This is a genomic window from Tsuneonella litorea, from assembly GCF_025154015.1.
In the GTDB taxonomy this organism is placed as follows: Bacteria; Pseudomonadota; Alphaproteobacteria; order Sphingomonadales; family Sphingomonadaceae; genus Tsuneonella; species Tsuneonella litorea.
In genome coordinates, this window is record NZ_JAOAMV010000006.1 from 56,311 (window position 1) to 165,454 (window position 109,144).

Consider the following 109,144-nt stretch of genomic DNA (forward strand, 5'->3'; position numbering starts at 1 on the left):
CTCGTCCTGACGCACCTCATCCCGCCGCTTCCCCGGGCGTACTTCTACCCTGCGTTCCTCGGCGAGGCGTCCGAGCGATTCGACGGTCCGATCATCGTCGGCGACGACGGCCTGGTGTTCGACCTGCCGGCCGGCTCGCGCGAGATCCACCGGTCAAACCGCTTCTGACCGGAGATGCGAAAACGGCCGCCGGATCGCTCCGGCGGCCGTTATCGGTTCAGGCGGGGAAAGGGGGTTCAGCCCTTGACCGCTGCGGCCACCTCGGCGGCGAAGTCGGTTTCTTCCTTCTCGATCCCTTCGCCGAGCTGGAAGCGGACGTAGTCCTTCAGCGTGATCGGCGCGCCGGCTTCCTTGCCGGCCTTCGCCACGACTTCGCTGATGGGGGTCTTGTTGTCCATCACGAACACCTGGCTGAGCAGCGCGTTCTCCTTGGCGAACTTGGCGATCGCACCGTCGACCATCTTGGCCTGGACTTCCGCCGGCTTGCCGCTTTCGGCGGCCTTCTCGGCGGCGACCTTGCGCTCGCGCTCGATCACTTCGGCGTCGAGACCGTCGGCGTCGAGCGCCTGCGGGAACGCGGCGGCGATGTGCATCGCGAGCTGCTTGCCCAGCGCCTCGAGCGCGCCCTTGTCGGCGGTCGATTCGAGCGCGACGAGCACGCCGATCTTGCCGAGGTTCGGCGCGGCGGCGTTGTGCATGTAGGGGACCACGACGCCGTCCGAGACCGAGACGTGCTTGAGGCGGCGGATCTGCTGGTTCTCGCCGATCGTGGCGACGTTGTCGGTGAGCTTGTCGGCAACGGTGCCCCCGTCGGGATAGGCCGCGCCCTTTAGCGCCTCGACGTCGTCCGAACCCTGCGCCAGCGCGACTTCGGTCACCTTGCGGACGAAGTCCTGGAACTTGTCGTTCTTGGCGACGAAGTCGGTTTCCGAGTTCACCTCGACCGCGACGCCGCGGGTGCCTTCGACGGCCACGCCAACGAGGCCCTCGGCCGCGGTGCGGCTGGACTTCTTGGCGGCGGTGGCCAGACCCTTGGCGCGCAGCGCGTCGACCGCGGCCTCGATGTCGCCGTTCGAAGCCTCGAGGGCCTTCTTGGCGTCCATCATGCCCGCGCCGGTCTTCTCGCGCAGGTTCTTCACGTCGGCGGCGGTGAAAGCAGCCATGGTACAATTCCTTCTTGAAAGCGGTGCGGCGCCGGGTGGTAAGGCCCGGCGCCTGGTATCAGGTACTCGGGAAGCCGATCAGGCTTCGGTGGCGGCTTCGGCGGCCGCGGCTTCGGCCGGCGGCTCGGCCATCGCGCCGACGTCTTCGCCCGAATCGATCGTGGCCTTGCCCTTGCCGGTCGAGGCCGCTTCGGCGACCGCGTCGCAGTAGAGGCGGACGGCGCGCGCGGCGTCGTCGTTGCCCGGGATCGGGAAGGCGATGCCGGTCGGATCGACGTTCGAATCGAGCACCGCGACGACCGGGATGCCGAGCACGCCGGCTTCCTTGATCGCGAGGTCTTCCTTGTTCGCGTCGATCACGAACATCACGTCGGGAATGCCGCCCATGTCACGGATGCCGCCGAGCGACAGTTCGAGCTTGTCGCGCTCGCGGGTGAGCTGGAGGATTTCCTTCTTGGTCAGGCCCGAGGTGTCGCCCGAGAGCTGTTCCTCGAGGCTCTTGAGCCGGCGGATCGAGCCCGAGATGGTCTTCCAGTTGGTCAGCATCCCGCCGAGCCAGCGGTGGTTGACGAAGTGCTGGCCGGACCGGCGCGCGGCCTCGGCGATCGGCTCCTGCGCCTGGCGCTTGGTGCCGACGAACAGCACCTTGCCGCCCGAACGCACGGTGTCCTGGATGAAGTCGAGCGCACGCGCCATCAGCGGCACGGTCTGCGACAGATCGATGATGTGAACCCCATTGCGGGCGCCGAAGATGTACGGCTTCATCCGCGGGTTCCAGCGGTGGGTCTGGTGGCCGAAGTGTGCGCCGGCCTCGATCAATTGCTGCATGGTGACGGTCGGGGCCGCCATAGGTAATTCCTTTCCGGTTGAGCCTCTGGAGAACTGGAACCGTGCGGAGATCCCGCAGCCGGCACCGGTATGTGGCGCTCTCCATGTGGATTTGCCCGTCCTGTCGGCCCGCCGGAACGGCAGGATTCGGAACGAACGGCGGCGCCCTTAGCGTCCGCGGGGCGAGAAATCCACCCTCAATTCGTCGCGAGGAATGCGAATCCCGTCGCGAATTCGCTTGACTAGGAGGAACAAATAGGGAACAAACAACCCGTCGCGGGAACGTCTCGCGGCTTGGTGGTTTCCACCAGTTGTCCACAGGCTGTCAACACGCCTGTGCCGCTTCGAGGGTTCCGACTGATGACTGCCATCCTGCTCACCCTGCTGTTCGCAACCGTCGCCGTGGCGAGCGCGCTCACCCTTGCCGACGCAGTCGTGCGGGGCCGAGCCGCCGTTCGGCGGGTTCGCGCAGAGCTGTCACGGTGCGATGCGATGCGCACGGTCACGATGACTGTCGACGGCGCGCCAGGCGCGCGGATGCCTGCCCTGCGCCCCGCGCCAGTTAATGCAGTTCGCTCGTCGCAGCGTCGAACGGCGCGGGCACCGGCCCCGCGGCGCGTTGCCGCCTGATCTTCGCATAGCGCAGGATCGACCACGGCATCGTCGCCAGGTACACCAGGCAGATCACCGCCAGCGTCCACCACGGTTCGAGCAGCAGCGCCGCAAAGACCATTCCGACCACTGCAATCACGCCCAGCCGCACGTCACGCCGCGGACGCATCCGCCCCCAGCTCAGCGTCGCCAGGTTCGAGATCATCAGGAATGCCACGAACGCGGTCCACGGCGCCACCACCAGCGGATCGCGGAAGGTTTCATCGCCGGTAGCCATCCACAGGTAGACCGGGAGGAATGCCAGGCCCGCCCCCACCGGGGCCGGCACGCCGGTCAGGAAACCGGCCGACTTGTGCGGCTGGTCCTTCACGTCGATCTGGGCATTGAACCGCGCGAGGCGAAGGGCGCCGGAAATCGCGAAGGCGAGCGCGGCGAACCATCCGATCCGGGACAGGTCGCCGAGCGACCAGAGAAACAGGATCAGCGCCGGGGCCGTACCAAAGCTGAGCGAATCGGCCAGGCTGTCGAGCTCGGCCCCAAAGCGCGACTGCGCCTTGAGCAGGCGTGCGGCACGCCCGTCGATCCCGTCGAGCACGCCTGCAAGGATGATCGCGATCACCGCCTCGCGCCACATCCCGTCGATCGCGAAGCGTATCCCGGTGAGACCCGAACACAGCGCCGCGGCAGTGATCGCATTGGGCAGCACCGCCCGCATCGGCAGGCCCTGGCTTCGTCCCTGCGGGCGAAGCGGCGTCTCGTCCTCGGCCGCCTTGGGCCCGATGCGCGGCTCGTCGGGCATTACTGGCTGACCCCTTCGATGAGTTGCTGCGTGCCGGCTTCGGCGAGCACGGTTTCACCTGCGACGACGGTCTGCCCCAGCACGACCCGGGCGGCCGTCCCTGCCGGCAAGTAGACGTCGACGCGGCTGCCGAAGCGGATCAGGCCGATTCGCTGGCCGCTCGCCACGAGGTCGCCGGGCTTCACGAACGGCACGATCCGCCGCGCTACGAGGCCGGCGATCTGGGTGAAGCCGATCAGTAGGCCATCGGGACGCTCGATCAGCAGATGCTGGCGCTCGTTGTCCTCGCTCGCCTTGTCGAGATCGGCGTTCATGAACTTGCCGGGGATGTAGACCAGCCGCTTCACCGTTCCGCCGATCGGCGCCCGGTTAATGTGCACGTCGAACGCCGACATGAAGATCGAGATGCGGGTCACCGGCCCCGACGACAGGCCGCGGGTGCCGCTCCCGTCGTCGATGGTCAGCTCCTTGGGCGGCTCGACCTCCGCGATCAGCGAGACGAGGCCGTCGGCGGGCGAGACGATCAGGTCGTCCCCCTGCGGCACCACGCGCTCGGGATCGCGAAAGAAGGCGAGGATGCCGATCGTCAGGAATGCGAGCGGCCAGGCCAGCGTTTCCCACGCCAGAAGCGCGGTCACCAGACTGGCGGCGGCGGCGATCAGGGCAAACTTGCGACCTTCGGGATGGACCGGCGGCAACCGCCAATGCGCGTCCCCCCGGCCCCTGTTGTCGAGTATTTCTCCGGCCATGGGCCGAAGGCTTAGGTGCTGGGCTCGCCAGTCACAAGCGAAACCGGCTCATGTCGCCTTGCGCACGAATACGGTTCCAGCCGAATACCCCGCCCCGAACGAACAGATGAGCCCGATGTCGCCATAGGCCAGATCGGCCGAATGCTTGTGGAAGGCGATGATCGACCCCGCGCTGGAGGTATTGGCATAGGTGTCGAGCACGGTCGGGCTTTCGTCGGCGGTCGCTTCGTGCCCGAGCACCTTCTGCGCGATCAGCCGGTTCATGCCCGCGTTGGCCTGGTGGAGCCAGAGCCGGCGCAGGGACGCGGGTTCGATGCCGAGCCGCTCGGCCTCCTCGCAGATCATCGCGGCAACCATCGGGACCACTTCCTTGAACACCTTGCGCCCTTCCTGGACGAACAGCTTGTCTGGTCCGTCGCGGGTTTCGGGCGCGGTGCGGTTGAGAAAGCCGAAGTTGTTGCGGATGTTGTTCGAGAAGACGGTCTTCAGCTTCGTGCCGAGGATGTCCCAGTGATCGACCGGAGCGATCTCGGCGTCCTCGACCAGCACCGCGGTCGCCACGTCGCCGAAAATGAAATGACTGTCCCGGTCGCGCCAGTTGAGGTGGCCGCTGGTGATCTCCGGGCTGACGACAAGCACGCTGCGCGCGTTGCCTGCCCGGATGTAATCTGCGGCCGTCTGGATGCCGAAGGTCGCCGACGAGCACGCCACGTTCATGTCGAACCCAAAACCCTCGACGCCGAGCGCATGCTGGATTTCGATTGCCATCGCGGGATAGGCGCGCTGCATGTTCGACGCCGCGCACAGGACTGCATCGACGTCTTCCGCCTCGCGCCCTGCCCGTTCGAGCGCCTCGCGCGCGGCCGCGACACCGATCTCCGCCATGATCGACAGCTCCTCGTTCCCGCGCTCGGGTATTCGCGGGCACATCGTCGCCGGATCGAGCACGTTCGCCTTGTCGACGACATGGCGCGCCTTGATCCCGCTCGCCTTTTCGATGAATTCCACCGAACTGGGTTCCAGCGCGGCGACCTCTCCGGCGGCGATCGCTTCCGCGTTGTCAGCATTGTGCCGCGCGACGTAGGCATTGAAACTCTCGACGAGTTCCTCGTTCGTGATGGTCTGCGCAGGTGTGAACAGGCCGGTGGCCGAAATGACGGGACGGGGCATGGCCGCCGATTAGGCGCGCGCGCGCCGGCCGACAAGAGACGGTGGCACGACGCCCTGCTTGCCCGGGGGTGCGGCGGAAGCCGGCGAGGGTCAGGGCTTCGACCGCGCAGCCTCGCTCGCGTCGCGGATGGACTTGAACTCGGACCCAGCCTTCCAGCCCGGCCAGCGATCCGAGTTGGCCAGTTCGGCGCCGATGTCGCGGAACAGCGCGATGTCCTGCACCGCGCCGGCCAGGTTCCATTCCTCGCTCCACGCGTCGCAGGCGGCATGATAGCAGGTGCCGGTGTAGGCATCGACCCATGCCTGCCCAGCGGCGGTGCCGCCTTCGACAAGATCGGACGCGCCGGCAATTCCCATCAGCAGGAGCACCGGCACCCCGCGCTTGGCGAGGCTGAAGTGGTCCGCGCGATAGAACAGCCCGCGCTCTGGCAGGCTTTCCTCGCTCACCGTGCGTCCCTGCGCGTCGGCAAAGCGCGCAAGGTCGTCCTCTAGCGTGGTCTGCCCCTTGCCGACGAGGATGACGTCCCGCGCGCGACCGGCGGTCTGCAGGATGTCGATCGCGAAGTTGGCGACCGTCGTGTCGAGCGGGTAGACCGGGTTGGCCGCGTAGTACTCGGAACCCAGCAAGCCGCGTTCCTCGGCGGTCCAGAACGCAAAGACGACGCTCCGCTCGGGCGCGGGCGCCGCCCGGAACGACCGCGCGATCTCGAGCAGCGCGGCCACGCCCAGCGCGTCGTCGTTCGCACCGGCACGGTAAATCCGCCCCTGCGCGTCAGGTTCGCCAGCGCCGTAGGCGTCCCAGTGGGCGCCGTACATCACGACCTCGTCCGGACGCGCCGCGCCGGGGATCCGCGCCAGCACGTTCTGGCTCCGGACCACTTCCTGCTTCACCGGGAACGAGGCGGAAAAGGTCGTCTTCAGGTCGACCGGCCTGAAGTCCTTGCGCCGTGCGGCCGCGCTCAACTTCGCAAGATCGTACCCGGCATCGGAAAACAGCGCCCGGGCGGTTTCGCCGCTGATCCACCCCTGCAGGGCGAGGCTGGTCACTTTGCCGGGATCGCGCACGACATCGTAGTTTTCGCCGCCGGGACTCCTGATCACGTTCCATCCGTAACCGGCGGCGGCCGTCTCGTGCACGATCAGCGCGCCGACCGCGCCGCGCCGCGCGGCCTCCTCGAACTTGTAGGTCCAGCGGCCGTAGTAGGTCATCGTGCGCCCGCCAAATGTCCCGGCGACAGGCTCGCCCTTGGCCGCGTGGAAATCGGGATCGTTGACCAGGAATACGGCTACCTTGCCTTTGAGGTCGATGCCCTTGAAGTCATCCCAGCCGCGCTCGGGCGCGTTGACCCCGTAGCCGACGAAGACCAGCGGCGCCTCTGCGATCTCGACCGCGTCGGAGGGTTGCAGCGTCGAAAGATAGACGTCGTCCGGAAAGGCCAGCGGACGGATCTTTTCCCCGTGCCTGAACGCGAGGGCCCGCGGCGCGCCGAGCCGGGTGTGCAGAAGCGGCACGACCTGGGTCCAGGACCCGTCCCTGCCGCCAGGGTCCAGCCCCAGCGCCTGGAGGCGGCCGATCAGATAGCCGACCGTCCGTTCCTCGCCGGCCGTCCCCGGCGCGCGCCCCTCGAACTGGTCGGAGGCGAGCGTGCGCACCGATTCCGCCAACCTGCCTGCTTCGATGGGCGTGTCCGGCATCGCTGGCTCGTGCGCCAGGGCCGGCGCAGCAACAAGAAGGGGCACGGCGGCCAGCAAGCGGGCGATCATCGCAATCTCCAGGGTCCGGGACGAGGCGCAAGCCTAGCCGGGTGAAAACCGCTTGCAACCCCTGCACCGCCGCCCGGCGCTCGTGCCGCTTCTGTGGCGATCCGCATGTAAAAGGCCCCGCCTCACTCGATGGAAGGCGGGGCCACTGTTTGGGGTCGTCCCGTCCACGGAACGCGGCGCTTGTACGGCTCGGTACGCGGCGGCACAATTTTCGAAAGTTAGCAAAATGCGCGGCGAAGCGGATTTCTGTGGTCGTGCGCGTGCGCTTCGCCTCCGTCCGGCTGCCGCCCGATAAATGGCTTTCCTGTCCTCCGGCAGGCGGGACGGGTGCGTTGCCGGGCGCAGACCCCGTGGTCAGCGGCGGGCGCTTCCAGTGACCAGTTCGCTACCGCGCCGCAGCCGCCGTAATAGCGGTAGATGATCTTCCCGTACGCTCGGTGCCAAGGGCCGCCCAGTTCGCAACTGCCCAGTTCGCAAAGGGAGGTGACCATTCTCGGGAGTTGGGTGGTGGACAGGGCTGGATTCGAACCAGCGTACGCTTGCGCGGGCAGATTTACAGTCTGCTGCCTTTAACCACTCGGCCACCTGTCCACACAGGGCCTGCCGCTTCCGTTACAGATGAGCCCCGCGAGGGGCCGGCCGGCCGAGGAAGGCGCGCAATGGCGAAGTGGCGCTTGCCTGTCAATGGCCCTGCTGGCAGGGCCGCAGCATGGCGAAAGGCGAACGAAAACGCGCGATGCGCGGACGCGCGGGACGGATGCAGGGCGGACGCGGCTCGGGCCGCGCAAGCAGCGGGCAGGTGCGCCTGTGGGGCCGCCACGCGGTCGAGGCGGCGCTCAAGAATCCCGACCGCAGCCACCGCAAGCTGTGGGCCACCCGCGAGGGCGTCGCCTCGCTCGACGGCGAACTGCCGCCTGATTTCCCGGTCGAATGGGCCGATGGTGCCGATCTCGCCCGCCTCGTCGCGCGCGACGCCCCGCACCAGGGTCTGGTGCTGGAGTGCGCACCGCTCGACGACGTCTTCCTCGAGGACGTGATCGGAGACAGCGATGCGCCGGTCCTCGTTCTCGACCAGGTGACCGACCCGCACAACGTGGGCGCAATCCTGCGCTCAGCGGCGGCCTTCGGCGCGGCGGCGGTCGTCACTCAGGATCGCCATGCCCCCCCCGAATCGGGCACGCTCGCCAAGTCGGCGAGCGGCGCACTCGAGATCGTCCCGTGGGTGCGCGTCGTGAACCTGGCGCGCGCGCTCGATGACCTCGCCGAGGCGGGATACTGGCGGATCGGCCTCGCCGGCGAAGCGGAGGCGACGCTGGCCGAAGCGATGCCCGCCGGCCGTGTCGCGCTGGTCCTGGGCGCCGAGGGCGAAGGAATGCGGCACAACATTGCCGCCCATTGCGACGCGCTGGCCAAGCTGCCGATCTCGAACGCGATCGAGAGCCTGAACGTATCGAACGCCGCAGCGATCGCACTGTATGCAATTGCCGCGCGATCCGGCTGAAGCAGACAGAAATGGGGGGAAAGATGAAACGGAAATCGCCGATGCGCCGACTGGCCGAGGGCGCACTCGTCGCCGCCGTGGCCGCATTGCTGAGCGGGTGCCTGCTGTGGCCCGGCCAGTTTTCCGCGACGCTCGATCTCCGCCGCGACGGCACCTTCACCTATACCTATGACGGCGAAATCTACCTGATGGCGCTGAGCAAGCTCGCGCAGATGGGGAGCGGGATGCAGGCGGACGAGACGTTCGAGCCTGAACCCTGCTTCGACGACGACTCTTTCGAAGAGCGCGACTGCACCGGAGACGAGCTCGCCGCGCAACGCCGGACGTGGGACGAATCGCAGGCCGAACGCGCGGAGAGGAAGAAGCGGGAAGCCGACGCGGCGCGCGCGATGCTGGGCGGCCTCGATCCGGCGGATCCCGCGGCAGCGGAGGAACTGGCCGCAAGGTTGCGGCGCCAGGCTGGCTGGAAGGAGGTGACCAGCAAGGGGGACGGCCGGTTCGACGTGCGTTTCGCGCTGACCGGCAAGATCGAGCACGACTTCCTGTTTCCGACGATCGAAGGCTTCCCGATGGTGAACAGCTTTGTGGCGGTCACCCGGCGGGTGGACGGGACAATCCGCGTGGATGCACCCGGCTTCGCCCCGCAAGCGAGTGGCAATCCCTTCCAGAGCCTGATCGCCGGAATGGGCGGAATGCCCCTGCCTGCGGGCGATGGCAACGAGACCGGCCCCGCGATCCCGCGGACCGAAGGAACCTTTACCATCACCACCGATGGCGAAATCCTCGCCAACAACACGGACGAAGGCGCCCGCCCGGTCGCAGCCGGAAGGGCGCTGTCGTGGCCGGTCAACGTGCGGACGAAAGCCGCACCGACCGCGCTGATCCGGATCGACTGACTGGCAGAGAAACGAGGGCGGCGATCCGGTAGCGGCGCCGCCTGGCGATCAGTTCACCGAGTCCTTCAGAACCTTGCCGGCCTTGAACTTGGGCTGATTCGACGCCTTGATCTTCATCGGCTCGCCCGTACGCGGATTGCGGCCGGTCGAGGCCTTGCGGCGGGCAACGGTAAAGGTCCCGAAACCGACCAGCCGCACTTCGTCGCCCTTCTTGAGCGCTGCGGTGATCGCATCAAACACACCTTCGACAGCACTGGCCGCATCGCTCTTGGAGAGCCCCGCGGTTTCGGCGACCGATCCGATGAGATCGTTCTTGTTCATTCCTTCCCCCTTGCTGTTGCGCGCGACCGCAGACGACTCCGCAGAATCGCCTCGATGATGAAAGGCCCGAATTGAATGGCTTTTGGGCTGCAAGTCAAAGACTAATCCGGTCGGTTCGCGCGCCACACCGCACGACTTGTCCCATCGTGGTCCAAAACGCGGGGATTCTGCCGCCGACGCCGCGGCGAAGGCACGCTCAGTGCGCTGTCGCGCCTTCGCCCGGGGTGGCCGGGCCGGGCTGGCTCGCCAGGTCGTCCGCCTCGCTCCATTCGATCGATTCGAGCGGTGCGACGAGGGCGCGCTCGAGCACCTCGTCGACATGACCGACCGGCACGATTTCGAGCCCGTCCCTTATGTTCTGGGGAATCTCCACGAGGTCCTTCACGTTCTCTTCGGGGATGAGGACCGTCTTGATCCCGCCGCGCAGCGCAGCGAGCAGCTTTTCCTTCAGGCCTCCGATCGCGAGCACCCGGCCGCGCAGCGTGACCTCGCCCGTCATCGCCACGTCGGGCCGCACCGCGATACCCGTCAGCGTCGAAACGATCGAGGTGACCATGCCCACGCCCGCGCTCGGCCCGTCCTTGGGCACCGCGCCCTCGGGCAGGTGGATGTGGATGTTGCGCCGGTGGAACAGGCTGGGACGGATGCCGTAGGCCGGGGCGCGCGCCTTCACGAAGCTGAACGCGGCGGCGACGCTCTCGTTCATCACCTCGCCCAGCTTGCCGGTGGTCTTGATCTCGCCCTTGCCCGGCGTCGTCACGCTCTCGATCGTCAGCAGCTCGCCGCCGACTTCAGTCCAGGCGAGCCCGGTGACCGCGCCGACCTGCGCCTCTTCCTCGCCCATCCCGTGCTTGAACTTCCGCACGCCGGCGAAGTCGCCGAGGTTGTCGGGCGTGATCGTCACGCTCTCGACCTCCTTCTCGAGGATCTTGCGGAGGGACTTGCGCGCCAGCCGCGCGATCTCGCGCTCGAGCGTGCGGACGCCCGCTTCGCGGGTATAGTAGCGGATCAGGTCGCGCAGGCCATCGGTCGTCAGCGTGAACTCGCCCTTTTTGAGCCCGTGCGCCTCGATCTGCTTGGGGATCAGGTGCCGCTCGGCGATCTCGACCTTCTCGTCCTCGGTATAGCCCTCGAGCCGGATGATCTCCATGCGGTCGAGCAGCGGCTGCGGCAGGTTGAGGCTGTTCGCCGTGGTCACGAACATGATGTCGCTGAGATCGAGATCGAGCTCGAGGTAGTGGTCCTGGAACTTGCTGTTCTGTTCCGGGTCGAGCACCTCGAGCAACGCCGAGGCGGGATCGCCGCGGAAATCCTGGCCGAGCTTGTCGATCTCGTCGAGCAGGAACAGCGGGTTGCTGGTCCCCGCTTTGCGCAAGTTGGAGACGATCTTGCCCGGCAGCGAGCCGATGTAGGTCCTGCGGTGGCCGCGGATCTCGGCCTCGTCGCGCACGCCGCCCAGCGACTGGCGCACGAATTCGCGGCCCGTCGCCTTGGCGATCGACTTGCCGAGGCTGGTCTTGCCGACGCCCGGCGGGCCGACGAGGCACAGGATCGGCCCCTTGAGCTTGTTGGTCCGCGCCTGGACCGCGAGGTATTCGACGATCCGGTCCTTGACCTTCTCGAGCGCGTAGTGATCCTCGTCGAGGATCTCCTGCGCCTTGGCGATATCCTTCTTCAGACGGCTCTTCTTGCCCCACGGCAGGCCCAGCAGCACGTCGAGGTAGTTGCGGATGACCGTCGCCTCGGCGCTCATCGGCTGCATGGTCTTGAGCTTCTTGAGCTCGCTTTCCGCCTTCGCGCGGGCTTCCTTGCTGAGCTTGAGCTTGGCGATCTTCTCGGTCAGCTCGGCGATCTCGTCGCCGTCCTCGCCGTCACCGCCGCCCAGCTCGCTCTGGATCGCCTTGAGCTGTTCGTTGAGGTAGTACTCGCGCTGGGTCTTCTCCATCTGCCGCTTCACGCGGCCGCGGATCTTGCGCTCGACCTGGAGGACCGACAGCTCGCCCTCCATGATCGCCATAACCATCTCGAGCCGCTTCAATGGGCTGCGCTCGGCGAGGAGTGCCTGCTTGTCGGCCACCTTGCCCTGCAACGCGGCGGCGATCGTGTCGGCGAGCTCGCCCGCGTCGTCGATTTCCGCGAGGTCCTGCACCGCGTTGTCGCCCAGCTTCTTGTTGAGCTTGGCGTACTCGCCGAACTGCTCGACAACCTGGCGCATCGTCGCCACGACTTCGCTGCCGGCCGCGGTTTCGGGCTGCTTCACTTCGACTTCTGCGACGACCAGCGCACCGTTTGGCCCATTCTCGGGCCGCATGGCGACGAGGCCGGCGCGTTCCCCGCCTTCGACGAGCACGCGCACGGTGCCGTCGGGCATCTTGAGGAGCTGGAGCACCTGCGCGACCACGCCGATGTCGTAAAGGTCGTCGTCGGTCGGATCGTCGGTGCCCGGATCGAGCTGGGCGAGCAGGAAGATGTCCTTGTCACCCTCCATCGCCGCCTCGAGCGCAGCGACCGACTTGGTGCGGCCGACGAACAGCGAGACGACCTGGCCCGGAAAAACCACGATGTCGCGCAAGGGAAGCAGGGGGAAGAGCTGGTTCATGCGCGGGATATGGGGTGCGTACGCCGGGCGTGCAATCCCGGCCGGGGTTGCCCTGTGGATGGCGCGGGCGGCCTAGAATTCGACGGTGATGGCCACGATGTCGGCATACTCGCCATCGGCCCCCCGCGTTGCCGAAGGATCGACCCGGCCATAGGCAGCCATCTCGAGACGCCCGCCCCTAGCGGTCGCCGCGACGGGCTGACCGGGGAGCCAGGGCATACGGCGCCCCGCATCGCTGTAGAGCACGTAGGAAACGTAGCCGCCGCCCCCGCTCGCCAGCCGGCGCTCTCCACCTGCGGCGTGCGCACCGCCATCGAGCGTAATCGAGAGGGGAATGTCCCCGTTGCAATCGACCGCGATCCGCGATTCTGCATCGATCGTGGCGCCGCCCGTGCCGGCGAATGCCATCGGCGTGGCGCTGACCCGGCAGGCGGGCTGGACGGTGAGGGTCACGGGCATGGTGGCGGACACCTGGCCCGCCCACGCCGGGGCAGCCGCAGTCGTTCCCGCGGTCGCGACCGCAACGGCTATGATGGCGAGGCGCTGCATCGCATCGCCATGCCAGAGACGGGCGGACGGTTACATCCGGTTAACCACGGATGCCCCGCTTATGGACAGGTTAACCGGGTCAGCCGAAGCCGGGGATCTCGAGGCCGGGCGGCAGACCCATCCCCGACTGGATCTTCGCCATCTCCTCGCCCGCGACACGGTCGGCCTTGCCGCGCGCGTCGTTGAACGCCGCCGTTACGAGGTCCTCGAGCATCTGCTTGTCTTCCGGCACGATCAGGCTGTCGTCGATCGAGACCGACAGGATCCGGCCCTTGGCAGTGGCGCGAATCTTTACCAGCCCCCCGCCGGCGCTTCCCTCGACCTCGAGACTGTCGAGCTTGGCCTGGGCATCGCCCATCTGCTGCTGGATCTGTTCCGCGGCCTTCTGCGCGGCGGCGAGCATTTCTTCCATCGATTTCATGCGTTGCGTCTCCATGGGACGGCGCCGGCGTCGTCGTCGACGACGATCTCGGCATCAGGGAATGCGGCGAAGGTCGCCTCGACCAGCGGGTGCGCGCGCACCTTGGCCTCGGCTTCGGCCTTGGCGGCCTGTTCGCGCTCGACGAGCGTGGGTTCGCCCCCATCGGCCGCCTGTTCGACCTGCCAGCGCGTTCCGGTGAGGTCGAGCAGCGCCTGGCGCAGTTCGGGGGCGAGATCCTCGGAAAAACCGGGGGCCTGCGCAAAGACCAACTTTCCGTTGGCGAGATCGACCGGGCGCACCTGCATCCTGAGGCGCGAGGCAAGGTGGAGCGAGCCGCCTTCGCGCTCGATCCGCTCGACGAGTTCGGCCCACTCGATCCGCGCGGCCGGGGCCGGGGCCTCCGTCGCGCCAGAAGCGGCGGAGGAACTCGCAGGCGCACGCGCCGCGGCTTCCTCGAGGCGTTTTGCAAGCGTGCCCGGATCGGGCAGATCGGCGGCGTGGAGCGTGCGAAGGAGCGCCATCTGCGCCGCCACCAGCGGATCGGGCGCGCCCTTCACCTCGTCATAGCCCTTGAGCAGGAGCTGCCAGAGGCGGTGGAGCTGCCCGGGTGCCAGCCGCGCGGCCCAGTCCTCGATGACGGCACGCTCCTCGGCGGTGGGCGCATCGGCCCCGCTGCCGCCGACCTGCGTCACGGTGATCCGATTCGTCAGGTCCATCAGCGTGCGCATCAGCGCCAGCGGCTCGACCCCGAGCCCGTACTGCTCGCCCAGCGCGGCCAACAGCGCCTGTGCATCGCCTTCCAGAAGGCTCGCGAACAGCCGCCGCTGGGCGCCGCGATCGGCGAGGCCCAGCATGTCGCGCACGCGTTCGGCGGTGACCTTTCCATCGGTGTCGAGGTCCGCATGGGCGATCGCCTGGTCGAGAATCGACAGCCCGTCGCGGCTCGATCCCTCGGCGGCCCCCGCGATCAGCGCGAGCGCCTCCGGATCGGCTTCCACGCCCTCCTGGCGGCAGATCGACGCGAACTGCTGTTCGAGCAGCTCGGCCGGAATGCGCCTCAGGTCGAAGCGCTGCGTGCGGCTGAGCACGGTCACCGGCAGCTTCTCGACCTCGGTGGTCGCGAAGAGGAACTTCACGTGCGCAGGCGGTTCCTCAAGTGTCTTGAGCAAGGCGTTGAAAGCATTGCGCGACAACATGTGGACTTCGTCGATGATGTAGATCTTGTAGCGCGCCGAAACGGCGGCGTAGCGCACCGCCTCGATGATCTCGCGCACGTCGTCGACCCCGGTGTTGGAGGCCGCGTCCATCTCGATCACGTCGATGTGACGGCCTTCCGCGATCGCGCGGCACGGCTCGCAGACGCCGCACGGATCGATCGTCGGGCCGCCGTTTCCATCGGGGCCGATGCAATTCAGCGCCTTGGCGATGAGCCGCGCGGTGGAGGTCTTCCCCACCCCGCGCACGCCGGTCATCAGGAACGCATGCGCCAGCCGGTCGCGCTTGATCGCGTTGGCGAGCGTGCGGACCATCGGTTCCTGCCCGATCAGCTCGCTGAAGGTCTGCGGCCGGTACTTGCGGGCGAGCACGCGGTAGGGCTGCTGGGCGGAGGCCGGCGCGGGCGCGGGCCTGGGCGCCGGTGCGGCCTCGCTCGCCGGTTCGGGAGATGCTGCCGGCGCGGGATCGCCGAACATGGCGCTCTGCCCCGCGGCTTCGAGCTCGGCCGCGGTGGGCGCGTCGTCCTGCTCGTCCTCGGCGGAAGATTCGCCGAACATGTCCCCGGAATCGATCATGATCCGAAGCTAGGGATTGGCGCGCGGCTTGTCATGGAATGATTGAGGAGCCGGCCGACCCGCCGCAATCCACCTGGGCTGCTTCCTTCCGGACCTGACCCGGTGAGCGAACGCAAACGTCCGACCGACTCCCGGCGGCGCATATGGCGGCGGTTGCGACGGAAATCAACTCAGCGAAAGTTGTCGGCGTAGGCCTGGATCTTGAGGCCCTTGGGCGGGGTCGCGTGAACCCGCGCAGGGATCCCGTACTTCGCGGCGTAGGCCTGCGCGTCCTCGCGCGTGGGAAAGCTCAGCACGACCTGCGCCTGGGTATCGCCGCTTCCGGTCCACCCCATCAGCGGATCGGGCTTGCGCGCCTCGGACTGCTCGAACTCGAGGATCCACTGGTCGGTGAGCGCCCTGCCGGACTGCATGGAGTTCTTCGGGCGTTGATAGATGCGTGCGGCCATGGGGGTCCCTTAATTCACCCTTCCGACCGTTGGAAGGTATTCTTGGTCTTCAGGCTCGGCTTTTCGGTCCACGGCGCGTCGGGCCAGCGGTGCTTGGGATAGCGGCCCTTCATGTCCTTCTTCACCTCAGCCCAGCTGCCGCGCCAGAACCCGGGCAGGTCGCGGGTCGACTGGATCGGGCGACCGGCGGGGCTGGTAAGCTTGAGCAGCAGCGGCGTGCTTCCGATCATCGGCTGCGAATCGAGCCCGAACAGCGCCTGCACGCGGACCTCCACGCTCGGCGCGTCGTCGGCGGCGTAGTCGATAGGGTGCGCGGTCCCCGCGGGACTGACGAATTCGCGGGGGGCGAGCCGGTCGAGCGCCGATCGCGCGTTCCAGTCGAGCAACCCGAGCAGCGAATCGACGACCTTTCCGCGCGGCAGGTCGAGATCGCGGCGTCCGCCCAGCAGCGGGCGGAGCCACAGGTCGGCCGCCGCGCGCAGGGCCGCTTCGTCTAGCGCGCCGACGCCCGCGAACCGCGCGCGCGCCACGAGATCGCGGGGCACTATGTTCGACAGGTTATCCAGCGCCTTTTCCACAAGAAGATCCACAACTGCCCCGGCGTCCGGCGCGGGGTCGGGACCCGCGGCGAGCGTGATCGCGCCGATCCGCCGCTCGAGCCGCGCCTCGACCCGATCGCCCGTCCAGTTCAGGACGCTGCGCTTCTCGATCCGCTCGCCCAGCCAGCGCTCGACCTCCGCCGTTTCGAGCGCCAGCGCAGCCGTGATCCGCGCGCCCTTCGCCGCTCCTTGCGCGTCGCCGATCGCCAGCCATTCGGCGCGCGCGAGCGGGCTTGCCGGATCGAGCAGGTAACCGCGCCCGCCGGCCGAGAGCCAGTGTTCGCCCGAGCCATCCCGGCGCCGCGCGAGGTTGTCGGGCAATCCGGCGAGGAGGTGGACTGCGGCCGGGGCTTCCTCGCGACGGCCGGCGGAGACGAGGTCCTGCGCCTTGCGCGCCCAGCCGGCCGCGAGCCTGCGGCTCGCCTCGGCGCGCGGGCTTCGGTCGGCGCTCCAGCGCTGGAGACGGGCGCCAAGGTCCTCGCCCCGCCCGCCGAGACCGCGTTCCTGCAACAGCAGCGCGATCCGCGCCGCCTCGACCGCAGCGCCGCGCTCCGCCCCGGCGAGGATCATTGCCGCATGGGCCGGATCGAGCGGGAGCGCGGCGAGCTTTCGGCCGCGACCCGTGATCCGCCCATCCGCGTCGAGCGCGCCCAGCGCCGCGAGCCGGCCCCGCGCGGCAGCGAGCGCGGCCGGGGGCGGCGGGTCGAGCCACGGCAGCGCGGCGGGATCGCCAGCCCCCCACTGCGCCAGCGCGAGCACCAGCGGGGCGAGGTCTGCGGTCAGCATCTCGGGGGGGTCGAACGGCGGGCGACCGGGGTGCGCGGCCTCCTCCCACAGGCGATAGGCCACGCCCGGCCCCTGCCGCGCCGCGCGCCCCGCGCGCTGGGCCGCGGCGGCCTGGCTCGCCCGGCCGGTGACGAGGTGGGTGGTGCCCGCCGCCTTGTCGAATTCCGCCCGCCGCGCGAGGCCGCTGTCGACCACCACCGACACACCGTCGAGCGTGAGCGAGGTCTCGGCGATGCTCGTCGCCAGCACCACCCGGCGCCGGCCGTGCGGATCGCGGCGGATCGCGGCGCGCTGCCCGGCGGGTTCGACCTGGCCGTGCAGCGGCAGGACTGCCGCGTCACGCAGCCGCTCGGCCAGCCGTTCGCGCGTCCGTTCGATCTCGCCCACGCCCGGCAGGAAGGCGAGCACGTCGCCGTCCGAACCGCGCCAGGCGGCCACGATCGCATCGGTCATCGCGTCTTCGATCCGCTTCTGAGGAGCCGATCCCAACCACCTGATTTCCAACGGGAACGCCTTGCCAGCGCTCTCGATCACGGGCGCATTCTCGCCCAGCAACCCGGCGAACCGCGCGCCGTCGATCGTCGCGGACATGACCACCAGGCGCAGGTCCTCGCACAGCACGGCCTGGCTCTCGAGCGCCAGGGCAAGGCCGAGGTCCCCGTCGAGGTGCCGCTCGTGCGCTTCGTCGAACAGGATCGCCGAAACGCCGGTCAGTTCGGGATCTTCGAGCAGCCGGTTGACGAGGATCGCCTCGGTCACGACGAGGACGCGGGTCAGTGCCGACTGGCGGGTGTCCATGCGGGTCGCGTAGCCGATCGTCTCGCCCGGCTGCTCGCCGAGCAGCTCGGCCATGCGCTCGGCTGCTGCCCGCGCCGCGACCCGGCGGGGAGAGGTGACGATCACCTGCCCCGTGCACCACGGCTCGCCAAGCAGTGCCGGCGCGACAGCAGTGGTCTTGCCCGCTCCCGGCGGTGCGATCAAGACCGCCCCGGGCGCATGACGCAGGGCCGCGAGCAGGTCCGGCAGGACCGCGTGGATCGGGAGACTGGCGCTCACTACCGGCGCCCTAGCGCAAGCGAGCGCGGCTCAATACCCGCGCGCGACGGCGAACTCGGCCGCCTCGGCCATCGCCTGACGCGCCGCGCCGTCGGGAAAGATCGACAGGGCATCGATCGCACGCTGGGCGAAGTGGCGGGCGCGCTCGCGGGTCGCGAGCAGCGCGTCGTGCTTCGCGATGAGATGCGCGGCTTGCTCGAGCGCCTCGTCGTCGGTCTTGTGGCCGGCGATGGCGGACTGCCAGAACCTGCGCTCGTCCTCGGTTCCGCGGGCATAGGCGAGGATGACCGGCAGGGTCATCTTGCCCTCGCGGAAGTCGTCGCCGCGGGCCTTGCCCATCGTGCTCGCGTCGGAATCGTAGTCGATCGCGTCATCGACGAGCTGGAAGGCGATGCCGAGGTTGCGGCCATAGTCGTCCAATGCCTGCTCGCGCCGCTCGTCGCATTCCGCGACCACCGCGGCGATGCGGCTGGCGGCGGCGAACAGCGCGGCGGTCTTGGCGCCGATGATCGCAAGATAGCGTTCCTCGCTCGTCTCGATCTGGCGCTGCGCGGTGAGCTGGTCGACCTCGCCTTCGGCAATCACCGCGCTGGCGTTCGAGAGGATCTTGAGCACTTTCAGGCTGCCGTCCTCGACCATGAGCTCGAACGCGCGGGAAAACAGGAAATCGCCGACCAGCACGGTCGCCGGGTTGCCGAAGACGATGTTGGCCGCCGCCTTGCCGCGCCTGAGGTCGCTGCCGTCGACGACGTCGTCGTGCAGCAGTGTGGCGGTATGGATGAACTCGACCGCGGCCGAGAGCCGGTGGTGGCGCGTGCCGTTGTACCCCACCAGCTCGGCCCCCGCGAGCGTGAGCATCGGGCGCAGCCGCTTGCCGCCGCCCGAGATCAGGTGCCCGGCGAGCGCGGGAATCAGCGGGATCTTCGATTGCATGCGGTCGAGAATGACCGCGTTGACCGCGTTCATCCCCGGCGCGGTGAGCGCGAGCATGGGATCGAGCGAGGGCGCTGCCCCTGCGCGCTTCAGCGGAACGATGTCGGCGGTCATGCGGCGGCTTTGCGGATCGCCGGGTAGCTTGGCAAGCGTGGAATCGTCGCTATCGTGGGCGCCCGATGGCTCAGATACCCGATCAGACGACCCCCGATCAGACCCTCGCCGGCTTCCGCAAGAGCATCGACAACATCGACGCGGCGCTCATTCATATGCTCGCCGAGCGGTTTCGCATCACCCAGGCGGTCGGGGAGTACAAGGCGAAGGCCGCGCTGCCCCCAGCCGACCCTGCCCGCGAGGCAGCGCAGATCCAGCGCCTGCGCGCGCTGGCGGAGGAAGCCGAGCTCGATCCCGAGTTCAGCGAGAAGTTCATCCGCTTCGTGATCGACGAAGTGATCCGCCACCACGAGCGCGCGCGGGGCTGACCGCCTGGCCGGTAAGCGGACCGGGCTGAACCCGTTCAATCGTCACGTTTGTGGTGCTTGCCGCGGTGCCGCTCGCGCTTGCCGCGCCGGTCGCTGCGAGCATCGTTGCCGCGGGAATGGGAGGGCCGCTCGGCCCGCGTTTCGCGGTAGCGGCGCGGCGCCTCCGCATCGCCATGCCCGCCGCCGTGGTGCCGCGTCACCGCCGGTCGGCGGCCACCGTAACGCCGTTCGCCATGCGCGTGCGAACGCTGGTCTCGGTAGCGATAGCGATCGGTGGCGGCGCGCCGGTCATGATGGCGAACCCCAGTCGCGGCGTGGTGATCGCCCCGCCGACGGTAATGGTAGCCGCTCCAGTTGTCGTGGACCCGGCGATCACCTCGGCGGGCCGTCCAGTAATGCCGATGCCGGTTCGACCAACGGTGGCGGTATCCCTGACGGTCCCAGACATAGTATCCGGACCCGGGGTAATAATATCCATCATACCATCCGTAATACGGATCTGAATAATATCCTGAACTGTATCCCACGGCGACCCGACTGTAACCGTAACCGTCCGGACCGTATGCTGAACATGCTCCCAGCGAAAGCCCGGCGATCGCAACGACGGCGGCGCGGACGGCAAGGGGGTGCATAAATCTCTCCCGTTTGAACTGATCTTCAATCGGGAAATGCCAGTACTCAACGCGGCTTTAACTCAAACTGAACCCGCGCTTGATTGTTCAGGCAGTGACGCTTGCGGCCCGCGGCAGGATGAGCCGGACGAGCAATCCGCCAAGATCCTCGCTTTCTCCCAGCGTCACGCCGCCGCCATAGATCTCAGCCACGTCGCGGACGATCGCCAGGCCCAGGCCGGTGCCCGGCTTGCCGGTGTCGAGCCGCGCACCGCGATCGAAGATGCGCGTGCGCTCGGCCTCGGGAATCCCCGTGCCGTCGTCCTCGACCCAGATGACGCAGGCGCTCTCCTCGGGTTCGGCATCGACGGTGACGAACACGCTGCCTCCGCCGTACTTGGCGGCGTTCTCGATCAGGTTGCCGAGGATCTCGTCGAGGTCCTGCCGTTCGATGGCGACCCTGGCCACGCGATTGCCGGCAAGGTCGAAGCGCACCTCCGGATAGAGCCGCTCGACCGCGCGCCGGACGGCTTCGGCGCTTTCGCACACCGGTGTCGCCGCATGGCCGACCGCGCGGCGCCCGACCGCCCTTGCCCGCGCGAGGTGATGGTCGACATGACGGCGCATCGTCCCCGCCTCGCGGATCACCGTCGCCGGAAGGTCCGGCGCGTGCGCGGTCGCTGCGTTGTTGATGACCGTCAGCGGGGTCTTGAGCGCGTGAGCCAGGTTGCCCGCGTGCGTGCGCGCCTCTTCAGCCTGCCGTTCGGAATGCGCGAGCAACCCGTTCAGCTCCTCGACAAGCGGCTGGACTTCGAGCGGGAGCGGATCGGTCACCCGGTTGCGTCCGCTCGCGCGCATGTGCTGGATCGCCAGCCGCACCCCGCGCAAGGGACCGAGGCCGTACCACGTCTGCAGCATGGCCATCGTGAACAGGCCGAGGCCGAGCACCGCAAAGCTCCAGCCGAGAATCGAGCGGATGCGGCTGAGCTGCGAATCAAGCTCGCCCCGGCTGGCCGCCACCGTGAACCACCATCGCACGTCGCTGCCGGGCAGCTTGATCGAGCGTTCGGCGACCCGCAGCGGTTCCCCCGGAAACTGGTTCGAATCGTAGATGTGCGTGGCCGAATCGGCGTGGTCGTGGCGCACTTGCAGCGTCCGGTCCCACAGGCTGCGGCTTGGATAATCCTCGTGCCCTTCGCCGCTGATCTGCCAGTAGAGGCCGCTGTTGGGCTCGAGGAAGCGCTGGTCCCCCAAGGGCCGGATGAAATAGACTTCGCCGTCCGAGGCGATCTCGGCCGAGGCGATCATGGCGGTGAGCATGTAGCCGAGCTGGTCGTCGAAGTTCTTCTCGACGAGGTTGGTCAGCGTCCGGTCGAGCGCGAAGCCGCCGGCGAGCAGCAGGATCGAAATCCAGCCGAACGCGATCAGCATCATCCGCCGCGACAGGCTTCCGGTGTGTGCCGGAACAGCCGGCGCGACCGTCACCGGGCCCTCGCCCGCACCCTCGAGGGGCGCGGCCGGAGACGCCGGCTCAGTTCGCGCGGGGCTGCTCGTCGGGGTCGTCGAGGCTGTAACCGAGTCCACGGATCGTCGTTATCACATCGGCACCCAGTTTCTTGCGGATGCGGGTGACGAACACCTCGATCGTGTTCGAATCGCGGTCGAAGTCCTGATCGTAGATATGCTCGATCAGTTCGGTGCGGCTGACCACCTTGCCCTTGTGGTGCATCAGGTAGCTCAGCAGCTTGTATTCCTGCGCGGTCAGCTTGACCGGCTCGCCGTCGAGCGTGACGCGGCCCGAACGCGTGTCGAGCCGGACGGGACCGGCGGTGAGCTCGCTCGAGGTGTTGCCCGAGGCGCGGCGGATCAGCGCGCGCAGGCGGGCGATCAGTTCCTCGGTCTGGAACGGCTTGGCGAGGTAGTCGTCGGCCCCGGCGTCGAGCCCGGCGACCTTGTCCGACCACGAATCGCGCGCGGTGAGCACGAGGACAGGGAACTTTCGCCCTTCCTTGCGCCACATCCCGAGCACGGTGAGGCCGTCGATCTCGGGCAGGCCGAGGTCGAGGATCACGGCATCGTATTCCTCGGTACTGCCGAGGAAATGGCCGTCCTCGCCGTCGGTCGAAAGGTCGACCGCGTAACCGTTCTGTTCGAGAGTGGACTTGAGCTGCTTGCCGAGGGTCGGCTCGTCCTCGACGATCAGGATGCGCATGGAGGGGTGGTCCCTGTTATCTTCTCCGCCCGGATGTGGGCGCTGAAGATGAACGCGTCAACCGACGCTGCGGTTTCCTTCGGGGGATCAGCGCGATACGCCCAGCACCCGTCCGGTGCGCGCGTCGACGTCGACATAGGTGACCCGGCCGTCCTTGATGAACTTCAGGCGGTAGGCCATCGCCGTCGAATCATACGCCGGGCCGAGATATTCGGTGCCGCGCATTTGCGGCAGCACCCGGCCCTCGATTTCGCGCAGGCTCAGCACATTGCCGGCGCGCATTTCCTTGCGCGCCTCGCCCTGGTCGTTGCGCTGGGCCAGCGCGGGCGCGGCCGGCGCGAGTAGCGCGGCAGCGCCAAGGAGCGACAGGAAACGGGCGGCAGGCTTGGTCATGGTGCGATGATGACTAGGCCGCGGGCATTGAACAACCCGTGAATGCCCGCGCGGCGATCCGTTCAGGGATCAGCGCGTCATCTCGTAGGTGACGTTCACCGTGACCGCGGTGCCGACGAGGCCGGGTTCGACAGGGGTGGCCTTCGCTTCCATCGCTTGCGCGCGGACCATGCCGTCCATCGGGATCGGACGACCCGGATTGACCGCCTCGCTCACCGACAGCAGCCGCACGCCGGTGTAGCCGTTCCACTGGGCATACTGCACGGCCTGGGCCCGCGCCTTGTCGAACGCCGCCTTGCGCGCCTGCAAACGCTGCGAAGTATCGTCATCGATGGAAAAGTTCGGGCCGGACAGGTCGGTGGCGCCCGCTGCGACCAGCGCGTCGAGCACCGGCCCCACCCGCTTGATGTCGCGCAAGGTGACGCTGACCCGGTTCGCGGCACGATAGCCGCGGAACACCTGCCGCTGGCGCTGCTGGTCGTAGTCGTACTGCGCACCCAGGTTGATGCCGGTGGTCTGGATGTCGTCGGGATCGACGCCGAGCGCCCTGATCTTCGCGATCACCGAATCCATCGCCTGCGCGTTGAGGCGCATCGCCTCGACCGCGGTCGGCGCATCGGTGGTCACGCCCGCGCCGACATCCGCCACGTCGGGCTTGCCCTTCACCGTTTCGGTAACCGACAGTTCGACCAGCGGACCCTGCGCGGCAACCTGGATGTCGGCCGCGGTAGCCGGGGCGGCGATGGCGATGGATGCGGCGAGCGTGAGGGGAATGGCGTTGCGGATCATGGGCTGGGAGCTCCTTTTCGATAGTCACGCTGCGCTTGCGGCGATTACGCACCGGTGAACCGGCCAAGGAACATGGTTGTTCCAGCCTCGCTTGCCGACTAGGGCCGCGCGCCATGGCACAGCCTCCGATCCTCAGCTGGGAAGGTCTCGGCCTGCAACAGGGCGGGCGCTGGCTGTTCGGCGGTCCCGATACCGGGGGGCTCGACCTGCACATCGGCCCGCGCGACCGGATCGCGCTGATCGGCCGCAACGGCGCAGGCAAGACCACGCTGTTCAAGCTGATCGACGACAGGATCGAGGCCGACAGGGGCCTGCGCAAGGTCAAGCCGGGCACCCGCATCGTCCTGCTCGAGCAGGAGCCGGACTTCAGCGGCCACGCGACGCTGATGGACTGGGCGCTGGCCGGAGAGCACCCGCCCGCGGCGCACGAGGTCGAGGCGATCGCCGGTCAGCTCGGTATCGATATGGGCCGCGACGCGGTGAGCGCGAGCGGCGGCGAAAGACGCCGCGCGGCGATTTCGCGCGCGCTGGCGCAGGAGCCCGACCTGCTGCTGATGGACGAGCCGACGAACCACCTCGACCTCGCCGCGATCGACTGGCTCGAGGACTGGCTCGGCCGCTACAAGGGCGCGTTCGTCGTCATCAGTCACGACCGGACGTTTCTCAAGCGGTTGACCAGCTCGACCCTGTGGCTCGACCGCGGGTCGCTGCGGCGCAAGGAAGTCGGCTTCGGGGGATACGAGGCCTGGGAAGAGCAGGTCTACGCGGAAGAGGCGCGCAACGCCGAGCGGCTCGATGCCAAGCTCAAGATCGAGGCGCACTGGCTCGAACGCGGGGTCACCGCGCGCCGCAAGCGCAACCAGGGCCGGCTGGAGAAACTGTGGCAGATGCGCAGCGCACGCGCCGCGATGATCGGACCGCGGGGCGCCGCCAAGCTGCAGCTGACGGTCGAGGAGGACTTCAAGTCCAAGTCCGTGATCGTTGCGGAGGACGTATCCAAGAGCTTCGGCGACCGGAAGATCATCCGCAACCTGTCGCTGCGCATCCAGCGCGGTGACCGGATCGGCGTGGTCGGCGCGAACGGCACGGGCAAGACGACGCTGCTCAAGCTGCTGACCGGCGAGATGGCGCCCGACAGCGGCGGCGTGACGATCGCCAGGACGTTGACCGGCGTGATGATCGACCAGCAGCGCAGCCTGATGAGCCCCGACAAGACCGTGCGCCAGGTCCTCGCCGAAGGCGGCGACTGGATCGAGGTCGGCGATGGCAAGAAGCACGTCCAGGGCTATCTCAAGGAATTCCTGTTCGATCCCGGAATCGTCGATGCGAAAGTCGGCACGCTCTCGGGCGGCGAACGCAGCCGGTTGCTGCTGGCGCGCGAATTCGCCCGCAAGTCGAACCTGCTCGTGCTCGACGAGCCGACCAACGACCTCGACCTGGAAACACTCGACCTGCTGCAGGAGGTCATCGCCGACTACGACGGCACCGTCCTCATCGTCAGCCACGACCGCGACTTTCTCGACCGCACGGTAACGATGACGCTGGGCCTCGACGGCAGCGGCAAGGTCGATGTCGTCGCCGGCGGGTACGAGGACTGGGCGGCGAAGCGGCGCGCGGCCACCGCGCCGGCAGCGAAGGCCCCGGTCCGGGCCGATCCCGCCGCCTCGCCACCTCCGCCCTCCGCGCCGCCGCGCGCGACCAAGCTGTCCTACAAGGACCAGCGCGACTACGACCTGCTTCCGGCGCGGATCGAGGAACTCGAAAGGGCCATCGCCCGGGGCGAGGACATCCTGTCCGATCCCGACCTCTACGCCCGCGACCCGCAGCGCTTCGCCACCATCACGCAAGGCGTGGCGAACGCGCGTGCGGAAAAGGAAGCGGCGGAAGAGCGGTGGCTGGAGCTGGCGGAACTGGTCGAGGGCTAGGATCGCCGCGTCCGATGGGCGCGCTCAGTTCCTGAGATACAGAAGGGAGCCAGCCTCCCCTCCGTAATCGCGTGCCGCCAGGCGAAATCCGCGCCGCTCGAGAATGGCAATCGAACCGGCGTTGGCTTCGTCCACCGTGGCGCGGAGCGGGGCAATGCCGCGCTCGAGGGCGAAGCCGACAAGGGCATCGACGATTTCCCCGCCGTAACCCTTACCCCATCGGCTCGCAGCGAGCCCGTAGACGATCTCCTCGCTCCCGTCGCCCGGCCGCGCGAAACCCGCCCAGCCCACCGCGTCTCCGCTCGCCCGTTCGATCACAGCGCCTGTTCCATAGCCATGATGCGCGAGGTTTTCGGCCGACCGCCGCACCCACAGCCGCGCGTCCTCCGGCGCGAGGGGGCTGCCATCGCCGACGAAGCGCGCGACCCGCGGATCGGCGAAGAGGCGCACGAGGAACTGGACGTCCGCCTGGACGAAGGGGCGGATCGACAGTCTCTCGGTTTCCAGGGAGCCGCGCCGGATCATTCGCGCGGGGTCTGGCCGAACGCCTCTCAGTTGACCAGCCCCGGGCGCCCGTTCACGCGATGCGATAGAAATCAGCTACCCGGTCGAGCGCCAGCCGCAACACCAGCTTGCCGCTGCGCGCCGGCCAGGCAAGCGCGCGCTCGGCGTCGGCCAGCGCCTCACCCGCGCAGACCACGCGCCAGAGCACGTCTTCAAGACCCCTGCCTGCAGCGGCGAGCGCGCCGTCGAAGCGCGCCTTGGCGGCGATCTGCCTCTCTCCGGGGGTGAGACCCGTGTCCCCGGTCGATTTCCCACGCACAGGGTCCCACCGCATGGTCACGCGCGGCGCAAGCTGGGCACGCTCGTAATCGGCGCGCAGGCGTTCGCCGGCGTCGAACAGCCGCGCGTCGAGATGACCCCGGGCATGGAGCCAGGCAAGCGGCGATTCGGCGAGATTGACGGTGACCGAGCGAGCCTTCGCTCTTACCCCGGCCGCCCGGCGGGGCCCTTCGCTGGTGAGTTCGCGTTCGGCGAGTTGGCGCATTCGACGTTCTCCTTCTGTCGAATCGTCGCTTGCCAAATGGGGTTACCTGTAGGAAAGTGAAAAACCAATCTGGTTAGGAATCACCCATGATCAACCGCATCCGCGACATCCGGCGCGAGAAGGGCATGACGCTGGCCGACCTTGCCGAAGCCTGCGTCCCGCCCACCACGCCGCAGACCATCGGGCGGCTCGAAACCGGGATGCGGAACCTGTCGATCAAGTGGATGGACCGCATCGCGGCGGCGCTCGGGGTCGACCCCGAAACACTGGTCCGGTCCGAGGCGACCGCCCGCGCGCAGGTCGTCGCGGCGCTCGGCGATGCGGGTCCCGAGGCACTGGCGAATGCGCGCGATGCGCTGCTCCCGACGGAGCTGGGTGGCGGCGATATCCGCGTCGTCCTTGCGATCGAGGCGAGCGCGGGAGAATACCGCGCGGGCGACCACCTCTGGCTGCGCCAGATCGACCCTGCCGAGGCCGGGCAGGCGATCAACCGCGACGTTCTCGTGCCCAGGAAAGGGGGACGGTTCGCCTTCGGCCGGCTGATCGACCGCCAGGGCAACCGGGTCGGCGTGCTGCCGGTCGGCGCTGGCCAGAAACAGCAGGTTGTCGAAGACCCGGCGTGGATCGCGGTTGCCGAGATGCTCGTCCGGCCGCTTTGACATGACGCGCCGCGTTCTTTCCATCGCGACGCTCTACCCGAATGCCGCTGCGCCCCGTTTCGGCACGTTCGTCGCGCGCAGCCTGGAGGCGCTCGCCGGCCGCGATGGCTGGGAAGTGACGGTGATCAATCCGATCGCGCTGCCCCCGCTGGCGCTGGGCCGCTACGCCGCGCTCAAGGCGGCGGCGACGAGCGGCCTCGAGCGCGGGGTCGAGGTGCACCGGCAAACCTTCCGGACGATCCCGCGCTGGGGCGCGCGCTTCAATCCGCAGCTCATCGCGCGCAAGGTCCTGCCGCTCGCCCGCCAGCTCCACGCCAGGTCACCGTTCGACCTCGTCGATGCACAGTTCTTCTACCCCGACGGTCCCGCCGCCGCGCGCATCGCCGCGGAACTTGGCTTGCCGCTGTCGATCAAGGCGCGTGGCGCGGACGTCCACTACTGGGGCGCGCGGGCGGACGCGCGGCGACAGATCCTGGCCGCGGGGGCACAGGCGGCGGGGTTGCTCGCGGTCTGCGGCGCCCTGGCCGACGACATGGCCGCGATCGGCCTTCCGCGGGACAAGATCACCCTGCACTACACCGGGCTGGATCGCGACCGGTTCCGCCCTCTCCAGCACGCCCAGTTGCGCCGCCGGCTGGGGCGCGAGCTGGCCATCGACCTGCCCGGCGGCGTGCCGGTGCTGGCGACGGTGGGCGCGCTGATCGAACGCAAGGGACAGGCGCTGGTGATCGAGGCGCTGGGCGACCTGCCGCCCGATACAGTCCTGCTCCTGGTCGGCCGCGGCGAGGATGAGGCCGGGCTGCGCCGCCTCGCGGAAACCCGCGGGGTGGCCGGCCGGGTGCACTTTCTCGGCAGCCTCGACCACGACCTGCTCCCGCTCGTGCTGTCCGCCGCCGATGCGATGGTCCTGCCGTCGGCCAGCGAGGGCCTCGCCAACGCCTGGGTCGAATCGCTCGCCTGCGGCACGCCGCTGGTGATCACCGACGCGGGCGGTGCGCGCGAGGTCGTAACCGCGCCCGAGGCCGGCGTCATTGTCGCGCGCGACCCGCAGGCGATCGCGGCCGGCGTGCGGCTGATTCTGGATGAGCCGCCCGCACGCGCAGACACTGCTGCCCTCGCCCAGCGGTTCAGCTGGCAGGCGAACGGCGCCGCGCTGGCAAGCTACTACGCAGGGCTGCTGGCCTAGGCCTCGCCGCGCGCGATCCGTTCCGCCTTGTCCGGGACATCCGCCGCGGGCACGAAGCTGTCGCTCTTCACCCCGAACCAGATCAGCAGCGGTGCCGCCATGTAGATCGAGCTGTAGGTGCCGATGAAGATGCCCAGCGTGATCGCGGCGGCCATGCCGAACAGGCTGGCGGGGCCGAAGAACAGCAGCGGGATCAGCGCGATCAGCAGCGTCAGCGAGGTCATCACCGTGCGCGCCAGCGTCTCGTTGACCGACAGGTCGAGCAGCTCGGGAAGCGGCATCTTGCGATACTTCTTCAGGTTTTCGCGGATGCGGTCATAGACCACGATCGTGTCGTTGAGCGAATAACCGATGATGGTCAGGATCGCCGCGACGATGTTGAGGTCGAACTCGAGCCCCGTGATCGCGAACATCCCCAGAGTCAGCGACACGTCGTGGAATAGCGCGAACAGCGCGCCGACCCCGAACTGCCATTCGAACCGGACCCAGATGTAGATCGAGATCGCGATCATCGCGAACAGCAGCGACATCAGGCCCGTCTGGAACAACTCGCCCGAAACCTTGCCCGACACCGAATCGACGCCGTCGATGCGGATGCCGGGATGCGCCGCCTTGAGCGCACCGGTGATCCGCTCGGCCATCGTGTTGGCGAGGTCCGGCTGGCGGTCCGACCCTTCGGGCAGCTTCATCCGGATCGAAGCCTCGTTCGGCTGACCGAACCGCTGGATGATCGGATCGCCATAGCCGAGGCCGGCGATCTCCCGGCGCATCTCGCTGACCGGGGCGTCGTTCTGGCCGACGAAGGTCACCCGGATCATCTGCCCGCCGACGAAATCGACGCCGAGATTGAGGCCGTTGACGATGACCAGCGCCCAGCTCGCTGCGATCAGCAGTCCCGACACGACAAAGAACGGCATCCGCCATTTCAGGAAATGGATGTTGGTGTTGTCGGGAACGAGCTTGAGGAGTTTCATGTGCCTTGCTCCCGGATCAGATGTGCAGGTCGGCGGGCCGCGTGCGGCGGAGCCAGCCGGCGAACCACATGCGGGTGATGGTGACAGCGGTGAACATCGAGGTCGCGACGCCGATGACGAGGACGACCGCGAAGCCCTTCACCGGTCCCTGGCCGAAGAGGAACAGCAGCGTTGCGGCGATGACGTTGGTGATGTTCGCGTCGTAGATCGCGCGGCTCGCTTCCTTGTAGCCGGTCTCGACCGCGGCGAGCACCTTTCGCCCGCGTCGTCGTTCCTCGCGGATTCGCTCGTTGATCAGCACGTTGGCATCGACCGCGGCGCCGATGGTCAGCACGAAACCGGCTAGGCCCGGCAGGGTCAGCGTGGCGTTCATCACCGCCATGATGCCCAGGATCATCAGGACGTTAAGGATCAGCGCCGCGTTGGCGTAGAGTCCGAACCGGCCGTAGGTGACGATCATCAGCAGCAGGATCAGCACCGTGCCCACGCCCAGCGCGACGAGGCCGCGGCGGATCGAATCGGCGCCCAGATCGGGCCCGACGGTCCGCTCCTCGATCACCTTGAGGTCGACCGGCAAGGCGCCCGAGCGCAGCGCGATCGCGAGCTGGTTGGCGCTTTCGACGGTGAACCCGCCCGAGATCTGCGCGGTGCCGCCGCGAATCGGCTCGTTGATATTGGGCGCGGAAAGCACCTTGTCGTCGAGGATGATGGCGAACGGCTTGTTGACGTTCTGCGTCGTCAGCCGGGCGAACTTGGCGGCCCCTTGCTGGTCGAACTGGATATTGACGACCGGCGAGTTGTCGCGCGGATCGAACCCCTGCTGCGCGCCCACGAGGTTGTCGCCCTTGATGCCGCCGAGCCGGCGGACCGCGACCGCCTGGCCGGCGTTGGCCGAGCCGTCGGCATAGGGGTAGATCTGGCTCCCCGGCGGGGCAATTCCGGCCTGGATGTCGCTCGGCAGGGCGTTGAGGTCGACGAGCTTGAATTCGAGCTTCGCGGTCTGCCCGATCAGCGCCTTGAGCGCCTCGGGATCCTGCTGGCCCGGCGCCTGGACCACGATCCGCGTATCACCCTGGCGGATGATGGTCGGCTCGAGCGTGCCGATCGCGTTGATGCGGCGGTCGATGACGTCCTTGGCACTGTCCATCGCCTGGTCGAGCGCGTCGGCGAGGCCCTGCTGGGTCGGGGTCAGCACGAACCGCGTCTCGTCCACTACCGACAGCGACCATTCGCGGGTCAGCCCGGTCCCGTTGACGAGCGGGAGAACCGCTTCCCGCGCGCGGTCCACGTCGGCAGCGCTCTCGACCATGAAGCTCAGACGGTTGTTCTGGGTCGAGACGTCGCCGATGCGGATCGCCGGCTCCGCCTGACGCAGAACGGTGCGGACCGATTCCTCCATGGTCTCGAGCCGCTGGGCCGCAATCTGGCTGGCATCGGCTTCGAGCAGGATGTGGCTGCCGCCCGCCAGGTCGAGGCCGAGATTGACCGCCGGATCGGGCAGGCTGTCGGGCCAGTGCTGCCCCGACAGCGAGGCGAGCGAAGGCAGCGAAGCGAGCGATACGACAACGATCAGGCTCCACAGCCAGATCTTCTTCCACCGCGGGAAATCGAGCATGGGTTTCGCGAGCCCCGGTCTAGTCGTTGGCGGCGGCGGTGCCGCCCGGCGGGATCACGTCACCGATGGTCGCCTTGACCGCCTTGACCCGGACGCCCTGGCCCAGTTCGAGGTCGACGTAATGCTCATCGACCTTGACCACCTTGCCGACGAGGCCACCGGCAGTGACCACCTGGTCCCCCTTCTTGAGGCCGGCGACCTTTTCGCGGTGCGCCTTCTGCTGGCGCATCTGGGGCCGGATGAGCAGGAACCAGAAGATCGCGATCATGCCCACGATGGGCAGCCAGCTGATCCAGACGGGGGGCGCGGCCGCGGGAGTGGCGGCAGCGAGGATATCGAGCATCGTCTTGTCGGTCCGTTCGAACGAATATGGTGCGCCGGAAGATGGGCCAAGTCCAGATAGGATAAGGCCCGCCGGCGGCAATGGCCGGGCGCCTAGCAGCATCGCCTCACAAGGGCAATCGACCCGGCGCCGTGGCGCGCGCGCAACAGTGCCGACAGGCCGCTTGCCATGCCCGAGACGCCGACCTATAGGCGCGCGCTCCACTGGTCACGGGACGTAGCGCAGCCTGGTAGCGCACCACACTGGGGGTGTGGGGGTCGGAGGTTCGAATCCTCTCGTCCCGACCAGTGGCAACCCCCACCCGCGAACAACCTCGGCGAAACATCGGCAAACCATCGGCCCACCATCATGGGCATGGCCGGCCGTCTCGATACCGTGTCGAACAGCGGCCGCGCCGGGTCGCCCTTGTCATCGATACGGAGGTTTGTGATGCGATACCTGACACCCGCGCTCGCCCTGGGCGCGCTTTTCGTGGGCGCGCCGGCAATGGCGAACCACCTCAACAATCTGGAAACGCCCTATGCCAGCCGCGGGGCCTGCGAATCCGCCATCGCGCAGTTCGCGGCGGAAGACGCGCCCTCGCTGCTCGAGCGGTTTCCGAATTTCTTTTCGCGCCGGGGAGACGTCTCCAGTTTCCTGACCAGGGCGTTCAGCTGCGACTACGATCCGGTGGAACAGGCATGGTTCATCACCGATCGCAGGCTGGAGATTCTCACCAGCGACTGGTTCCTGCGCAAGCCCTAGGAGCCGGTCCTGCCGGGGAGGTGAACCCGATCTCGTCCTCCTCCCCGGTCAGATCACGAAATCGCGAACCCCCGGCAGCGGTTTCGCGCGGCCCGTCACCATCGCCCCGTGCAGCCGGGAAATCTGCCGGCTTCCCGTCCGCACGAACAGGAACGGCAGCAGGCCGTGTAGGACGCAGGCGAGTCCGCCCAGCATCATCCTGACCCCGAAACCCGTCGCATGAACCAGGTGCTCGCCATATGTTTCGCCCACCGAGGCGGGGTGTCGGGTGAACAGGTCGCGCACGGGCATCTGCGTTCTCCAGCCTTGTAACGCGATCATCCTATCGCAACGTGTTGCGAATTGGTTCCCAAATTGCGCCGCTTGATGTATGATTCATGCAATTGCATTCTGCAAAGGACGCACTTCGTGAAACTGGATTCTATCGATTGGGCGATACTCGCGCAGCTCCAACGCGATGCCGCGCTGCCAATCCAGGCCATCGGAGAACGCGTGGGGCTGTCGACCAACCCGTGCTGGAGGCGGATCAAGCGGATGGAGGAGGCCGGCGTCATCGCGCGCCGGGTGGCGTTGCTCGACCCCGTCATGGCCGGACTGCCGACGACGGTGTTCGTCGCCATCCGCACGACCCGCCACGATCCCGAGTGGCTCAAGGCGTTTGCCGACGGGATCGCGTCGATCCCCGAGATTCTCGAGTGCCACCGCATGGCCGGCGAAGTCGACTACCTGATGAAGATCGCGGTGCGCGACATTGCTCACTACGACCGCATCTACCAGCGCCTGATCGCCGCGGTGCCGGGACTGAGCGACGTCAGTTCGACGTTCTCGATGGAGGCGATGAAGGCGACGACCGCGTTGCCCCGCCCCGCCTGAAAATCAGCGCGCGGGACGAACGCTGCCCCGCTCGATGAGCTGGACCGGCACGCGGCGGGTCGGCTCGCCTTCGGGGTCGAAGATGCGCGAGACGAGCGCCCGGCCCGCCTCGGCGAAGTCAGGCTCGATCGTGGTCAGCGGCGGATGCGCGTGGACGCCGGCGGCAAGCCCGTCGAAGCCGACAACCCCGAAATCGTTCGGCACGCGCACGCCCGCGCGGTCAAGCGCCTCGAGCGCGCCGAGGGCGATCGCGTCGTTGGCGGCGAAGACGGCATCGGGAGGCTCCGGCAAAGCCAGCAGCCGCTCGATCGCCTCGCGCCCCCCGGCCACCCGGTCGGCCCCGGAAACGTCGAATGGCTCGATCGCAGGGAGCCCGCTGTGCATCAGCGTCTCGCGATAGCCTTGATACCGCTCGGCGAACTGGGGATGCTCGGAATCGACGGTGCCGAGAAAGCCGATCCGGCGGTAGCCGGCGTTAACCAGCCGTTCGACCGCGAGCTGCGCGCCGCGGGCATTGTCGGCCCGGACCCAGCGCCCGTCGTCGTGCGGGGCGCCCCAGACCGCCACCGGGCCTTCCGGGTCGGTTTTCAGCAAGTCCGCCCAGGCCGCCCGGTTGACGCTCGTGCCCATGACGACGAGCCCGTCTGCCTGGCCTTGCGCGAAGTAGTTCCAGCCGAACTCGCCCGGGTCCGACTGGAACGACACGAGCGACTGGTATCCGCATTCCGCGGCGGCCGCGCAGGTGCTGCCGAGCAGCGCGTAGTGAAACCCGCTCACCCGCGTCGGGTCGAAGCCAGTCCGTCCGACGACGACGATCGCCAGCGTCCCGGTGCGCCCGCTGCGGAGCCGGGCGGCGCGGGCATCGACGTGGTAGCCCAGCCTTGCCGCCGCCGCTTCGACGCGGGCACGGGTCTCGTCGGTGATCGAAGGCGACCCGGCGAGCGCGCGGCTGACCGTCGACTGGCTGACGCCCGCGGCCTCGGCCACGTCGAACGATGTCACCCGGCTGCGCCGCACCCGTCCCTCCGCACTGTTAGGGCGTTTCACGCACGCCCTTGTCGCCCGCGGTTCTTGGAAAGACCCGCGCCCGGTGTCAACGCAAATGCGGGAGCGCGATTGGCAAAAGCATTTTCCTACACGAACCGATATGGTTAGTTTCGGGTCGAATCAGGAGATTGTGTCCCATGCCCGTCCTTGAAACCCTTGTCGGCCCCATCGCCTCGATCATCGACAAGATCATTCCGGATAAGGAGGCTCGCGCGAAGGCCAAGCTGGCCTTGATCGAATTGCAGGGCACGCAAGATCTGAGACAGATCGAGGCGCGCCTCTCGGCGATCGTCACCGAGGCGCAGTCGCCAGACCCGTGGACCAGCCGCGCGCGCCCGAGCTTTCTCTATGTGATGTACGCGATGCTGCTGTTCGCCCTGCCGGTGGGGCTGCTGTCGCTGTTCCTCCCCGACGCCGCCGGGCGCATCGCGGGCGCGATGACCGCCTACCTGCGCGGCCTGCCGGATGAACTCTACGCGCTCTTCGGGACCGGTTACCTCGGCTACACCGCCGCGCGGCAGTGGGGGAAGATCAAAGGCGTGGACAACTGACGGCCCTTGGGCAGCCACGCTGCCAGCTAAATCGGGGCTGGAACCAACGCTCGCCAGACCTATTATATTGCAATGCACAATCCAGCCGACGACACGGTCACCAGGATCGCGCTCTGCACCCTCGCAATCGAGCGCAGGGCGGCGATCAAGGCGCGCTACAACGGCGCCGAGGTCGAACTGCACCCCCACCAGCTCGTCGATCGCAACGGCACGCCCTACTTGCGCGCGGCCAATCCGGCGAAGGCCCGCAGGATCGACGAGGCTCCCGCGCTTGGCTTCTTCCACCTTGGCGGCCTGTCCGACCTGACGCTGTGCGGCCATTCGTTCGAGCCGTTGTCGGCTGAATCGACTGCACCGGCCCGCGAGACCGACACGGTACTCGCGACGCTCTAGCGGCCCGGCCGGGTCCCCGCTAAGCGAGGCAGATGGCTTCGAACCTCGTCTACGTCCTCAACGGCCCTAACCTCAACCTACTCGGCACGCGCGAGCCGGAGATCTACGGCTCGGAAACGCTCGACGACATCGCGGCGATGCTCGATGACCGTGCGCGCGAACTGGGGCTGGAGGTCGACGTGCGCCAGTCCAACCACGAGGGCCACCTCGTCGACTGGCTGCACGAGGCGCGCGCCGACGGGGCGAAGGCGGTCCTGCTCAACGCGGGCGCCTATACCCACACCTCGATCGCGTTGCTCGATGCGATTCGCGCGATCGGCGTGCCGGTCATAGAGGTTCACCTGTCCGACCCGTCCTCCCGTGAGGCGTTCCGCCATGTGTCCTATGTCGGCATGGCGGCGGTGGACGAGGTGAAGGGGCTGGGCGCCCACGGCTATGTCGTGGCACTGGAAAAGGCGGCCGCGCTCTAGCGTCCTCCCCTTGCCAGCGCGGCTCGCCCCGCGCATAGGCACCCGCCTGACATAGCAAGAGGCAAAGATGGCCGAAACAAAGGGCGCCGCCGGGCGTAGCTCGGGCATGAACGTCGACACCAAGCTGGTTCGCGAGCTCGCCGAGCTGCTCGCCGAGACCGGCCTTACCGAAATCGAGGTCGAGGACGGCGACCGCAAGGTCCGCGTCGCGCGCGGCGGCGGCGTTCCGATGGCCGCGCCTGTCGCGATGGCTCCGCCGCCTCCGCAGGCGGCGCCCGCCGCCCCGGCGACGCCTCCCGCGGCGGACGCACCGGCCGATGTCGCCGGTGCGCTGAAGTCACCGATGGTCGGCACCGTCTACCTGTCGGCCGAACCGGGCGCCGCGCCGTTCGTGAAGGTGGGCGACAGCGTGAAGAAGGGCGACACGCTGGTCATCGTCGAGGCGATGAAGGTGATGAACCCGATCACCGCCGACAAGGCCGGCACGATCAAGGCGATCCTTGTCGAGAACGCCCAGCCGGTCGAATACGACCAGCCGCTGGTCGTGATCGGCTGAGCACGCCATGGGAATCTCTCGGATACTGATCGCCAACCGCGGCGAGATCGCGCTGCGCATCCACCGCGCCGCGCATGAGATGGGGATCGAGACGGTCGCGGTGCATTCGACCGCCGATGCGGACGCGATGCACGTCCGCCTCGCCGACCACGCGGTGTGCATCGGCCCGCCCAGCGCGACCGACAGCTACCTCAACGTCGCGGCCATCATCTCGGCCGCCGAGATATCGCAGGCCGACGCGATCCACCCGGGCTACGGGTTCCTGTCCGAGAACGCCAAGTTCGCCGAGATCGTCGAGGCGCACGGGATCACCTGGATCGGCCCCAAGCCCGAACACATCGTGACGATGGGCGACAAGGTCGAGGCCAAGCGCACGGCAGGCAGGCTCGGCCTGCCGCTGGTGCCGGGCAGCGACGGCGCGGTCAGCGACTTCGAGGAAGCGAAGAAGATCGCCGACGACATCGGCTATCCGGTGATCATCAAGGCGGCCTCGGGCGGCGGCGGCCGCGGCATGAAGGTGTGCGAGAGCGAGGACACGCTCGAGACGCTGATGAAGCAGGCCGGCAGCGAGGCCAAGGCCGCGTTCGGCGACGCCACCGTCTACATCGAGAAGTACCTCGGCAATCCGCGGCACATCGAGTTCCAGGTGTTCGGCGACGGCAACGGCAACGCGATTCACCTCGGCGAGCGCGACTGCTCGCTCCAGCGCCGCCACCAGAAGGTGCTCGAGGAAGCGCCCTCGCCCGTCATCACGCCCGAGGACCGGGCGCGCATGGGCGACGTCTGCGCCAAGGCGATGGCCGACATGGGCTATCGCGGCGCGGGCACGATCGAGTTCCTGTGGGAAAACGGCGCGTTCTATTTCATCGAGATGAACACCCGCCTGCAGGTCGAACACCCGGTGACCGAGGCGATCACCGGGCTTGACCTCGTCCGCGAGCAGATCCGCGTCGCCGACGGCAAGCCGCTGTCGGTCACGCAGGACGAGATCGCGTTCAAGGGCCACGCGATCGAGTGCCGCATCAACGCCGAGGACCCGTGGACCTTCGCCCCCTCGCCGGGGCTGGTTTCGGCGTACCACGCGGCGGGCGGGATGCACGTGCGGGTCGATAGCGGGCTCTACGCCGGCTACCGGATCCCCCCGTACTATGACAGCATGATCGCCAAGCTGATCGTCTACGGGCGCACGCGCGAAGGGTGCATCATGCGCCTGCGCCGCGCGCTGGAGGAAATGGTGGTGGAAGGGGTGAAGACCTCTATCCCGCTCCACCAGGAACTGATCCGCCAGCCCGACGTGCTGAGCGGCGATTACTCGATCAAGTGGCTCGAGGAATGGCTCAAGGAGCGCGCGTCCTGACCGGTTGCGAACGCCGCGGCCCGGTGTTGGCAAACCATCGGTAATTCATCGGCGCTCCATCATGGACTGATGGCGCGCTGCGGCAGAACCTGCCCCCACCTTGGATGAGGAGGGGTGCATGAACACGCAATTCCGGCGCGCTGCAGCGGCAGCCCTGGTGATGACCTTGACTGGCGGTTGCGGCGAGGGCTCCGGCGGTCCGACGCAAGGCGCCGCCGTTTCGAGCGGGCAGACGGGTGGTTCGGGAACCACCTCGAACGCGCCGTCGAACACCTATCCGCCGGCGCCCGCCAACGCGAACGGGCCGGTCAGCTACGACGCGGTCGGCTGGTCGAAGGACCACAAGGCCGGGACGATTTCCGAGATCGCGCCGGCAGACTTCACCTTCGCGTGGGACGGGCAATCGTACTACAACGTCGCGATCGCCAGAGTCGGCGCGGGGCGACTGCGCTACTTCTTCGGCAGAAACGGCAACGCCAGCGTGTTCTCGCTCGAACAGGCGGACGGGACCGTCATTCCAGTCGCCGTTTCATGGGTCGCCACCGAGCCGCTGCTCGCGCGCGCCGAAAGCGTGTTCTATCATTATCCGGCATCGGGCACTTCCACGCCCGCCAGAGAATTCTCGGGCGCCCTGATCCTTGGCCGACTGACCGGTGCAGCGGCCATGCCAACCGCCGGCACCCGCACCTATCGCTTCCAGAGCCAAGGGACCGGGACGGCCGAATTCACGGCGGATTTCGCATCCGGCACTCTCGCGGGCAATCTCGCCATCAGTTATCAGGACGCCTGGGGACCGTATCCCCCCACGCCCGCCACGCTGTCGAACCTGGTCTGGTCGCCCGACAGGACATCGTTCTCGGCAACCTACACGCTCGCAGGGACCCCTGGCGAGGGGACGCTGAAGGGGTGGTTTTTCGGCCCCGGAGCGGAAACCCTCGGCCTCGCCTGGAAAGGTCCGGTGGGCGATCCGTACGACAGCACCACCACTTACGAGGTGTTCGGAGCATGGCGTCTCGACTAGCCGGGCCGCGAAGGGGCATCGCGGCTAGTCCAGCGGAACGCCGGGCTCGTGCTTGGCGGTACGGATCGTCAGCGAGGTCTTCACGCTGTCGACGTTGGGCGCAGGGGTCAGCTTGCTGGTCAGGAATTCCTGGAAGCTCTGGAGGTCCTGGCTGACGATCTTGAGGATGAAGTCGATCTCGCCGTTGAGCATGTGGCACTCGCGCACCTCGGGCAGCGACTTCATGTGCTCCTCGAACTCGCGCAGGGCGCTCTCGGCCTGGCTCTTGAGGCTCACCATGGCGAAGACCGTGATCGCGAAGCCGAGCTTGGAGGGATCGAGTTCGGCGTGGTATCCGCGGATCACGCCCTCTTCCTCGAGGCTGCGGACCCGGCGCAGGCACGGCGGCGCGGTCAGGCCCACGCGGCTGGCGAGCTCGACGTTGGTCACCCGTCCCTCGGCCTGCAGTTCCGCGAGCAATTTCCGGTCGATATCGTCGAGATTGGCCATTAGGGCGCCCCTGATATGCCCGCCCGGACCCTGTTTTCCGGGCAACGAAGGCAGCGCTGAGTCGCGCTGCCGGATAATTTTATTGTTTCTGCCAGCAATTGTCCCGCTTTGCAACGCGCGGGCCGTCACCCGTGCGGCGCGCACCGCTGCGTGGTAGTCGACAAGTGGACGGCGCGCCTTCCGGTAGCGGTCGGCGGTGCCATATCAGGAGCAGCATGCATTTCGACGATCGCCTTGCCACGGTCCTGCGCCACCGCGCGGCGGGCGAGCGCGCGGCGCGTACGCAGTTCCGCCAGCTGCTCGACCTGCTCGGCAGCCGGCGGCACGGCCGCGACGAGAGCCTGCTTGCAGCGGCCTGGCTGAGGCTGGCCGCGCTCGGGGAATCGCTCCCCGCGGTCGAGCGCGCGCAGATGATTCGCGAACCGGGGTTGCGGTTCCGCAATCCCGAGCTGGCGCTCCACCTGGCCGAGGACGAGCCCGAGGTGGCCGCAGCCGCGCTCGGCGTTGCCCACCTCGGCGTCGACGATTGGGACGCGCTGATCCCCCGCCTGCCGATCCGCGCGCGGGGCTTCCTGCGGCTGCGCCGCGACCTCCCGGTCCCGACGCAGGAACTGCTCGAACGACTCGGCGTGCGCGATCGCGGCCTGCCGCGTCCCCAGCACATGGGGGACGCCGCGCACGAACCGCTCGACCTCGTGGTCGAAGCCGAACCCGCAGCGCCCTTCGGCCGTATTCCGGCCAACGACGTCGCCGACGACGCGGCCACTGCGCAACCCGCCCCGGCGCCCGGCGATGCCCCCGCGGTCGCCGCCGACGACAGCGAGATCGGCGCGCTGGTCAAGCGGATCGAGGCATTTCGCAGGCACCGCGCCGCGCATCCTTCGCCCGAGCACGACGATCCCCGCCTCCCGCTTGGCGAGCGCAGGGATGCAGCGCCCCGGCCGCTCGCGGGCTTTGCCTTTACGACCGACGCGGAAGGCCGGATCGACTGGGCCGACGCACCCGTCGCGCCGATGGTGGTCGGCGCGCTGCTGGCCGCCGCCAGCAGTCGGTCCGGCCGCCACCAGCCGATCGTCGCCGCGCCGGTCCCCTGGCAGGGTGCGCCGGCCGTCTCGGGCGATTGGGTCGTCGACGCGGCGCCGCGGTTCAGCGATCCGGGCGGCCGGTTCCTCGGCTACGCCGGCCGGTTCCGCCGCCCCGCGCCGCCCGAGGCCGCCGCACCGGCGCGCGATCCGGCGGCCGACCGGATGCGTCAGCTGCTCCACGAGCTGAAAACGCCGGTCAACGCCATCCAGGGCTTCGCCGAGGTCATCCAGCAACAGCTGTTCGGGCCCACGCCGCACGAATACCGCGCGCTCGCCGCCGCGATTGCCGGCGACGCGGCGCGAATCCTTGCCGGGTTCGACGAGCTTGACCGGCTGGCCAAGCTCGAGAGCGGCGCACTGCAGCTCGAACCCGGCCAGGCCGATTGGGCGCAGATCGTGACCGCCCTCGCCCGGCAGCTCGACGACGTGCTCAGCCCCCGCGGCGCGCGGTTCGACGTGGCGACCGCGCCCGGCCCGCTGCGCGTACCGCTCGACGCGCACGACGCCGAGGCGCTCGGCTGGAGGCTGCTGGCGACGCTGACCGGTGCCGCGGGCCCCGGCGAAGTCCTGTCGCTCGACCTCGCGCCCGAGGACGACTCGGTGCGCCTCGCGGCCACCGTTCCGGCCTCGCTCGCGCAGGCCGATGACCTCTTCGCAGCCGATGGGCGCGCCGGCGGCGGCGCGGTGAGCGCGGGAATGTTCGGCGCCGGCTTCGCGCTCCGCCTCGCCCGCGCCGAAGTTGCCGCCACCGGCGGGACGCTGGTTCGCGACGGCGACCTACTGGTCGTCACCCTCCCCCGCTTGACCGAGGCCAGGCGCGACCCTAGCCCGGTCGAGGCCGACGCCGCCCACGGGTAGGCGTCGGGGCGCATCGGCGAGCCGCCCGGATCGGGTCGCCGGGACCAGGGGGCACGATGGACCGGCCGATCACCGAACCGCCGCCGCAGGGCCGCGCCGCGCAATTCGGACCGGAGTTCGGCCAGCGCGTACTGCTGACAGTCGATACCGAGGAGGAGTTCGACTGGAGCGGTCCGTTCACCCGCGACGCGCACGGCCTTTCTCACGTAGAGGCGATCCCCCGCTTCCAGGCCTTCTGCGAGGACCTGGGCGTCGTCCCGGTCTACCTCGTCGACTGGCCCATCGCGACAGACGCGCGCGCGGTCGAAGTCATCGGCAGCGCGCTGCGCGGAGGCCGCGCCGAGGTCGGCATCCAGCTCCACCCGTGGGTCAACCCGCCGTTCGAGGAGGACGTCAGCCTCCGCAACAGCTTCGCCGGCAACCTGCCCCCGGCGCTCGAGCGCGAGAAGTTCCTCCGCCTGCGCGACGCGATCGCCGATGCGTTCGGTACCGACCCGCTGATCTATCGCGCGGGGCGCTACGGCTTGGGCCCGCAGACCGCGACCTTGCTTCGCGAGGCCGGGGTTCCGATCGACAGCTCGGTGCGCGCAAACTACGACTACAGCGCAGGCCACGGCCCCGACTACAGCCGCCACCCGCTCGCGCCGTACTGGGTCGACGCGGAACGAAACCTGCTCGAACTCCCGCTCACCACCGTGCATTTCGGGATGCTCCGCAAGCAGGGCCGCGCGCTGCAGCCGCTGCTGGCGCGGGCCCCTCGCGCCGCGGGGGTGCTGTCCCGGCTGGGCCTGCTCGAACGGATCGCCCTGACGCCCGAAGGCGTGACCGCCGAGGAAGCACTGCGCGGGATCGACATCGCGCTCGACGACGGCCTGCCGCTTCTCGTGCTGAGCTTCCACAGCCCCTCGCTCGCGACCGGGCATACGCCCTACGTGCGCAGCGAGGCGGACCTCGAACGGCTCTACGACTGGTTCGACCGGATCTATGCCTATCTCGAGATGCGGGGCGTGGCTCCGACCACCGTGGCCGAGATCATCGACAGCGTAAGGCGCTGATCCGCTTGCCAGCGCGCGTGGCCAAGTCTACCGAGCGCCGCACCGGCCGGGACCCACATGGGGTTTCGGAAAAAGGGGCCTGTAGCTCAGCGGTTAGAGCTGGCCGCTCATAACGGCTAGGTCGCGGGTTCGAATCCTGCCGGGCCCACCACCGGCCGGCCGATCAGGTCGGGGAGTAGCGCAGCCCGGTAGCGCGCCTGCTTTGGGAGCAGGATGTCGCAGGTTCGAATCCTGTCTCCCCGACCAATCGCTTCACCCTGGTCGCGCAGCAGCGCGCGCGTGGCGTGACCCCGTTGATGCCGGTTGTAGTCCCCTGTCTCGTCCCCGCCGCGAAATCGTATGCACGCGAATCCGCGAGTGACATCCTTGCCGGCTGCTGGCATCGGTTTGAAAACAATGCATAGCCGGGCGACAGTTCCGGCGGATCGGGGAGAGTGACGACAATGGCATCTCAGGCACCTGCGGAATCCGGCGCTCCGCCATCGACTGTCGGCGCGTTCGCCAGCGTCACCACGCTGTTCTTCGCGTGGGGCTTCATCACATCGATGATCGACCCGCTGGTCGCCGCGGTGAAGGGCATCTTCTCGCTCTCTAACCTCGAGGCGCAGCTGACCGCGTTCGCCTTCTTCATTGCCTACGGCGTCGTTTCCATCCCTGCGGCGATCCTCGTTTCGCGGCTGCGGGCGGTGCCCTCGATCGTGCTCGCCATCGGCCTGATGATCGGCGCGTGCCTGATCATCCTGGGCGCGAGCAATCTTGCCACCTACGAAGGCGTGCTGCTTGGCCTGTTCGTACTGGCAAGCGGCATCACGATCCTGCAGGTGGCCGCCAACCCGCTCGCCGCCGCGCTCGGCAGGCCCGAGCGCAGCCATTTCCGGCTGACCTTCAGCCAGGCGTTCAACTCGCTCGGGACCGTACTCGGCCCGCTGCTCGGCGCAAAATTGCTGCTCGAGCGGGTCGAGGTGGCTCCCGGAACGCAGATCGCTGCCGAGGACCGCGCCGCCGCGCTCGCCTCGATCGACGTCAGCTTCCTGCTCATCGCCGGCATGCTGGCCCTGCTTGCGGCGTTCATCTGGCTGTCGCGCCATCGCATCACCCGCGCTGCCCCGCATACCGCGGAGCCGCACGGTTTTTCTGCCACGCTGTCCGAAGTCGCTGGTTCGCGCTGGGCTCTGCTGGGCGGACTGGCGATCTTTCTCTACGTCGGGGCAGAAGTCTCGATCGGGACGCAGATGGCGCTCTACCTTCATTCGGACCAGAGCTGGGGCATCCCGCTGCAGCGGGCCGGCTATTACGTCAGCCTCTACTGGCTCGGCGCGATGATCGGCAGGTTCGCCGGGTCCGCCATTCTGACCCGCGTCCCCGCGGCGCGGCTGCTGGCGGCGTTCGCCGCGCTCAATACCCTGCTGTGCCTGTTCGTGCTCGTCGTGGGCGGCGCGGCGGGAGGCTACGCGGCGCTCTCGATCGGGCTGTTCAACTCGATCATGTTCCCGGTCATCTTCACCCTCACGCTCGAGCGGTCGACAGCCTCGACCGAGGCGACCTCGGGCTTCCTGTGCACCGCGATCATCGGCGGCGCGCTGCTGCCGGTGCTGACCGGCGCGGTGGCCGACGCGACGAGCTACGCCACTGCCTTCATCGTGCCCGGCGTGTGCTACCTGCTGCTGGCGCTCATCGCGCTGGCCGCGGGGCGCGCGGTGCTGCGGAGCGACATGGAGGCCGCGCCGTCGATCGGGCACTAAGGGCCAGGCGGTTTCAGAACGAGCGCGGCATCCCCAGCACGTGCTCGCCGACATAGCTGAGGATCAGGTTCGAGCTGATCGGCGCGACCTGGTAGAGCCGCGTTTCGCGGAACTTGCGCTCGACGTCGTATTCGGCCGCGAAGCCGAAGCCGCCGAAGGTCTGCATGCAGGCGTTGGCGGCCTTCCATGAACTTTCCGCGGCGAGGTGCTTGGCCATGTTCGCCTCCGCCCCGCACGGCTGGTGGGCATCGAACAGGCGGCACGCCTCGTAGCGCATGAGGTCGGCGGCGCGCACTTCCATGTAGGCTTGGGCGATGGGAAACTGGATTCCCTGGTTCTTCCCGATCGGCCGGTCGAACACGACGCGCTCGCTGCCGTACTTCGCCGCCTTCTCGACGAACCAGTAGCCGTCGCCGATGCATTCGGCCGCGATCAGCGCGCGTTCGGCGTTGAGCCCGTCGAGAATGTAGCGAAAGCCCTTGCCCTCCTCGCCGATGAGGCTGTCGGCGGGCAATTCGAGCCCGTCGAAGAACACTTCGTTCGTCTCGTGGTTGACCATGTTGCGGATCGGGCGGATTTCCATCCCGTGGCCGATCGCTTTTGCGAGATCGACGAGGAAGATCGACAGCCCGTCGGCCTTCTTCTTCACCTCGGCCAGCGGGGTCGTGCGGGCGAGCAGGATCATCAGGTCGGAATGCTGGATGCGGCTGATCCAGACCTTTTGCCCGTCGACGACGTAGCGGTCGCCCTTGCGCACCGCGCGGGTCTTGAGCTCGGTCGTGTTGGTGCCGGTGGTCGGCTCGGTCACCGCCATCGACTGCAGCCGCAGCGCGCCACTGGCGATCGCGGGCAGGAAGCGGCGCTTCTGGTCCTCGCTGCCGTGCCGCAGCAGCGTGTTCATGTTGTACATCTGCCCGTGGCAGGCGCCCGAGTTGCCGCCGGCCCGGTTGATCTCCTCCATGATGATCGAGGCCTCGGTCAGCCCCAGCCCGGCGCCGCCGTATTCCTCCGGGATCAGCGCCGCCATCCAGCCGGCCGCGGTCAGCGCGGCGACGAATTCCTCCGGGTAGGCGCGGGCCTCGTCCGCCTCGCGGAAATAGGCGTCACCGAACTCGCGCACGAGCGCGCGCACGGCGTCGCGGATTTCGGGATGGTCGTTTCGCGCCGCGGGGATCGTCATGCCAGGTTCGCCTCGTTTCGGCCCGCTATCGCCGATTACGCGCGCGACCGTAAGCCCCTGCCGGCCGGGCGCCTCACTCGCCCCGGGCGATCGGCTCCGCCCGGTTCGCGAGGATGCCGACCACCTGCGTCCACACCGCCACGTTCTGCCGCAGCGCGGCGGGGTCGATCTTGTCGAGCGTGTCGTCGGGCGTGTGGTGCAGGTCGAAATACCGCGTGCCGTCCTGCTGCAGGTCGATGATCGCGGCGTTCGATTCGCGGGCAAGGTTGAGGTCGGCACCGCCGGTCGCGACATCGTTCGACGGCGCGACGCCGAAGCGGGCGACCGCCAGCGCCAGCTCGCGGTAAAGCGCCGGGTCGGTCTTGGAGAAGTTGCTGTCGATCCGCCAGACGCGGTCGGCGCCGAAGTCGCTTTCGAGGCCTGCGTATATCGCCTCGCCCTTGTGCGCGGCGGCGTAGGCCTTGCTGCCCCACAGGCCGGTTTCCTCGGCCCCGGCAAAGAGCACGCGGATCGTGCGGAGGGGCTGGCCCGCCTTGGCAACGCGGCTGGCCGCGGCGGCGATGATCCCGCAGCCCGCACCGTCGTCGATCGCGCCGGTGCCGAGGTCCCAGCTGTCGAGGTGGCACGCGAGCAGGAGCGGCGGAAGGGCCGGGTCACGCCCTGTCACCTCGGCGACCACGTTGCCGCTCGTCGTTTGGCCCAGGTCGCGCGGGGTCAGCACCAGCTTCATTACGATCGGCGCGCCACCGGCACGTTCGAACATCCGATCGAGGTTGTCGGCGTCGGGATTGCTCAGCGCACCGGCGGGGATCGGCGCAATACCGGTTGCGAAGCTGGTTCCCCCGGTGTGCGGGGTGCGATGGCTTTCGGTCCCGATCGAGCGGATGACGACCGCGGCAGCGCCCTTGCTCGCGGCAAGACTGGGACCTGCGCGGCGCACGTTGCCGAACACGCCGTAGTGCGATCCGTCCTGCGTGCGCTGCATGGCGTGATCGATGAAGGCGATCTTCCCGGCAAGGCTGCCCGCGGGCGCGGCTTCGAGTGCGGCATAACTCTCGAACCGGACGACCTCGCCAGTCAGGCCGGCGTCACCGGTCGAGGCGGAGTTGCCGAGCGCGGTGATCCGCATCGGCTGGGCAAAGGGCGTGACGATCTCGGCGCGCTCATCCCCCCGGACCCAGGTCGACATGAGGTAGGGCTCGACGGCGACCCTGGCAAAGCCGTGGGCCTTCAGCCATTTGACCGCCCAGGCGCGCCCGCGCGCCTCGGCCTCGGTGCCCGCCTGGCGCGGCCCGACCTCGGTGGTGATTCCCTCGACGAAATCCCACGCCAGCGCGTCGTCCGCGCGCGCCGCGTCGGCAGCCGCGACGATCCGCGCCTCCGGCGAGGAATCGGCGGCAGCCAGCGGAACGGAAACGGCAAGAAGCGATGCGGCGCCAAGCGCCCGGGGAAGCGACCTCATCCGCGCCCGTTAGCCGCGCGCATCGGCTAAGCCAAGCCGGCATCCGTCCTCCCCCCGCGGGATCGCGCAGCCGGACCTTAGCGGAAGACCACGCGCACCCCTTTCTCGACGGCACCGGCCACCTCGTGCGCGTCCCAGTTGGTCAACCGTACGCAGCCGTGGCTGGTGCGCTTGCCGACCATCTGCGGGTCGGGCGATCCGTGGATACCGTACCCTTCCTTGGTCAAGTCGACCCAGATGCCGCCGACCGGGTTGTTCGGCCCGGGGGGGATCTTGAGCCGCTTGTCCGGGCCCCATTCGCGGCCTTCGGGCGAAAAGTAATAGGTCGCCTCGGGTGCGACCGCCCTCACTTCCATGTCGCCGCTGGGACTGGGAAACTCGTCACTGCCGATGGTCGAGGGATAGCTTGCCACGAGCGCGCCCTCGCCGTCGAACAGCGCCACCGTGTTGTCCGCCTTGCGCACCTCGATCCTGTCGAGGTCGGCGGACAGCGTTTCGTCCCCGTGCGACACGATGACGATCCTGGTCCCGGCCTGGGTGAAGTCGGCTTCAGGGTTCAGCGCTGCCAGGAAGTCGCGGTCCATGTGGAAACGTTCGGCGAACATCTCGAGCGGGGTTTCGTATCCGATGCGGTCCCGCTTCGCCATTTCCTCGAACCCCTGCGGATTGTCGTCGAACGACCGGGCGAGGTCCTCCTCGGTTATCGCGTACTGCCTGAAAATGTCGCCGCTCTGGGTTTCGACCAGCGAGCGCAGCAGCGGCTTGTCGACCCGGTCGCCCGAAGGCAGCCCGTTCGCCTGGCGATAGTAGCGTATGGCGCGGCGCGTGTTGCCGCCCATGTACCCGTCGATCACTCCGGGCGAATGACGGCTGCGGTCGAGCATGACCTGCAGCGCCACCGTCTCGAGGCTGCGCTGGCCGAGCATTTCCATCGTCACGCCGTCGGGCAGGGATATCTCGAGGCCGTGGGCGGTCGCGTGGCCGTCGGCCCCGGACGGTCCATCCTGGCCCTGCTCGTCCAGCGCCAGCCCCGGCGCGGGGAAAGTTGCGAGCGCCACAGCGCCCAGCGATGCCAACATTTTCCTGATCATACCCGACCTACGGACGAATGCGGCGCAATGTTCCGCCGTGCTGGAGCCGCCGCTTGCCCGGACCGCGGCGAGCGCCTATCTGGCCGCCAACTCCAGACACCGACCGAATTACCCGAAGGACCCCCGATGGCCGCCCAGTACGCATACGTCATGAAGGACATGACGAAGACTTTCCCCGGCGCGCAGAAGCCGGTGCTCAGCAACATCAACCTGCAGTTCTACCAGGGCGCGAAGATCGGCATCGTCGGCCCCAACGGCGCGGGCAAGTCCACCCTGATCAAGATCATGGCAGGTATCGACAAGGACTTCACCGGCGAGGCCTGGGCGGGCGAGAACATCACCGTAGGCTACCTCGAACAGGAGCCCGAGCTCGATGAGAGCAAGACCGTGCTCGAGAACGTCAAGGACGGCGCGCGCCACATCGCCGACATGGTCGAGCGGTTCAACGCGATCGGCATGGAAATGGCCGAGGACGGCGCGGACTTCGACGCGCTGGGCGCGGAGATGGCCGAACTGCAGGACAAGATCGACGCAGTCGACGGCTGGACGCTCGACAACCAGCTCGAGGTCGCGATGGAGGCCCTGCGCTGCCCGCCGGGCGACTGGTCGGTCAAGGACCTGTCGGGCGGCGAGAAGCGCCGCGTCGCGCTGACCCGCCTGCTCATCCAGAAGCCGTCGATCCTGCTGCTCGACGAACCGACCAACCACCTCGACGCCGAGAGCGTCCAGTGGCTCGAGAACCACCTCAAGGAATACGCCGGCGCGGTGCTGATGATCACTCACGACCGCTATTTCCTCGACAACGTGGTCGGCTGGATCCTCGAGCTCGATCGCGGGCGCTATTACCCGTACGAAGGCAACTACTCGACCTACCTCGAAAAGAAGGCCAAGCGGCTCGAGCAGGAAAGCCGCGAGGAATCGGGCAAGCAAAAGGCCCTCCAGCGCGAGCTCGAGTGGATCCGGCAGACGCCGGCCGCGCGCCAGACCAAGTCGAAGGCGCGCATCCGCAAGTTCGAGGAACTGCAGAACAGCCAGGACAGCCGCCAGGTCGGCAAGGCGCAGATCGTCATCCAGGTGCCGGAGCGGCTCGGCGGCAAGGTGATCGAGGCCAAGAACATCTCCAAGGCCTACGGCGACAAGCTGCTGTTCGAGGACCTGTCGTTCACCCTGCCCCCGGGCGGCATCGTTGGCGTCATCGGACCCAACGGCGCGGGCAAGTCGACGCTGTTCAAGATCATCACCGGCAAGGAACAGCCCGACAGCGGCACGATCGAGATCGGCCAGACCGTCCACCTCGGCTACGTCGACCAGAGCCGCGATCACCTGAACCCCAAGAACAACGTCTGGGAAGAGATCTCCGACGGGCTCGATTACATGAAGGTCAACGGGCAGGACATGAGCACGCGGGCCTATGTCGGCGCGTTCAACTTCAAGGGGCCGGACCAGCAGAAGAACGTCGGCAAGCTGTCCGGCGGCGAACGCAACCGCGTGCACATGGCCAAGATGCTCAAGGAAGGCGGCAACGTGCTGCTGCTCGACGAGCCGACCAACGACCTCGACGTCGAGACGCTCGCCGCGCTGGAAGACGCGATCGAGAACTTCGCCGGCTGCGCGGTGGTCATCAGCCACGACCGCTTCTTCCTCGACCGGCTGGCGAACCACATCCTCGCCTTCGAGGGCGACAGCCATGTCGAGTGGTTCGAGGGCAACTTCGAGGCCTACGAGGAAGACAAGCGCCGCCGCCTCGGCGATGCCGCCGACCGGCCGACGCGGCTGGCGTACAAGAAGCTGACCAGGTGACTTGATCCCGGCGCACCGTATTTCGTAACCTTCCGCCGGGTTCTGGACGGAGGGTGGCCATGCGCATGGCATCTGCAGTGTCTGCCTTGGGGGTCGTCATCGCGGCGTGGGTCGCGGCATGGGCGATCCCTGCGCACGCGGGCGGCAACGCCGGGGACGCCGGGCGCGCGCTGCCTGCCCGCGTTATCGACGTGCACCTGCACGGCTACGAAGCCGATGCCGTGAACGAAGCGGGACCCTACTACGGGATCGATGCCGCTACTCGCGACGCGCCGACCCCGGCAAATGGCGCGGCCCATCGCCAGGCGACCCTGGCGGCGATGGAGCGGAACCACATTGTCCTGGGGATCGTCTCGGCGAGTGACGGCAGCGATGACCTGATCGTGGCGCGGCAATGGGCCGGAAAACCGGGTCCGCGAATCCTCACCGGCGTGACGGAGAGGCCGATGGCGCACGGTGTCGCACCCGAAAGGCTCGCCGCCTTGTTCGACGACGGCACGTATTTCCTGCTCGGCGAGGTGGGGCTCCAGTATCGCGGCGCCACGCTCGACGAGGAACGGTTCGAACCCTACCTCGCCATGGCAGAGAAAAAGGGCATTCCGGTTGCTGTCCACACCGGGCTCGGTCCGCCGGAAATGGCCCGAACGGTCGCACCCGAGTTTCGGATCGAGGCGGGCAACCCGATTCCACTCGAAAAAGTGCTCATTCGCCACCCGGACCTGAAGATCTGGGCGATGCATTCGGGATTTCCCTGGGATGCGGAAATGTTCGCCATCATGCAGCAGTTCACCAAAATCTACGTCGACATCAGTCCGCTGCCGTGGATGATGTCGCAGGAAATCGTCGACCGGCGACTGAAATGGCTGCTCGACTGGGGCATGGGCAAGCGGATCATGTTCGGCACCGACCAGATGTACTGGCCGCAAGCGATCGACGCCGCTGTCTCGGCGATAGAAAACAGCACGGTGCTTACGCGCGAGCAGAAGGACGACATCTTCTACAACAACGCCGTGCGGTTTTTCGGCGCTGACAGACTGAACCTGCCGGACTGACCCTTGGTCCCTTCGCGACTTCGTTCGCTTCTCCCGTGCGGCGTCACCCGCTGACACGCAAACGGCGGGTGGAAGGCCGCTGCCTTCCACCCGCCGCGTTGGCTGGCCATCCGGACCGAATACGCGGTCCGGCAAGCGATCAGCAGTTGCCGGGCTTGCCGTCGACGCAGTCACCGACCGATTCAACGTCGTTGGCGGCACCGCGGACGGTGTTGCACGCCGAGAGGATCAGTCCGCTCGAGAGCGCCAGTGCAATGAGTGCCTTTTTCATCTTCCAGATTCCCTTGTTCGGCCTCTTCAAACACCATGTTCGCGGGCCTGCAGGGAGAGGACACCTCAAGCGGCCGTCCGGTTCCCGGCTTTCTGAGGGCAGACCGCGTTCGGCCTTGCCGGTTTACCCAATCGGGCCAGCCGTTTGCCCTTCAGGCCGCCTGCGATTCGGCCGCGTCATAGGCCGCGCGGTGGGCATGGATCTGCGGCAGATGCGCGAAGGTCCAGTCGGCCAGCGCCAGGACCGGCACCGCCAGCGAGCGCCCCAGATCGGTCAGCGCGTATTCGACCGCTGGGGGCACTGTCGGGTGCACGGTTCGCGCCACCATTCCGTCCCGCTCCAGCGTTCGCAGGGTGCGGGTCAGCATCTGTTGGGAGATTCCGCCAACTTCGCGCTTCAGTTCGTTGAAACGACGGGCCTTCTCGACCAGCGCCTTGACGATCAGGACCGTCCACTTGTCGCCCACGCGGCCGAGCAGTTCGCTCACCGCGCGGCAATCGGGATCGGCGTGGGGGTGCGGGTTCGCGGTCATGCTCTCTCTCGTCCATCGGCCCCGGTCACACGGCGCTGACCTGGTCACGAAAATTTGCGTTCTTGCGGGACCTATGTGGTCACTTATCTGGTTCTGGTCAATATTTGTGACCACCTTCACGGAGCCAGACTGCATGAACATCCTTCATCTCGATTCGAGCATCACCGGCGACAACTCGGCCAGCCGCGCACTGTCCGCGGCGATCGTGCGCGAGCTGACCGACGCCGATCCGACGGCGACGGTTGCCTACCGCGACCTCGTCGCGCAGCCGCTCGACCACCTGACCCTGCCCGGCTTCGGCAGCGCGGCTTCGACCGAGGCGCTGGCCGAGTTCAAGGCCGCCGACATCGTGGTGATCGGGGCGCCGATGTACAATTTCACGATCCCCACCCAGCTCAAGGCGTGGATCGACCGGGTGCTGATCGCGGGCGAGACCTTTCGCTATACCGAAAGCGGTCCGCAGGGCCTTGCCGGGGACAAGACGGTGATCGTCGCGCTCGCCCGCGGCGGCCTCTATGGCGAAGGCACCCCCCAGCGCAGCATCGAGCACGCCGAACGCTATCTCTGCGATGCGCTCGCGTTCATCGGGATCACCGAGCCGCAGTTCGTGATCGCCGAAGGCCTCGCGCTCGGCGACGAGGCGCGCGCCGAGGCGCTGGCGGCCGCCCACGCGGCGGTCCGGCGGATCGGCGCGGCCTGCCCGGTCGGGTAACCCGCCCGATCCGGCACGCCCCCTCCTGCCGGCCGCCTATGATCCCGCGGTACGCGGGAACGCGACCGGCGGCGGGGGCGGCGCGAACCCCTGCGCGAGCCGGTGGTAAAGCCGGTCGCGGCAGACCATCGCCCCGACCCAGTCGCCGATCAGCGCGGTGGCGAACAGCGGCAGGATGGCATGGCTGGTGCCGGTGGCTTCGGACAGGATGATGACCGCCGTCAGCGGCGCCCGGACGACACCGGTAAAGTATCCAGCCATGCCCATCAGCACGATCAGCCCGGCCTCGTCCGGCGCGAACAGCGGTGTCAGCAGGTCGCCGAATCCCGCCCCGACCGCCAGCGATGGCGCGAAGATGCCGCCCGGAATCCCGCTGACGCTGGTGGCAAGCGCGCTGGCGAACTTGGCCGGACCGAACCAATAGGCGCCGCCGCCACCGCCGAGCAGCGTTTCGGTGGGACCGTAGCCGGTGCCCGCGGTCGCGCCGCCGGTCGCCCAGCCGATCGCCCCCACCGCCACTCCGCAGCCGAGCGCGGTCAGTACCGGGCGCTTGGCAAGCAGCGCGGACCATCTCCCCCCGGGCCCGCGCAGCGCGATGAGCGCGCGCGAAAACAGCCCGCCCAGCACGCCCCCGACGATCCCGGCGAGCGGCGCGGCGACCAGCACGGTGGGAATGCGGACCGCGCTGCTCAGCTCTCCGAAATAGACGTACTGACCAGCAATCCCCTGCGCCGTGAGGCCGGCGATCATGACCGCGCCCATCACCAGCACCGCCACGCGCTGCTCGTAAGCGACCGCGAGCTCCTCAATCGCGAAGGCGATCCCCGCGAGCGGGGTGTTGAACGCTGCCGCCACGCCAGCGGCGCCGCCGGCTATCAGCACCCCCGCGCTCAGCGGTACCCGCAGCCAATTGTGAACCTGGACCATCAGTGCCGCAGCAAGCTGGACAGTCGGTCCTTCGCGCCCAACCGCCGCACCGCCGAAGAGCGCGGCGATCGTCAGGCCGACCTTGGCGAACGCCGCTTTCAACGAGACGAGCACGCCACTCCCCGCATCGTCCGGATGCCGCGCTGCGGCGATGACCTGGGGAATGCCCGAACCGCGGATTTCCGGCGCGAACCGTAGCGTAAGCGCGGCGATGGCCACGAACATCGCGGGGGTCACGACCAAGTGGGTCCACGGCCGCGCCGCCTGCATGGCGAGGAAAAGGTGCTGGGCGCGGTCGCCCGCCCACGCGAAGCCGAGGGCGGCAAGGCCGATCAGCACCGCGCCCACCAGCGTCGCCGCACGGCGCTGCCAGTCAGCCGCCGTGACGAGCGCGTCGGGCAGCGATCGGCGCACATGGGTCCAGCTGACGGGAAAGCGCATCTTGGACCAAGCGCATATGGCCCGCGCCGGGTCCCGTCCACCCCGCCGGCCGCGATGTGCGGCCGGTCGCGGCTGCGCGTCGCGGTTCAGATTTCGGACAGCCTGGATGAACTAGCTTGCGAATCGTTAACAGGTAACCGCAGGTGGTGGGGCGGTTCTTGGACGAAAGGACGCCCAATGAACGTGAAGACCTTCCTGCGCACCTGCGGGGCATCGGCGCTGGTCGCCGCCGTCTCGCTCGGTGCTTTCGCCGCGCCCGCCGCTGCCGACGAGCGCCCCGACAGGCCCGGCCGCGCCGAGCGCGCGAACCCGGACGAAGTGCGCCAGCAGTGGCAAAGCCGCCGCGCCGAACGCCGGCAGGCCGTACAGGAAAGCCAGCAGCCGCGCGCCGAACGGACCTGGTCGGCACCCCAACGCGCCGAACGCGCCCAGGAGCGCAGCGGACGCGACTGGAACCGACGCGAAAACAACAGCTGGGGCCAGGCCCGTGCCGCCCAGGCGCAGCAGGCCCAGGCTCGGCAGGCCCAGGCTCAGGCCGACGCGCAGCGCCGGGCTGAGGCACAGGCCACGAGCCGCCGGGATTCGCGCGACTGGAGCCGCAGCGGCGGCGACTGGAGCCGGGGCCGTGATCGCAATCCTACTTATGCCGACGGCACGCGCAATCGCACCTACCGCGACGGGTATCGCGACGGCCGCGCGTCCGACGACCGGCACGATCGGGACGGCTATCGCAGCGGCTACCGTGACGGCGATCGCACCAGCCACTATCGTGACGGGCGCCGCTGGGACGGGCAGCGCGACGGTCGCCGGTACGACCGCGATCATCGCCGGTGGAGCCACGACTGGCGCCGCGACAACCGCTACAACTGGTACGGCTATCGCAGCGCGCACCGCAACGTCTATCGTCTCGGCGCCTACTACGCGCCGTACCGCAACTATCGCTACAGCCGGCTGAGCATCGGGGTCTATCTCGACAGCCTGTTCTTCGGCAGCCGCTACTGGATCAACGATCCGTGGCAGTATCGCCTGCCGCCGGCCTACGGCCCCTATCGCTGGGTCCGTTACTACGACGACGCGCTGCTGGTCGACATCTACAGCGGCGAGGTCGTCGACGTGATCTACGACTTCTTCTGGTGAGCTTTCCGGTTCCGGTCGCCCACCGGGATTGAGTGGCCCGGTCCGGACGATCGAACTGGAGAACTGAACCCCCGCCGGTCACCGCCGGCGGGGGTTCTTTTTGCCCGCTGTCAGGCCCTTGGCGTCCCGAACGGGAGCATCCGCCACAAGTTGCCGTCCTTGTCCCAGAACGTGTGCTTCAGCGCGCCGATCACGTGCAGCGCGATCAGGTAGATCATGATCGATCCGCCGGTGTGGTGCGCCTCGAAGATCGTCTTGCCGAGGTCCTTGTCCAGCCCGGTCGGCAGCACAGGTATGGCGAACAGACCGAAGAAGTCGACTGGCCGCCCGTTGAGCGAACTGGCGATCCACCCGCCCAGCGGCAGCGCGATCAAAAGCACGTAGAAGGTCACGTGGGTGACGCGCGCAAGCATCCGCTCCCAGCCCTTCAGACGCGCCGAGAGCGGCGGGGTCTTGTGGACCAGCCGCCAGGCGAGGCGCAGCAGCGTGAGCGCAAGGATGGTCATGCCCAGCGCCTTGTGCGTCGCCATCAGGCTGGCGCCGGCTTCGCGGGGGCCCTCGTGCGCCGCTTCGGCCAGCCGCCAGTTCACGATGACCGCGATCGCGATCGCCCAGTGAAGGAGCATCGCCACCCCCGAATACCGCACGCCCGGCTGTCCATTCATCGTCATCCTCCCGCACCTGTCAGGGGTGCGCTTGTAGCCACGGGTTTGCGCGCCGCAAGCCGCTTGCTAGGACCGGCGCCATGGCGACCACCGAGATGATTCCCGACAAGGATGCGCTGCGCCGCGTGGGCGAAGCCGTGCGCAAGCGCCTGCAAAGCGACCCGCGGGTCTACCAGGTGCCCACCGACAAGGCGGAGATCTTCGCCGTCGGCGATTTCCTCAGCCCGTCGGAGTGCCAGCGGCTGATCCTCATGACCGACGTCGTCGCCCGGCCAAGTTCCCTGTACGACCAGGACTATTCGACGGGTTTTCGCACGTCGTATTCCGGCGACCTCGACCCGCACGAGCCGCTGGTCAAGGCGGTCAGCCGGCGGATCGACGACCTGCTCGGCATCAACCCCGTCTGCGGCGAGGCGATCCAGGCGCAGCGGTATTTCCCCGGCCAGCAGTTCAAGCCGCACAATGACTGGTTCTACACCGACCAGGACTATTGGAAGGGCGAGCGCAAGCGCGGCGGGCAGCGCGCGTGGACGGCGATGGCGTTCCTCAACACCGTCGACAAGGGCGGGGAAACGCATTTCGTCGAGGTCGGCGCCAAGATCGAGCCCAAGCCCGGCGTGCTGCTGGTGTGGAACAACGCCTTGCCTGACGGATCGCCGAACGAGAACACGCTGCACGCCGGCACGCCGGTCGAGGAAGGCGTGAAGTACGTCCTCACCAAGTGGTACCGCACCCGCCGCTGGAAATAACCCGCGCCTACTTGTCGGCGAGGACTTCCCCGACGACGCCCTCGAGGTTTTCCTCCGCCCGCTTGGCGCCCTTTATGGCGATGTGCATCATCCGGTCGAGCTTGCGTGACAGGCGGACGAGTTCGAGCTGCGCGCGCAGGTTGACCTCGTAGTCGTGCCGCGCGGCGATGCGGTCCTTTTTCGCCTGGCGGTTCTGGCTCATCAGGATGATCGGGGCCTGGAGCGCGGCAAGGGTCGACAGCGAAAGGTTCAGCAGGATGAACGGATAGGGATCGAAGTCGATGCCCCAGGCCTGCGCGACATTCAGGCCCATCCAGAGAGCCATCAGCGCGACGAATACGCAGATGAACCCCCAGCTGCCGCCAATCGCGGCCACGCGATCGGCCATACGGTCGCCGAACGTTGCGGACAGCTGTGCCGCCTCGGCGGCATCGACCCCGATATACGTCCCCGCCGCCACGCGGTGGATGACGTCCTGTTCCTCTTCGTCGAGTTCGTGCAGCTCACGGCCGAGCAGGTCCCGGGCCAGTTTCTCGGGGTCGGCCGGCCGGGTCACCGCGACAGCGCCTCGGCGATCAGCTTGCGGGTGTTGGCTATGCCATAGAGCGCGATGAAACTGCCCATGCGCGGTCCCTGGTCGCTGCCCAGCAGCGTACGGTAGAGCGCCTGGAACCAGTCGCGCAGCGACGCGAACCCGAACTCCTCGCGCTTGCCGATCTCGTACACCATCGTCTGCAAATCTTCCGACGGCGTGTCGGGTTCCATCTTTGCCAAATGTTGGTCGAGTTCGCGCAAGGCCGCCGCCTCGTTCGCGGCGGGCTTCGCACGCACGAGTCCCGGCGCGACGAATTCGCGGTTGTAGGCGAGCGCGGTGTCGACCAGCCGGTCGAGCGCGGGGTGCGCGGCCGGATCGGCTTCGTCGACGTAATTGCCGAGGTAAGACCAGACCTGTTCGCGCGTCGCGTGCGGACCGAGAACGCCGACGAGGTTGAGCAGCAGGGCATAGGTGACTGGCAGGTTGTCGCCCGCGCCAGCGCGCGAGGGATCGGTGGCGCCCAGCAGGTGCCAGACCGGATTGCCCAGTTGCTTGTCGAGCGGCTGGTCGGCCAGCGCCGCGCGAAACTGCCAGTAATCATCGACCGCGCGCGGGATCACGCCCGCGTGCAGGCTCTTGGCGCTCTTGGGATTGGGAAAGATGTAGAAGCCCAGGCTCTCTTCGCTGCCATAGGTCAGCCATTCCTCGATCGTGAGGCCGTTACCCTTGGACTTGGAAATCTTCTCGCCGTTGGCATCGAGGAACAACTCGTAGACCAGACCCTCGGGCTTACGCCCGCCGAGCACAGCAGCGATCTTGCCGGACTGCACCCCGCTGTCGGTCAGGTCCTTGCCGTACATCTCGTAATCGACGCCCAGTTCGACCCAGCGCATCGCCCAGTCGACCTTCCATTGCAGCTTGGCCATGCCGCCCAGCGCCGATTGCTCGACAATCGCCCCGTCCTCGTCGGTGAAGCGGATCGTGCCCGCCTCGGCATCGACGACCTCGACCGGCACTTGCACCACCCGCCCGCTCGTTGGGCTGACCGGCAGCACCGGGGAATAGGTGGCGGCACGCTCGGCCCTGAGCGTCGGCAGCATGATGTCGAGGATCGCCTGGTAATTGCGCAACACGCCTCGCAGTCCGTCGTCGAACGCGCCCGAATTGTACATCTCGCTCGACGAGACGAACTCGTACTCGAAACCGAACCGGTCGAGGAAGCGGCGCAGCATCGCATTGTTGTGGGCCGCGAAACTATCGTATCCGGCCCCGAAGGGATCGGGGATGCGGCTGAGCGGCTTGCCGAGGTTGTCGGCCAGAAGCTGCGCATTGGGCACGTTGTCGGGCACCTTGCGCAAGCCGTCCATGTCGTCGCTGAAGGCGACCAGCCGCGTCGGCGCCCCGCCGGTGAGCGCCTCGAACGCGCGGCGCACGAAGGTGGTGCGCAGCACTTCCTGGAAAGTGCCGATGTGCGGCAGCCCGCTGGGGCCGTAGCCGGTTTCGAACAGCACGGGGCGTCCGTCCGGCCGGCGGCCGTCGGGGTAGCGCCTGAGGAGCTTGCGCGCCTCCTCGAACGGCCAGGCCTTGGACGTGCGGGCGGCGGCGGCGAGGTCGATGTCAGTCATCGACCGCGCCTTGCAATGTCCGGGGGTGCGAAGGCAAGCGCCTTGCACAGGGAAAATGGCAGCGCGATGCACCGGGCGAAGCGGCCGGCCCGTCGCGCTACCGGATTACGGACGGCTCAGTTGCGCCACTGCCCCGTGCCGCTGCCCTTTCCCATCTTGCCCGCATAGGTGATACCGCCACCCTTCTTCGCGTACATCCCGGTCTTGCCGTACAATCCGCCGACACAGCCGATCATCGTGCGCTCCTTGTCCTGGAAATTGCATCCCCAGACCGAGGAGTAGTTGCCCGCCGCGCTTTCGGCGTCGCAGATCGCATGCATGTGGAAAATCGCGTTGTTGGGCGGCTGCGTGGTGCTGATGCAGGTATAGGTCTCGCTGGTCTTCTTGCCGTCCGCCCACGTCGTCTGCGTGGTGCCGGTCCAGTAGGAACCGGCGACCGGCACGCCATCGGGCCCGACGGTGCCGACGTTGACCGGCGCGTTTGACATGGCGTCGAACGTGAATGTCTGCGCGGCGGCCGGTGAAGCAATGAGCGCGGTCGCGCCAAGGAGTGTTATGACAATTGAACGCATGGACGTTTCCCCCAAATGAGGGTCCACCCGACGTCCGATCAGCGATCCAAGATCCGGTGACGTATCTTGCAACCCGCAAGATGCCAATTCCACGACGACGGCAAGACCCGTCGATTCGCGGCCCGTGCAAAGACTACTCCTATGCCGCGCGCTGTCCAGCGGAACCGGTTTTCATGCTTTCCCGCTGTTGCCGTTTCGTTCTAAGCCGCGCGGGATGACCCCGCTCGCCTTGCCCGCCCTTCACGCCAGCCACGCCGGAACCTGGCTTCGCGACGCCGCCGGCACGCGGGGGTGCAGCAAGGGCGACGCGGTGACCGCCGCCGCGGATACACCGCTGCTCCTGCTGAACGCGCCGCTGGTAGCGACCCGGCTCGGCTACCCCGACCTGTCGGGGCTCGACCTGCTCGAACTGTTCGCCTTCGTCCACCCCGCCCGGTTTGCGGTGCCCACGCCGAAGGGACTGGCGCACGCCCTGGGCCTCGACGAACCGAGAGGCGACGACGCGGTCCCTGCGTTTCTCCAGCTCGCCGCCGGCCGGTTGATCGCGACGTGCGAGGCGGATGACTGGCCCGAGCGCGAGGGCGCCTGGTCGACGCTGCAGTCGCTGGTGCGGTTGCGCTGGCCGTGGGCGCAGGTCCTCGTGCCGCACGTCCGCAAGCCCGAGCGCGCCGAACGCTGGCTGTTCGCGCGGTTGCCCGAGTGGGAGGAAACGCCCGAGCGCCCGCAGCCCGCGCACGTTCTGATCGAGGAGGAAGAGGTCGAGGCCCGGCTTGCCCGGCTTACCGGCGAAGGGTCAGAACGCCGCGAAGGCCAGCGCCGCTACGCGCGCGAGGCGGGCAGCGTGTTCGCCCCTCGGTCGAAGCGCGGCGTCCCGCACGTGCTGCTGGCGCAGGCGGGCACCGGCATCGGCAAGACGCTGGGCTACCTGGCACCGGCGTCGCTGTGGGCGGAGAAGTCGGGCGGCACGGTCTGGGTGTCGACCTTCACCAAGAACCTCCAGCGCCAGCTGCGCGGCGAAAGCGGCCGCGCCTGGCCCGCCGCGCGCGCCGACGGATCGCGGCCCGTCGTGGTGCGCAAGGGGCGCGAGAACTACCTGTGCCTCCTCAACTTGGAGGACGCGCTGCAGGGCGGCTTCGGCGGGAGAGCAGCGATCCTCGCGCAGCTCGTCGCGCGCTGGGCGGCATTTTCGCAGGACGGCGACATGATCGGCGGCGACCTGCCCGGCTGGCTCGGCACGCTGTTCAGGAAGCGCGGGATCGCGGCGCTGACCGACCAGCGCGGCGAATGCGTCTATGCCGGGTGCCCGCATTACCGGAAGTGCTTCATCGAACACGCCGCCCGTGCCTCCGCGCAGGCCGATCTCGTGATAGCGAACCACGCGCTGGTCATGGTCAACGCAGCGCGCGGGCGCGACAGCGGCCAGCGCCCGACGCGCATCGTCTTCGACGAAGGGCACCACGTGTTCGAGGCGGCCGACAGCACCTTCGCCGCCGCGCTGACCGGCGCCGAGGCGATCGAACTCAGGCGCTGGATCGTCGGCCCGGAGAAGCAGTCGCGTGGGCGGCGGCGCGGGCTCGCCGCGCGGCTGGCCGACGTCGCGAGCTATGACGAAGCGGGCGGCAAGGCGATCGAGGCAGCGCTTGAGGCGGCACAGGCGCTGCCCGCCGACGGCTGGCTCCAGCGGCTGGTCGAAGGCGTGCCCCACGGCCCGGTCGAGGCGCTGCTCGGCGCGGTGCGGGCGACAACCTATGCGCGCGACGAAAGCGGCGGGCAGGAAGCGGGCTACGGGATCGAGACCGAGGCGGCGGGCCTCGACGGACCGGTGGTCGAACTTGCCGCGCAGGCAGCCGGCGCGCTCGCAGCGATCCGTTCGCCGCTGCTGCGGCTCGGCGGACGGCTCGAGGCGATCCTTGCCGATCCGCCCGACTGGCTCGATGCGCAGGGCCGCGCGCGGATCGAGGGAGCCCGCCACTCGCTCGGCTGGCGCTGCGACCTGCTGGCGGCGTGGGAGGCGTTGCTCGACCGACTCGGGGGTCCCGGCGACCCGGAGTTCGTCGACTGGCTCGCGGTCGAGCGCAGCGACACGCGCGAGTTCGACGTCGGCCTCCACCGCCACTGGCTCGACCCGATGAAGCCGTTCGCGCACGTCGTGCTCGAACCCGCGCACGGCGTCATGCTGACGAGCGCGACGCTCAAGGACGGGCCGGACTGGGACGCGGCGGTCGCCCGCAGCGGGGCGCACCACATCGAGGTCCTGCCCCGGTTAGGCGAGGCGGAAAGCCCGTTCGACTACGCTAACAACGCCGAGGTCCTCATCGTCACCGACATCCAGCGCGGCGACATTCCCGCGCTGGCCGGGGCTTACGGGCGGATCATCGAGGCGAGCGGCGGCGGCGTGTTGGGGCTGTTCACCGCGATTCGGCGGCTGCGGGCGGTCCACGGGCGGATCGCCGACCGGCTCGCGCGATCGGGCCTGCCGCTCTATTCGCAGCACGTCGACCCGATCGACACGGGCACGCTGGTGGATATCTTCCGCGACGATCCGGCCTCGAGCCTGCTCGGCACTGACGCCTTGCGCGATGGGGTCGACGTGCCCGGACGCTCCCTGCGTTGTGTGGTCCTCGAACAGGTTCCATGGCCGCGCCCGACGATCCTTCACCGCGCCCGCCGCGCGGCCGGCGGTGGCGCAGCCTACGACGACCGGATCATCCGCGCACGGCTGGCGCAGGCGTTCGGCCGGCTGATCCGCAGCAAGGACGACCGCGGGCATTTCGTCGTGCTCTCGCCCGCCTTTCCCAGCCGGCTGTTGACCGCCTTTCCGGCGGGCACCCCGGTCCGGCGCGTGACTCTCGAGGAGGCTTTACAACGGCTCGCCGAGGGGCGATGCGGCGCCGAGGACGTTCGCGCCGACGCCGCGGCGCCGCAGGAAGGATGATCGAAGAAAAGTGAAGCGTCTCGGCCTGCTGCGACACGCCAAGTCCGACTGGGACGATATCGGCCAGCGCGATTTCGATCGCGGGCTGAACGACCGCGGACGGCGCGGTGCGCGGCTGATCGGCGAACACATCGCCGCGCAAGGCGTGGATTTCGACCTCGTGGTCGCCAGCCCCGCCGAACGCGTCAAGGCCACCCTCGCCGAGGCGATGCCGGGTGCCGAGGTGCGGTGGGACCAGCGGATCTACCTCGCCGACGTCGAGACACTGATGGAGGTGCTGCAGGGCTGCGGCGATGCCGACGCGGTGCTGATGGCGGGCCACAACCCGGGGATGCAGGACGTGCTGCTCAAGCTGATCCCGCCCGCCAACGAGAACGCGCTGTTCGACGAGGCGGCGGTCAAGTTCCCCACTGCGTCGTTCGCGCTGCTCGAACTCGACCTCTCCGACTGGTCACAGCTCGGCCAGCCATGCGCGAAGCTCGTCCACTTCGCCCGTCCGCGCGATCTCGACCCCGAACTCGGCCCCGAGCACTAGCTACCGCAGGACCCTGGGGCCCGCGCCGCCCTCGCCCCAGCGATCTTCCAGGTTGTAGAGCCGGCATTTCTTCAGGCTCAGGCAGCCGCAGCCGATGCACCCGTCGAGGTCCGCGCGGGTCTTCTCGAGCGTGGCGATCCTGGCGTCTATCGCGCTGCGCACGCGGCCGCTGATGCGCTTCCAGTCCGCAGCTGTGGGGTTGCGTCCCTGTGGCAGGCGGTCGAGCTCGCCCTCGATCTCGGCGAGCGAAAGACCGAGGTTCTGCGCGATCAGCACGAAGCTCAGCCGGCGGATATCGCCGCGCAGGAAGCGCCGCTGGTTGCCCCCGGTGCGGATCGGCTCGACCAGCCCGCGCGCTTCGTAATAGCGGATCGCCGACACGCTCAGCCCCGTGCGCCGCGCGAGTTCGCCGATGGACAGCAGGTCGGTGGATCGCAGGACCATCACGAATCTCCTTGACCTCAAGTTAGCTTGAGGTTGCATCAACGACAAGCGGACGATTCGATCCGCATCGACCAGAAGGAGGCGACCAATGCCCACGGGCACGCTCGAACACGTCAATATCTCGGTTTCGGACCCCGACCGCATGGCCGACCTGCTCGGCAGGCTGGCGGGATGGTGGCGACGGTGGGAGGGTCCTTCGCTGATGGGCGGGCGCACGATCCACTGCGGCGACGACAACGCCTACGTCGCACTCTACCACCACCCCGACATCTCCGGACCATTCGAGAAGGGCCTGCCCCTTCAGCACGTCGCGCTGGTGGTCGACGACCTCGACGCGGCCGAGCAAGTCGTCAGCGAGGCGGGCCTCGAGGCGATCAACCACGGCAACTACGATCCGGGCCGCCGGTTCTACTTCTTCGACTGGGACGGCATCGAATGGGAGATCGTCAGCTATGCCTGAACCGCATTCGCCTGCTCGTCCCGCCCGTAGAGCCGATAGCCCAGCACGCTAAGTGCGGTGAGCACGAGGCACGAGGCGAGCACGTAGAGCGCGGTCCCTGCCCAGCCGAACGCATCGAACACCGCGGTGCCCGCCAGGCTGCCGAGGCTCCCGCCGACGAACATCATCACGATGTAGATCGTCGTCAAACGCGTCCGCACGCCAGGTTCGAGCGAGAGGAATGTCATGCGGCTGGTGACGTCAATCGCCGGGCCCACGATATTGCCGAGCAGCAGCGGGATCATCAGCAGCCAGAGGTTCCCGCCGAACGGCAGCAGTAACGCGCAGCCCGCCGTCTGGACGATCGCGAAGGTCACCCGCGCGCGCCGCGGGCCGATCCGGTCGGCGAGCCGCCCCCACCGCGGGGTCGTTATCACGCTGACCGCGGCGAACCCGGCGAGGTAGCCGACCACGTCGGTGCCGTAGCCCATCTGAGGCCCGGTCAGGTGCAGCGCGAGGCCCAGCCACAGCGCGATGAACTGGCCGAAACCGATCCCCTGGATCGCGCCCGACACCAGGATCTCGCGGTGCGTGCGGACGAGCGTCGCGAGCGAAAGCAGCAGCCGGCCGTAGGGCAGCGGACTTGCCTCGCGCTCGGCCGCCCCCTTCGACATGATCCGCGGCAACGCGAAAGTGATCGCGATCATCGCCCCGCTCGCCAGCCAGTAAACCGTGCGCCAGCCGAAATAGTGCGCGATCACGCCCGCCCCCACCCGCGCGATGAGGATGCCGAAGATGACCCCGGCAGTCAGCGTCGCGGTCACGTGGCCCAGCCGCTCGGGCGCGACGCGCTTGGACGCGTAGGCCGGCAGCAGGTAGGGCGCGATGGTGAAGAACCCCAGCAGCGTCGAGCCGGCGGTGAACAGCGCGAAACTCTGCGCCAGCGTCATCCCCACCAGACCGGCGCACTGACCGATCGTGAAGACGATGGTCAGCGTCCGGTTCGAATAGCGGTCGCCCAGCGGCAGGAGCAGCAGGATGCCTACCGCGACCGCCAACTGGTTCAGCGCGGGCACCAGTCCGATCCGCGCGGCGCTGACGCCGAAATGCGCCGCGACCTCGCCGATGATCGGGTGAATGTAATAGGCATTCGCGGTGACCACCGCGGCGGCCAGCGCGAGCAGGTATTCCTGCCCCGTCGTGAGGAGGCGTGGCTGGGTCACGATGGCGCCCCTAGAGCAGCGGCTTCTGCGCCGGACGCTCGCCGGTCACCCACAGCGCGTCGGTGCGGTCCACTGCCAGCGCGAGGTCGCAGGTCCGCGCCAACGCGAGCGCCTCGCTCTCGTCGCCGCCGAGCCAGCCGGGCCATTGTGCGGGGGTGAGAATCACCGGCATCCGGTCGTGCACGTCGACCATCTGCGAACAGGCGTCGGCCATGACCATCGCGTAGGAATGCCCCCATTCCGCCGTCGGCCGCCATAGCCCGGCGACCGCGAACAGTTCGTGCCCCGCAAGCGAATACCAGGTGCGCGTCATCTGGCCCGGCTTGCCCTCGGCCTCGGCCCACTGGGTCACCGGGATCAGGCAGCGGCGCCTGGCGAAGCTGTCGCGCCAGAACGCGGTCGTCAGCTTGTCGTCGCGCGCGTTGGTCACCGGCTTGGGCTTCAGCGGCTGGCCCCTCTTGCCCTTGAGCACGACGGGGAAGCCCCAGTGCATCTGGCGCACCCGTCCCTCCGCGACGACGAGCCCGGGGTAACCGGGGTAGAGTTCCTCGGCGAAGTTGGCGCCCGCCGCGTCGTTGATCGCGTCGAACCACTTGGCCACCTCGTCGGCGTTCTTCGTCATGCGGTAGAGGTTGCACATCAACCGCGGACCTCAGGCATTGCCGGCGACGAAGCAGGCAGCGGCCATCAGCAGGCCCGCGGTCCGGTTCGACCGGAAGCGCGCGAGCGGATTGGCGGGATCGTCCGGATCAAGCGTCAGGCCCTGCCACAGCAGGTGCGCACCGACCGGTGCCAGCGCGAGCAGTGCGATCCAGTCCGCGCGCAGCAGCCAGAACGACAGCCCCCACAGCGTGAGGGCAAGGCAATAGAACGCGAGGACCGCCGCCTGGACCCCGTCGCCGAGCCGCAGCGCGCTCGAGCGGATGCCGACCAGCGCGTCATCCTCGCGGTCCTGCAGCGCGTAGATCGTGTCGTACCCCATGCACCAGAAGAATGCCCCCGCGTAGAGCGCGGCCACGACCTCGAGGTGATCGAGCCGGATCTGCGTCCAGCCGACCAGCGTACCCCAGGTGAAGACGAGGCCGAGCCATGCCTGAGGCCACCAGGTGATCCGCTTCATGAAGGGGTACGCGGCGACGAGCGCGAGGCTTCCCAGCGCGACGAGCTGCGCCTGCCAGCGCAGTTGCAGCAGCACGACGAGCCCTACCGCGCACAGCGCCAGCAGCCACATCCATGCGGTCCGCACCGGGACCCGCCCGCTCGCCACCGGGCGCGAGGCGGTGCGGGCGACCTGCCGGTCGAGGTCGGCATCGACGATATCGTTGTAGGCGCATCCCGCCCCGCGCATCGCGATGCTGCCGAGAAGCAGCCAGCCGAGCAGGGCGAACTGCCACCCCGCCCCCGCCAGCCAGACGCCCCAGGCGCAGGGCCAGAACAGCAGCCACCAGCCTATCGGCCGGTCGAACCGCGCGAGAAGGGCGAGGTCGCGCGGGCGTTCCGGCAGGGCGGACACGAGGCCGCGGTGCTGGCTGTCAGGGGTAATCGCATCGCTCACGGCTTGTCCCCTACCCTCCCCCGTGCCACCTGCAAAGCATATGCCCGCAACACCCGCCTGGCCGCCGCGCTCCGCTCCACGCCTGTTCGTGCCGCCGACGCTTGCACTGGGCGCGCAGGTCACGGTCGAAGGCAACCAGGCGCACTACCTGTCGCGGGTGATGCGGGCTTCGCCCGGCGATGCGGTGATCCTGTGTGACGACCAGACCGGGGAATGGGCGGCACAGGTCGTCGCGGCGGACCGGCGCACGGTCGTGCTCGACCCCGTCGAACGATTGCGCCCGCGTGAGGAGGTACCGGACTTCTGGCTCTGCGCCGCGCTGCTCAAGAAGGACCGGTTCGACATGGTGATCGAAAAGGCGACCGAGCTCGGGGTCGCCCGGATCCAGCCGGTCGTGACCCGCCGGTGCGTGGCCGACAAGCTCAACCTCGATCGCGCCCGGACGGTGATGATCGAGGCCGCCGAGCAATGCGCCCGGACTGCCCTGCCCGAGATCGCGCAGCCCGTGACCCTGGCGGCGCTCCTGCGCGACTGGCCGCAGGCCCGTGCGCTGTTCTTCGCCGACGAGTCTGGCGGCGAACCCGTTGCGACCGCGTTCGGCCGCGGCGGTTCGCCCGCCGCCGTGCTCACCGGCCCCGAGGGCGGTTTCGACGACGGCGAGCGCGCCGCCATTCGCGCGTGCGCGCAAGCGGTCCCGATCTCGCTCGGCCCGCGCATCCTGCGCGGCGAGACCGCGGCGATCGCCGCAACCTCGCTGTGGATGGGGACGGTGGGCGACTGGCCAGCCAGAGAAGATTAAATCGCTGGCGCACAGCTTTTACGTTTTCTAGTGCCACCCGCATGAGCACGCGGCAGGCCTCCGAGGCGGACGACCCCATCATCGAGAGCCGCGACCAGCTCGTGGTCCCCATGGCCGCCGGCGAAAAGCCGCGCGAGGCCTGGCGCATCGGCACCGAGCACGAGAAGCTCGTCTACAAGCTGCCAGACTATCACGCCCCTTCTTACGACGAGGCCTGCGGCATACGCGATCTCCTGATGTCGCTCACTCGGTTCGGCTGGAACCCGGTCGAGGAAGACGGCAAGGTCATCGCGATGAGCGGGCCGGACGGCACCGTCAGCCTCGAACCCGCGGGACAGCTCGAACTCTCGGGCGCGCCTGTGGTGAACCTGCACCAGACCTGCGCCGAGACCGGCCGCCATCTGACCCAGGTCAAGGCGATCGGCGAGAAGTGCGGGGTCGGCTTTCTCGGCCTCGGGATGTGGCCGGACAAGAACCGCGAAGAGCTGCCGATCATGCCCAAGGGTCGCTACGCGATCATGATGCGGCACATGCCGCGGGTCGGCTCGCTGGGCCTCGACATGATGCTGCGGACCTGCACGATCCAGACAAACCTCGACTATTCGAGCGAGGCGGACATGGCGCAGAAGTTCCGCGTTTCGCTCGCACTCCAGCCGCTCGCCACCGCGCTGTTCGCGAACTCGCCGTTCACCGAAGGCAGGCCCAACGGCTACCTCAGCTACCGCAGCCACATCTGGTCGGATACCGATCCGCAGCGCACCGGCATGATCCCTTTCGTGTTCGAGGACGGGTTCGGCTACGAACGCTACGCCGACTACATGCTCGACGTGCCGATGTACTTCGTCTTCCGCGACGGCAAGTACATCGACGCGGCGGGCCTCAGCTTTCGCGACTTCCTCAAGGGCGAGCTGTCGGTCCTTCCGGGCGAAAAGCCGCGCATGAGCGACTGGTGGGACCACCTGTCGACCGCGTTTCCCGAGGTGCGGCTGAAGTCTTTTCTCGAGATGCGCGGCGCCGACGGGGGCCCATGGAGCCGGATCTGCGCGCTGCCCGCGCTGTGGGTCGGCCTGCTCTACGATTCCGGCGCGCTCGACGCGGCGTGGGATCTCGTGAAGGACTGGTCGATGGAGGAACGCGAGGCGTTGCGCGCGGCGGTTCCCAGGCACGCGCTCGACGCGCCGGTGCCGGGCGGCCGCACCTTGCGCGACATCGCGCCCGAGGTGCTGAAGATCGCGCGGGCCGGCCTTGCCGCACGCGGCGAGCTCAACTCGAGCGGTGACAACGAGACCGGCTTCCTCGAGGCGCTCGACGAGATCGTCGCCAGCGGCAAGGTCCCCGCCCAGCGCCTTCTCGACAAGTTCCACGGCGAGTGGAACGGCGACATCACGCGGGTCTACAAGTACAGCTTCTGACTATTCGGCCGGCTGCGCTACCGGATCGAACCCGCGCACCCGCACGCCGAGGCGCCGCTTGAGCCGCGTGAGCGGCGCGGTGACGAGGCCGTGCTCGCTCATCCACGCATGGTAGGCGCGGTACTTTGCATCCTCATGCCAGAGGTGGTCCTCCTCGGTCCGCGCGCGCCAGTAGTAGATCAGGTTGACCAGCAACAGGCTCGCCACGTTGCGCACCGCATCGGTCGCCGAGGCGTTGGTGACGAGGAACGGCAGCGTCGAGAGCCACCAGAACAGGTTCTTGCTGAGGTACGCGGGGTGCCGCGTGAAACGGTAGGGCCCATTCGTCAGCACCCCGCGATAGGTGAGGTTGGAGAACCGTAGCCCGAAGGCAACCGTCGCCCAGGCGTAGATGCCGGTGAGCGCCACCAGCAGCATGGCCCATATCCACATCAGCAGCGGCTGGCCGGCGAGCCAGACTGTCCAGTTCGCGTCGCCCTGCCCGGGCGTCCCGAACTCGTAGCCGAGCAGGCCCGAGCCCATAATCGCAAAGACGAAGGGCGGATAGCACATCAGCGCGGCCAGCCAGCCGGCGAGATAGGGATTGCCGCTGCGGATGTGCGCGTCGAGCGGGCGGAATGTCATAAGGTAGCCGACCGTTCCGATCTGCACGTCGACCAGGAACAGCAACGTGATCAGCGCCATGCCGATCGCCGCGGGATCGCGGGAGATGCTGGCAAAATCCGCGTTCACCGCGGCGGCGAACCCCGGCGGCAGGATCGAGATCATGAACGCGCCGAAGAACCCCTTGATGATCCACGCCCGCCAGTGCTTCTTAACCGCCTCGAAGTCGTGCGCCTCGCGCCCGAACAGCATGGCGCCGAAATGCCAGGACTGGTCGCGCGGGTTTTCCAGGTAGCGGTCGAGCCACATTACGTAGGGCACCGACAGCACGAACAGCGGGACCGCCGCAGCTTCGAGAACCCGCATCGCGAACAGGTATTGTCCGTCCCAGTACCAGCGCCCGAGCGCATAGGTACAGGCGAGGATGATCCACGTCACCCACAGGCCCGCCAGCTTCACCAGCGACGTGCGTGCCGTCTGCGAAAGCGGCCGGCACCGCGACCAGTCGATGCCCGTCGAGGCGCGGCGGTGGACCTTGTCGACCATCAGCGAGACCGCCACCATCGGCGCGGTGGAGAACAGCATCGCGGCGACCGCGGCGTTCGGGCCGTCGAGCCGGGCGCGCGGTCCGGGGATGGCGACGGTTTCGGCGATCAGCGGCCAGTGGCGGCAGACCGCGATCCACGCGAAGAGGCCCGCAAGCCCCGCGAGCCCCACCCACGGCGAAACGTCGCTCTTAGGCGGAGCGTCAGGTAATGCGTGGGCACTCGCGTTCGTCACACGCCCGCGTTAACCGCAAAGGGTTAAACAGCCGGTAAGCGCCCCTCGGACCGGGTTTCAGCGAAAGGCGTGGATCGTCCCGCCCTCGTCGAGGATGTAGAGGGTTCCGTTCGCCACCACAGGTGCCTGGGCGATCGGATCCTTGACCGTCTGGAACAGGCTGGCCGAACCTTCCTCGACGCTCACCCGGTAGATCTGCCCTTCGGAGTTGGCCACCCACAGGCTGTTTCCGGCGAGCACCGGCCCGGTCCAGAACAGCGGGTTCTTCTTCTTTTCCGCGTTCTTCCACCGGCCAAGGTCGGAGACCCAGCGCACCCGGCCGCTGCCGCGCGCGATCGCGAGCAGGCGGGCGTCGTCGGTCAGGGTGAAGATCCATTCTCCCGCGACCGCCGGGGTGGAGATGCCGGCGAGGTTGAGTTCCCAGATGCGCTGGCCGGTGACGAGCTCGTAGGCGGCCATGCGCCCGCCCTGACCGAGTGCGTAGACCCGGCCCTGGTCGATGATCGGATCAGCGTCGATATCGGACAGCGCGCCCACCTCGGTCGAGATCGAGGTGCGGGCCAGCGCGTCGGCCCACAGCGTGCGGCCGTTCTCGTAGCGGTAGGCGACCAGCTCGCCGCTCGAATAGCCGGCGATCACCGTGCCCTGCGCCGCCGCGGGCGAACCCACCCCGAACAAACCGGTCTGCGTGGTCGAACCGGATTCGTTCCACTGCAGCTTGCCGTCACTCGCCGAAAGCGCGATCAGCTGGTTGTCCTGGGTCATCACGTAGACCGAACCGAACGCGACCGTCGGGGCGCCGCGCAGAGGCCCGGCAGGCTTGACCTTCCAGATCTGCGCGCCCGTGTTCGCGTCGAGCGCCAGCACCTCGCCAACGCCGTTGGTCGCATAGACGCGGCCGGCATCGTAGCTGACTCCGCCACCGAAGTTGGCCGAGCGCAGGTTACCGCCGACCTCGGCCGCCTGGGTCCACAGCTTGCGCCCGCTCTGGGCGTCGAACGCGCTCACGACACCGTCGGTATCGGCGACGAACAGCTTGCCCTCGCCGACGACGGGAGCCGCGGCGAGCCGGCGCCGGTCGCTCGACCCGGCGACCGAGGCGGTCCACGCCTTGCCGAGGTTGGCCGGCAGCGCGAGGTGGCCGTAGCTCTTGCCCGCGTTGCCGCCGGCCTGGGGCCACTCGGCATTGGCCTGCGCCGGCGGCAGGATCACAGACACGCCGGCGAGCGCGGGATCGACCTTGGCGGTCTCGATCCGGGACAGCACGGGGATCCGGTTGCCGACGGTCGGCGTGATCTTCTTGTCCTTGCTCCCGCCGAACAGGCCGCCGGAACAGGCCGACAGGCCGAGCGCAAGCGCAAGGGCAAGACCCGAACGGGCGGCGGTGCGAAAGGCGTTGGCAGTCGTCATCGAGGTCACGGTCCTGGAAATGATCATTGGGCGACGGTCGCCGCGGGTTCGCCGATCACGGTATCGACATCGTCGATCGCGTCGACGCCGAGCAGACCGGCCATCTGGCGCGCCCGCGCCTTCAAGGTTTCGGGCGTGGTCTTGTCGCGCGCGATCGCGGCGAACAGCGCGCCCGCCTCGGCCTGGTTGCCCTGGTCGAGATAGGCCATCGCGACGAGTTCGCCCGCGGGGCCGAACCAGGGGTTGCCCGGCACGGCCAGCGGCTTCAGGCGGGCGACGACCTCGGCGGGCTTCATCGTGTCGTAGCGGGCGGCGACACCGCGGATCGTGGCAAGGTCGCGGAAGGCTTCGGGCGCACGGTCGTCGGCGGAGACCTGCTCGTAGATCGCCGCGGCCTCGGCCGGCTTGTCCTGCTCCATGGCGATCCCCGCCTTGAGCAGTTGCGCGGCGGCGCGCGCACCGTCGGTGCCGTCGTCGATCACCGGGCCGAGCGCCTCGTCGCCGCTGGCGAGGTTGCCGCGCTGCACCTCGTCGAGCGCGCGGACGAGCTGCTCGCTGTCGGCCTCGCGTTCGGCGTCCTGGCGGCTGTCCCAGTAGAGATACCCGCCGAATGCGGCGAGCACGAGCACGACCGCGGCGACGATCGCCTTGCCGTACTTCTGCGCGGCTTCGGCGTACTGGTCCTGGCGCACCGCGTCGTCGACCTCGCGCAGGAGCACGTCCTCCTGGGCAGCCTGCGCGCGGGCGCGCTTTTCTTCGGGGGTCAGGTCGCTGTCGGGTCGAAGGGCCACGGGGGTCGGTCGTCTCGTTTCTGGGGAAGGGTCTGGTGCGCGCGGTCTTTAGCCGATGGGCGGTTCAATTCAATGTCGAATCCCGGATGTCCCCCGGCGGGTGAACGCCTCGTGAAGCGCAATCGGCAGATGCCGCCACGCGGTTCAGGGCAGTCCCGTTCGCCCCATCGCGCTGGCGTAGAGACGGCGATAGGCGGCGATCATCGTCTTTTCGTCGAATTCCCTGCGCGCCTTCGCCTTGTTCGCCTTGCGCAACGCGGCCCGCCCCTCGGTGTCGTAGAGCAGCCCTCCGATCGCACGTGACAGCGCATCTTCATCGCCCCGCGGAACGATCAGAGGCCGGTTCGCGTCCGACACCATCTCGGCCACGTCGCCGACATCATAGGCCGCCACCGGCCGGCCCGCGGCCATCGCCTCGACCAGCGAGATCGGGAACTGCTCGGAATGCGAGGACAGCGCGAACAGGTCGAACAGCCCGACGAACCGCTCGGGCGCATGGGCGAATCCCGCGAGGTGGACGCGGTGCTCGACCCCCAGCCTCTCGGCCTCGGCCCGGATCGTCTCGCGCTCGGGGCCCTCGCCGACGATCACCAGCTGGCAGAACTCCGGCAGCGGCGCGACCGCGCGCACCAGCGCGGGAAGGTTCTTGACCGGGCGCAGGCCGGCGAGCGTGCCGACCCAGAACTCGCCGGGCCGCTTGATCAGGCCGGGAAGCGCGTCAGGCTTCGGCGGCTTGGCGAAGGCTTCCGTATCGATCCCGTTGGGAATCCGCCTGACGCGGCCGATCGGCTGTGCCCAGGTCGTCAGCGCGATCTCCTCGAGCGTTTCGGACGGCACCACCAGCCCCTTCGCCCGACCCAGCGCGATGCGGCGATACCAGTTGCGCGCCGGCTTGAGGCGCTGCTGTTCGTCCTCGTTGAAGCCGTCCTCGTGGTGGATCAGCGGCGGCAGGCCGAACGCCTCGCCGAACAGGGTGTTCGCCATCACCGCGTCCATCGCGCCCCAGTTGTAGGTCAGCACGAGATCATAGCCGCGCATCGCCTCGGCCAGCCTTTTGAGCCGGCCCGGCGTCGGGCGGCCCTGCAGCGCGGGAAAGTCTGTCGGCCACGAAACCGCGAGCGCGCGGCCGATCTCTTTCGCGGCAGAGGTTTCTCCCGGCACGGCGCTCACGATCGCGTGCTGCACCTTCGGGCCAAAGGCGTTCATCAGCCGCACCGCGCGGCGTTCCTTGCCGCCGCTGGCGAAGGTCGAATGGAGATGGAGGATGCGCGGCGGCGCGGTCTGCCCCGCGCTCATGCCGCCGCTCGGTCCCTGGTCATCGCGCCGGTGCGGCCCTTCCTGTTCCTGCCGCGGGTTGCACCGCTGCGTCCATGCTCCCACTATCGCCCGATGAACGCCGGAGAGCAACCTGCCGCATACCGGCCCGAACACCCCCTTCTCGAACTTGCAGACTGGCTGGCGGACCCGGTCGCGCCGGCAGATTTCCCGAAGACGATTCTGCGCTGGCGCAATGACCGCGCGGCCGCGGAGGTCGGCCTTGCCGGCTTGTCCGACGACGAATGGATCGCCCATTTCGCGCGGTTCGATCCGCTGCCCGGCACCCTGCCCGCCCCGCTGGCGCTGCGCTATCACGGACACCAGTTCCGCGTGTATAATCCCGAGATCGGCGACGGGCGCGGTTTCACCTTCGCGCAGATGCGGGGGGCAGACGGGCGCCTGCTCGAGCTCGGCACGAAGGGATCCGGCACCACCCCGTGGAGCCGCACCGCGGACGGCCGCCTGACTCTGAAGGGCGCCGTGCGCGAACTGCTTGCGACCGAGTTGCTGGAGGCGCTCGGCGTGAACACCAGCCGCACCTTCTCGATCGTCGAGACCGGCGAGGAGCTGTGGCGCGGCGACGAGCCGTCTCCGACCCGCTCCGCCGTCCTCGTCCGGCTCAGCCACGGGCATATCCGCATCGGCAGCTTCCAGCGGCTCGGGAAGCTGGAAGAGGCCGGGCACGTCCGCGAACTGGTCGACTACTGCCTCTCGCAATTCCCAGGCCCGCTCCCGCCCGACGACGCGCCGGGCCGCGACGAGCCGGCGGTGATCCTGATGCACCAGGTGGTCGAACGGCTCGCCGACCTCGCCGCGAGCTGGATGGTCGCAGGTTTCGTCCACGGGGTGCTCAACACCGACAACATGAACGTGACGGGCGAGAGCTTCGATTACGGGCCGTGGCGGTTCCTGCCCGAGTGGGACGCGGGCTTTACCGCGGCCTATTTCGACCATGCGGGCCTCTACGCCTTCGGCCGCCAGCCCGAGGCGCTCTACTGGAACTGCGGCCAGCTTGCGATCGCGCTGCGCATCGTCGCGGACGCGCCGCCGCTGCTCGCGGCGCTCGAGCGGTTCGGGCCGCTCTACATGGGTCACGTTCGCCGCCGGTGGCTCTGGCGGCTCGGGCTCGGCTCGCGAGGTGAGGAGCGCGATGCGGCGCTCGTCGCAGCGTGCGAGGCGGCGATGCGCGAGAGTGGCGAGGCACCCGATCTGTTCTTCCACCGGCACCGCTTCGGACGTGCGGCGGAAGGGCCGTTGACGCAGGCGTTCGAGGGGTTCGAGCCGGCCGGGCCGTCTCATCCGCTGTGGGACGAACCCGCCCCGCCCTCGCTCGTCATCGACCGCGTCGAGGCGCTGTGGTCCGCCATCGACAAGAACGACGACTGGGACCCGCTCACCAGCGAAATCGCGGCCATCCGACGGCTGGGCGAGGCGCTGGGCGCTGCGCCCGAACCGGGCGGTCATTAGCCTCGCGTTGGAAAGTTCTTCACCATTGCCGGCATCATTGCGTAAGGACGCCGGACCGTAATGCCCCGTGGGGGGATCGCACCCGGAGAATCTTCAGTTGCCAGCCGTTACCGATGTCGTCTCGTTCGAACCCGCCACCGGCAAGGAACTGTGGCGCGGCAAGACGGGTGATGTCGACGAGGCGGTGTCGCGGGCGCGGCGAGCCTGGCCCGATTGGGCGTCCAAGCCGCTGGCGACCCGCGTCGAACTTGTCCGACGATTTGCCAACGAGGTGCGCAAGGAACACGACAAGTTCGCCGAGCTGATCGCGCGCGAAACAGGCAAGCCGCTGTGGGAAGCGCGCACCGAGGTCGAATCGGTGGTCGCCAAGGTCGACATCTCGATCACCGCCTATGCCGAGCGGACCGGCCAGAAAAAGCTCGACAGCGCGCTCCAGGGCACGGCGGCGGTGAGACACAAGCCGCATGGCGTCATGGCGGTGCTGGGTCCGTACAATTTCCCCGCGCACCTGCCCAACGGGCACATCGTCCCGGCGCTGATCGCGGGCAACACGGTGATCTTCAAGCCGAGCGAGAAGACCCCCGCGGTGGGCGAATTCCTCGTTTCCTGCTTCCACCGCGCAGGCATCTCGGCGGCGGTCGTGCAGTGCCTCCAGGGCGGTCCCGCCGAAGGACAGGCGCTCATCGCGCACCGCGACATCGACGGCGTGCTGTTCACCGGCAGCGCACGCGCAGGGATCGCGATCAACAAGAAGCTCGCCGGCAACCCGGGCAAAATCGTCGCGCTCGAGATGGGCGGCAACAACCCGATCGTGGTCCTGGACACCCCCAAGATCGCCGATGCCGCCATCCTCGTCGTCCAGAGCGCGTTCACGACCGCGGGCCAGCGTTGCACGGCCGCCCGGCGGCTGATCGTCAAGGCGAGCATGTACGAGCCGCTGCTGCGCGAGGTTAAGGCGCTCGCCGACCGAATCATCTTCGGCGAACCGTTCGCCGATCCTGCGCCGTTCATGGGGCCAGTGATCGACAACCAGGCGGCGGACCAGCTTTGCGAGAGCTTCCTCTACCTGCTGTCGAACGGCGGCAAGGCGATCAAGCACATGCAGCGCCCGGACGACAACCTTCCGTTCGTCAGCCCTGCGATCATCGACGTGACCACGATGAACGACCGGCCCGACGTCGAGCTGTTCGGTCCCTTGCTGCAGGTGGTGAAGGTGGACACCTTCGACCAGGCGATCGCCGAGGCGAACGACACCCGGTTCGGCCTGTCCGCCTCGCTCATCGGGGGGTCGCCCCAGGACTACAACCGCTTCTGGGCCAACATCCGCGCCGGCATCGTCAACTGGAATCGGCCGACCAGCGGCGCGAGCAGCAAGGCCCCGTTCGGCGGTCTCGGCCTGTCGGGCAACCACCGTCCGTCGGCGTTCTACGCCGCGGATTACTGCGCCTATCCGGTCGCCAGCACCGAAATGGACCAGCCCCGTGCCAGCCTGGGTGCGGGGTTCCGGCAGGAACGGCGCCGGAGCCCGCGCCCGATGGCCGGTTAACGCACGAGCGTGGTCAGGCGAACGATCGTGTGGTCGCCCTCGGGCCGAACCCGCACGTCGAAGGCGAACGAGCGGTCCCTCCCCGTCAGTTGCAGGTCCTGGCCCGCTCGCAGGTATCGCGACGCGATGTTCGCCGCGCGTGCGCGGTGCGCATAGAACGCCAGCACGTCGGCCGGCGGGACCGGGGTCGAGAACGTGATCGCGCGCACCTTGCACGCCTTTGAATCGGACCCGGCGGCATCGAGCGTGGCGCCGCGCGGATAGACGGGCATCGCTGCGGGCATCCGCGCGGCCCAGATCGCCGAGGCCTGCAGGTCTCGAAGACAGTCCGCCCCCGCGCCAAGAACGGCGAGGCGGTCCCGAGGGTTGGCATCGTTGGCGAGGGATACTCCGTTCGCCTCCGGATCGCCCGGCGCGACGAGACGGTCGGCGCCGCCCGCGATGCGCGCGGCGTCAGCCCGCGCGGCCGCGATCGCCTCGGCAGTTGCGGGAAGGATCGGCAGCGATGCATCGCTCTCGACCGTCAGCGCGGAAGCCGCTTCATTCCGGCTGGACAGGTCGGGGTCGGTCATCAGCGGATCGTCGAGCGCCTGCGCGACCTGCGGATCGCGCGGCGGAGGCGTCGGCTCGGTCTCCCGCTCTCCGCAGGCGGCAAGCGCGACCAGCAGCGGCAGGAGGAGGCGTACGCGGCTCGGCACCCGCGGGCGTCTAGCCCATCGCGCTTGCCAAAAGAAGAAGGCGCCCTCCGCCGAAGCGAAGGACGCCTTCCGCGTCCCCGAAGTGGGTTCGCGCTTGCGGCCGCGGGTGGGCACGGCCGCGAAGCTCGTCAGGGCCGGCTCAGCGGCAGCGGGCGCCGCTCTTGGCGATCTCGCGGCCCAGCAGGGCACCGCCCGCGGCACCGAGGATCGCACCCAGCGTGCGGTCGCCATACCGGCCGGCGATCTCGCGGCCGAGGAGAGCGCCGCCCGCTGCGCCGATGACCAGGCCGGTGGTGCCGTTCGACTTGCGGCAGTAGTAGCGGTCGTCCTCGCCCCGCCACACGCGGGTGTTCGCGTAGACCGGCTCACCGTAATAGGTCTGCTGATAGCCATATCCGTTGCCATAATAGCGGCTGTCGTAGCGGTCGTACCGGTCATGGCGATCGTGGCGGTGGTGGCCGCGATGCTTGTGGCGCTTGTGCTGGGCCGAATGGTCGCCCCACACCGCGCTGTTGTCGTAAGCGGCGCTGTGCGCCGCCGGCGCGGCGGCGACCGGTGCGGCGACCATCAGGCCCGGCACGGCCAGGGCCAGCGCGGCGGTCTTGATCGGGTTCTTCTGCATCGGTGTATCCTTTCGTGTCTCTCGCGACCGAGAGGCTGAGTGCACACCCCTTCTGTCCCGTTCATAAATAAGGGGGCGTAACTGAACGGACGGCAACGGCGCCTTCAGCTTCGAACTTTTTTCGCCCCTTGCGAGAAACACGGGGTTTTCCGGGACTTTTCGTCGCTTGCCGGGCCGGTGGAGGGGCCCTAGGGGCGCGCGAAGATGAACAGCGCCGAACCCCAGCAGCCCAGCGGACTGCCTGCCGCCCTCGGCGCCTACCTCATCTGGGGCTTCCTGCCGCTCTACCTGATTCTCGTGAATAGCGTCCCGCCGTTCGAATTCGTGGCCTGGCGCATCGTCTGGACGCTCCCGCTGTGCCTGGTCATCGCGTCCCTGCGCCACCAGCTGCCCGAGATCGCCGCCGCGCTGCGCAACCCGCGGACCCTTGGCTGGCTGGCCCTTTCGTCGGTGCTCATCGCGGTCAACTGGCTTGTCTACGTCTGGGCGATCCAGGCGGGCGAGGTCTTCGCCGCGAGCCTGGGTTACTACATCAACCCGCTGGTAAACGTTCTGCTGGGCACGGTGCTGCTGGGCGAACGTCTGTCGCGGCGCGGATGGATCGCGGTGGGAATAGCGGCCATCGGCATCGCCATGCTGCTCGGGGGCGCGCTGACGACGCTGTGGATCAGCCTCACGCTCGCCCTGAGCTTTGGCACCTATGGCCTTGTCCGCAAGCAGGTGCCCGTGGGCGCGCTGCCCGGCCTGACGATCGAATCGGCGATCCTGCTGGTCCCCGCGCTGGCACTCGCCGGCTGGTACGCCGCCTCCCCCGCCGGTTCCTCGTTCGGGCACGAATGGGGGCTGAGCCTGGCGATAATGCTCGGCGGCGTCGTCACCGCGATACCGTTGTGGCTGTTCGCGGTGGCCGCGCGGCGGATGAGTTATTCGACGCTGGGTTTCGTCCAGTTCCTCGCGCCGACGATCGTCTTCGTGCTCGGGCTGACCGTGTTCGGCAAGCCGCTTCACCCGGCCGAGGTCGCTGCCTTCATCGCGATCTGGATCGCGATCGCGGTGTTCGTCTGGGACCTGCTGGCTAGGCGACCAGCCGCCAGCTGAGCGTTTCCCCGGCGTGGAACGGGACGACCGCGGTGCCGCCCGCCTCGATCGTCTCCGGCACGGCCGCGTCGCCGCGCCGCAGCGTCACGGTCTCCTCGTTGACGGGTAGGCCATAGAACGCCGGTCCCGCGAGCGAGGCGAACTGCTCGAACCGGTCAAGCGCGTCCTCTTCGTCGAACACGGTGACGTAGCTTTCGAGCGCGAAGGGTGCGTTGAAGATCCCGGCACAGCCGCAGGCGCTTTCCTTGTCGTGCCTGGCGTGGGGCGCGCTGTCGGTGCCGAGAAAGAACTTGCCCGAACCCGACGTCGCCGCCTTGCGCAGTGCGAGCCGGTGCTCCTCGCGCTTGGCGACCGGCAGGCAGTAGGCGTGCGGGCGTATGCCACCTACCAGCATCGCGTTGCGGTTGATGTGGAGATGCTGCGGGGTGATCGTGCCGGCCACGTTCGGCCCTGCCGCCTCGACGAAGGCGACGCCTTCGCTGGTGGTGATGTGCTCGAGCACGACCTTGAGGCCGGGAAAGTCGCGCACGATGCGCGACAGGTGGCGCTCGATGAACACGGCCTCGCGGTCGAACACGTCGATGTCGCTCGTCGTCACCTCGCCGTGGATACACAGCAAGAGGCCCGCCTCCTCCATCGCCGCGAAAACCGGGGCAAGGTGCGCGATGTCGGTCACCCCGTGCGCCGAGTTGGTGGTGGCGTTCGCGGGATAGAGCTTGGCCGCGGTCAGCACGCCTTCGGCCTTGCCGCGGGCGAGGTCGGCCGGATCGGTGCTGTCGGTGAGATAGGCCGTCATCAGCGGCTCGAACGACAGTCCGTCCGGCACGGCGGCCAGGATCCGCTCGCGATAGGCGCGCGCGGCGTCGGTCGTGGTGACCGGCGGGGATAGGTTCGGCATCACGATCGCGCGGGCGAACTGGCGTGCGGTGTACTCCGCAACGCCCGCCAGCATCGCGCCGTCGCGCAGGTGCACGTGCCAGTCGTCAGGGCGGCGAATGGTGAGGGAATCGGTCATCGCCCTTCCCTTAGAGCGGGGACCCCCTATCTGCCAGCCATGCCCGCTACCCGCCTGTTCGACCGCGCCGTCGTGCGTGTCTCACCCCGCGCCGAGGACGAGGACGCCGCCGGCTTCCTCCAGGCCCTGCTCACCAATGACGTTTCGGGGCCGCTGCCGGTCTATGCCGGCCTGCTGACCGCGCAGGGCAAGGCGCTGTTCGACCTGGTCGTCTGGCCGGGCGCACCCGGCGAGATCCTGCTCGACTGCGAGTCCGCCCACGCCGACGAACTCGTCAGGCGGCTCTCGCTCTACCGGCTGCGCCGCCAGCTGGATATCGCGCGCGACGACAGCGTAGCGGTCCACTGGGCTCCGCACGCCGGCGACGGCGGTGCTGCCGATCCCCGTCTTCCCGCGCTGGGCGAACGATGGCTCGCGCCCGCCTCGGAGTCTGACGAACCCGCCGACGATGCCTGGCGCATGCAGCGCCTGCGCCTCGGCGTTCCCGAGGGACGCGCCGAACTGGGCGACATCCTCTGGCTCGAGACCAATGCGGCCGAACTGAATGGGGTGAGCTTCTCCAAGGGGTGCTACGTCGGGCAGGAAAACACCGCCCGGATGAACTGGCGGCAGAAGGTCAACCGGCGGCTGGTCGTCGTGCCGCTGGCCGCATCGGACCAAGCGCGGCGCAAGGCAGCCTGGCCCGACGACGGCTTCGCCGTCGATCACTTGCGGACCGACGCGATCCCGCCCGATGCCGTTCCGGACTGGATGCGCCTGTCCGATTGACACGCGAACGGGGCGACACCCGCGAAGGTGCCGCCCCTCTCGCGTGCGACCGCGCGAGATGGCGTCAGGCGGGCGCTGTCCGGTTGTAGCGGGCGAGCGCCGGCCAGTTGCTGGTATAATCGCTCAGGTCGATCCGCGGCGGACCGCTTTCGAACTTGCGCCCGAGCGAGGCGAGGATCAGCCGGGCCCGCTTGAGCCGTGCGCCCGGCGAGCGGAACGGGTTGGCCCGGTCCGGCCGCGCGGCGACCATCCGGCGAAGCAGGCTGGTCCGCTCCTCGAAATCGGTCGGCGCTTCGCGCGGCAGGGCGATCGCAGCGCCTTGGCTGGGCAGGTAGCCCTGTCTTTCCATCGCCGGTTGCGGGCCCGTGGGCCGGGCAGCCGTGACCGCAGCCCCCGTCGGCGCAGGATGATCGACCGGTTCGCGGACGATCGGCCGCTGGATCGCGGGCGCTTCATCCGCACGAACTATGGCCCGGCGACGGCGCATGAGCAGGACAAGACCGCCGGCCGCGATGGCGGCAACGAGAAGGCCGGCGAGCAACTGGGCAAGCCCCTCGGTCACGTCCTCACGCTGCGACTCCATCTCGGGCGCCGGGCGAACTTCGTCGTCGATGGATTGAGCGGCAATGTCCCTGGCCGCAACCTCCGTCGCGTCGCCGGATACGCTGGCGAGTTCCTGCGGGCCATTGGTGGCCGCCGCAGCGACAGGGGCGAGGCCAGGATCGACGTCCTTCCTGCTGGTGGCCCGCATCGGCCGCGGCACGGTGCGCGAAACGTCGCTGGCGGGGGCCGGTGCCGTCGTGCGCGTCGTCCGGGCCGTCGCGGTGACCGGCAACGGCGCGGGCGGCTCCTCGGCCGCTGTAACCGGCGCGACCTCGGGCACGACGATCGTCGGCTGGGACGCCGGCACGGGATCGGGAACCGGCAGGCTGCTTTCCGGCAGCACGATCGGGCCGGTCGTTGCTTGCGAAGCCGTCTGGGCGACGGCAAGGCTGGACGATAGGGCGGTCGCCGCGGCAATCGCGGCGAGGCCCGTGCGGAGCGGTTTGGTGCAGGTCTTCATAGCCGGCAAACAATCCGCAAGTTTTGACGCGGTTTCCGTTTATCCGTGGTTCAGGAACGGCCTAAGCCCACGAATATTCGTGTTTTTTCGTTATTTTTTCACGACGACCGGATGGATTTGCCCGGCGAACCGAAGGGCCTGAAACGCGCCGTTACTGTCTACGGCACGGGCGAATCCGCCCCATCGGGCGTGGTGAACGACCGCGTTTCGGTCCAGGCGCATCCGGACCGCTGTTCTCCCTTCACCTCGAGCGTAGCGACGAAGGGATAGGTCCGGTCGCTCATCCCGTCCGAACATTCGCCGGGGGTCACGGCGAGCACGAACCGCGCACCGTCATAGGTGCCGCTCCACGACAGCCCGCCGCGACCAGCGAAGCGGGTGACGACGATGTCGGTGCCATCGGGATCTTCGGGCGTCGAATAGGTCAGCGCAGTGCCGACCACCTGACCGCCCCAGAAAGGCTCGGTGCCGGTAAAGCGGACGGTCTCGTTCGCGCCGATGGCCGCGAAAGGCGCGTCGTCGGCGGCATCGCCGGGGATGCCTTCCGTCGGGCTGCTGCACCCGGAAATGGCGAGCGCGGCCAGTGCGGCCGCGATAGATGCGAATCGGTGCATGGCCGGTCGACGCGCGACGTCTCCCTCGGTTCCGTGGTTTCGCGGAACATGGTCCGCGTTTCGTGCATTGTCTGGGGCAAACGGTTCAGGACATTCGGAGTCAGACCATGAAGCCAACCCCCTGGTTTCTGGGCGCGTGCGCGTTCGCGTCGATCGCCGGCGCGGTCGGCGGCGCTACCACCAACACCACCCCCATCCAGAACGCCGGGATCGGCATGGAGATGCTGCCCGAGCGGCCGATCGCATTCGATCGCGCCGACAGCGGCATCCCCGAGGTTGCCCCGCCCGATCACTACCCGATGACCACCCCTTACGGCAGGGTCGAGGTTGCCGAACTGTCGTCGCGCGGCCTCTACGCGCAGCAGCGGTTCGGCTGGCAGACGGCCCGTTACGCCCCGCTGCCGGAACCCCCTCTTGTCGAGGAGCCCGCCGCCGAGGACCGCTGGATCGGAGCCGACCGGGCGCCGCCCGAGCTGGAGGCGTCACCGCTGGCCGCACCGCTCGAACCGCTCGAACTGGCTCCGCCACCGGCTGGCGAAGCGGGCCAGCACCGGATGATCGACGTCGCCGCTACGCTGCCCGGGGACCAGGGATAAGGCCCGCACCGGCTGGCGGTGCGCGCACCTATCCCTCGATCATCACGATGTCCCAGCTGTAGCGATGGTCGCCTAACGCCGCGGCGAGCGAGGTGGGCGCGGCATCGCCCAGCGAACGGTAAAGTTCGTCCCTCGCGTTCGCCTCGGCATCTTCGGGGAAATACATCTGGAAGATGCTCCGCGCGTCGCGACCGGTCACGTCCATGTGGATGTGCGGGGTGCGCTGGCCGATTGGGCTGTCATAGCTGCCGGGCTTCACGGTGAGCAGCTTCCAGCTGCCGTCGGTCCCGGTGTGGATCGAGGCAAAGCCCTGGAAGTTGGGATCGAGCGGCATGACCGCCGGGTCCTGCGGGTGGGCGTAGCGGCCCGCCGCGTTGGCCTGCCAGATGTCGAGCCTGGCCCCGGGTATCGGCTTGCCCAGCCGGTCGAGCACGCGGCCCATGACTTCGATCACCTGGCCTTTGGCCCGGCCGCTTCCCCCGCCTACTCGCGTCAGGTCGGCATCGGTTTCGCCCCGGTAGGAGGCGGGGAAAAACGGTCCGATGGTCGATGTCGCGGTGATCGTCTGCGCGAGCGCCTGGCCGCCGATTGCCGCACCTCCGATTGCGCCCGCCACGAAGGTTCTGCGCGAAATCCGTTCGTTCATGCCCGTCACCCTCTCGAGGCGACCCGCGAGCGGCAGCTTACGCCGAGCCGGGCGGACAGGCAACGCGGTTGCTGCCGGAACCGTTCGTCAGACGGCCGAGCGGCGCCCGTCGGGCTCCCGCGCGACGCCCTTGAACGGTTCGCCATCGCGCTTCACGGCTATGAATTCGCCCGCGTTTTCGCCGCTGGAACGGTCGCGCTTGGCCCATCTTCCGGTTATCGGATTGCGCACCTGCGTGCGGTCGCCGATCGCGCCGATCCGATGTCCTTCGCCCGTGTTTCTTGCCATCGCGGAATCTCCTTTACGGGATACGAATCCCCCGCGATTCCAGATGGTTCCCGGCTATCCGCCGCGCGCGTAGGTTCCCGTGACGACGGCGGCGCCGATCACGTGCCCCTCTATCGCTTCGATCAGCGCGCCGCGGCCCTTGCCCGGCGCAAGGTCGAGCGGCGCATCCAGCGCGAAGATCTGGAACACGTAATCGTGGCTGCCGTGACCGCTCGGCGGATCGGGCGGCAGCCAGCCGGCTTGCTGGTACGAATTCAGGCCGAGCATCGGGGGATCGTCACCCTCGTAAAGCTCGCCTGCGGCAGGTTCCATGCCCCAGCCGAGCAGGTGGACGAACGGTTCGGGCGTCGGTGCGTCGGGATCCTCGACCACGAGCGCCAGTGCCTTCGTGCCCGGCGGCGGCGCGGTCCACGCGAGCGGCGGGCAGCAGGCGTCCTCCTCGTCGGCGGTAAACATCGGGTCGAGCACGCCGCCATCCATGAAGGCCGCGCTCGACAGCGCGAACCCGCCCGCGCCCATGACCGCCTCGCTGCCGAGCCTGGCGACCGCGAGCTTGCCGTGTCCGGCGCGGACGTTGTGCAGCAGGCGGCCGAGGAAGGCGGGTACGTGTTCGAGCATCGCGCGAGGTCTCCTGTCGGAAAGGGAATGTCCAGCGCCCCCTGCCGTTCCGGCGGCGGCAGCGCAAGGGCACGTCGCCGCCGTTTCAGGCAGGTCAGCGGGTTTCGGGAACGGCGCTGCACGCCCGTCGCTTGTTCATCAGAGACGCCGTGCGGAGCGGCGAGCCACCTTGCCGTCCGCGACCGGCGTCAACTGCAGGAGAACCCGCGATGCCGGATACGAAAGCAACCCAAGCCATGCCCGGGAATGGAGAGCACAAGGGCCAGCGCGATGCCAATGGCGAAACCGACGGCCTGATCCCACGCGACCGGCGCGGCGCTGGTGGCGGCGGCCCGGCCCGGCCGAGGCACGCCGACGGCGACTATCACGGCGGGCAGACCGGCGCGGCCTATCACGGCTATGGCCAGCTCGGCGAAGACGACGTCGAAGGCCAGCAAAACGTCAACGCACCGAGCGAGGATCCCTGAGCAACACCATCGCCCGGCCGCGCGGCCGTGCTAGGGTGTCGTCTATGACGGAACCCCTGACGATCCTGGTCGATGCCGACGCTTGCCCGGTCAAGGACGAGATCTACTGTGTGGCGGCGCGCTACGGCGCGCAGGTCCGCGTCGTCAGCAACAGCGCCTTCCGCATTCCGATCGATGACCGGATCCGGCGCGTCGTCGTGTCGGACGCCTTCGACGCCGCGGACGACTGGATTGCCGATCACTCCGGCCCGCGCAGCGTCGTGGTGACGGGCGACATCCTCCTTGCCGAACGCTGTCTCAAGGCGGGGGCGCACGTCCTGTCGCATGCCGGCAAACCGTTCGATTCCGCAAGCATCGGCGGCGCAATCGCCACCCGCGCGATCATGGCGGATATGCGGGCGGGAATGGACGGGCCCGGCGGCGGCCCACCCCCGTTTACGAGAGCCGACCGCGCGCGATTTCTCCAGGCGCTCGATCGCGTGATGGTTTCCCTCGCCCGGCGCTAGCCGGACGTGGCATCACCAGCCTCGCGCCGCTCGCGGCTCGCGCGCAGCTCGCTCGCCTGCAGGTGCAGCGCGCGCGAGGACAGGCGGATTTCCCGGCTCTGCTGAAAGAAGCCGAGCACCAACCAGAGAAACGCCAGCGGGCTCGCCACCCCGCCGAGGAAATCGCCAAGCTCGTTTAGCCGCAGGTCCGCCGGGTTCTGGCCCTGCACGAACAGGTAGATGACCAGCCCCACGACATAGAGCGCAGAAAGGCACAGCCCGATCATGGGCAAGCGCCGCCGCTCGCGGCGATCGTCGAGCATCGCATTGGGCGCGGTGTCCGGCATTCGCTTCTCCCGCATCTTTGCACGTTCAAGAGTGCCCGAAACAAGCGCCAGAGTCGACGGGCCTTGCCGCCACCTCAGATCACGGCTGAAAGCGAGGGCGAAGTATTTCACGTTATGTAGTCTTTCATTAAGCTCTCCGTGTTTCAGATAAAGGCGAATAATTGGCGTTGAACACGGATCATCGAATGACAGAAGATCTCTTCTTCCTGATCGACAAGCCGGTCCTTCTGCTCTGCGTACTGTTCGTCGGCGGAGTGATCGGCATCGGAATCGAGCGACTTGTCGAAGGACAGAAGCGTGCCGCGCGCCGGGCCTACTGGGCGGGCCGCAACGCCGCCAAGCGAAGCCGCGGCGGGCAAAACGATTATGCAAGGACCGCCAAGTTTCTGCTGGCGGGAAAGTCGAACAGCAAGACATCGCTTGATGCGAGCGACCAGCTTCGCATCGTGATGGCCGCATCGTTCAAGGCCCGCGCACTGCTCAACCGACCGGAAGCAAACGTCTTCAAGACGCTCGACGCTGCCGTCATCGGACGCAATCCCGCCTGGCAGGTGATGGCGCAAGTCTCGCTGGGCGAATTCCTTTCGAGCGAGGACGGCGAGGCCTACTTCGCAGTCAATTCGAAGCGCGTCGATTTCGCGCTGATGGACGAAAGATGCCGCGTTCGCCATGCGATCGAATACCAGGGCACCGGTCACCATCTCGAAGGCGGCGCCGCCGCCGCGCGTGATGCGGTCAAGAAGGAAGCCTTGCGCAAGGCGGGCATTGGATACCACGAGGTCGTCGCGGGCCACACCACTCCGGCGGAACTGAAGCGACTTGTGGAGCGGCTGGTCCCCCCGGCCGTCCCGCCAGAGCCGACCACCCCGACGAAAGCCGTCCCCGCCCCGTGCGGTCCGGTGGTGCAGGTTTGATCTGGCGCAAGGACCGGCACGAACGACAGGTCTATCACAAGCGCATTCCCCATCAAGGAGACCGCCGGTGATCGACATCGACCTGACCCACCCCGAGGTGGTCGTGCTGCGGCCCGAAGGCGCACTGACTGAAGACGATTTCGCGGCGCTGGCGAAGGCCATCGATACGCAGATCAACGAAACGGACATTGTGCCGAACCTGGTCATCCGGGTGGATCGGCTGCCGCATTGGGACAGCCTTGGCGCGCTGTCGCGTCACTTTCACTTCGTGAAGACCCATGGGAAGATCGTGCGGAAGGTGGCGATCGTCGGCGATTCGCCGTTGCTTGCGCTCGCCCCCGAGATTGCCGACCATTTCGTCGCCGCGCGCATCCGGCATTTTCCCGCGGCAAAGTTCGAGGACGCGCGGGCCTGGGCGCGCGCGGAAAAGGACGACCCGGGCCGGTTCGAGGAGATCGGCGGCTTGCCGCGCGACGTGGTCGCGTTGCGCGCAATCGGGGTGATCACGGCCGACGATTATCGCGAGACGCTGGTACCGCTGATCGAGGCGCGCCTGCAGGATCACGAAAAGCTCAAGTGCCTGATCGTGCTCGACGGCGCATTCGCCACCTATACCGGGGGCGCAGCGTGGGAGGACGCGAAACTCGGTTTCCGCCATTGGGACGCGTTCAGCCGGGTGGCGCTGGTCAGCGACATCGGCTGGATCGTGAAGGCGACGCGCCTGTTCGCGCCGATCATGCCCTGCGCAGTCAGGACGTTCCCGCTGGCGGAACTCGACGCGGCGAAGGACTGGATCAAGCGGTAGCCCGGGAAACTCAAGGCGTCTGGCGCGGGTCCCCCGCGACGAGCCGGCCGTGTTCGCACCACGCTGCCAGCTCGGGCGAGAACCGCTCGGCCACCTTCGCCTCGTAACGGGCGAGGTCCTCCTGCCGGCACACACCCTGCCAGCGCCCGTTCGTGCCCTTGTTGATGAAGGTCGCGCCGCCACCCTTCCAGACTTCGCCCGCGCTCGGCATCAATTGCGCGGACGCCGCCTTCATCGCCGCGAAGTCGGCCGCGGCGACGAGTTCCGGCCAGAGTTCCTCGGGGACATCGATCTCGATAAATTCGGCGATCCGCCGCATCTCGCCTGCGAGATCCGCCTTCATGTCGTTGTAGTGGACGAGCAGCACGTCGGGATCGTGGCGCGCTTCCCAGAAGCTGTTCTCCATCACGAAATAGCCGGCCCCAGGATCGCCCTGGTCGTCTTCCGGGCCGTCGACCCACCCCGCAAAGTGCGCGACCGGGTCCTGGGGGGAATAGTCGAACCCGTCGTCGCCGAACTTGGGATCGGAGGCGCTGATCTCCTTCCACCGGGCAATCACGCCCGGCGTGTAATGCGACTTGTGGTTGAAGAAGCTCATCGCCGCGTCGCGCCCGTCGCGCGCTACGTGGATGTACTTCACCCCCTCGTACTTGGGCAGCGCATCGAACGGCAGGTGCGACTTGAGGAACCGGCGGTGCTCCTGGCTTTCGGCGAGCGCGCGCATCGCTCCGGGCGGCGGCGCGCGGAAATCGGGCCATGGCGAACTGTCCTGCACCGGAAAGGGCGCGGCGCTACCGAACACCAGCATTCCGACGATCCGCTGGGTCCAGGTCGTCCCGCACTTGGGATAGGTGCTGATGACGATATCGTCCGCACGCATGGGAAAATCGTCCCACGCGCTGCTGTCGAATACCCGCGAGCGGACGTGGCGGGTCGCGGGCCTGACCAGCCGAGGTTGTTCTGATTGGGGCACGGATAGGGTTCTCCCGCTCGTCGCATGACGCGACCGGACCGGACGACCCTGCGTTCGGTTACGACAACCCGGCCCTCTCGCCAAGTCTCGCCAAGGCGCTTGCCTACCCCTCGCTTTCGCCGCGGCGCGTATTCAGGCCGAGCCGGCGTGCCCAGTCGACCCGGGCGAGCACCACGAGCAGTGCGATCATGGCGACCTGCAGCGCGATCCCGAGGGGGCTGGTCATTTCCTCGCGGAAGGTCTCGCCAAGGCTGGTCGCGCTGATCTGCTCCGCGGTGAACGCATAGATCGAGTACGACACGAGCCGGCCCGCAAAGAACGCCGCGGTGAACGGCAGCAGCCGCACGCAAGCCAGCCCGGCCGCTTCGAACAGCTGGGCCGAGGGCACCGGCGACAGCGCGAACAGGCCAAGGCCGAGCACGGTGTTGCGCTTGCGGCGTTCGAGCGCTTCCCGGGCGGCGGCGAGGTTCGCCTGCGTTTCCGCCGAGAGCCACCGCGTGCCGAGGTGCCGCGTGGCGTGCGCAAGCGCATAGCGGCCGAGCGCCGCCGCCAGCGCCCCGGTGAGGACCAGCAGCGGCGTCTCCATCTCGCCGTTCAGCGTGTAGAGCGCGATGATCGACCACGTCGGCGGGCCGAACGCGGGCATCAGGTTCACGCCCAGCACCACCGCGAAGAATATGAGGTACTCCATCGTCAGCCCCGAGGTGTCTCCGCTCTTGCCGCGTGCGTCAACTGGGGCCGCTCGGCTCCGAAGCAACCGGAATTGAACCGGGCCTGCATCGGCGTATTCCCTCGTGCCGGTTGCATCGCTTGCGACAACGGCCCGGGCGGCCGGTCAGCGAAAGGCATTTCGCCGCAAGAGGTGACAGGGTGTCACCCATGGCATTCCGGCAAGCCATTGCTTTTGCAGGCTTTCCCCCACGCGGACCGGGTGACACATCGTGCGCGCCCCGCCCGCCGCGCATCACGCGTCGCCCCAGCGCTCGGTCCCCCGCGCGACCCGGTCGATCAGCGCGGGAAAGTCGCCCGGCGCATAGGCCGACGCATCGCTCACCGGGTCGCCGAGTTCGAGCGGGAGCATATCGGCGCGCATCCGCAAGAGGCCCAGCGTCAGCCGTTCGTCATAGCGGCGGCCGACGTGGACCAGCTCGCCATTATGGAAATAGGGCTGCTCGACCCCGTGGATCGCCCGCTCCATCGCCGCGTGGGCGAGCGCGTTGAACGCGCAGTCGAACGCGGCCGCCCACGCCTGGTCGAACGGCTGGCCCTTCAGCCGCGCGCGCAGGCGATAGGCCGACTGGCGGCTCATCCCCACGCTGCGCGCCGCCGCGGCGACCGAGTGACTGGCGGCAAGGTGCTGGAGAAAGGCGACCTGCTTCGCCCGGCTCCACCGCGCCGGGCCGTCCTCGGGCGGAGGCAACGGATCGCAATCGCTGTCGCGAGGGCGCGCGGGAAGCGAAGGCGCATCGGCAAGACCGGTCGAGGACGCGGCGGCCGGAACCAGCCGCACGGCTGCGGGATGCGTGCTGCTCATCCAGCAGCTTAAGGCACATGTGGGGGCGTGTAGGAAAATGGTTTTGGTAGATCGCGCGTCTGACCGCACAGGCGAGCGCGCTAGGGCGTCGAAACAACGAGCTGCGATCACGCGCTGAAGCCCGATGCAACGGTGCTGGCGCACACCGGCAAGCCCTTCGACGCCGCCAGCATCGGCAGCGCGTCGCCGTTCCGCAAGGAGGGAGTCGGAGCCGAAGGCGGAGACGGCCAAAGGCCACCTGCACGCTCGCGGTATCTGCAGGCGCTGGACCGGGAGTGGGTGCGGTTGGGGCGAAAGCCGCCCTCATCGCAATCAATGCCGACTGGCTTAGACTAATCGGTCAAGTCCCAAAATTCTGGCTCAGAATCATCACTATAGGGCTTTGGCAACCCCAAGTCATCCAATAGTGCCGTCCGATCTTGACTTCCTAGCCAGATTAGAAATCCTTTGTCGACCACGTGCAAGTTCTTATTTGTCCCATCATAGTCAATAACCAAAGGTCGGATATTTTTCTTGTTTTGCAGGGAGCTCGCGACTGTCAAAATCTGCGTGATGTTTCCATTATTCAGGCCGTTTCCATTCGGGTGGGACGACTTGATAATTCTTGATATCTGACGAAGACGGAGTCCGGATTCGAGTTTTTCGACGGGACAAGAAAGCAGAGCATATATCACCCACTTCGGCATCTCCAGAATACCGACCTTGGTGCTCCGCAACGACGTCAGCGACCACATTTTGGACATTTGCCCTCGCGGCAACTATCTTGTGCTGATCTTGCGTGTGAAAAACATTTTCTGTTCTCAGGGTCTTCCGGCACGCCTCTTGGACAATATGTACGCTTTCGAAAGCCCGCTCGATTAGTTGCTCCCGAAACGCGTCGTCAAACGTAACATTTAGCAGCGGCTCTCCCGCCTTGATCACTTCTCTAAGATGCTCGGGAGACCATCGGTCAACGTCAACAGATATCACTCGATCGGTGAGATCACCGTTGAACGCTATAAGACGGTTTTCCTCCCTCCAGACGCCCACGATGATGAAGGTAAATTTGGAATCTTCGTGAAAAGCCTTTAAAGAAAAAGAAAAGTCTCTTTGCGTTTCTTCAGGAAGATAATGGAAGTCCTCCAAAACAATAAATTTTTTGAAATTTACTGACTCTAAAGCTGCGATAACGTCATTAGTGTCGGCAGGATCGATTTCTAGCGCTGCGTATTCGATCGAGCCTTCTGTGGATTGAGCCCCCTCAAACCCAGTCTTTCCTTTAGCTTTAGCGAGGAAAGGAAGCCCACCTTCACCCTCGAATTCGAGAATGATTTTGTGCTCGCCGGTCGTCGTCTTCGATTCAGAAAGCTCGACCTTGAACCCAGCACGTTTCAAAATTGCCGAGTTTAGCTGCGTAAGCGTCCACCGATTCTGGCAGGACACAACTATATAGTCGTCATCCTGAAGGCAGCTTTTCCGGAGCGAAGTTTTCCCCTGCTTCGAACTTCCGTAAATCACAATGTGCTGGTTGCGACTGAGACAGTCCAACAGCTTACCGTCGACATCGGCTCGGAAAACGTAGTTAAGCGGGAGATCACGGTTAACGCCGAAAACGTCGTCAACTTGGTTAATCTTCTCGCTCACATCGTCCTCCAGTTCATCACTTTGCGTTGTCGTTCTCAGCAATGAGAAGAATCGATCAAAAGTCCATCCCGCCATTGTTGATCGCTGTGCGCGGCTATGATGCGGAAGTCGAGGGCTCGTTAATCGTGTTGCCTGTCTCCCTGTCCGATGTACAGCTCCCGCCCTGTTTCCTCGTAGACGCGGCTCATCTCGTCCATCCCGGCCTCCGCATCCGCCACCGGAGCGGTTGCCGCCAGATAGCTCTCCGAGTTCTGCTTCGCCGCGAAGTCGCGCACCTCCTGCGTGATCTTCATCGAGCAGAACTTCGGCCCGCACATCGAGCAGAAGTGGGCGGTCTTGGCGCCTTCTGCGGGGAGGGTCTGGTCGTGGTATTGTTCGGCGGTGTCGGGGTCGAGGCTGAGGTTGAACTGGTCGCGCCAGCGGAATTCGAAGCGGGCGCGGCTCAATGCGTCGTCGCGGAGCTTGGCGGCCGGGTGGCCCTTGGCGAGGTCGGCGGCGTGGGCGGCGAGCTTGTAGGTCACCACGCCCACCTTCACGTCGTCGCGGTCGGGCAGGCCGAGGTGTTCCTTGGGCGTGACGTAGCAGAGCATCGCGGTGCCGAACCACCCGATCATCGCCGCGCCGATGCCGCTGGTGATGTGATCGTAGCCGGGCGCGATGTCGGTCACGAGCGGGCCGAGGGTGTAGAACGGCGCCTCGCCGCAGGCGGCGAGCTGCTTGTCCATGTTCTCCTTGATCTTGTGCATCGGCACGTGGCCGGGGCCTTCGATCATCACCTGTACGTCCTGCTCCCACGCCCGCTTCGTCAGCTCGCCCAGCGTGTAGAGCTCGGCGAACTGCGCCTCGTCGTTGGCGTCGGCGATCGAGCCGGGGCGCAGGCCGTCGCCCAGCGAATAGGCGATGTCGTAGGCCTTCATGATCTCGGTGATCTCGTCGAAGCGCTCGTAGAGGAAGCTCTCCTTGTGATGCGCGAGGCACCATTTCGCCATGATCGAGCCGCCGCGGCTGACGATGCCGGTGACGCGCTTGGCGGTCATCGGCACGTAGGGCAGGCGCACGCCGGCGTGGATGGTGAAGTAGTCGACGCCCTGTTCGGCCTGCTCGATCAGCGTATCGCGGAAGATCTCCCAGGTGAGGTCCTCGGCAATGCCGCCGACCTTCTCCAGCGCCTGGTAGATCGGCACGGTGCCGATGGGGACGGGGCTGTTGCGGATGATCCATTCGCGGGTGTCGTGGATGTTCCGGCCCGTCGACAGGTCCATCACCGTGTCCGCGCCCCAGCGGATCGACCAGACCATCTTGTCGACCTCGCTCGCGACGTCCGATGCGACGGCCGAGTTGCCGATGTTGGCGTTGATCTTGACCAGGAAGTTGCGGCCGATCGCCATCGGCTCGGCTTCCGGGTGGTTGACGTTGGAGGGGATGATCGCGCGGCCGCGCGCGACCTCGTCGCGGACGAATTCGGGGGTCACGTAATCGGGGATCGCCGCGCCCCAGCTGTTGCCTTCGGGCATCTGGCGCAGGCGCTCGCGGCCCAGGTTCTCGCGCTCGGCCACGTATTCCATCTCGGGCGTGATGATGCCGCGCCGGGCATAGTGCATCTGCGACAGGTTCGCGCCGGGCCTGGCGCGCAGCACTGTCTTGGCGACGTTCGGAAACGCCGGAACCCCACCTGACCGGTCGGGGCCGAGCTGGCCGTTGTCTTCCGGCTTCACTTCCCGCGCGGCGTATTCCTCGACGTCGCCTCGGGCGAGTTGCCACGCGCGGCGCAGCTTGGGCAGGCCGGCGCGGATGTCGATCTGCGCTTGCGGGTCGGTGTAGGGGCCGCTGGTGTCGTAGACGCGCACAGGCGGCTCGCCGCTCGACGGCTCGAGGTCGATCTCGCGCATCGCGACATTCAGCGGGCCGACGTGGATCTTGCGGCTGCCGCGGATCGGGCCGGTGGTGACGCCGATGTCGAACTGGGAATTGATGTCGGCCATGCGCTCGGGTTTCCTTCCGGGGCGGACGGGGGGCGCTGGCAAGCACCCTTCCCTCCGCCCGTGCTAACGGGTTCAGGTTCGACGGGTCGGGCGGTGCCATCCGCCCCTCTCAGCGCAGGCGCGCTCCCCGGGGATGGCAGCCGGTTTAGGCGCGCGGCGAGGGGCTGTCTAGCCGAACGCCAGCCCTTCGAACGCGCCGGACCTGCGCCAGGCGTCGATGTGCATGAAATAGGCCATCGCGCCCGCCGGGTGGCCCGCGGCGAAGCGGCTGGCGTCGGCGTAGCCCTGCCCTTCGTTGTTGTAGTAGCCGGGCGTGCATTCGGTGCTGCCGATCGTGCGTCCCGCGCCGCTGGCGATCAGGTCGACCCAGGCCTGCTCGGCCTCGGCGGTCGGTTCGACGGTCGCCGCGCCCCGGTCCTCTGCCGCGCGGACGACCGCGGCGATCGTGTCGGCATGGTCGACGATGTTGTGCGGAACGTTGGCGATCAGGTTCGCCGCCTGGGTCGGCTGGACCATGAACAGGTTGGGGAAATGGCGGATGTGGATGCCGTGGAGCGTCCGCATCCCCTTTTCCCAGTAGTCCGACAGGGTGATCCCGCCCTTCCCCGTCACCTCGAACCCGGCACGCGAGGTGTACTCGCTGCCGACCTCGAATCCCGAGGCGTAGACGATGCAGTCGACCGGGTACTCAACGCCATTGGCGACGACGCCGTTCTCGCTGATCCGCTCGACCCCCTGGCCGTCGGTATCGATCAGGCGAACGCCCGGCTCGTTGAACGCCTGCAGGTACTCGTCATGGAAGCACGGGCGCTTGCACAACTGGCGGTACCACGCCTTGAGCTTCTGCCCGGCCTCTGGATCGGCGACCACGCGCTCGGCGCGCTGGCGGATTTCCTCCATCTTCGCGTGATCGGCGTCCTCGTAGGCGGCAAGAATATTCTCGGGGGTGCGCTGGTCCATCGGCAGCGCAAGGATTTCCTTGCGGATGCGCTTGCCGAGGTCGGTCCACCCGTCCTGCACCCAGTCTTCCGCTGCGAAGCCGCCGGCAAGGTTGCCGCAGAAGTTCTCCAGCCACGCCTTCTGCCATCCCGGCCCGGCGACGGTTGCGAACCAGTCGGGGTCGATCGGAGCATTGTTCCGCTCGTCGACCGAGGACGGGGTGCGCTGGAAGACGAGGAGTTCCTTCGCCGCCCGCGCGAGGTGGGGCACGGCCTGCACCGACGTCGCCCCGGTGCCGATGATCGCCACGCGCTTGTCGGCCAATCCGTCCATCGGCGCGCCCTCGGGGCTGCCGCCGGTATAGGCGTAGTCCCACCGGCTGGTGTGGAACGCCTTGCCCCTGAAGGTTTCGATACCGGGCAGGCCGGGCAGCTTGGCGACGTGCAACGGACCGGTACCAAGCCCGACGTATTTCGCCGTGAAGCGGTCGCCGCGGTCGGTCTCGATCGCCCAGACCGCCTTCGCCTCGTCCCACCTCACGTCGGTGACCTGCGTGTGGAACAGCGCCTTGTCATAGAGGCCGTACTGCCGCCCGATCCGCGCGCAGTGTTCGCGGATCTCGGGCGCGTGCGCGTACTTCTCGCTCGGCATGTGCCCGGTTTCCTCGAGCAGCGGCATGTAGATCATGCTCGCTGTGTCGCACTGCGCGCCCGGATAGCGGTTCCAGTACCAGGTGCCGCCGAAATCGCCGCCCTTTTCGATGATGCGATAGTCGTCGATTCCCGCATCCTTCAGCCGTGCGCCGACGACGAGGCCGGCGAAACCCCCGCCGACGAACGCGAAGGTCACGTGGTCGGTCACCGGTGCACGTTCGGCGACCGGCGTGTAGGGATCGACGGCGAGGTCCGCGAACTCGCTTTCGAGCCGGCGGTATTGTGCCGAACCGTCCGCGCGCAGGCGCTTGTCGCGCTCTTCGGCATACTTGCGGCGCAGGGCATCGCGGTCGATCACGGGCGTGGTGGCGGTTTCGGACATTGGTTCGGCTCTCCCGGGTTTGCCAATAGCGGTATGGTGACCGCCGGCCAAGCGGGAGGGTGCGTTTTTCAGGTGCCGGGATCGGTGCCGGCCCCGTCAGCGCGTCAATCGGGCAGCCGGAAACTGCCCGTCCGCCGGCCCTTCGCTCCTCCGGATGGCCGCAAGGGAACGCGCAGCTCCGCGCGCGTGCCGCGACCGCGCTCGCTCGAATGCGTCAGCGTACCGCCCATCTGCCGGGCGATCTCGGCGCTGACCGCGAGCCCGAGGCCGCCTCCGGCTCCAGGGTCCATCCCCGTTCCCGTATCGGCGACCGAAATGGCAAGCGTGCCCGGGTCGTCCCAGGCGGGTTCGGCGCAGACCGAAATCCACCCCTTCTCGGTAAACCGGACCGCGTTGCCGATCAGGTGGAGCACGACTTGCCGAAGTCGCAAGGGGTCGCATTCGACGAGGTCCGGCAGATCGGGATCGATCTCGCAGCGCAGGACGAGGCCCTTGTCCTCGGCTGCCGGGCGCATCGCGCCGGCGCACGCGCCGACATGGGCGGCGATCGCGACAGGGGTCAGTGCGGCGTCGTCCCCGCCAGGCTCGACTGTCGGTTCGGCGAGCGCCCCTTCGAGCAGGTCGAGCATTGTCCGCGCCCCTTCGAACGCCGCAAGCGCCTTGCTGCGGCCGGACGGATCGATCCGCGCGGCGAGCACGGCGGCCGCGCCGGCCCGAGCCCCGGAACGGTCGCAGGCCGGACCCGGGCGATCTTGGCGGGAGGAACGCCGGTCCCGGTCGGCAAGCACGTCCCGCAGGACGCCGCGATCGCTGACATCGACGCCGATGAGCAGCAGGCGCACCGGCCGACCGTCGTCACCGACAATCGGGATCGCGCTGGCCCGGACCACGACCTGCCGGCCGTCCTTGGCGCGATAGGCAATGGTGCGGTGCGGCTCTCCGGCAGATGCGTGGACCGGCACGCCAGGCACGAACAGGTCGCGGTGCCGGCGCCCGATCAGTTCGGTCTCGTCATGCCCGAGCGCCGCGCACAGCAGCGCGTTGGCGCGCACGATCGTACCGTCCGGTTCGAGTTCGAGCACGAATTGCGAACGGTCGATCGCGGTCAGCCAGCCGGCTGCGACCGCGGGGTCGGTCGAGGCGGCGCGCTGGCTCACGCGGTCGGGGCGAAGTCGGATGCCATTCCCTCCGCCTTGCACCCGATCGAATTGCGCTTGCGCTAATCGCCGGGTCGGTAGCTCCCCCTACTAGGGGATTGCTCCTTGCCGTCGATCGCCCGCTCGCGGGCTTTTAGAACGTGTAACCGATCCCGGCGGCGGCGAACCACTGGCCGGTGCTGCCCCGGATCGCCGTGTAGGGACTGTCCTTTGCATCGCCGAGCATCCGCGAATGGCCTCCCACCAGCACCGCCGCAAGCCCACCGTTGGCAAGATCGCCATCGAAATCGATGCCCAACAGCACGGTCGCGCCCGCCTTGGTCCAGCCGCTGCCGGCGGCGAATTGCGGCAGCCCGCTCGCCGCGCTCTGCGCGGGCGTGACCGAATAGTAATAGCGCATGAAATCACCGTCGCCGCGTTCGGCCGAAAGCGACAGGGAGGCGGCCGCTCCCCGGCTGAGCGGGGTGAAGTAGGTAACGCTGGGCGTCACGGTCATCCCGCCGTGCGCGCCGTTGACGTCCCACAGCGCGTCCACCCCGAACGAAAGCGAATCGTAGGGATTGAGTACGCGTGGCACGCTGACGCCCGCATGTCCGCCGACCTCGATCGCCTTTTTCAGCTTGCCCGCGGCCGCGACCACGGGGTCCTTGATCTGGCGATTGCGGTTGGAGCGCAGCCTGGCGACCGGACCGAGGGTGAGGCCGATCCCCGCATCGGGGTCCGGAACAAGGTCGAGCGCGATGCCCGCCGGGCGCGGCTGCAGGCCGATCCCGGCGACCCGGCCCTGGATCAGCGGCGCGGGAAAGAACACGTAATCGTCCGACCCGTCGTAGCTCGGCCCGTAGCCGATCCCCAACCCGACCGAGAGCCAGGTATCGTCGTAGACCGTGTCGCCCGCCGCCGGGCGATCGGCGCGTCCGGCCGATGCCGGTTCCTCCTGCGCGAAAGCCGGCGCAGCGAGCAGCAGTGCGGCAGCGGCGCCGGACAAGGCATGGTTCATCGAAACTTTTCCCCTTTTTCGACAATCACAACTCGCGCACCGGAGGCCTCGTTCCCTGGCGGCGCGGGACGGGGGACGATTGCCGGGCTGCATTTGCCCCCGACGTGCCCCGAAGGGCAATTGCCCCGGCCGCCGATGCGCCTTAGGGCTTGGCCCCAATGAACGGGCGCATGATCGATGTTGCGATTGCCGGCGGCGGCCTGGCTGGCGGTCTGGTGGCGCTTGCGCTCCACCGGGCACGGCCGGAGCTGCGCCTGGCCCTGATCGAGGGCGGCGCCACTTTGGGCGGCAACCACCGCTGGAGCTGGTTCTCCTCGGACTTGCCCGACGAAGGGGCCGCCCTGCTGTCAGCGTTCCGCACAACGAGGTGGAGCGGCTACGACGTGCGCTTCCCCGGGTTCGGGCGGACGATGGGGACCGGATACAACTCACTCGCCTCGACCGATTTCGACGCGGCGCTGCAACGGCTGCTTCCGGCCGGCACGATCCGCAACCGCTGCCAGGTCGCCGCGGTCGATGCCCGCGGAGTGGCCCTTGGCGACGGGACCCGGATCGAGGCGCGATGCGTGATCGACGCCCGCGGCATAGCGGATGCGCCCCACCTCGAAGGCGGCTGGCAGGTGTTCCTCGGCCGCCGGCTTCGCACCGCAGCCCCGCACGGCCTCGCGCGGCCGACGGTGATGGACGCAGATGTCGAGCAGCACGGCTCGTGCCGCTTCGTCTATACCCTGCCGCTGGGCGGGGACGAGCTGTTCGTCGAGGACACCTACTACGACGAGAGCCCCGCGCTCGACCGTTCGGCGCTTTCGGCACGGATCGACCGCTATTGCGGACAGCGCGGCTGGGCCGGCGAACCGATCGACTTCGAGACCGGCGTTCTGCCGGTGATCACCGGAGGGGATTTCGCCGCATTCCAGGCGGCGCACCGCACCGATGGCGTCGCGGTCGTCGGTGCGCGCGGCGGGTTCGTTCATCCGCTGACGAGCTATACCCTGCCGTTCGCCGTCGAAACCGCGCTGGCGATCGCTGCCGAGCACGACCTCGCCGGCCCGCAGCTGGCCGCGCTGGTCGAGGCGCGGGCCCGCGCCCACTGGCGCCGGACCGCGTTCTACCGCCGACTGGGCCGGATGATGTTCGGCGCCGGGGCGCCGGTGGACCGCTACCGCGCCTTCGCGCTGGTCTATCGCCTGCCGCAACCGCTCGTCGAACGGTTCTATGCCGCCCGCCTGACCCGGGCCGACCGCGTCCGTATGCTGTGCGGCAGGCCCCCCGTCCCTGTGCTGGGCGCGATCCGCGCGCTCGGCACCCACGGCCCGCCGCTGGAGAAACGCGCCGCATGACCTTCGAGACGAAAACCGCCTGCGTGATCGGCTCCGGCTTCGGCGGGCTGGCGCTTGCCATCCGGCTGCAGTCTGCGGGCGTGAAGACGACCGTCGTGGAGGCGCGCGACAAGCCCGGCGGGCGGGCCTATTTCTGGGAGCGTCCGGCCGAAGGCGGCACCTTCACATTCGACGCCGGCCCCACCGTGATCACCGATCCCGACTGCCTGAAGGAGCTGTGGAACCTGTCGGGCCACGACATGGCCGAAGACGTCGAACTGATGCCGGTCATGCCGTTCTACCGCCTGAACTGGCCCGACGGGACGAATTTCGACTATTCGAACGACGAGGCGTCCTTGCGCGCCGAGATCGACCGCGTGGCGCCCGGCGACCTTGCGGGATATGAGGATTTCCTGCGCTATTCGGCGGGCGTGTTCGAGGAAGGCTACGTCAAGCTCGGCCACGTGCCGTTCCTCGACTTCGCGAGCATGATCAAGGCCGCTCCCGCGCTCGCCAAGTACCAGGCCTGGCGCAGCGTCTATTCGATCGTCTCGAGCTACGTGAAGAGCGAGAAGCTGCGCGAGGCGCTGTCGTTCCACACGCTGCTCGTCGGCGGCAACCCGATGACCACGAGCGCGATCTACGCGCTGATCCACAAGCTGGAGAAGGACGGCGGCGTGTGGTGGGCACGCGGCGGGACAAACCGGCTGGTCGCCGCGATGGTGCGCCATTTCGAACGGCTCGGCGGCACGATCCGGCTCGGCGACCCGGTCACCCGCGTCCACACCATCGGCACCGTCGCGACCGAGGTCGAGACCGCGAGCGGCTGGCGGTCACGCTTCCACGCGGTCGCCAGCAACGCCGACATCATGCATTCGTATCGGGACCTGCTGGGCCGGACCAAGCGCGGCGCCGACCAGGCGAAATCGCTTGCCCGCAAGCGCTACAGCCCTTCGCTGTTCGTGGTCCATTTCGGGCTCGAGGGCACCTGGCCGGGCATCCCCCACCACGCGATCCTGTTCGGGCCGCGCTACAAGGGCCTGCTCGACGACATCTACGAGCACGGCGTGCTGCCGCAGGACTTCTCGATCTACCTCCACCACCCGACGGTCACCGATCCGTCGATGGCCCCCCCTGGCATGAGCACGTTCTACGCGCTCGTGCCGGTCGCCCACATGGGCAAGCTGGCGGTCGACTGGGAACAGATCGGCCCGATGCTGGAAAGGCGCATTCTCGACGAAGTCGGGCGGCGGCTGATCCCCGACATCCACGAACGGATCGTGACCAAGTTCCATTACGCCCCGCGCGACTTCGCGCTCGACCTGAACGCGCACATGGGCAGCGCGTTTTCGCTGGAACCGATCCTGACCCAAAGCGCCTATTTCCGCGGCCACAACCGCGACGACGTGATCGACAATTTCTACCTCGTGGGCGCAGGCACGCACCCCGGCGCGGGCATTCCCGGCGTCGTCGGCAGCGCCAAGGCGACCGCGAGGCTCATGCTGGAGGACCTGTCCGAGTGAATCGCCTTGCCGTCTACTGCGGGTCCGCAAGCCCCGCCGATACCCGCTACATCGCGCTCGCGCGCGATGTCGGACGCGCTCTTGCCGAGCGCGGCATCGGGGTCGTCTATGGGGGTGGCCGCCTTGGCCTGATGGGCGCGGTGGCCGCCGGGGCGCTCGAAGCGGGCGGCGAGGTCATCGGGGTTATCCCCCATGCGCTCGCCAATTCCGAGGTGGCCAACCACGAATGCACCGAGCTGTGCACCGTGACGGGGATGCACGAACGCAAGCAGCGTTTCACCGACCTGTCTGACGGTTTCGTCACTATTCCGGGCGGCGTGGGAACGATGGACGAACTGTGGGAGGCGGTGAGCTGGGCGCAGCTCGGCTACCACACCAAGCCGGTCGGCCTGCTCAACGCCTTCGGGTTCTTCGACCACCTGATCGCGTTCAACCGCCACATGGCCGAGGTGGGCTTCGTGCGCCCCGCGCACCAGGGCATCATCATCGCCGACGAGAGCCTCGACGGGCTGCTCGACAAGATGGCCGCCTACCAGCCGCACACGCCGATCTTCGCGATGAAGGCAAGCGACCTGTGAGGAAACCGCGCCGCATCGTTCCCCGGATGCTGGCGCCTTCGCGCATTTTGCGCACCACGCCCGCGCAGGCCGGGGGCGGTCGCGAGCGGTGGGACCTTGTCGACGAGGCCGAGGAATCGATCGCGCGCGGATCGAAGAGCTTTTCGCTCGCCAGCCGCCTGTTCGACCGCGCGACGCGCGAGCGGGTCTGGCTGCTCTACGCCTGGTGCCGCCGCTGCGACGACCTTGCCGACGCGCAGGACCACGGGGGCGAGCTCGGCGACCAGTCGGGCGCCGAAAAGCGCATCACCGCAATCCGCCTGCTGACCGAGCGCGCGTTCCAGGGCCTGCCCACCGCCGACCCGGCGTTCGACGCCTTCGGCCTCGTCGCGCGCGAATGCGGGCTCACCCGCGAGATGGCCGAGGACGTCATCATGGGTTTCGAGCTCGACGCGACCGACTGGCGGCCGCGGAGCGAGGCGGACCTTGCGCGCTATTGCTACCACGTCGCGGGCGCGGTCGGCGTGATGATGGCGATCGTCATGGGCGTGGCGCGGGACGACGGGTGGATGCTCGACCGGGCGTGCGACCTCGGCATCGCCTTCCAGCTTGCCAACATCGCCCGCGACGTCGCCGAGGACGACCGGGCCGACCGCCGCTACCTGCCCGTCGAATGGATGGTCGAGGAGGACATCGAGCCCGGCATGGTCATGCACCCGCACCACCGGCAGGAACTCGCCGACATCGTCGCCCGGCTGATCCGGCGAATGGAGCGGCACGAAGCCTGGGCCCGGCTCGGTGCGGCGCGCCTGCCGTTCCGCAGCCGCTGGGCGGTGCTTGCCGCCGCGCGCATCTACGGCGCGATCGGTCGGCGGGTGCGCGAACGCGGGACCCATGCCTGGGACAACCGCGTGGTGATCGGCCGGGCGGAGAAGCTGCGCCATGTGAGCGCGGCGTTCTGGGAAGCCTTGCGCAACCGGCCCGAGGATCCGGGCGAGCCGCCGCTGTGGAACCGTTCGACGATCCTCATCGACGTGCGGATGAGCCAGCCGATTCCGCCGCCGCCGATGGACCCCCTGCCGGACGCCTGACGCTTGCCGCCGGCATCGTCCGCGCCTAACCGGTTGCCGATGATACGAAAGCTCCTGATCGCCAACCGCGGCGAGATCGCCTGCCGGATCATGCGCACCGCGCGCGAATTGGGCATCACGACGGTCGCGGTCCATTCCGACGCCGATGCCAAAGCCCTCCACGTGCGCCAGGCCGACGAGGCGGTGCATATCGGCCCCTCGCCCGCCACCGAAAGCTATCTCGTCGGCGAGAAGATCATCGCCGCCGCGAAACAGACGGGGGCGGAGGCGATCCATCCGGGCTACGGCTTCCTGTCCGAGAACGCCGCCTTCGCACGCGCCGTGATCGATGCCGGCCTGATCTGGGTCGGGCCGAAACCGGAAAGCATCGAGGCGATGGGCCTCAAGGACGCGGCCAAGAAGCTCATGCGCGCCGCCGGGGTGCCGGTGACGCCCGGCTACGAAGGCGAGGACCAGTCGGTCGAGCGCCTGAAGAAGGAAGCCGACGCGATCGGCTATCCCGTGCTGATCAAGGCGGTCGCGGGTGGCGGCGGCAAGGGGATGCGCAAGGTCGATGCGGCAGAGGACTTCGAGGCCGCGCTGCAATCGTGCCGGCGCGAGGCCGCCGCAAGCTTCGGCAACACGCAGGTCCTGCTCGAAAAGTGGATCAATTCGCCCCGCCACATCGAGGTGCAGGTGTTCGGCGACAGCCACGGCAATGTCGTCCACCTGTTCGAGCGCGACTGCTCGCTCCAGCGCCGCCATCAGAAGGTGATCGAGGAAGCTCCCGCCCCCGGCATGGACGAGGCGACCCGCGCCGAAATCTGCGTCGCGGCCGTCCGCGCCGCCAGGGCGGTCGACTACGAAGGCGCGGGTACGATCGAGTTCATCGCCGACGCCAGCGAAGGCCTGCGCGCCGACCGCATCTTCTTCATGGAAATGAACACTCGCCTCCAGGTCGAACACCCGGTGACCGAGGAGATCACCGGGGTCGACCTCGTCGAATGGCAGCTCCGCGTGGCGAGCGGCGAACCGTTGCCGCTGCAACAGGAAGACCTCGCCATTACCGGCTGGGCGATGGAAGCGCGGCTCTATGCCGAGGACCCGGTCAGCGGCTTCCTGCCCTCGACCGGCGACCTCGACCTGCTCGAGCTGCCCGATCATGTCCTGCGCGTCGAAACCGGGGTCAAGCAGGGCGATGCGGTCAGCCCGTTCTACGACCCGATGATCGCCAAGCTCGTCGCGCGCGGAGACGACCGCGAGGAGGCAATGCTCTCGCTGGCAACGGGACTGTTCGCCCTGCGCGTGTGGCCGGTGCGGACCAATGCGGCTTTCCTGCTCGCCTGCCTCAACGATCCGGCATTCCGGGACGGGACGATGACGACTGGCCTGATCGCCGATCGCGGGGACGAATTGACCACGGTGGAAGAGGCCGGCCCCAACGAATGGAAGGTCGCGGCGCTGGCGCTTTTCGCGCCCTTTTTCTCCGCCGCGGAGGAACCGGGCGCTGGACCGTGGGCAGCCGCCGCGGGGTTCCGGCTGAACGCGCCGGAGCACCCGCAGATCACCGTCCAGCATCACGGCGAGGCGCGGCGCGTGAACCTGGAAGAATGCATCGACGCAACGGGCTTCGCCGCGCGCGTCGAGGAGGGCGCGCTGGCCTGGCGCAACGCGCAGCCGTTCCTGTTCACCCTGCCCCGGTTCGACGGCGGCCACGCCTCGGCCCACGACGGCGATATCCTCGCGCCCATGCCGGGCAAGGTGATCGCGGTCGACGTGGCGCAGGGCGATACCGTCGATGCGGGCCAGCGGCTCATGGTGCTCGAGGCGATGAAGATGGAGCACGCGCTCACCGCACCGTTCGCCGGGACCGTTGAAGAACTGTCGGTGACCGTTGGCAGCCAGGTCCAGGTCGAGGCGCTGCTCGCGGTTGTCGAGCGACACGCGGATTAGCGCTTTCCTTTCCCTCTCCTCCTTGCAAGCGTGTGACCGAGGGAGAGACGCCTGAATGACCTGGGCCAGGGAACTCGAGGAACTGCGCCGGCGCGAAGCGCTGGCCGAACGGATGGGCGGGCCGGACAAGGTCGCGCGGCAGCACGGTCGCGGGAAGATGGACGCGCGCGCACGGCTCGCGGCCCTGGTCGATCCGGGGTCCTTCCGCGAGATCGGCAAGATCGCCGGCAAGGGTTCGTACGACGAGAACGGCGAGCTTACCGGGGTCCTTCCCGCCCCGTTCCTGTTCGGCAAGGCGACGATCGACGGGCGCCCGGTCGTTGCCACGGCGGACGACTTCACCATCCGCGGCGGCGCGGCGGACGCGGGGATCGGCCGCAAGATGGTGCAGGCCGAAAAGATGGCGCACGAACTGAAAATGCCGCTGATCCGCATGATCGACGGGACCGGCGGCGGCGGCTCGGTCAAGACGCTGGAGATGATCGGCGCGACCTACATCCCCGCGGTACACACCTGGGGCGACGTCGTCGAAAACTTGGACACAGTGCCCGTGGTCGCGCTCGCGCTCGGACCCACGGCGGGGCTCGGCGCGGCGCGGATCGTGGCGAGCCATTATTCGGTCATGGTGCGCGGGCTGTCGCAGATCTTCGCCGCCGGTCCCGCGGTCGTCGACGCGCTGGGCGAGGCGTGGAAGGACGATGCCTCGCAGGATCACGAAGCGGCCAAGGAAGCGCTCGGCGGCAGCGCCATCCACACCCGCAACGGCGTGGTCGACGACGAGGTCGCGAGCGAGGCGGAAGCCTTCGCCCGCGCGCGCCATTTCCTCTCGTTCATGCCCGAATACGTCGGCCAGCCCGCGCGCCGGATCGATACCGGCGACCCCGCCGACCGCCGCGAGGAGGCGCTGCTGTCGCTCGTCCCGCGGGGGGAAAAGCAGGTCTATTCGATGCGCCGCGCGCTCGACCTGGTGTTCGATTCCGGCACCGTGTTCGAGATCGGACGGATGTGGGGCCGCGCGTGCATCACCGCGCTGGCCCGGCTCGACGGCTGGCCGGTCATGGTGCTCGCGAGCGATCCCAGCTTCCTCGGCGGGTCGTGGGACGCGAAGACCAGCGAGAAGGTCGAACGCTGGGTCAAGCTCGCCGACCTGTTCCGCCTGCCGATCGTGCACCTCGTCGACAACCCCGGCTTCATGATCGGCCGCGAGGCCGAAATGGCGGGCACGATCCGCTACGGCGTACAGGCGATGAACGCGGTGTACCGGGCGACCGTGCCGCTGGCGTCGGTGGTCATGCGCCGCGCCTACGGCATCGCAGGCAGCGCGATGAGTAACGCCGACCGCTACCAGTACCGCTATTGCTGGCCCTCGGGCGACTGGGGAAGCCTGCCGATCGCGGGCGGGCTCGAGGTTGCCTACAAGTCCGAGATCGAGGCGGCCGAAGACCCGGCAGCCGAACTCGAGGCGATCCGCGGCCGGCTCGCCAGGGTCACCTCGCCCTTCCGCAGCGCCGAGCGGTTCAACGTCGAGGACATCGTCGACCCGCGCGATACCCGGCCGCTGCTCTGCGAATTCGCCGGCCTCGCGTGGCGGAGGCTGTCGGCGGACCGCTAGTGGATCTCGTGCATCGCGAGATACTTGCGCGCGTCGCGCGGCCGCCGGAACAGCACGCCGCGTTCGCTGAACAGCACGAGCGCAAGGCTGAGCAGGCTGCACGCCAGCAGAGCGAACGCGAGCGGGCGCGCAGTCCCGTCGTAGAGCTGGCCGATGGCGATCCCCAGCAACGCCCCCAGCGACATCCGGATGAAGCTTTGCGCGCTCGACGCGGCACCCGCGGTGGCCTGGAACGGCTGCATCGCGATCGAGCCGAAGTTGGCGCCCATGAAACCCAGCAGGCACAGGTTGCCCGCCATCAGCGGCACGAACAGTTCCAGGCTCTTGCCATGATAGAGCGCGGCCCAGACCTGCGCCGCGGATATGACGATGAACGTCACCAGCGCGGTATGGCTCACCCGCCGCGCGCCGAAGCGTTCGACGATGCGGCTGTTGGCAAAGCTCGACACCGCGAGCGTCGAGGCGGTCGCACCGAAGATGAACGGAAAGTCGTCGCCCGCGCCGAAGTGCTCGCCGACGAGCTGCTGCGCGCTGTTGATGTAGCCGAACATCGCCCCGAAGGTGAGCCCGCTGCCAAGCACGTAGCCGATCGCCACGCGCGTGCGAAAAGTGAGCGGGAGATTGTGCGCAACGCTGCGAAAGTCGAGCGGCTGACGGTCTTCCGCGGCAAGGGTTTCCGGCAGCCGCGCCCATGTCCACGCCCATACTACCGCGGCGAGCGCAGCCATTCCGACGAACACGAACGGCCAGTCCGCGACATGCAGGATCATCTGCCCGAACGTCGGCGCGAGCACCGGCACGACCATGAAGACGATGAAGATCGTGCTCATCAGCCGCGCCATCGCGTCGCCCTCGAACCGGTCGCGGATGACCGCCGCGGGAATGACGCCGAGCCCGGCCACGCCAACCCCCTGTACCGCCCGCAGGACCAGCAGCGCGTCGTAACTCGGCGCGACCGCGCAGAGCAGCGAGATGCCGACATAGAAAGCGAAGGCGACGAACAGCACGCGGCGCCGGCCGAAACGGTCGGCAAAGCTTCCCGGAACGAGCGATCCCACCCCGGCGGCCAGGAGATAGACGCCGACGACGAGCTGGCGGCGATTGGGATCGTCGATGCCGAAGGTCGCGGCGATCTCGTCGAGCGCCGGCAGCATCCCGTCGATCGCCAGCGCGCCTAGGCTCATCACCGCCGCCATCAGCGCGACGAACTCGCCGCGCCGGATCGTGCGGGATGATCCGTCGCTGGCATGGATCGCGGTTGGGGCGGCGGTCGGCATCCGGGGCCCATGCCTGTTGCGGCGCACGAAACAAAGCGAATTTCCGCCTAGCGCAGATTTGACACGCACAGGGTTGGCCGAGCATCAGTGACGCTGTTCAAGGGGGGAGGAAACGCGGTGGATCGCAACCACACCAAGGTGATCGTGGCATCGTCGCTCGGCACGGTGTTCGAATGGTACGATTTCTACCTCTACGGCCTGCTTGCGACGATCATCTCGGCCCAGTTCTTCTCGGGCGTGAACGAGACGACCGGCTTCATCTTGGCGCTGGGCGCGTTTGCTGCCGGATTCGCCGTGCGGCCGTTCGGCGCACTCGTTTTCGGCCGGGTCGGCGACCTCGTCGGGCGCAAGTACACGTTTCTCGTGACGATGGGGCTGATGGGCGCGGCGACATTCGCCGTCGGCCTCTTGCCGTCCTACGCCAGCATCGGGGTCGCAGCGCCCTTGCTGCTGGTGCTGCTGCGGCTGATCCAGGGGCTCGCGCTCGGCGGCGAATACGGGGGCGCGGCGACCTACGTTGCCGAGCACGCGCCCGAGGGAAAGCGCGGGCTGTTCACCAGCTTCATCCAGACGACCGCGACACTCGGCCTGTTCGCCGCGCTGCTGGTCGTGATCGGCCTGAGGACCGCGATGGGCGAGGAAGCCTTCGCCGACTGGGGTTGGCGGGTGCCGTTCCTGATCTCCGCGATCCTGCTCGGCGTCTCGCTGTGGATCCGCCTCCAGCTCGCCGAGAGCCCGGTCTACCAGGCGATGAAGGACGAAGGCGCCACTTCGAAGGCGCCGCTGTCCGAGGCGTTCGGGCGCTGGGCAAACCTCAAGTGGGTGCTCGTCGCGTTGCTGGGGGCGGTCGCCGGACAGGCGGTCGTCTGGTACACCGGCCAGTTCTACGCGCTGTTCTACCTCGAAAAGATCCTCAAGGTCGACGGCGCGACCGCAAACGTGCTGATCGCCCTTGCGCTCGCGATCGGGACGCCGTTCTTCATCGTCTTCGGCTGGCTCAGCGACAGGATCGGCCGCAAGCCGATCGTGATGGCCGGGTGCGCCCTTGCCGTCGTGCTGTATTTCCCGCTGTTCGGCGCGTTGACGAGCGCGGCGAACCCGGCGCTGGCAGCGGCGAGCGCGCGGGCACCGGTCACGGTCAGGGCCGATCCCGCGAGCTGTTCGGTCCAGTTCGACCCGATCGGCAGGACCCGTTTCGACACGACGGGCTGCGACGTCGCGAAGTCGGCCCTGGCGAAGGCCGGCGTGCCTTACGCGAACGCGGCCAGCGCACTTGGCGATCGCGCCGTCGTTTCGATCGGCGAACGGCAGTTCGAGGTGCGGCCCGGGAGCAAACCGGAGGTTCTGATCGCCGCGGCGACAGCGGCAGGCTATCCGGCCAAGGCCGATCCGGCCGAGGTGAACACCCCTCTCGTGGTCGCCATCCTCACGGTCCTCGTGCTGCTGGTGACGATGGTCTACGGCCCGATCGCGGCGCTGCTGGTCGAGCTGTTTCCGGCGCGCATCCGCTACACCGCGATGAGCCTTCCCTACCACATCGGCAACGGCTGGTTCGGCGGCTTCCTGCCGACGATCGCCTTCGCGATGGTCGCCGCCACCGGGAATATATACGCGGGCCTGTGGTACCCAATCGGGGTGGCGGCGCTGACGCTGGTGGTGGGCCTGCTGTTCCTTCCCGAAACCTTCCGCAGGCGGATCGACCATGTGGAGGAATCGCCCGCCGCGTCCTAGACGGGGTCGATGACCCGCGACGATGACGATGATGGCGACGAGGCCCCGCAGGGCCTGCGCAAGATCATCCACGTCGACATGGACGCGTTCTTTGCCAGCTGCGAGCAGCGCGATCACCCCGAGCTGCGCGGCAAGCCCGTCGCGGTGGGCGGCTCGGGCGGGCGCGGGGTCGTGGCGGCGGCCAGCTACGAAGCGCGGAAGTTCGGCGTGCGCAGCGCGATGCCCTCGGTCACCGCCAGGCGGCTATGCCCGGACCTCATCTTCGTCCGCCACCGGTTCGAGGTCTACAAGGAGGTGTCGGCCCAGATCCGCGCGATCTTCCGCGATTACACACCGCACGTCGAGCCGCTGAGCCTGGACGAAGCCTACCTCGACGTGACCGACGACCTGAAAGGCATCGGCAGCGCGACGCTGATCGCCGAGGAAATCCGCCGCCGGATCCGCGAGGAAACCCGGCTGACCGCCAGCGCGGGGGTCAGCTACAACAAGTTCCTCGCCAAGCTCGCCAGCGACCAGAACAAGCCCGACGGCCTGTGCGTGATCCGCCCCGGCGAGGGCGCGGCCTTCGTCCAGTCGCTGACCGTCCGGCGATTTCACGGCGTCGGCCCGAAGGGCGCGGAGAAGATGGCGCGGCTGGGAATAGAGACCGGCGCCGACCTCGCGGCGAAGGACCTCGCCTGGCTGCGGGCGCACTTCGGCAGCATGGCCGACTACCTGTTCCGCGCGGCGCGGGGGATCGACCTGCGGCCGGTGCGCGCCAATCGCATCCGCAAGTCGGTCGGCGGCGAACGGACGTTCTCGGAAGACATCTCGAGCGGCAACGCCCTGCGCGACACGCTGGAAACCATCATCGACATCGTCTGGGAATCGATCGAGCGAACCCGGGCCAGGGGGCGAACGGTGACGCTCAAGATGAAATACACCGACTTCCAGATCGTCACCCGTGCGAAGTCGCTGGGCGCACCGGTTTCAGACAAGGCGACCTTTGCCGCCACCGCCCGCGCGCTGCTCGACGAGGCGCTGCCGCTGCCGCTGCCGATCCGGCTGATGGGGCTGACGCTGTCGAATCTCGATCAGCCGGGCGAGGCAGAACGGCCGAAGGACACGGCGCAGCTGAGCCTGCTCTAGCGCAGGCTTTCCCGCCAGGCCGCGATCCGCTTGCGGGTGAGATCGGACTGCGGCTCGGGCAGCGAATGAAGCGGAAAGAAGCGCGCCTCGATCACCTCGCGCCGGTCGGGCACCGGGTAATCGCGCGTGGTCCCCGCCACCAGCCAGGCTGTGTGCGGCGCCCCCGATACGGTTTCTTCGATCCGGTCGAGCACGCGCCCGGACTCCAGGACGCAGC

At 68.2% G+C, this 109,144-nt stretch carries 109 protein-coding genes, 4 tRNA genes, 1 other RNA gene and 1 riboswitch (2 of these 115 running past the window's edge); of the genes, 48 read left to right on the forward strand and 66 right to left on the reverse strand.

Annotation, left to right across the window (positions count from 1 at the left end; all coding sequences use genetic code 11):
- Positions 1 to 168: the 3' portion of an MBL fold metallo-hydrolase gene (locus tag N0B51_RS12280; protein ID WP_259962700.1), read on the forward strand. The gene continues 897 nt to the left of window position 1, outside the view; the window shows 168 of its 1,065 coding nt (coding positions 898-1,065); its start codon lies off the left edge, out of view; its stop codon occupies positions 166 to 168.
- Between the two features lie 68 nt (positions 169 to 236).
- Here N0B51_RS12280 and tsf read toward each other — a convergent pair whose 3' ends face one another.
- The 7 genes from tsf to N0B51_RS12315 form a co-directional block, all read right to left on the reverse strand.
- On the reverse strand, positions 237 to 1,163 hold the full coding sequence (tsf, locus tag N0B51_RS12285; RefSeq protein WP_259962701.1) for a translation elongation factor Ts: 927 nt from the start codon (positions 1,161 to 1,163) through the stop codon (positions 237 to 239).
- A 78-nt stretch (positions 1,164 to 1,241) separates the two neighbouring features.
- Positions 1,242 to 2,012: a 30S ribosomal protein S2 gene (gene rpsB / locus N0B51_RS12290; protein ID WP_259962702.1), complete on the reverse strand. Its 771-nt coding sequence runs from the start codon at positions 2,010 to 2,012 to the stop codon at positions 1,242 to 1,244.
- A 541-nt stretch (positions 2,013 to 2,553) separates the two neighbouring features.
- Complete coding sequence (locus tag N0B51_RS12295) at positions 2,554 to 3,402, reverse strand: CDP-alcohol phosphatidyltransferase family protein (protein WP_259962703.1); 849 nt, start codon at positions 3,400 to 3,402, stop codon at positions 2,554 to 2,556.
- On the reverse strand, positions 3,402 to 4,151 hold the full coding sequence (locus N0B51_RS12300; protein ID WP_259962704.1) for a phosphatidylserine decarboxylase: 750 nt from the start codon (positions 4,149 to 4,151) through the stop codon (positions 3,402 to 3,404). Before N0B51_RS12300 ends, N0B51_RS12295 begins: the two co-directional genes overlap by 1 nt.
- A 48-nt stretch (positions 4,152 to 4,199) precedes the next feature.
- Positions 4,200 to 5,321, reverse strand: coding sequence for a beta-ketoacyl-ACP synthase III (locus N0B51_RS12305; protein WP_259962705.1), 1,122 nt, complete (start codon positions 5,319 to 5,321; stop codon positions 4,200 to 4,202).
- 90 nt (positions 5,322 to 5,411) lie between these two features.
- A complete protein-coding gene (locus N0B51_RS12310) occupies positions 5,412 to 7,085 on the reverse strand; it encodes a M28 family metallopeptidase (protein WP_259962706.1) in 1,674 nt (557 codons plus the stop codon).
- Positions 7,086 to 7,590: 505 nt separating this feature from the next.
- A tRNA-Tyr gene (locus N0B51_RS12315) sits at positions 7,591 to 7,676 on the reverse strand.
- 118 nt (positions 7,677 to 7,794) lie between these two features.
- Here N0B51_RS12315 and rlmB point away from each other — a divergent pair.
- A complete protein-coding gene (gene rlmB, locus N0B51_RS12320) occupies positions 7,795 to 8,586 on the forward strand; it encodes a 23S rRNA (guanosine(2251)-2'-O)-methyltransferase RlmB (protein ID WP_259962707.1) in 792 nt (263 codons plus the stop codon).
- 23 nt (positions 8,587 to 8,609) lie between these two features.
- Positions 8,610 to 9,482 (forward strand): hypothetical protein, encoded by an 873-nt coding sequence (locus tag N0B51_RS12325; protein ID WP_259962708.1) that lies wholly within the window; start codon positions 8,610 to 8,612, stop codon positions 9,480 to 9,482.
- 48 nt (positions 9,483 to 9,530) lie between these two features.
- On the opposite strand, the gene N0B51_RS12330 is transcribed toward N0B51_RS12325, so the two are convergent.
- The 9 genes from N0B51_RS12330 to N0B51_RS12370 form a co-directional block, all read right to left on the reverse strand.
- Entirely contained in the window at positions 9,531 to 9,929 is a 399-nt protein-coding gene (locus N0B51_RS12330; protein ID WP_259962709.1) for an HU family DNA-binding protein, read from the reverse strand.
- Between the two features lie 70 nt (positions 9,930 to 9,999).
- Entirely contained in the window at positions 10,000 to 12,402 is a 2,403-nt protein-coding gene (lon, locus tag N0B51_RS12335) for an endopeptidase La (RefSeq protein WP_259962710.1), read from the reverse strand.
- A gap of 72 nt (positions 12,403 to 12,474) precedes the next feature.
- Complete coding sequence (locus tag N0B51_RS12340) at positions 12,475 to 12,951, reverse strand: Csu type fimbrial protein (protein ID WP_259962711.1); 477 nt, start codon at positions 12,949 to 12,951, stop codon at positions 12,475 to 12,477.
- A gap of 79 nt (positions 12,952 to 13,030) precedes the next feature.
- Positions 13,031 to 13,372 (reverse strand): YbaB/EbfC family nucleoid-associated protein, encoded by a 342-nt coding sequence (locus N0B51_RS12345; protein WP_259962713.1) that lies wholly within the window; start codon positions 13,370 to 13,372, stop codon positions 13,031 to 13,033.
- Entirely contained in the window at positions 13,369 to 15,162 is a 1,794-nt protein-coding gene (locus N0B51_RS12350) for a DNA polymerase III subunit gamma/tau (RefSeq protein ID WP_259962714.1), read from the reverse strand. Before N0B51_RS12350 ends, N0B51_RS12345 begins: the two co-directional genes overlap by 4 nt.
- A gap of 40 nt (positions 15,163 to 15,202) precedes the next feature.
- An RNA gene (gene ffs / locus N0B51_RS12355) (signal recognition particle sRNA small type) lies at positions 15,203 to 15,297 on the reverse strand.
- A 35-nt stretch (positions 15,298 to 15,332) separates the two neighbouring features.
- On the reverse strand, positions 15,333 to 15,611 hold the full coding sequence (locus N0B51_RS12360) for an ETC complex I subunit (RefSeq protein ID WP_259962715.1): 279 nt from the start codon (positions 15,609 to 15,611) through the stop codon (positions 15,333 to 15,335).
- Positions 15,612 to 15,625: 14 nt separating this feature from the next.
- The gene (hrpB, locus tag N0B51_RS12365; protein WP_259962716.1) at positions 15,626 to 18,052 is read right to left on the reverse strand and encodes an ATP-dependent helicase HrpB; all 2,427 of its coding nucleotides are present in this window, start codon (positions 18,050 to 18,052) and stop codon (positions 15,626 to 15,628) included.
- A 30-nt stretch (positions 18,053 to 18,082) separates the two neighbouring features.
- On the reverse strand, positions 18,083 to 19,099 hold the full coding sequence (locus N0B51_RS12370; RefSeq protein WP_259962717.1) for a polyprenyl synthetase family protein: 1,017 nt from the start codon (positions 19,097 to 19,099) through the stop codon (positions 18,083 to 18,085).
- A 65-nt stretch (positions 19,100 to 19,164) separates the two neighbouring features.
- Here N0B51_RS12370 and N0B51_RS12375 point away from each other — a divergent pair, with 65 nt between their 5' ends.
- Entirely contained in the window at positions 19,165 to 19,467 is a 303-nt protein-coding gene (locus tag N0B51_RS12375; RefSeq protein ID WP_259962718.1) for a chorismate mutase, read from the forward strand.
- Between the two features lie 196 nt (positions 19,468 to 19,663).
- On the opposite strand, the gene N0B51_RS12380 is transcribed toward N0B51_RS12375, so the two are convergent.
- The 5 genes from N0B51_RS12380 to N0B51_RS12400 form a co-directional block, all read right to left on the reverse strand.
- On the reverse strand, positions 19,664 to 19,915 hold the full coding sequence (locus N0B51_RS12380; RefSeq protein ID WP_259962719.1) for a hypothetical protein: 252 nt from the start codon (positions 19,913 to 19,915) through the stop codon (positions 19,664 to 19,666).
- Between the two features lie 271 nt (positions 19,916 to 20,186).
- Entirely contained in the window at positions 20,187 to 21,512 is a 1,326-nt protein-coding gene (locus N0B51_RS12385; protein ID WP_259962885.1) for a sensor histidine kinase, read from the reverse strand.
- A gap of 97 nt (positions 21,513 to 21,609) precedes the next feature.
- Positions 21,610 to 22,290 (reverse strand): response regulator transcription factor, encoded by a 681-nt coding sequence (locus tag N0B51_RS12390; RefSeq protein ID WP_259962720.1) that lies wholly within the window; start codon positions 22,288 to 22,290, stop codon positions 21,610 to 21,612.
- Positions 22,291 to 22,377: 87 nt separating this feature from the next.
- Positions 22,378 to 22,683, reverse strand: coding sequence for a PepSY domain-containing protein (locus N0B51_RS12395; protein WP_259962721.1), 306 nt, complete (start codon positions 22,681 to 22,683; stop codon positions 22,378 to 22,380).
- 69 nt (positions 22,684 to 22,752) lie between these two features.
- Positions 22,753 to 23,472, reverse strand: a complete 720-nt coding sequence (locus N0B51_RS12400) for an SIMPL domain-containing protein (protein ID WP_259962722.1) — start codon at positions 23,470 to 23,472, stop codon at positions 22,753 to 22,755.
- Positions 23,473 to 23,585: 113 nt separating this feature from the next.
- Here N0B51_RS12400 and N0B51_RS12405 point away from each other — a divergent pair, with 113 nt between their 5' ends.
- Positions 23,586 to 25,397 (forward strand): ABC-F family ATP-binding cassette domain-containing protein, encoded by a 1,812-nt coding sequence (locus N0B51_RS12405; protein ID WP_259962724.1) that lies wholly within the window; start codon positions 23,586 to 23,588, stop codon positions 25,395 to 25,397.
- 24 nt (positions 25,398 to 25,421) lie between these two features.
- On the opposite strand, the gene N0B51_RS12410 is transcribed toward N0B51_RS12405, so the two are convergent.
- Positions 25,422 to 25,922 carry a GNAT family N-acetyltransferase gene (locus tag N0B51_RS12410; protein ID WP_259962726.1) on the reverse strand — a complete coding sequence of 167 codons (501 nt, stop codon included), beginning with the start codon at positions 25,920 to 25,922 and terminating at the stop codon, positions 25,422 to 25,424.
- A 52-nt stretch (positions 25,923 to 25,974) separates the two neighbouring features.
- Positions 25,975 to 26,445, reverse strand: a complete 471-nt coding sequence (locus N0B51_RS12415; RefSeq protein ID WP_259962728.1) for a DUF6456 domain-containing protein — start codon at positions 26,443 to 26,445, stop codon at positions 25,975 to 25,977.
- A gap of 86 nt (positions 26,446 to 26,531) precedes the next feature.
- Here N0B51_RS12415 and N0B51_RS12420 point away from each other — a divergent pair, with 86 nt between their 5' ends.
- Positions 26,532 to 27,104 carry a helix-turn-helix domain-containing protein gene (locus N0B51_RS12420; RefSeq protein WP_259962730.1) on the forward strand — a complete coding sequence of 191 codons (573 nt, stop codon included), beginning with the start codon at positions 26,532 to 26,534 and terminating at the stop codon, positions 27,102 to 27,104.
- Position 27,105: 1 nt separating this feature from the next.
- Positions 27,106 to 28,290 carry a glycosyltransferase gene (locus N0B51_RS12425; protein WP_259962732.1) on the forward strand — a complete coding sequence of 395 codons (1,185 nt, stop codon included), beginning with the start codon at positions 27,106 to 27,108 and terminating at the stop codon, positions 28,288 to 28,290.
- Here the strand turns inward: N0B51_RS12425 and secF are convergent.
- From secF to yajC, 3 genes are read right to left on the reverse strand one after another with little or no spacing between them, the layout of a single operon-like run.
- The gene (gene secF, locus N0B51_RS12430) at positions 28,287 to 29,264 is read right to left on the reverse strand and encodes a protein translocase subunit SecF (RefSeq protein WP_259962734.1); all 978 of its coding nucleotides are present in this window, start codon (positions 29,262 to 29,264) and stop codon (positions 28,287 to 28,289) included. The genes N0B51_RS12425 and secF overlap by 4 nt on opposite strands.
- Positions 29,265 to 29,280: 16 nt before the next feature.
- On the reverse strand, positions 29,281 to 30,879 hold the full coding sequence (gene secD, locus N0B51_RS12435) for a protein translocase subunit SecD (RefSeq protein WP_259962735.1): 1,599 nt from the start codon (positions 30,877 to 30,879) through the stop codon (positions 29,281 to 29,283).
- Between the two features lie 19 nt (positions 30,880 to 30,898).
- Positions 30,899 to 31,222, reverse strand: coding sequence for a preprotein translocase subunit YajC (gene yajC / locus N0B51_RS12440; protein ID WP_259962737.1), 324 nt, complete (start codon positions 31,220 to 31,222; stop codon positions 30,899 to 30,901).
- Positions 31,223 to 31,432: 210 nt separating this feature from the next.
- Here yajC and N0B51_RS12445 point away from each other — a divergent pair.
- A tRNA-Pro gene (locus N0B51_RS12445) sits at positions 31,433 to 31,509 on the forward strand.
- Positions 31,510 to 31,651: 142 nt separating this feature from the next.
- Complete coding sequence (locus N0B51_RS12450) at positions 31,652 to 31,966, forward strand: hypothetical protein (protein ID WP_259962739.1); 315 nt, start codon at positions 31,652 to 31,654, stop codon at positions 31,964 to 31,966.
- Between the two features lie 48 nt (positions 31,967 to 32,014).
- Here N0B51_RS12450 and N0B51_RS12455 read toward each other — a convergent pair whose 3' ends face one another.
- A complete protein-coding gene (locus tag N0B51_RS12455) occupies positions 32,015 to 32,257 on the reverse strand; it encodes a DUF6356 family protein (protein ID WP_259962740.1) in 243 nt (80 codons plus the stop codon).
- A gap of 117 nt (positions 32,258 to 32,374) precedes the next feature.
- Here N0B51_RS12455 and N0B51_RS12460 point away from each other — a divergent pair, with 117 nt between their 5' ends.
- Positions 32,375 to 32,839, forward strand: a complete 465-nt coding sequence (locus N0B51_RS12460; protein WP_259962742.1) for an Lrp/AsnC family transcriptional regulator — start codon at positions 32,375 to 32,377, stop codon at positions 32,837 to 32,839.
- Positions 32,840 to 32,842: 3 nt separating this feature from the next.
- On the opposite strand, the gene N0B51_RS12465 is transcribed toward N0B51_RS12460, so the two are convergent.
- On the reverse strand, positions 32,843 to 33,886 hold the full coding sequence (locus N0B51_RS12465) for a LacI family DNA-binding transcriptional regulator (protein ID WP_259962743.1): 1,044 nt from the start codon (positions 33,884 to 33,886) through the stop codon (positions 32,843 to 32,845).
- A 137-nt stretch (positions 33,887 to 34,023) separates the two neighbouring features.
- On the opposite strand from N0B51_RS12465, the gene N0B51_RS12470 reads away from it, so the two are divergent.
- The 6 genes from N0B51_RS12470 to N0B51_RS12495 all read left to right on the forward strand — a co-directional run bounded on the left by N0B51_RS12470 (position 34,024) and on the right by N0B51_RS12495 (position 38,234).
- On the forward strand, positions 34,024 to 34,437 hold the full coding sequence (locus tag N0B51_RS12470; RefSeq protein ID WP_259962746.1) for a holin family protein: 414 nt from the start codon (positions 34,024 to 34,026) through the stop codon (positions 34,435 to 34,437).
- A gap of 72 nt (positions 34,438 to 34,509) precedes the next feature.
- Positions 34,510 to 34,830: a hypothetical protein gene (locus N0B51_RS12475; protein WP_259962748.1), complete on the forward strand. Its 321-nt coding sequence runs from the start codon at positions 34,510 to 34,512 to the stop codon at positions 34,828 to 34,830.
- A gap of 32 nt (positions 34,831 to 34,862) precedes the next feature.
- Positions 34,863 to 35,300: a type II 3-dehydroquinate dehydratase gene (locus N0B51_RS12480; RefSeq protein ID WP_259962749.1), complete on the forward strand. Its 438-nt coding sequence runs from the start codon at positions 34,863 to 34,865 to the stop codon at positions 35,298 to 35,300.
- A 67-nt stretch (positions 35,301 to 35,367) separates the two neighbouring features.
- Positions 35,368 to 35,856, forward strand: a complete 489-nt coding sequence (accB, locus tag N0B51_RS12485) for an acetyl-CoA carboxylase biotin carboxyl carrier protein (RefSeq protein WP_259962751.1) — start codon at positions 35,368 to 35,370, stop codon at positions 35,854 to 35,856.
- 7 nt (positions 35,857 to 35,863) lie between these two features.
- A complete protein-coding gene (accC, locus tag N0B51_RS12490; protein WP_259962752.1) occupies positions 35,864 to 37,213 on the forward strand; it encodes an acetyl-CoA carboxylase biotin carboxylase subunit in 1,350 nt (449 codons plus the stop codon).
- A gap of 118 nt (positions 37,214 to 37,331) precedes the next feature.
- Complete coding sequence (locus N0B51_RS12495; protein ID WP_259962753.1) at positions 37,332 to 38,234, forward strand: HupA family protein; 903 nt, start codon at positions 37,332 to 37,334, stop codon at positions 38,232 to 38,234.
- 24 nt (positions 38,235 to 38,258) lie between these two features.
- On the opposite strand, the gene N0B51_RS12500 is transcribed toward N0B51_RS12495, so the two are convergent.
- Entirely contained in the window at positions 38,259 to 38,723 is a 465-nt protein-coding gene (locus N0B51_RS12500) for an Lrp/AsnC family transcriptional regulator (RefSeq protein WP_259962754.1), read from the reverse strand.
- Between the two features lie 215 nt (positions 38,724 to 38,938).
- Here N0B51_RS12500 and N0B51_RS12505 point away from each other — a divergent pair, with 215 nt between their 5' ends.
- The 5 genes from N0B51_RS12505 (at position 38,939) to gluP (ending at position 43,463) form a co-directional block, all read left to right on the forward strand.
- The gene (locus N0B51_RS12505; RefSeq protein ID WP_259962756.1) at positions 38,939 to 40,666 is read left to right on the forward strand and encodes a histidine kinase dimerization/phospho-acceptor domain-containing protein; all 1,728 of its coding nucleotides are present in this window, start codon (positions 38,939 to 38,941) and stop codon (positions 40,664 to 40,666) included.
- Between the two features lie 56 nt (positions 40,667 to 40,722).
- Entirely contained in the window at positions 40,723 to 41,721 is a 999-nt protein-coding gene (locus tag N0B51_RS12510; RefSeq protein WP_259962757.1) for a polysaccharide deacetylase family protein, read from the forward strand.
- A 75-nt stretch (positions 41,722 to 41,796) separates the two neighbouring features.
- Positions 41,797 to 41,872: transfer RNA gene (locus N0B51_RS12515), tRNA-Ile, on the forward strand.
- Between the two features lie 18 nt (positions 41,873 to 41,890).
- A tRNA-Pro gene (locus N0B51_RS12520) sits at positions 41,891 to 41,967 on the forward strand.
- 197 nt (positions 41,968 to 42,164) lie between these two features.
- Positions 42,165 to 43,463 carry a glucose/galactose MFS transporter gene (gene gluP, locus N0B51_RS12525; RefSeq protein WP_259962758.1) on the forward strand — a complete coding sequence of 433 codons (1,299 nt, stop codon included), beginning with the start codon at positions 42,165 to 42,167 and terminating at the stop codon, positions 43,461 to 43,463.
- A gap of 13 nt (positions 43,464 to 43,476) precedes the next feature.
- Here gluP and N0B51_RS12530 read toward each other — a convergent pair whose 3' ends face one another.
- The 3 genes from N0B51_RS12530 to N0B51_RS12540 form a co-directional block, all read right to left on the reverse strand.
- Positions 43,477 to 44,643, reverse strand: coding sequence for an acyl-CoA dehydrogenase family protein (locus N0B51_RS12530; protein WP_259962759.1), 1,167 nt, complete (start codon positions 44,641 to 44,643; stop codon positions 43,477 to 43,479).
- Positions 44,644 to 44,716: 73 nt separating this feature from the next.
- The gene (locus N0B51_RS12535) at positions 44,717 to 46,105 is read right to left on the reverse strand and encodes a M20/M25/M40 family metallo-hydrolase (protein ID WP_259962760.1); all 1,389 of its coding nucleotides are present in this window, start codon (positions 46,103 to 46,105) and stop codon (positions 44,717 to 44,719) included.
- 77 nt (positions 46,106 to 46,182) lie between these two features.
- On the reverse strand, positions 46,183 to 47,184 hold the full coding sequence (locus N0B51_RS12540) for a L,D-transpeptidase family protein (RefSeq protein WP_259962762.1): 1,002 nt from the start codon (positions 47,182 to 47,184) through the stop codon (positions 46,183 to 46,185).
- Between the two features lie 138 nt (positions 47,185 to 47,322).
- Between N0B51_RS12540 and ettA the strand changes: the two genes are divergently transcribed.
- Positions 47,323 to 48,996 carry an energy-dependent translational throttle protein EttA gene (gene ettA, locus N0B51_RS12545; RefSeq protein ID WP_259962763.1) on the forward strand — a complete coding sequence of 558 codons (1,674 nt, stop codon included), beginning with the start codon at positions 47,323 to 47,325 and terminating at the stop codon, positions 48,994 to 48,996.
- A gap of 59 nt (positions 48,997 to 49,055) precedes the next feature.
- Positions 49,056 to 50,048 carry an amidohydrolase family protein gene (locus N0B51_RS12550; protein ID WP_259962765.1) on the forward strand — a complete coding sequence of 331 codons (993 nt, stop codon included), beginning with the start codon at positions 49,056 to 49,058 and terminating at the stop codon, positions 50,046 to 50,048.
- Positions 50,049 to 50,187: 139 nt separating this feature from the next.
- Here N0B51_RS12550 and N0B51_RS12555 read toward each other — a convergent pair whose 3' ends face one another.
- Entirely contained in the window at positions 50,188 to 50,319 is a 132-nt protein-coding gene (locus tag N0B51_RS12555; protein WP_259962767.1) for an entericidin EcnA/B family protein, read from the reverse strand.
- Positions 50,320 to 50,470: 151 nt separating this feature from the next.
- A complete protein-coding gene (locus tag N0B51_RS12560; RefSeq protein WP_259962768.1) occupies positions 50,471 to 50,851 on the reverse strand; it encodes a winged helix-turn-helix transcriptional regulator in 381 nt (126 codons plus the stop codon).
- A 133-nt stretch (positions 50,852 to 50,984) separates the two neighbouring features.
- Here N0B51_RS12560 and N0B51_RS12565 point away from each other — a divergent pair, with 133 nt between their 5' ends.
- Positions 50,985 to 51,563 (forward strand): FMN-dependent NADH-azoreductase, encoded by a 579-nt coding sequence (locus tag N0B51_RS12565; RefSeq protein WP_259962770.1) that lies wholly within the window; start codon positions 50,985 to 50,987, stop codon positions 51,561 to 51,563.
- A gap of 36 nt (positions 51,564 to 51,599) precedes the next feature.
- Here the strand turns inward: N0B51_RS12565 and N0B51_RS12570 are convergent, their stop codons facing one another.
- On the reverse strand, positions 51,600 to 52,931 hold the full coding sequence (locus N0B51_RS12570) for a chloride channel protein (protein WP_259962772.1): 1,332 nt from the start codon (positions 52,929 to 52,931) through the stop codon (positions 51,600 to 51,602).
- A gap of 177 nt (positions 52,932 to 53,108) precedes the next feature.
- On the opposite strand from N0B51_RS12570, the gene N0B51_RS12575 reads away from it, so the two are divergent.
- Positions 53,109 to 54,068, forward strand: a complete 960-nt coding sequence (locus tag N0B51_RS12575; RefSeq protein ID WP_259962773.1) for an RcnB family protein — start codon at positions 53,109 to 53,111, stop codon at positions 54,066 to 54,068.
- Positions 54,069 to 54,178: 110 nt separating this feature from the next.
- Here the strand turns inward: N0B51_RS12575 and N0B51_RS12580 are convergent, their stop codons facing one another.
- Positions 54,179 to 54,739, reverse strand: a complete 561-nt coding sequence (locus N0B51_RS12580; protein WP_259962776.1) for a cytochrome b — start codon at positions 54,737 to 54,739, stop codon at positions 54,179 to 54,181.
- Positions 54,740 to 54,813: 74 nt separating this feature from the next.
- Between N0B51_RS12580 and N0B51_RS12585 the strand changes: the two genes are divergently transcribed.
- A complete protein-coding gene (locus N0B51_RS12585; RefSeq protein ID WP_259962777.1) occupies positions 54,814 to 55,482 on the forward strand; it encodes a prolyl hydroxylase family protein in 669 nt (222 codons plus the stop codon).
- Positions 55,483 to 55,489: 7 nt separating this feature from the next.
- On the opposite strand, the gene N0B51_RS12590 is transcribed toward N0B51_RS12585, so the two are convergent.
- The 3 genes from N0B51_RS12590 to N0B51_RS12600 all read right to left on the reverse strand — a co-directional run bounded on the left by N0B51_RS12590 (position 55,490) and on the right by N0B51_RS12600 (position 58,214).
- Entirely contained in the window at positions 55,490 to 56,038 is a 549-nt protein-coding gene (locus tag N0B51_RS12590) for a DUF1003 domain-containing protein (protein ID WP_259962779.1), read from the reverse strand.
- Positions 56,035 to 57,642 (reverse strand): lysine--tRNA ligase, encoded by a 1,608-nt coding sequence (locus N0B51_RS12595; protein WP_259962781.1) that lies wholly within the window; start codon positions 57,640 to 57,642, stop codon positions 56,035 to 56,037. Before N0B51_RS12595 ends, N0B51_RS12590 begins: the two co-directional genes overlap by 4 nt.
- A gap of 116 nt (positions 57,643 to 57,758) precedes the next feature.
- Positions 57,759 to 58,214 (reverse strand): hypothetical protein, encoded by a 456-nt coding sequence (locus tag N0B51_RS12600; protein ID WP_259962782.1) that lies wholly within the window; start codon positions 58,212 to 58,214, stop codon positions 57,759 to 57,761.
- 214 nt (positions 58,215 to 58,428) lie between these two features.
- Between N0B51_RS12600 and N0B51_RS12605 the strand changes: the two genes are divergently transcribed.
- Both N0B51_RS12605 and N0B51_RS12610 read left to right on the forward strand, forming a co-directional pair.
- The gene (locus tag N0B51_RS12605) at positions 58,429 to 61,149 is read left to right on the forward strand and encodes an ATP-dependent DNA helicase (protein ID WP_259962784.1); all 2,721 of its coding nucleotides are present in this window, start codon (positions 58,429 to 58,431) and stop codon (positions 61,147 to 61,149) included.
- A 10-nt stretch (positions 61,150 to 61,159) separates the two neighbouring features.
- Positions 61,160 to 61,684 (forward strand): SixA phosphatase family protein, encoded by a 525-nt coding sequence (locus N0B51_RS12610; protein ID WP_259962785.1) that lies wholly within the window; start codon positions 61,160 to 61,162, stop codon positions 61,682 to 61,684.
- On the opposite strand, the gene soxR is transcribed toward N0B51_RS12610, so the two are convergent.
- Entirely contained in the window at positions 61,685 to 62,122 is a 438-nt protein-coding gene (gene soxR, locus N0B51_RS12615) for a redox-sensitive transcriptional activator SoxR (RefSeq protein ID WP_259962886.1), read from the reverse strand. It lies immediately after the preceding gene.
- A 94-nt stretch (positions 62,123 to 62,216) separates the two neighbouring features.
- Here soxR and N0B51_RS12620 point away from each other — a divergent pair, with 94 nt between their 5' ends.
- The gene (locus N0B51_RS12620; protein WP_259962789.1) at positions 62,217 to 62,588 is read left to right on the forward strand and encodes a VOC family protein; all 372 of its coding nucleotides are present in this window, start codon (positions 62,217 to 62,219) and stop codon (positions 62,586 to 62,588) included.
- On the opposite strand, the gene N0B51_RS12625 is transcribed toward N0B51_RS12620, so the two are convergent.
- From N0B51_RS12625 to ubiA, 3 genes are read right to left on the reverse strand one after another with little or no spacing between them, the layout of a single operon-like run.
- Complete coding sequence (locus N0B51_RS12625; RefSeq protein ID WP_259962790.1) at positions 62,579 to 63,790, reverse strand: MFS transporter; 1,212 nt, start codon at positions 63,788 to 63,790, stop codon at positions 62,579 to 62,581. The genes N0B51_RS12620 and N0B51_RS12625 overlap by 10 nt on opposite strands.
- A gap of 10 nt (positions 63,791 to 63,800) precedes the next feature.
- Positions 63,801 to 64,430 carry an SOS response-associated peptidase gene (locus N0B51_RS12630; RefSeq protein ID WP_259962792.1) on the reverse strand — a complete coding sequence of 210 codons (630 nt, stop codon included), beginning with the start codon at positions 64,428 to 64,430 and terminating at the stop codon, positions 63,801 to 63,803.
- A gap of 12 nt (positions 64,431 to 64,442) precedes the next feature.
- Positions 64,443 to 65,345, reverse strand: coding sequence for a 4-hydroxybenzoate octaprenyltransferase (gene ubiA / locus N0B51_RS12635; RefSeq protein ID WP_259962793.1), 903 nt, complete (start codon positions 65,343 to 65,345; stop codon positions 64,443 to 64,445).
- Between the two features lie 40 nt (positions 65,346 to 65,385).
- Between ubiA and N0B51_RS12640 the strand changes: the two genes are divergently transcribed.
- Entirely contained in the window at positions 65,386 to 66,144 is a 759-nt protein-coding gene (locus tag N0B51_RS12640; protein ID WP_259962795.1) for a 16S rRNA (uracil(1498)-N(3))-methyltransferase, read from the forward strand.
- 41 nt (positions 66,145 to 66,185) lie between these two features.
- Positions 66,186 to 67,556, forward strand: coding sequence for a glutamate--cysteine ligase (locus tag N0B51_RS12645; protein ID WP_259962797.1), 1,371 nt, complete (start codon positions 66,186 to 66,188; stop codon positions 67,554 to 67,556).
- On the opposite strand, the gene N0B51_RS12650 is transcribed toward N0B51_RS12645, so the two are convergent.
- From N0B51_RS12650 to N0B51_RS12665, 4 genes are all read right to left on the reverse strand, one after another.
- A complete protein-coding gene (locus N0B51_RS12650; RefSeq protein ID WP_259962799.1) occupies positions 67,557 to 68,876 on the reverse strand; it encodes an isoprenylcysteine carboxylmethyltransferase family protein in 1,320 nt (439 codons plus the stop codon).
- A 120-nt stretch (positions 68,877 to 68,996) separates the two neighbouring features.
- Entirely contained in the window at positions 68,997 to 70,349 is a 1,353-nt protein-coding gene (locus N0B51_RS12655) for an outer membrane protein assembly factor BamB family protein (protein ID WP_259962801.1), read from the reverse strand.
- A gap of 23 nt (positions 70,350 to 70,372) precedes the next feature.
- Positions 70,373 to 71,140 carry a tetratricopeptide repeat protein gene (locus tag N0B51_RS12660; protein ID WP_259962802.1) on the reverse strand — a complete coding sequence of 256 codons (768 nt, stop codon included), beginning with the start codon at positions 71,138 to 71,140 and terminating at the stop codon, positions 70,373 to 70,375.
- Between the two features lie 144 nt (positions 71,141 to 71,284).
- Positions 71,285 to 72,436, reverse strand: a complete 1,152-nt coding sequence (locus N0B51_RS12665) for a glycosyltransferase family 4 protein (protein ID WP_259962888.1) — start codon at positions 72,434 to 72,436, stop codon at positions 71,285 to 71,287.
- Positions 72,437 to 72,529: 93 nt separating this feature from the next.
- On the opposite strand from N0B51_RS12665, the gene N0B51_RS12670 reads away from it, so the two are divergent.
- Together N0B51_RS12670 and astD are read left to right on the forward strand one after the other, a co-directional pair.
- Positions 72,530 to 73,924, forward strand: a complete 1,395-nt coding sequence (locus N0B51_RS12670) for a protein adenylyltransferase SelO family protein (protein ID WP_259962803.1) — start codon at positions 72,530 to 72,532, stop codon at positions 73,922 to 73,924.
- A 97-nt stretch (positions 73,925 to 74,021) separates the two neighbouring features.
- The gene (astD, locus tag N0B51_RS12675) at positions 74,022 to 75,470 is read left to right on the forward strand and encodes a succinylglutamate-semialdehyde dehydrogenase (protein WP_259962806.1); all 1,449 of its coding nucleotides are present in this window, start codon (positions 74,022 to 74,024) and stop codon (positions 75,468 to 75,470) included.
- Here astD and N0B51_RS12680 read toward each other — a convergent pair.
- Complete coding sequence (locus N0B51_RS12680) at positions 75,467 to 76,168, reverse strand: hypothetical protein (RefSeq protein WP_259962808.1); 702 nt, start codon at positions 76,166 to 76,168, stop codon at positions 75,467 to 75,469. The two genes, astD and N0B51_RS12680, sit on opposite strands and share 4 nt — an antisense overlap.
- Positions 76,169 to 76,307: 139 nt before the next feature.
- Positions 76,308 to 76,790, reverse strand: a complete 483-nt coding sequence (locus N0B51_RS12685) for a glycine zipper 2TM domain-containing protein (protein WP_259962810.1) — start codon at positions 76,788 to 76,790, stop codon at positions 76,308 to 76,310.
- A 204-nt stretch (positions 76,791 to 76,994) separates the two neighbouring features.
- On the opposite strand from N0B51_RS12685, the gene rarD reads away from it, so the two are divergent.
- Positions 76,995 to 77,888 carry an EamA family transporter RarD gene (rarD, locus tag N0B51_RS12690; RefSeq protein WP_259962812.1) on the forward strand — a complete coding sequence of 298 codons (894 nt, stop codon included), beginning with the start codon at positions 76,995 to 76,997 and terminating at the stop codon, positions 77,886 to 77,888.
- On the opposite strand, the gene pyrC is transcribed toward rarD, so the two are convergent.
- Positions 77,866 to 78,903 carry a dihydroorotase gene (gene pyrC / locus N0B51_RS12695; RefSeq protein ID WP_259962813.1) on the reverse strand — a complete coding sequence of 346 codons (1,038 nt, stop codon included), beginning with the start codon at positions 78,901 to 78,903 and terminating at the stop codon, positions 77,866 to 77,868. The genes rarD and pyrC overlap by 23 nt on opposite strands.
- A gap of 39 nt (positions 78,904 to 78,942) precedes the next feature.
- Here pyrC and ygfZ point away from each other — a divergent pair, with 39 nt between their 5' ends.
- Positions 78,943 to 79,671 carry a CAF17-like 4Fe-4S cluster assembly/insertion protein YgfZ gene (gene ygfZ / locus N0B51_RS12700; protein ID WP_259962815.1) on the forward strand — a complete coding sequence of 243 codons (729 nt, stop codon included), beginning with the start codon at positions 78,943 to 78,945 and terminating at the stop codon, positions 79,669 to 79,671.
- 64 nt (positions 79,672 to 79,735) lie between these two features.
- Here ygfZ and N0B51_RS12705 read toward each other — a convergent pair whose 3' ends face one another.
- Together N0B51_RS12705 and N0B51_RS12710 are read right to left on the reverse strand one after the other, a co-directional pair.
- On the reverse strand, positions 79,736 to 80,734 hold the full coding sequence (locus tag N0B51_RS12705; RefSeq protein ID WP_259962816.1) for a hypothetical protein: 999 nt from the start codon (positions 80,732 to 80,734) through the stop codon (positions 79,736 to 79,738).
- Positions 80,735 to 80,892: 158 nt separating this feature from the next.
- The gene (locus tag N0B51_RS12710) at positions 80,893 to 81,348 is read right to left on the reverse strand and encodes a COG3650 family protein (protein ID WP_259962818.1); all 456 of its coding nucleotides are present in this window, start codon (positions 81,346 to 81,348) and stop codon (positions 80,893 to 80,895) included.
- A gap of 107 nt (positions 81,349 to 81,455) precedes the next feature.
- Between N0B51_RS12710 and N0B51_RS12715 the strand changes: the two genes are divergently transcribed.
- Positions 81,456 to 81,944, forward strand: a complete 489-nt coding sequence (locus N0B51_RS12715; protein WP_259962820.1) for a hypothetical protein — start codon at positions 81,456 to 81,458, stop codon at positions 81,942 to 81,944.
- A gap of 28 nt (positions 81,945 to 81,972) precedes the next feature.
- Here the strand turns inward: N0B51_RS12715 and N0B51_RS12720 are convergent, their stop codons facing one another.
- The 3 genes from N0B51_RS12720 to N0B51_RS12730 all read right to left on the reverse strand — a co-directional run bounded on the left by N0B51_RS12720 (position 81,973) and on the right by N0B51_RS12730 (position 83,496).
- Positions 81,973 to 82,590, reverse strand: coding sequence for a dioxygenase family protein (locus N0B51_RS12720; protein ID WP_259962821.1), 618 nt, complete (start codon positions 82,588 to 82,590; stop codon positions 81,973 to 81,975).
- An 87-nt stretch (positions 82,591 to 82,677) separates the two neighbouring features.
- Positions 82,678 to 82,878 (reverse strand): hypothetical protein, encoded by a 201-nt coding sequence (locus N0B51_RS12725; protein WP_259962823.1) that lies wholly within the window; start codon positions 82,876 to 82,878, stop codon positions 82,678 to 82,680.
- 54 nt (positions 82,879 to 82,932) lie between these two features.
- A complete protein-coding gene (locus tag N0B51_RS12730; protein WP_259962825.1) occupies positions 82,933 to 83,496 on the reverse strand; it encodes a YbhB/YbcL family Raf kinase inhibitor-like protein in 564 nt (187 codons plus the stop codon).
- 209 nt (positions 83,497 to 83,705) lie between these two features.
- On the opposite strand from N0B51_RS12730, the gene N0B51_RS12735 reads away from it, so the two are divergent.
- Together N0B51_RS12735 and N0B51_RS12740 are read left to right on the forward strand one after the other, a co-directional pair.
- Complete coding sequence (locus tag N0B51_RS12735; RefSeq protein ID WP_259962826.1) at positions 83,706 to 83,963, forward strand: hypothetical protein; 258 nt, start codon at positions 83,706 to 83,708, stop codon at positions 83,961 to 83,963.
- A gap of 44 nt (positions 83,964 to 84,007) precedes the next feature.
- Positions 84,008 to 84,469, forward strand: a complete 462-nt coding sequence (locus N0B51_RS12740; RefSeq protein WP_259962828.1) for a YaiI/YqxD family protein — start codon at positions 84,008 to 84,010, stop codon at positions 84,467 to 84,469.
- Here N0B51_RS12740 and N0B51_RS12745 read toward each other — a convergent pair.
- Positions 84,466 to 84,795, reverse strand: coding sequence for a hypothetical protein (locus N0B51_RS12745; protein WP_259962829.1), 330 nt, complete (start codon positions 84,793 to 84,795; stop codon positions 84,466 to 84,468). The two genes, N0B51_RS12740 and N0B51_RS12745, sit on opposite strands and share 4 nt — an antisense overlap.
- Before the next feature lie 185 nt (positions 84,796 to 84,980).
- Between N0B51_RS12745 and N0B51_RS12750 the strand changes: the two genes are divergently transcribed.
- Together N0B51_RS12750 and N0B51_RS12755 are read left to right on the forward strand one after the other, a co-directional pair.
- Entirely contained in the window at positions 84,981 to 85,709 is a 729-nt protein-coding gene (locus N0B51_RS12750; RefSeq protein ID WP_259962831.1) for a DUF2726 domain-containing protein, read from the forward strand.
- A gap of 67 nt (positions 85,710 to 85,776) precedes the next feature.
- A complete protein-coding gene (locus tag N0B51_RS12755; protein ID WP_259962833.1) occupies positions 85,777 to 86,514 on the forward strand; it encodes a SpoIIAA family protein in 738 nt (245 codons plus the stop codon).
- Between the two features lie 10 nt (positions 86,515 to 86,524).
- On the opposite strand, the gene N0B51_RS12760 is transcribed toward N0B51_RS12755, so the two are convergent.
- The 8 genes from N0B51_RS12760 to N0B51_RS12795 all read right to left on the reverse strand — a co-directional run bounded on the left by N0B51_RS12760 (position 86,525) and on the right by N0B51_RS12795 (position 96,757).
- Positions 86,525 to 87,394 (reverse strand): sulfotransferase domain-containing protein, encoded by an 870-nt coding sequence (locus tag N0B51_RS12760; RefSeq protein ID WP_259962835.1) that lies wholly within the window; start codon positions 87,392 to 87,394, stop codon positions 86,525 to 86,527.
- A gap of 196 nt (positions 87,395 to 87,590) precedes the next feature.
- Positions 87,591 to 88,178: a hypothetical protein gene (locus N0B51_RS12765; RefSeq protein WP_259962837.1), complete on the reverse strand. Its 588-nt coding sequence runs from the start codon at positions 88,176 to 88,178 to the stop codon at positions 87,591 to 87,593.
- A gap of 273 nt (positions 88,179 to 88,451) precedes the next feature.
- The gene (locus tag N0B51_RS12770; protein WP_259962839.1) at positions 88,452 to 89,021 is read right to left on the reverse strand and encodes a hypothetical protein; all 570 of its coding nucleotides are present in this window, start codon (positions 89,019 to 89,021) and stop codon (positions 88,452 to 88,454) included.
- 561 nt (positions 89,022 to 89,582) lie between these two features.
- Complete coding sequence (locus tag N0B51_RS12775) at positions 89,583 to 90,719, reverse strand: hypothetical protein (RefSeq protein WP_259962840.1); 1,137 nt, start codon at positions 90,717 to 90,719, stop codon at positions 89,583 to 89,585.
- 44 nt (positions 90,720 to 90,763) lie between these two features.
- On the reverse strand, positions 90,764 to 92,626 hold the full coding sequence (gene thiC / locus N0B51_RS12780) for a phosphomethylpyrimidine synthase ThiC (protein ID WP_259962842.1): 1,863 nt from the start codon (positions 92,624 to 92,626) through the stop codon (positions 90,764 to 90,766).
- 32 nt (positions 92,627 to 92,658) lie between these two features.
- Positions 92,659 to 92,766: riboswitch (TPP riboswitch) on the reverse strand.
- A 28-nt stretch (positions 92,767 to 92,794) separates the two neighbouring features.
- Positions 92,795 to 94,600 carry a flavin-containing monooxygenase gene (locus N0B51_RS12785; protein ID WP_259962844.1) on the reverse strand — a complete coding sequence of 602 codons (1,806 nt, stop codon included), beginning with the start codon at positions 94,598 to 94,600 and terminating at the stop codon, positions 92,795 to 92,797.
- A 104-nt stretch (positions 94,601 to 94,704) separates the two neighbouring features.
- Positions 94,705 to 95,757 (reverse strand): PAS domain-containing sensor histidine kinase, encoded by a 1,053-nt coding sequence (locus tag N0B51_RS12790; RefSeq protein WP_259962845.1) that lies wholly within the window; start codon positions 95,755 to 95,757, stop codon positions 94,705 to 94,707.
- A gap of 133 nt (positions 95,758 to 95,890) precedes the next feature.
- Positions 95,891 to 96,757 carry a MipA/OmpV family protein gene (locus N0B51_RS12795; protein WP_259962847.1) on the reverse strand — a complete coding sequence of 289 codons (867 nt, stop codon included), beginning with the start codon at positions 96,755 to 96,757 and terminating at the stop codon, positions 95,891 to 95,893.
- A 158-nt stretch (positions 96,758 to 96,915) separates the two neighbouring features.
- On the opposite strand from N0B51_RS12795, the gene crtY reads away from it, so the two are divergent.
- The 6 genes from crtY to N0B51_RS12825 are packed head-to-tail and all read left to right on the forward strand — an operon-like array spanning position 96,916 to position 104,791.
- Complete coding sequence (gene crtY, locus N0B51_RS12800; RefSeq protein WP_259962849.1) at positions 96,916 to 98,097, forward strand: lycopene beta-cyclase CrtY; 1,182 nt, start codon at positions 96,916 to 96,918, stop codon at positions 98,095 to 98,097.
- Complete coding sequence (locus N0B51_RS12805; RefSeq protein ID WP_259962851.1) at positions 98,094 to 99,599, forward strand: phytoene desaturase; 1,506 nt, start codon at positions 98,094 to 98,096, stop codon at positions 99,597 to 99,599. Before crtY ends, N0B51_RS12805 begins: the two co-directional genes overlap by 4 nt.
- Positions 99,596 to 100,177 carry an LOG family protein gene (locus tag N0B51_RS12810; RefSeq protein WP_259962853.1) on the forward strand — a complete coding sequence of 194 codons (582 nt, stop codon included), beginning with the start codon at positions 99,596 to 99,598 and terminating at the stop codon, positions 100,175 to 100,177. Before N0B51_RS12805 ends, N0B51_RS12810 begins: the two co-directional genes overlap by 4 nt.
- Before the next feature lie 26 nt (positions 100,178 to 100,203).
- Positions 100,204 to 101,247: a phytoene/squalene synthase family protein gene (locus N0B51_RS12815; RefSeq protein ID WP_259962889.1), complete on the forward strand. Its 1,044-nt coding sequence runs from the start codon at positions 100,204 to 100,206 to the stop codon at positions 101,245 to 101,247.
- A 39-nt stretch (positions 101,248 to 101,286) separates the two neighbouring features.
- Positions 101,287 to 103,179 (forward strand): acetyl/propionyl/methylcrotonyl-CoA carboxylase subunit alpha, encoded by a 1,893-nt coding sequence (locus tag N0B51_RS12820; protein WP_259962854.1) that lies wholly within the window; start codon positions 101,287 to 101,289, stop codon positions 103,177 to 103,179.
- A gap of 55 nt (positions 103,180 to 103,234) precedes the next feature.
- The gene (locus tag N0B51_RS12825; protein WP_259962855.1) at positions 103,235 to 104,791 is read left to right on the forward strand and encodes an acyl-CoA carboxylase subunit beta; all 1,557 of its coding nucleotides are present in this window, start codon (positions 103,235 to 103,237) and stop codon (positions 104,789 to 104,791) included.
- Here N0B51_RS12825 and N0B51_RS12830 read toward each other — a convergent pair.
- Entirely contained in the window at positions 104,788 to 106,068 is a 1,281-nt protein-coding gene (locus N0B51_RS12830; RefSeq protein WP_259962857.1) for a multidrug effflux MFS transporter, read from the reverse strand. The two genes, N0B51_RS12825 and N0B51_RS12830, sit on opposite strands and share 4 nt — an antisense overlap.
- A 117-nt stretch (positions 106,069 to 106,185) precedes the next feature.
- On the opposite strand from N0B51_RS12830, the gene N0B51_RS12835 reads away from it, so the two are divergent.
- The gene (locus N0B51_RS12835) at positions 106,186 to 107,799 is read left to right on the forward strand and encodes an MFS transporter (protein ID WP_259962859.1); all 1,614 of its coding nucleotides are present in this window, start codon (positions 106,186 to 106,188) and stop codon (positions 107,797 to 107,799) included.
- 9 nt (positions 107,800 to 107,808) lie between these two features.
- Complete coding sequence (gene dinB, locus N0B51_RS12840) at positions 107,809 to 108,927, forward strand: DNA polymerase IV (RefSeq protein WP_259962860.1); 1,119 nt, start codon at positions 107,809 to 107,811, stop codon at positions 108,925 to 108,927.
- Here dinB and N0B51_RS12845 read toward each other — a convergent pair.
- Positions 108,924 to 109,144: the 3' portion of an NUDIX domain-containing protein gene (locus tag N0B51_RS12845; protein ID WP_259962862.1), read on the reverse strand. Its footprint extends 250 nt past the window's final position; 221 of the gene's 471 nt are visible here — the last part of the coding sequence; its start codon lies off the right edge, out of view; it ends in the stop codon at positions 108,924 to 108,926. The genes dinB and N0B51_RS12845 overlap by 4 nt on opposite strands.

What these genes read in the sequence shown, in the direction of transcription:
- N0B51_RS12720 (WP_259962821.1), bottom strand. Translation starts at nt 82,590, where the DNA reads ATGAACGAACGGATTTCGCGCAGAACCTTCGTGGCGGGCGCAATCGGA.
- N0B51_RS12570 (WP_259962772.1), bottom strand. Translation starts at nt 52,931, where the DNA reads ATGCGCTTTCCCGTCAGCTGGACCCATGTGCGCCGATCGCTGCCCGAC.
- N0B51_RS12530 (WP_259962759.1), bottom strand. Translation starts at nt 44,643, where the DNA reads ATGACGATCCCCGCGGCGCGAAACGACCATCCCGAAATCCGCGACGCC.
- N0B51_RS12410 (WP_259962726.1), bottom strand. Translation starts at nt 25,922, where the DNA reads ATGATCCGGCGCGGCTCCCTGGAAACCGAGAGACTGTCGATCCGCCCC.
- N0B51_RS12550 (WP_259962765.1), top strand. Translation starts at nt 49,056, where the DNA reads ATGCGCATGGCATCTGCAGTGTCTGCCTTGGGGGTCGTCATCGCGGCG.
- gluP (WP_259962758.1), top strand. Translation starts at nt 42,165, where the DNA reads ATGGCATCTCAGGCACCTGCGGAATCCGGCGCTCCGCCATCGACTGTC.
- N0B51_RS12500 (WP_259962754.1), bottom strand. Translation starts at nt 38,723, where the DNA reads ATGGCCAATCTCGACGATATCGACCGGAAATTGCTCGCGGAACTGCAG.
- N0B51_RS12815 (WP_259962889.1), top strand. Translation starts at nt 100,204, where the DNA reads ATGCTGGCGCCTTCGCGCATTTTGCGCACCACGCCCGCGCAGGCCGGG.
- N0B51_RS12325 (WP_259962708.1), top strand. Translation starts at nt 8,610, where the DNA reads ATGAAACGGAAATCGCCGATGCGCCGACTGGCCGAGGGCGCACTCGTC.
- N0B51_RS12785 (WP_259962844.1), bottom strand. Translation starts at nt 94,600, where the DNA reads ATGTCCGAAACCGCCACCACGCCCGTGATCGACCGCGATGCCCTGCGC.
- N0B51_RS12730 (WP_259962825.1), bottom strand. Translation starts at nt 83,496, where the DNA reads ATGCTCGAACACGTACCCGCCTTCCTCGGCCGCCTGCTGCACAACGTC.
- N0B51_RS12310 (WP_259962706.1), bottom strand. Translation starts at nt 7,085, where the DNA reads ATGATCGCCCGCTTGCTGGCCGCCGTGCCCCTTCTTGTTGCTGCGCCG.
- N0B51_RS12640 (WP_259962795.1), top strand. Translation starts at nt 65,386, where the DNA reads ATGCCCGCAACACCCGCCTGGCCGCCGCGCTCCGCTCCACGCCTGTTC.
- N0B51_RS12450 (WP_259962739.1), top strand. Translation starts at nt 31,652, where the DNA reads ATGCGATACCTGACACCCGCGCTCGCCCTGGGCGCGCTTTTCGTGGGC.
- N0B51_RS12685 (WP_259962810.1), bottom strand. Translation starts at nt 76,790, where the DNA reads ATGCAGAAGAACCCGATCAAGACCGCCGCGCTGGCCCTGGCCGTGCCG.
- ettA (WP_259962763.1), top strand. Translation starts at nt 47,323, where the DNA reads ATGGCCGCCCAGTACGCATACGTCATGAAGGACATGACGAAGACTTTC.
- N0B51_RS12425 (WP_259962732.1), top strand. Translation starts at nt 27,106, where the DNA reads ATGACGCGCCGCGTTCTTTCCATCGCGACGCTCTACCCGAATGCCGCT.
- lon (WP_259962710.1), bottom strand. Translation starts at nt 12,402, where the DNA reads ATGAACCAGCTCTTCCCCCTGCTTCCCTTGCGCGACATCGTGGTTTTT.
- N0B51_RS12670 (WP_259962803.1), top strand. Translation starts at nt 72,530, where the DNA reads ATGAACGCCGGAGAGCAACCTGCCGCATACCGGCCCGAACACCCCCTT.
- N0B51_RS12480 (WP_259962749.1), top strand. Translation starts at nt 34,863, where the DNA reads ATGGCTTCGAACCTCGTCTACGTCCTCAACGGCCCTAACCTCAACCTA.
- thiC (WP_259962842.1), bottom strand. Translation starts at nt 92,626, where the DNA reads ATGGCCGACATCAATTCCCAGTTCGACATCGGCGTCACCACCGGCCCG.
- N0B51_RS12770 (WP_259962839.1), bottom strand. Translation starts at nt 89,021, where the DNA reads ATGAGCAGCACGCATCCCGCAGCCGTGCGGCTGGTTCCGGCCGCCGCG.
- N0B51_RS12735 (WP_259962826.1), top strand. Translation starts at nt 83,706, where the DNA reads ATGCCGGATACGAAAGCAACCCAAGCCATGCCCGGGAATGGAGAGCAC.
- N0B51_RS12405 (WP_259962724.1), top strand. Translation starts at nt 23,586, where the DNA reads ATGGCACAGCCTCCGATCCTCAGCTGGGAAGGTCTCGGCCTGCAACAG.
- N0B51_RS12715 (WP_259962820.1), top strand. Translation starts at nt 81,456, where the DNA reads ATGAAGCCAACCCCCTGGTTTCTGGGCGCGTGCGCGTTCGCGTCGATC.
- pyrC (WP_259962813.1), bottom strand. Translation starts at nt 78,903, where the DNA reads ATGACCGATTCCCTCACCATTCGCCGCCCTGACGACTGGCACGTGCAC.
- N0B51_RS12390 (WP_259962720.1), bottom strand. Translation starts at nt 22,290, where the DNA reads ATGCGCATCCTGATCGTCGAGGACGAGCCGACCCTCGGCAAGCAGCTC.
- tsf (WP_259962701.1), bottom strand. Translation starts at nt 1,163, where the DNA reads ATGGCTGCTTTCACCGCCGCCGACGTGAAGAACCTGCGCGAGAAGACC.
- N0B51_RS12595 (WP_259962781.1), bottom strand. Translation starts at nt 57,642, where the DNA reads ATGACTGACATCGACCTCGCCGCCGCCGCCCGCACGTCCAAGGCCTGG.
- N0B51_RS12705 (WP_259962816.1), bottom strand. Translation starts at nt 80,734, where the DNA reads ATGAAGACCTGCACCAAACCGCTCCGCACGGGCCTCGCCGCGATTGCC.
- N0B51_RS12725 (WP_259962823.1), bottom strand. Translation starts at nt 82,878, where the DNA reads ATGGCAAGAAACACGGGCGAAGGACATCGGATCGGCGCGATCGGCGAC.
- N0B51_RS12475 (WP_259962748.1), top strand. Translation starts at nt 34,510, where the DNA reads ATGCACAATCCAGCCGACGACACGGTCACCAGGATCGCGCTCTGCACC.
- N0B51_RS12645 (WP_259962797.1), top strand. Translation starts at nt 66,186, where the DNA reads ATGAGCACGCGGCAGGCCTCCGAGGCGGACGACCCCATCATCGAGAGC.
- N0B51_RS12605 (WP_259962784.1), top strand. Translation starts at nt 58,429, where the DNA reads ATGACCCCGCTCGCCTTGCCCGCCCTTCACGCCAGCCACGCCGGAACC.
- N0B51_RS12665 (WP_259962888.1), bottom strand. Translation starts at nt 72,436, where the DNA reads ATGAGCGCGGGGCAGACCGCGCCGCCGCGCATCCTCCATCTCCATTCG.
- N0B51_RS12385 (WP_259962885.1), bottom strand. Translation starts at nt 21,512, where the DNA reads ATGATGCTGATCGCGTTCGGCTGGATTTCGATCCTGCTGCTCGCCGGC.
- ygfZ (WP_259962815.1), top strand. Translation starts at nt 78,943, where the DNA reads ATGCCCGCTACCCGCCTGTTCGACCGCGCCGTCGTGCGTGTCTCACCC.
- yajC (WP_259962737.1), bottom strand. Translation starts at nt 31,222, where the DNA reads ATGCTCGATATCCTCGCTGCCGCCACTCCCGCGGCCGCGCCCCCCGTC.
- accB (WP_259962751.1), top strand. Translation starts at nt 35,368, where the DNA reads ATGGCCGAAACAAAGGGCGCCGCCGGGCGTAGCTCGGGCATGAACGTC.
- N0B51_RS12540 (WP_259962762.1), bottom strand. Translation starts at nt 47,184, where the DNA reads ATGTTGGCATCGCTGGGCGCTGTGGCGCTCGCAACTTTCCCCGCGCCG.
- N0B51_RS12395 (WP_259962721.1), bottom strand. Translation starts at nt 22,683, where the DNA reads ATGACCAAGCCTGCCGCCCGTTTCCTGTCGCTCCTTGGCGCTGCCGCG.
- accC (WP_259962752.1), top strand. Translation starts at nt 35,864, where the DNA reads ATGGGAATCTCTCGGATACTGATCGCCAACCGCGGCGAGATCGCGCTG.
- N0B51_RS12580 (WP_259962776.1), bottom strand. Translation starts at nt 54,739, where the DNA reads ATGACGATGAATGGACAGCCGGGCGTGCGGTATTCGGGGGTGGCGATG.
- N0B51_RS12415 (WP_259962728.1), bottom strand. Translation starts at nt 26,445, where the DNA reads ATGCGCCAACTCGCCGAACGCGAACTCACCAGCGAAGGGCCCCGCCGG.
- N0B51_RS12555 (WP_259962767.1), bottom strand. Translation starts at nt 50,319, where the DNA reads ATGAAAAAGGCACTCATTGCACTGGCGCTCTCGAGCGGACTGATCCTC.
- N0B51_RS12745 (WP_259962829.1), bottom strand. Translation starts at nt 84,795, where the DNA reads ATGCCGGACACCGCGCCCAATGCGATGCTCGACGATCGCCGCGAGCGG.
- N0B51_RS12740 (WP_259962828.1), top strand. Translation starts at nt 84,008, where the DNA reads ATGACGGAACCCCTGACGATCCTGGTCGATGCCGACGCTTGCCCGGTC.
- N0B51_RS12820 (WP_259962854.1), top strand. Translation starts at nt 101,287, where the DNA reads ATGATACGAAAGCTCCTGATCGCCAACCGCGGCGAGATCGCCTGCCGG.
- N0B51_RS12600 (WP_259962782.1), bottom strand. Translation starts at nt 58,214, where the DNA reads ATGCGTTCAATTGTCATAACACTCCTTGGCGCGACCGCGCTCATTGCT.
- N0B51_RS12350 (WP_259962714.1), bottom strand. Translation starts at nt 15,162, where the DNA reads ATGATCGATTCCGGGGACATGTTCGGCGAATCTTCCGCCGAGGACGAG.
- N0B51_RS12295 (WP_259962703.1), bottom strand. Translation starts at nt 3,402, where the DNA reads ATGCCCGACGAGCCGCGCATCGGGCCCAAGGCGGCCGAGGACGAGACG.
- N0B51_RS12630 (WP_259962792.1), bottom strand. Translation starts at nt 64,430, where the DNA reads ATGTGCAACCTCTACCGCATGACGAAGAACGCCGACGAGGTGGCCAAG.
- crtY (WP_259962849.1), top strand. Translation starts at nt 96,916, where the DNA reads ATGAACGGGCGCATGATCGATGTTGCGATTGCCGGCGGCGGCCTGGCT.
- N0B51_RS12370 (WP_259962717.1), bottom strand. Translation starts at nt 19,099, where the DNA reads ATGACCGCCGACATCGTTCCGCTGAAGCGCGCAGGGGCAGCGCCCTCG.
- N0B51_RS12760 (WP_259962835.1), bottom strand. Translation starts at nt 87,394, where the DNA reads ATGCGTGCGGACGATATCGTCATCAGCACCTATCCCAAGTGCGGGACG.
- N0B51_RS12560 (WP_259962768.1), bottom strand. Translation starts at nt 50,851, where the DNA reads ATGACCGCGAACCCGCACCCCCACGCCGATCCCGATTGCCGCGCGGTG.
- N0B51_RS12455 (WP_259962740.1), bottom strand. Translation starts at nt 32,257, where the DNA reads ATGCCCGTGCGCGACCTGTTCACCCGACACCCCGCCTCGGTGGGCGAA.
- secF (WP_259962734.1), bottom strand. Translation starts at nt 29,264, where the DNA reads ATGAAACTCCTCAAGCTCGTTCCCGACAACACCAACATCCATTTCCTG.
- N0B51_RS12750 (WP_259962831.1), top strand. Translation starts at nt 84,981, where the DNA reads ATGACAGAAGATCTCTTCTTCCTGATCGACAAGCCGGTCCTTCTGCTC.
- N0B51_RS12710 (WP_259962818.1), bottom strand. Translation starts at nt 81,348, where the DNA reads ATGCACCGATTCGCATCTATCGCGGCCGCACTGGCCGCGCTCGCCATT.
- N0B51_RS12565 (WP_259962770.1), top strand. Translation starts at nt 50,985, where the DNA reads ATGAACATCCTTCATCTCGATTCGAGCATCACCGGCGACAACTCGGCC.
- N0B51_RS12510 (WP_259962757.1), top strand. Translation starts at nt 40,723, where the DNA reads ATGGACCGGCCGATCACCGAACCGCCGCCGCAGGGCCGCGCCGCGCAA.
- N0B51_RS12655 (WP_259962801.1), bottom strand. Translation starts at nt 70,349, where the DNA reads ATGACGACTGCCAACGCCTTTCGCACCGCCGCCCGTTCGGGTCTTGCC.
- N0B51_RS12400 (WP_259962722.1), bottom strand. Translation starts at nt 23,472, where the DNA reads ATGATCCGCAACGCCATTCCCCTCACGCTCGCCGCATCCATCGCCATC.
- N0B51_RS12575 (WP_259962773.1), top strand. Translation starts at nt 53,109, where the DNA reads ATGAACGTGAAGACCTTCCTGCGCACCTGCGGGGCATCGGCGCTGGTC.
- N0B51_RS12380 (WP_259962719.1), bottom strand. Translation starts at nt 19,915, where the DNA reads ATGTCTGGGACCGTCAGGGATACCGCCACCGTTGGTCGAACCGGCATC.
- N0B51_RS12420 (WP_259962730.1), top strand. Translation starts at nt 26,532, where the DNA reads ATGATCAACCGCATCCGCGACATCCGGCGCGAGAAGGGCATGACGCTG.
- N0B51_RS12375 (WP_259962718.1), top strand. Translation starts at nt 19,165, where the DNA reads ATGGCTCAGATACCCGATCAGACGACCCCCGATCAGACCCTCGCCGGC.
- N0B51_RS12620 (WP_259962789.1), top strand. Translation starts at nt 62,217, where the DNA reads ATGCCCACGGGCACGCTCGAACACGTCAATATCTCGGTTTCGGACCCC.
- N0B51_RS12470 (WP_259962746.1), top strand. Translation starts at nt 34,024, where the DNA reads ATGCCCGTCCTTGAAACCCTTGTCGGCCCCATCGCCTCGATCATCGAC.
- N0B51_RS12505 (WP_259962756.1), top strand. Translation starts at nt 38,939, where the DNA reads ATGCATTTCGACGATCGCCTTGCCACGGTCCTGCGCCACCGCGCGGCG.
- N0B51_RS12775 (WP_259962840.1), bottom strand. Translation starts at nt 90,719, where the DNA reads ATGGCGGGATGGACTTTTGATCGATTCTTCTCATTGCTGAGAACGACA.
- N0B51_RS12795 (WP_259962847.1), bottom strand. Translation starts at nt 96,757, where the DNA reads ATGAACCATGCCTTGTCCGGCGCCGCTGCCGCACTGCTGCTCGCTGCG.
- N0B51_RS12765 (WP_259962837.1), bottom strand. Translation starts at nt 88,178, where the DNA reads ATGGAGTACCTCATATTCTTCGCGGTGGTGCTGGGCGTGAACCTGATG.
- N0B51_RS12585 (WP_259962777.1), top strand. Translation starts at nt 54,814, where the DNA reads ATGGCGACCACCGAGATGATTCCCGACAAGGATGCGCTGCGCCGCGTG.
- dinB (WP_259962860.1), top strand. Translation starts at nt 107,809, where the DNA reads ATGACCCGCGACGATGACGATGATGGCGACGAGGCCCCGCAGGGCCTG.
- N0B51_RS12360 (WP_259962715.1), bottom strand. Translation starts at nt 15,611, where the DNA reads ATGGCCGCACGCATCTATCAACGCCCGAAGAACTCCATGCAGTCCGGC.
- N0B51_RS12535 (WP_259962760.1), bottom strand. Translation starts at nt 46,105, where the DNA reads ATGAGGTCGCTTCCCCGGGCGCTTGGCGCCGCATCGCTTCTTGCCGTT.
- N0B51_RS12300 (WP_259962704.1), bottom strand. Translation starts at nt 4,151, where the DNA reads ATGGCCGGAGAAATACTCGACAACAGGGGCCGGGGGGACGCGCATTGG.
- rarD (WP_259962812.1), top strand. Translation starts at nt 76,995, where the DNA reads ATGAACAGCGCCGAACCCCAGCAGCCCAGCGGACTGCCTGCCGCCCTC.
- N0B51_RS12345 (WP_259962713.1), bottom strand. Translation starts at nt 13,372, where the DNA reads ATGAAATCGATGGAAGAAATGCTCGCCGCCGCGCAGAAGGCCGCGGAA.
- N0B51_RS12830 (WP_259962857.1), bottom strand. Translation starts at nt 106,068, where the DNA reads ATGCCGACCGCCGCCCCAACCGCGATCCATGCCAGCGACGGATCATCC.
- N0B51_RS12805 (WP_259962851.1), top strand. Translation starts at nt 98,094, where the DNA reads ATGACCTTCGAGACGAAAACCGCCTGCGTGATCGGCTCCGGCTTCGGC.
- N0B51_RS12495 (WP_259962753.1), top strand. Translation starts at nt 37,332, where the DNA reads ATGAACACGCAATTCCGGCGCGCTGCAGCGGCAGCCCTGGTGATGACC.
- N0B51_RS12305 (WP_259962705.1), bottom strand. Translation starts at nt 5,321, where the DNA reads ATGCCCCGTCCCGTCATTTCGGCCACCGGCCTGTTCACACCTGCGCAG.
- N0B51_RS12340 (WP_259962711.1), bottom strand. Translation starts at nt 12,951, where the DNA reads ATGCAGCGCCTCGCCATCATAGCCGTTGCGGTCGCGACCGCGGGAACG.
- N0B51_RS12825 (WP_259962855.1), top strand. Translation starts at nt 103,235, where the DNA reads ATGACCTGGGCCAGGGAACTCGAGGAACTGCGCCGGCGCGAAGCGCTG.
- secD (WP_259962735.1), bottom strand. Translation starts at nt 30,879, where the DNA reads ATGCTCGATTTCCCGCGGTGGAAGAAGATCTGGCTGTGGAGCCTGATC.
- rpsB (WP_259962702.1), bottom strand. Translation starts at nt 2,012, where the DNA reads ATGGCGGCCCCGACCGTCACCATGCAGCAATTGATCGAGGCCGGCGCA.
- rlmB (WP_259962707.1), top strand. Translation starts at nt 7,795, where the DNA reads ATGGCGAAAGGCGAACGAAAACGCGCGATGCGCGGACGCGCGGGACGG.